The sequence below is a fragment of the Parageobacillus thermantarcticus genome, assembly GCF_900111865.1.
GTDB classification, from domain to species: Bacteria; Bacillota; Bacilli; order Bacillales; family Anoxybacillaceae; genus Parageobacillus; species Parageobacillus thermantarcticus.
Window position 1 is genome coordinate 1 of record NZ_FOJS01000008.1, and the last position, 87,246, is coordinate 87,246.

Here is an 87,246-nt window from a genome sequence, read left to right on the forward strand (position 1 = left end):
TGGGCAGAGAGACCAAATTTTTCCCTGACGTCATAGTAGCAAAGCCGCTGGATTTTCGTTTTGGAAAAGGTTCTGGAGCGAAAAGCAATCTCGCTAATATAGTTGCATGCTTGGTTAAACCGTTTCATTGTTTCCAGCAGCGCATGAAACTGTTCAAGAGTTGGCACTAATTTAATCTTGAGAGTGCAGAGCATTCTTGATTCACCTACCTTTCTAAATCCAGTGTACTTATATTGAACGAAAAATTCAATATATACTGAAAATATAAACCCCGCCTTCCTCCCACAGCTAAAGCAGCGGGCTTCCGGCGGATGTTCTCGTGAACGATAACGGTTCCTACCGCGTCACTGGCGATGTGGAGCTCATTGACGCGGAAGGAAATAAATTTGTGACAAAGCAGACGTTTTCGCTTTGCCGATGCGGCCTGTCCAACAATAAGCCATTTTGCGACGGCACGCATAAAGGAAAATTCCACTCTGTTGTCCGTGCCACTCCGTCTGAATCGCAATGATCGGAAGTGACGCCATGGATGAAAAATGGCTGGCAAAACTTGTTCGCAATTGCTTGCTGCAATACGGATATGACACGGAATCGTTTCCGCTTAACGATTCGGAATGGAGACAGTTGCGCGAAAAAATTTTATCTGCAAAAATAAACGATGAAGAAATGGACATGTACGAAATTGTCAATGACGTCATTTACGAATATATAACGAAATAACACTCCTTGTCTTGGCAAGGAGTGTTATTTTTTGAAAAACGCGCGTTTTCCCACTCTCTCGACAACCGACGGAAACAAGCGGTGAAGTTGACTGCCGATATTCATCCAGCGCGGCATATTTACTTCCCTTGTCGGCGTCATCATAATCGAAACGACCCGTTTTGCCACTTTTTCCGGCGTAAGCATCCATCGCTCGATATTTTTTACGTACTCGCCTGACTGGTCGGCGACATGAAAAAAATTGGTGCGGATCGGCCCCGGGTTCACAGCCGTAACAAAAATTCCGTGTTGTTCCGCTTCCATCCGCAAGCTGTCCGTAAACCCAAGCACCGCATGTTTCGTGGCGGCGTATACGCTCGATTTCGGCGTCGCTAACTTTCCCGCTTGTGAAGCGATGTTAATAATGTGGCCGCTCCGCCTTTTTTTCATATGCAAATACACTGTTTTTGTGCAAGCGATTAAGCCAAACACATTTACAGCAAACATATTCTTCATTTCCTCGAGGTCGATGTCCTCGACATTGCGGAACACGCCAAAGCCGGCGTTGTTCACCAATACGTCAACCGTCTGGACATCGTGGAATAATTGCTGAAACACCGCTTCCACCGCATCCGTATCGCTTACGTCCAGCCGGTAATAACGCGGGGAAATATGATATGTTCGTTCAATCTGTCTTGCCACTTGTTTGAGCCTTTCTTCGTTTCTGGCAAGCAGCACTGGAAGCGCTTTTTGCCGCGCCGCTTCATAAGCGATTTGTTCCCCGATGCCGCTCGACGCTCCGGTAATGACGATATGTTTGCCTTCTATCCGCAAATCGACCCCTCCACCACTTCATATACGTAATGATCATTTACTTTTTTCTTGCAAACCGCACCGTTTTCTTCCAAATAATCAAGCTGACCAATCGTTTCAGACATCGTTAACAACAACTCTTGCTGATATACGGCAGGAAATAGCTTTTGGCAAACTTGAAATGCGGTGTGCGGCTTTTGCTTCAGCATATCGAGCACTTGCTCGGCGCGCTCCCGTTGTTTACGAAGGCGTTTTTCAATCAACGCAGATACGTCCGTCACATCTTCTCCGTGCCCGGTCATCACGAACGAAATATCGTAATTGCGCATTTTCAGCAATGAAGCATTATACTGCACCAACGGTTTCGGGCGCTCTGTCTCTCCTGGAAAAGGCGGCTCCATCATCGGATTTGGAGAAATATGTAAAAGCAAATGATCTCCACCAATCATCGCGCCATCCGTTTCGCGATAAAACACAACATGGCTTTGCGCATGCCCCGGTGTCTCAATCACTTTCCAATGCGGCAAACCCGGCAGCGAATCGCCTTCTTTGATCGTCGCGGTAAGCGGACGGCGGCATGCATAGCGGAGCGAACCGCGCAAATTGGAAAGCTTGGCAAGAAACGAACGATCGATACCGCACTCCAACAAAAACTGTTCAAAAAATTGTTGATGCTGTTGGAAAAATGTTTCGTCTTGGCGAACCCATCGGTCTGCTTTCCAGTGGCCAACGACCGGCAAATCATCCGGCAAATAATCGAGCAAGCCGACGTGATCAGGATGGTGATGGGTGATGACGACTTGATCGATGTCAGAAGGAGCGTATCCAATTTGCCGAAGCTGCTGTCGAAACGAATGCCACGCCTCTTCTGTTTTGATTCCGGCATCGATCAAAGTCAAGCTGTCTCCTTTAATCAAGTACATGTTTACGTTTCCAACGGGAAATGGCGTCGGAACGACGATGCGATAAACATGCTCCTTCATAACCGACAATCCCCTTCTCATCGACATATTTTGATAGTAAAATAAATCGGCAATCATGATATTTTACAGTTTACACTGATTTTATTAGTTTGTCATTTTTTTCGAATAATTCGTAAAAAAATTCTCCTTTTCTATTGACAACATGCCTGTTTTCATTGCATAATTGCAAACAAAATGAACATCGCAAACAGGCGATGAGTGAGGCCAGTAAACCATGAACGGTATCCAGAGAATGAAACCCGCGGGCTGAAAGGTTTCATTACCCTCTTCGTGGTTGAACCTACCTCATGAGCTGTTAGGTAAACCTAAACGTCCAACCGGCGTTATCGGTAAAGAGTTGGGCTCTTGGCGAAAGAGCCAAAAAAGGTGGTACCGCGGAAACAAAGACCTTCCGTCCTTTTTTAGGAGGCAAGGTCTTTTTTATTTGATCTAAAAAGGAGGAATTCACGATGCAACAGGAAACGACCATTACGTTTATCGGCGCCGGCTCGATGGCGGAAGCGCTTATTTCCGGAATGATAAAAACGTTGTACCGGCCTGAACAAATTATTGTGACAAACCGTTGCAATCAAAAACGGCTCGAATATATGAAAAAAACGTACGGAGTCCGAACCGAAACAAATAAAGAAAAAGCGGTAAAAGAAGCGGATATTGTCATTTTAGCAATGAAGCCGAAAGACGCGGCAGAAAGCATCGCTTCCATCGCTTCGGCGATCGGCGAACACCAGCTGATCATTTCCGTGCTCGCCGGCGTGATGACAGAAACGATCGTCTCGCTCATTGGGAAAAACGTCGCGGTCGTTCGCGCCATGCCAAACACGTCGGCGGCGATCGGCCAGTCTGCGACCGCCATCTCCCAAGGCCGTTTTGCGACGGAAGCACATGTCGCCATCGCAAAAACGTTGTTTGAGACGGTCGGCATTGTCGCGGTCGTTCCCGAACATGATTTGCACGCCGTTACCGGTCTTTCCGGAAGCGGGCCGGCATATGTGTACTATTTAGTAGAAGCCATGGAAAAAGCGGCGGAAGAAATCGGGCTTGACCGCATTGTCGCAAAACAATTGATTTTGCAAACGATCATCGGCGCGGCGCAAATGCTGCAAACGACAAACAAACACCCTTCCATTTTACGCAAAGAAGTGACGAGCCCCGGCGGAACGACGGAGGCGGGCATCCAAGTGCTGGAGCGCTACCGCTACCAAGAAGCGGTCGTTGCATGCATCAAACGGGCGACGGAGCGATCGGAAGAGTTGGGAAAAGAACTTATTTCTTCCGCTTTTTCGCACGCTGCCGCTCCATCGCGCTAACCCTTTTCTTACAAACGCGTATCATTTTGTTTTTGCGAATAAACGTGCTATTATCAAATTGAAAACGACATTACTTGGAGGGAAACACAGACAATGGAAACGATGCTTTTTTCACCGTACACGATACGCGGAGTCACTCTCAAAAACCGGATTGTCATGTCTCCGATGTGCATGTATTCTTGCGACACGGAAGATGGGAAAGTGCGAAATTGGCATAAAATTCATTATCCGACGCGCGCTGTCGGTCAAGTCGGTCTTATTATTTTGGAAGCAACCGCCGTTACCGCCCAAGGAAGAATTTCATCGCGCGACTTAGGAATTTGGAGCGATGAACATGTCGGCGGGTTGCGCGAACTAGTCTCGCTCGTCAAAGAGCATGGCGCGAAAATCGGCATCCAGCTCGCCCACGCCGGGCGCAAATCGGAAGTAGACGGAGAAATCATCGCACCTTCATCAATTCCGTTCAGCGAAAAAACACGCACTCCAAAAGAAATGACGAAAGCAGACATTGAAGAAACAATCCAAGCGTTCCAAAATGGTGCCCGTCGCGCCAAAGAAGCCGGCTTCGATATCATCGAGATTCACGCTGCCCACGGCTATTTAATTAATGAGTTTTTGTCGCCGCTATCAAACAAGCGGCAAGACGAGTATGGCGGTTCTCCGGAAAACCGCTACCGCTTTTTGGGAGAAGTGATCGATGCCGTAAAAGAAGTGTGGGACGGACCGCTTTTTGTGCGCATTTCTGCTTCTGATTACCATCCGGAAGGTTTGACCGTCAAAGATTACGTTCCATATGCGAAACGCATGAAAAAACAAGGAGTCGACCTTATCGACGTAAGTTCTGGTGCAGTCGTTCCGGCAAATATTAGCGTATATCCGGGCTACCAAGTTCCGTTTGCGGAAACGATTCGCCGCGAAGCCGAAATCGCGACTGGGGCGGTTGGCTTGATTACTTCCGGATGGCAGGCAGAGGAAATTTTGCGCAACGGGCGCGCCGATTTGGTGTTTCTCGCCCGCGAACTATTGCGCAATCCATATTGGCCGTACGCCGCCGCAAAAGAGTTGGGAACGACGATTCCTGCTCCAGTGCAATATGAGCGGGGATGGCGTTTTTAAAAGCTGCCGGGTTTCCGGCAGCTTTATTTTTTTCTTGGGATGATAAACGAAGAAAAATCAGATGCCAATTCCGTATTCGGAAACAACTCTCTTGCTTCATGCAGCAGTTCTTCGCTTAATTCTCCTTGATATCGGGAACTAATATGAGTTAAAATTAGTTTTTTCGCACCTGCAAGCTTCGCCACTTCCGCCGCTTGAACAGCGGTAGAATGAAAATAATCATACGCTAAAGCGCCATCCTCTGCCGCAAACGTCGCTTCATGAACGAGCACATCCGCCTCTGTCGCCAGCTCGACGCTTGCCTCGCAATAGCGAGTATCGCCGAGAATTGCGACAATTCTCCCTTTTTGTGGCGGGCCGACAAAATCGCGTCCATCAATGACCGTTCCGTCTTCTAGCTCCACCGTTTTCCCTAACTTAATTTGTTGATAAATCGGACCGGGGCGAATCCCAAGCGCCTGCAATTTATCAACTAAAAGCGTGCCTGGCAAATCTTTTTCCACGACGCGAAAGCCGTAGGAAAGAATGCCATGATCGAGCTGCTTCGCAATTACGAAAAAGCGTTCGTCCTCAAAAATAACCCCTTCCTCGATTTCAACGACTTGCAACTCGTATTTCAGCCGCGTGCAACTAACCGAAAGCGATGTTTCAATAAACGTTTGAATTCCTTTCGGCCCATATACGGTTAACGGCGTTTCCCCTCCCTGAAATGAGCGGCTCCCGAGCAGTCCCGGCAATCCAAAAATATGATCGCCGTGAAGATGGGTAATAAAAATTTTTTCGATTCGCCGCGGGCGAATCGATGTATGTAAAATTTGATGCTGTGTCGCCTCTCCGCAATCAAACAGCCACGTTGCTCCGCGTTCCTCTAACAATTGGAGCGCGACAGACGACACGTTTCGCTCTTTTGCTGGCACTCCAGCTCCTGTGCCTAAAAACAATAATTCCAACGCACCCACTCCTTATCAAAAGCGATGACAGTTTGCCTGTTGTTAGCGTATCAATGTTTCGCATCGCATTTCAATACTCTTTTACAATAAAACGTTAAAATGTTTGCGTTCAACGCCATAAATCTCTACAATTAATTATTTGAAGAGACAATTTTGGCTAAAGCGAGGTACATATCGTGAACAACATGAATCCGAAGTCATTAATCGTCATTTTTGGCGCTACAGGAGATTTAGCAAAACGCAAGCTGTTTCCTTCTATTTATCAATTGTATGAAAAAGGAAAGCTGTCCGAAGAATTTGCCGTTGTCGGCGTCGCGCGCCGACCGTTGTCCAATGACGAGTTTCGCAACTATGTCCGGCAATCCGTGGAAAACGCCCTTCGCCAAGAATTAAGCGATTTGTCATTCGTGTCGCATTTTTATTACCATCCATTCGATGTCACGGACATTGCGTCCTACCAGCAATTAAAAACGTTGCTTGCGCAATTGGATGAAACATATCATACCGACGGAAACCGCATTTTTTATTTAGCAATGGCACCGGAATTTTTTGGCACGATTACGTCTCGCTTGAAATCAGAAGGGCTCACCGCGACAAACGGCTGGAAGCGCCTCGTCATTGAAAAACCGTTCGGACATGACTTCCGTAGCGCGCAACAGCTAAATGTGGAAATTCGTCAATCGTTTGCGGAACATGAAATTTACCGGATCGACCATTATCTTGGTAAAGAAATGGTGCAAAACATCGAAGTGATCCGCTTTTCGAACGCGATTTTCGAACCGCTTTGGAACAACCGATTTATTTCTAACATTCAAATTACATCAAGCGAAACGCTCGGTGTCGAAGACCGCGGACGCTACTACGATCATTCCGGAGCGCTTCGCGATATGGTGCAAAACCATATGCTACAGATGGTCGCGCTCTTGGCGATGGAACCGCCGATTAAATTAACGACTGATGACATCCGCAGCGAAAAAGTGAAAGTGCTGCGCGCTCTGCGCCCAATCTCCCACGATGAAGTGGACCAATATTTCGTCCGCGGGCAATATGGCAGAGGAATCGTCAACGGAAAAGAAGTCATTAGCTATCGCGAAGAAAATAACGTCGACCCGAACTCGAATACGGAAACGTTTGTCGCCGGAAAGTTAATGATCGATAATTTCCGCTGGGCCGGCGTTCCGTTTTACATTCGCACAGGCAAACGGATGACGGAAAAATCAACGAAAATCGTCGTCCAATTTAAAGATGTGCCAATGAACTTATATTATCGAACAAACGAAAAAATCCAGCCGAATTTATTGATTATCCACATTCAGCCGGATGAGGGCATCACCCTTCATTTAAACGGCAAAAAAAGCGGCGAAAATATGAAAACAACGCCAATTGAATTAGACTACTGCAACAATTGCATCGACGGCATCAACACGCCGGAAGCGTACGAAAAATTGCTATATGACTGCATGCGCGGCGATGCGACCAACTTTACGCATTGGGACGAAGTGGCCGCTTCATGGCAATTCGTCGATCCTATCTCCGAAGTATGGGAAAGCACAAAAGCGGCCGATTTTCCAAACTATGAGGCTGGATCGATGGGACCGAAAGCTTCTGATGCGCTGCTTGAAAAAGATGGGTTCCGTTGGTGGCCGATTCATTATCATCAATAAAGAAGGGAGATCACTTTATGACGAAATTTTATGACGTTACTGCGCCAATTTTTGAAGGAATGCCCGTATATAAAAATAAACCGGAAAAACAGCCGAAACTAACGAGCGTGACAAACAATTACGTCACAGAATCTCGCATCGACATGGACGTGCATACCGGAACCCATATCGATGCACCGCTTCATATGATCGAAGGTGGCGAAACGTTTGAAACGATTTCTCTCGACCGCCTCGTCGGCCCATGCAAATTGTTTGATTTAACACACGTCAACGACAAAATCACAAAAGACGATATCGCTTCATTAGATATCCGCGAAAATGATTTTGTGTTGTTGAAAACGAAAAACTCGCTGGAAGACGCGTTTAACTTTGAGTTTATTTACGTTGCCGAAGATGCGGCCCGCTATCTTGCCGATAAAAAAGTCCGCGGCGTCGGCATCGACGCCTTGGGCATCGAACGGAGCCAACCGGGACATCCAACGCATAAAACGTTGTTTTCCGCAGGCGTGATCGTCATTGAAGGGCTGCGGTTAAAAGACGTTCCAGAAGGCTCGTACTTTATGGTCGCCGCTCCATTAAAACTTGTCGGCACAGACGCCGCGCCGGCGCGCGTGCTTTTATTCGAAAAGATGCAATAAAAAAATTCCCCTTATTGCATGGCAATAAGGGGAATTTTTTTACTTCTTCAACCATTCCGTATGGAATACCCCTTCTTTATCGACACGTTCATACGTGTGCGCGCCAAAGTAGTCGCGCTGCGCTTGGATTAAATTGGCCGGCAATGTTTCCATCCGGTAGCTGTCATAATACGCTAATGCGCTGGAGAACGCTGGAACTGGAATGCCGCGCATGACGGCGACCGCAATAATTTCGCGCAACGCTTCTTGATAATTTTCGACAATTTCTTTGAAATAAGGGTCTAATAATAAGTTTGGCAGCTGTGGATCGCGATCGTACGCCTCTTTAATTTTTTGCAAAAACTGCGCGCGAATGATGCAGCCGCCGCGGAAAATCATTGCGATATCGCCGTATTGCAAATTCCAGTTATATTCATCAGACGCTGCTTTCATTTGCGCAAAACCTTGTGCATACGAGCAAATTTTACTCATGTAAAGCGCGCGGCGCACCGCTTCGATAAAGTGATCGCGATCACCTTCAAACGGCTTCACCGCAGGGCCGGAAAGAAGCTTGCTTGCTTTGACGCGTTCGTCCTTCATTGCCGAAATAAAGCGGGCAAACACCGATTCCGTAATGATCGGAAGCGGCACTCCTAAGTCAAGCGCATTTTGGCTTGTCCATTTTCCCGTTCCTTTTTGCCCCGCTTTGTCCAAAATAACGTCGACAAGCGGTTTGCCTGTCTCTTCATCGATTTTCGTGAAAATATCTGCGGTAATTTCGATTAAATAGCTGTTTAATTCGCCTTTATTCCATTCGGCAAACACTTCGTGCAATTCTTGAGCGTTTAGGCCGAGCACATGCTTCAATAAGAAATACGCTTCGGCAATAAGCTGCATATCGCCGTATTCAATGCCGTTATGCACCATTTTCACATAATGCCCAGCACCATCTGGACCGATATATGTCGTGCACGGCTCGCCGTTGACTTTCGCGGCAATCGCTTCAAAAATTGGACGAACAAGTTCATGCGCTTCTTTTTGGCCGCCCGGCATGATCGACGGCCCCTTCAGCGCTCCTTCTTCGCCGCCGGAAACACCCGTGCCGATAAAGTGAATGCCAAGTTCGGCCAATTCTTTGTTGCGGCGCTGCGTATCTTTGAAGTACGTATTGCCACCATCGATTAAAATATCACCTTTTTCCAAATGCGGCTTTAATTGTTCGATCGTTGCATCCGTCGGCGCGCCCGCTTTCACCATCAACAAAATTTTTCGCGGTTTTTCGAGCGCATTCACAAACTCTTCGATGCTATATGTACCGACGATATTTTTTCCTTTCGCTTCCTTTAAAAATTCGTCCGTCTTTTCCCGGGAACGGTTATACACGGCAACTGAATAGCCCTTGCTTTCAATGTTTAACGCAAGGTTTTTTCCCATTACTGCTAATCCAATGACGCCAATTTGTTGTTTTGCCATCGCTAAACGTTCCTTTCTATACTTTATATTGTTTGTTCATGAAAGAACATACCATAGTTCATTTTACCATATCAAGTTTTGAATTACATTTAAAGCAAATTAGAAAGGATTTCCTAAGTAAGATAAACGATACTTCGTTACATTCCGTGCTGATTTTTTAGATGCGGAAAATCATAATTTCTTGAATAAGCTGCCTTGCCGCTTCAATGCTGCACCATTTTCCTTTTTATCTGCAAAATCCCAAAAGCTTTTTTGCGACCTTTTGTTATTCATTATCCCGCCAAAATTTCTGCAAAAGTTTCATGAATAAAAAAGAGTCCTGAAACCAGGACTCTTTAAGATCCTTAATATCCGCCATGTCCGCTGTAGTGATGGCCGTATGGATAGTGCGGGAAGTGATGATAGTAATGATGATAATACGGATAGTAATGAGAATAATGTGGATAATGATGATAATACGGATAATGATGATACGGGTAGTATCCGCCAGTCGGATACATTCCAAATTGTCTTTCGTCCATGTCAAATTCCTCCTTTGATATTTCACGTAATAATGGATTAGGAAACGAACGGAGTTGGTTTCCTCAATTTCTAGGGTATGCGCGGAGGGCGAAAGTGTATGGGCGAAAACCTAAATGCAAAAAAACAAAAAAGGCCGCGTACAGCAGCCCCTCATCTTATTCCTTTCCTTCTTGTGACAACACTTGCTTCACATACTCCCGAAAATCATCCAGATGTTTTTCAACAATCATTTGAACGATCTGCAAATTGATCGTCTGATAATCATGAACAGCAATATTGCGAAAACCGACCATTGCTTTCATTTTCCGCATAACCGGTTCTGTAATGATATGATTTTGGCAAAGCAATTCAAACGCGTCACGGCTCGTTTGTGGAATACCTAATTTTTTTTCCGCCACGATATGCATGGCAATATCGATGCTTGCCTCACACGCCCGTTGTATATTCAAAATAATAGAGTCTTGTTTTGTATAGTTCTGCAAATTTCTCGGATTGTTATCGTACTCTTCGTTTATTCTTTTAATGCAGCGTTCGATAACACTAATTTTGTTGAGGATGACATCGTTACTCATACACCGCGCCCCTTTTTTGAATCTGCTCAAGAATCCCTGCCCGCTCTTCGTTTAACTTCGCATATTCTTTGAGCACTTTCATCTCAAATCGCGCTTTTTTATGATCATCGGCACAATACAGCACTTTCCCGTTCCCAACAACTTGTGCTTGAAAAACGGTTGTGGCTTCTTTCAAATCAATTAAATCAACGTCACAATTCAACATTGCCGCAAGCTCCTCAGCGATCATAAACCGTTCGTAATGACTTAATGTTTGTTCGCTTAAAAAAGCAAGATCGATATCGCTATCTTGCCTCGCTTGTTGTTGCGCTTGAGAACCGAAAAGATAGATGACATATGGATTTAGTTTTTTTACGAGAAATTGCACAATCGCTTTAAAATCATGATTCATTAGTCTCTCCCCACACTTTATTGTCAAAGGAAAAAGCCACTATTATTGGTGACTGTAAATATGCTCTTTTATCGTTTTTGCTTCATCTAAATTCTCAAATAATTGATTCGGGTCAATTAATGTAATGAGCCGTTCCGGAAGGCTGGCAATGCCGATAAAATAAGGTGTTTGCCGATATGCAAGCATATTCACTTGCTTGACTGACTCTTCCGGAATATCGAGAATCTCTTTCGCCTCATCGACAATGAACGACACGGAAATATCTTCAGTCGCTGTGACAATAAGCCTCGTCTTATCCGTTTCTTCAAAAGGTCGCCCATACAGCAGCTTTCGCGTATCAAGCACAGGCACTAATTCGCCGCGAATGCGGACGACTCCGACCATATAATCCGGCATTTGCGGAACGATAGTCGGCGCCGCCATTTTTTCAATGGAGATGACATGCGCAACCGGTACTGCGTATTGCTCGCGCTCCAGCTGAAAAACGACAAACTTGTTCATTCCACCGTCCCCTCTCATCGCCTATTTTTATTTATACAAAGGAGCACCCAAACATGGATGCCCCGTTATCATTTTGCCACTTCTTCGACGATCGCCACAACCATTTCCGTCAATTTCACAAGTTCGGCAATCGGCATGCGCTCATTCGTTGTATGAATCTCTTCATAACCGACTGCCAAGTTTACTGTCGGAATGCCGAAGCCGGCAATCACGTTTGCATCGCTGCCGCCGCCGCTGCGAAGCAATTCGCACGGACGCCCGATTTTGGCTGCGGCGCGTTTCGCGATTTCGACAACATGATCGCCGTCGCCGAACTTAAAGCCCGGATACATTACCTCCACATCGACTTCGGCGCGCCCGCCCATTTCTGCCGCAACGGTTTCAAACGCTTCTTTCATTTTCGCGACTTGCGCTTCCATCTTCTCTGGCACCAACGAGCGCGCTTCTGCCAAAATATCGACGCGGTCGCAAACGATGTTTGTTTGCGTTCCGCCTTCAAAGCGGCCGATGTTTGCTGTCGTTTCTTCATCAATGCGGCCGAGCGGCATTTTCGCAATCGCTTTGGCGGCGATCGTAATCGCGGAGACCCCTTTTTCCGGAGCCACGCCGGCATGCGCCGTTTTTCCATGGACGACGACTTTCAACTTCGCCTGCGTCGGCGCGGCGACGACAATGTTGCCAACTTTGCCGTCACTATCCAGCGCGTAGCCGAATTTCGCTTGAATCAGCGACGGATCGAGCGCCTTTGCGCCGACGAGTCCGGATTCTTCCCCGACCGTAATAATAAATTGAATCGTGCCGTGCGGAATGTTTTGCTCTTTTAAGACGCGAATCGCTTCGAACATCGCCGCTAACCCGGCTTTATCGTCCGCTCCTAAAATCGTCGTTCCATCGGTCACGATGTATCCATCTTGAATCGACGGCTTCACTCCTTTTCCCGGAACGACGGTATCCATGTGCGACGTAAAATAAATCGGGTCAACGCCCTCTTTTGTCGCCTCTAACGTGCAAATCAAATTTCCCGCGCCATGTCCGGTTTTCGCCGCAGCATCGTCTTCGATGACACGAAGGCCAAGCGCTTCGAATTTTTGTTTTAACACTTTGGCGATGTCGCCTTCATGTTTTGTCTCCGAATCGATTTGCACAAGTTCTAAAAATTCGTCGACTAATCGTTGCTGATTGATCATTTTCATTCTTCCTCCTGCTTATGTACTCATTTAAAAGTATACCCGATCTCGCCAATGATTGCGAAAAATTGTTTTTGAAGATAAAAAGTGAAACTAAATTATGTTGGGGAGAGGGTTGCCTTATGAACAATACATTTACTGTCACGTCAGCTTTAGGTGATGTGCGAAACGCCAGCCATTCCAACGATGATTCGATTTTCCCCACTAAAATGGTCTCTTCGCAAATGAATCAACCCGCCGCCCACAAATAGGCAGCGGAGGTCACTGCTTTATAGCGGAATATTGCCATGCTTTTTCTTCGGACGCTCTTCGTGTTTATGGCGGAGCATATCGAGCGCCTGAATGATCTTAATTCTCGTATCGCGCGGATCGATGACATCGTCGACCATACCGTATTTTGCCGCGACGTACGGATTCGCAAATTTTTGCCGGTACTCTTCAATTTTTTGCGCCCGCGTTTCTTCTGGATTCGGGCTATTTTCGATTTCACCCGCAAAAATGATGTTCGCTGCCCCTTGCGGCCCCATCACGGCGATTTCCGCGTTCGGCCACGCGTAAACGACGTCGGCGCCAATCGACTTGCTGTTGAGCGCCACATATGCACCTCCGTACGCTTTCCGCAATATAACGGTAATTTTCGGGACGGTCGCCTCGGAATACGCGTACAAAATTTTCGCACCGTGGCGGATGATGCCGCCATGCTCCTGCTTGACGCCTGGGAAAAAGCCGGTGACATCTTCAAACGTAATAAGAGGAATATTAAACGAGTCGCAAAAGCGGATAAACCGGGCCGCTTTATCCGACGAATCGATATCAAGCCCGCCGGCCATAAATTTCGGCTGGTTGCACACAAGCCCGACGACTTCGCCTTTGACGCGGGCAAAACCGATGACAATATTTTTCGCGAAATCTTTTTGCACTTCCATGAACGAGCCTTCGTCGACGACTTGTAAAATGACGTTGCGCACGTCATACGGACGGACTGCGTCAATCGGAACCGCGTCGGCCAAATCCGGCCGGTAATCGTCTTCTTCCGGAATCGGCCCAAACGGCGGTTTTTCTTGATTGTTTTGCGGCAAATAGCTTAATAGCTGCCGCACTTGGTGAAGCACCTCTTCCTCAGTTGCTCCGGAAAAGTGGGCGTTGCCGCTGATCGTATTATGCACGCGCGCCCCGCCCAAATCTTCGGCGCTAATTTTTTCTCCCGTCACCGTTTCAATCACTTTCGGCCCAGTAATAAACATTTGGCTCGTCTTTTCAACCATAAATACAAAATCGGTAATCGCCGGTGAATAAACAGCACCGCCCGCACATGGCCCCATAATGACGGAAATTTGCGGAATGACGCCGGAATAAATGGCATTGCGGTAAAAAATATGCCCATATCCGTCTAACGATAACACTCCTTCTTGAATGCGCGCGCCACCGGAATCATTCAAGCCGATGACCGGCGCTCCTGTTTTTGCGGCTAAATCCATAATATTGGCGATTTTCTTCGCGTGCATTTCTCCAAGCGCGCCGCCGAATACGGTAAAATCTTGGGAAAATACAAATACGGTGCGGCCATTGATTTTCCCGTACCCGGTCACGACGCCGTCTCCCGGTCCTTTTTTTCCGTCAAGGCCAAAATCGGTGCAGCGATGTTCGATAAACGGATTCAGCTCGACAAACGTCCCTTCATCGAGAAGCAAATCGATGCGCTCGCGGGCCGTCAGTTTCCCTTTGGCGTGCTGTTTTTCAATTTTATCATCGCCGCCGCCTAGTTCGATTTCACGGCGCCGGTCATACAGTTCATTAATTTTGTCATACATATCAGCCATCGTCTACACCTCCGCATCCTTTCTCTCGCAAAGTTCATACAGAACGCCTCCCGTTGATTTCGGATGCATGAAGGCGACAAGCGCCCCGCCGGCGCCGCATTTTGGCTCATCTTGAATCATGCGAATTCCTTTTTCTTTTAGCTCGTTGATCCGTTCTTGTATATCGTTCACTCCAAGCGCGATATGATGAATCCCTTCGCCGCGTTTTTCAATGAATTTCGCGATCGCGCTTTCCGGCGATGTCGGTTCAAGCAGTTCAATTTTCGTTTCTCCCGCTTTCAAAAAGGCGACCTTTACTTTTTCCGATTCCACTTCCTCGATGCCAAGCAGCTTTAGCTGCAATATCTCGACGTAAAATGGCAGCGCTTTCTCGATGGACGTAACGGCAATTCCAACATGGTCTACTTTTTTGACATCCATTGCCCGATCCCCTTTGCTGTAAAATGTTGCGAACATTAAGTATGTTTCGCCATTTCGACAAAAAATCCTGCTTTTCTCTTGCAAATGCGGACAAAGTTTTCTCTTGTCTCTCCGTTTCCATCACGATACAATGTTAAACAGGAACTTTGTCCATAAGGGAGGAACGGCAATGTCCCGCAAGAAAACGCAAAAATTCGTCGTTTATTTGATGTTGCTCTCTATGTTAATCACAACAATTTTAACAGGTATTAGCATGTGGTTTTAATAAAAAACGGAAGGCGCCAAAAGGTCTTTTAATGCCATATCGGGGCCAAAAAATGCCAGAAACGCCATACGTCTCTATATGTACAAAAAGAAAAGGACAAGCATCTAGTTGGAGCTTGTCCTTTCAACTATAGCGCGCCATACCGTTTACCAATCGCAAAAAACGGTTCGTTGCTGCGAACGATGACCACTTTCACGCCAATCGGCACTTTTTCATACAACTGCTCGACATCGCGATTGTACATGCGCACACATCCTTGCGACACATATTTTCCAATCGATGATGGGTTATTCGTTCCGTGAATCCCGTATACGCGTCCGTCCGTTCCTTTCGCGTTAAACCCGATCCACCGCGTTCCAAGCGGATTGTTCGGCGCACCACCTGGGATATTTTTTTTGCGGTAATACGGATTTTTCGCCTTTACTGTCACTGTAAATAGCCCCTCAGGCGTTAACAATGTATTAACTCCAGTGGCAACGGGGTAGACGGCTTCGATTTTTCCGCTGCGAATAAACGCAAGTTTATTGACCGCTTTATTGATGATGATAAACGGTTTTGTTTCCGCGTCTGCAGAAGTGGGAATGGATAAAAAAGAAAAAAGCACTAGCATTGCTGCCAATATCCATCGCATCACTCTCACCCTTTGCTTTTTCTTTGTTATAGTGTGAAGCAAAAGGGTGAAGATTATGTGTCATGAGAAAGCCGTTTTTTCTCTTTTGGGTCGCGAAATTGGCTTTTAATGATTAAATATTGTTCAAGTTCCTTTACTAAGTGCAACAAAGCGGCCCGCTCCTCAAATTCTTCGCGCGTTTTTGGCAGAGGCATCGTTTCAAATCGCTTTTTCATATTTTGCAGTTCGCGGAGAAAGCGATACGCCGTATTTCCCGGATGAACGGCATCGCTTAATTTGTCGATAAAATCGGCAACGATGTTGCGTTGTTCTACTGTATACGTAAGCGATGTGACGAGCGGAAGCACTCGTTCGATAATTTCCAGCTGTTTCTCGCGCATTAAAAAATAATGGTAATATCCATCTTCATTTCGCAGCACATGATTTTCGACATTTCGCACCGCAAGCAGCTTTGCCTGTTGTAAAATATCTCCTGCCAGCATCAATTCTTTCCCGTCCCAATCGGTTTCGTTTGTGCGCAAATAACGAACGATTTCCTTAAGAATGATGCGGAATAAATCTTCGACAATGCGCTGATATTCCTTTAGCTGCTTTTCCACGCTTGGCATGTACATATTCATTAAAAGCGCAACGCTAATGCCGATGACAAGCAATAGCAGTTCATTGAAAATAATCGACCATGTAAATTTCCCTGCTGCGTACAAATGGAGAATAATGACCGAGCTTGTCGCGATCCCTTCATTTACTTTTAACCATACTGTCGTCGGAATAAAAAAGAGCAGCATTAACCCGACGGTGAACGGATAATATCCGATTCCTTGGAAAAAAATATACGAAAACAGCATCGCGACAACACATGCGACAAAACGCGCCCACGCGGCTTTTAACGATCTTTTTTTCGTCACTTGAACGCACAAAATCGTAATGATGCCGGCAGAGGCAAAATTATTTAATCCTGCTAACTGAGCGATAAAAATCGAAAGCGCGGTGCCGATCGCCGTTTTTGCTGTGCGGTATCCTATTTTCAACATATCTTCCTTCTCCCGACCAAAATTAAAAAGATGATCCAAAGACCATCTTTTTATTGTACTTCATTATAACATTTTTTCAAGAAATTCTTGAGCCCGCTTGCTTTTTGGGGAGGCAAAAAATTGTTGTGGCGGCGCGTCCTCAATAAGCTGACCGCCGTCTAAAAACAGCACTCGATCGGCGACTTCGCGGGCAAAGCCCATTTCATGCGTAACGATCGCCATCGTCATTCCCGTATGCGCGAGCGACTTCATTACTTCAAGCACTTCTTTGACCATTTCCGGGTCGAGCGCTGACGTCGGTTCATCAAACAGCATCACATCCGGCGACATGGCAAGCGCCCTTGCGATCGCCACGCGCTGCTTTTGCCCGCCCGACAGCCTGCTTGGATATTCGTCCGCCTTTTGTTCCAATCCAACCTTTTTCAGCAGTTCAATGCCTTTCGCCTCCGCTTCGGCTTTTGCCATTCCTTTGACTTTAATCGGCGCATACGTAACATTTTCAAGAACGGTCATATGCGGAAACAAATGGAAATGTTGAAACACCATGCCAACATGCTGGCGCACTTCCATAATGTTCGTTTTTTTGTCGGTAATCTCCTCGTTCCCAATCCAAATTCTTCCTTTTGTTGGCTCTTCCAACAAGTTTAAACAGCGTAAAAACGTCGATTTTCCAGATCCAGACGGACCGATAATCGCTACTACTTCCCCTTGCTTAATCGTTGTCGTAATTCCTTTTAATACTTCTAGTTTGCCAAACGATTTATGCAAATCCTCAACTTTAATCACTTTTTCTCAATCTCCCTTCCAACGCTTTGCCAAGCAGCGTAAGAAGCATGACTAAAACGTAATAAATAAGCCCGGCGATCAACAGCGGCTCAATATATCGATACACTTGTCCGCCGACGATATACGCGCGCCGCATGACATCCATCGCTCCAATGACCGTAACGACGGCAGATTCTTTCGTCAACGTAATAAACTCGTTCATCAGCGCCGGCAAAATATTTTTTAACGCTTGCGGCAAAATAATATCGCGCATCATCAGCTTATACGGAATGCCGAGCGCCAGCGCCGCTTCCCGCTGCCCTTTATCGACGGCCAAAATGCCGGCGCGGATAATTTCCGAAACATAGGCGGCAGAGTTTAACCCAAATGCGATGACCGCTGCGGGAAAAGCGTCAATTTCAAAGCCGGTAAGCTGCGGTATTCCGAAATAAATAAGGACAAGCTGCAACACAAGCGGCGTGCCGCGAAATACGGATGTATACGCATCGGCAAACCACGCCAACACTTTGATTCTGCCAATCTTCATTAACGCCAGCACAACGCCAAGCGCAAATCCAAGCAATACCGCGAAAACAACGATTTTTAACGTGACAATAACTCCTTGTAATATGAATGGTATCGATGGAACGATCTGTGAAAAATCTAAATTCACGCGCGCATTCATCCTTCCTTGCGACATAGTGAAAACGTTCAAAAAGGAAATCTCTCCTTTTTGAACGCGTAGTGATTATTGGTCAAACCATTTTTTAATCAGTTTATCGACTTCGCCGTTTTTCATTTTTTCTTGCAATACTTTGTTAAACTCATCGCGAAGCTTGCTGCCTTTCGGGAAGGCGATGGCAGAGCCTGCTTCTTGTTCATTTGTCGGAATCGTATGCCCTTCTAGTTTGCCGTTGCTCGTTTTCAAATATCCTTTTGCCACCGTATCTTCAATAATTGCCGCATCAAAGCGCCCTGATTGAATCTCTTGAATTAATTCCGGAATGCGGTTGCGGCTTTCCAGTTTCATGTCCACCGTCTTGGCAATTTTTTTCGCTTCTCCTTCCTGAATCGAACCAGTTTGAACCCCGACCGTTTTTCCTTTTAAGTCTTTCACCGTTTTTATGCCGCTTCCTTTTTTGGAAACAATCATGTTCCGCGATACATAATACACGTCCGAGAAATCAACGTTTTTCTTGCGATCTTCCGTCGGCGTCATTCCCGCCAACACAAAATCGACTTTTCCCGACTGCAATGCCGGAATTAACCCGGTAAAGTCCATATCGACAATTTCAAATTCGTATCCTAGTTCTTTCGTGATCATCTTCGCCAAATCGACGTCAAATCCGATAATTTCATTGCCTTTCGCGGTGTCGATATACTCAAATGGCGGGTAATCGGCGGAAGTTCCCATTTTTAGCACTTTCTTTTGCGCTCCGCTCTCGTTCTTTTCTTCGCCCCCTCCACAGGCGGAAAGCAAGCCAATAAGTAGAATGCTAGAAACCAATAACGATAATAGCTTTTTCATCCGATGTCTCTCCCTCTCTATTTTAAAAATTAAATAATTTTTATAATATTAGTTAAAGATTAGCAAGATGCAATTCGTTTTTGAATATATATTCTATGTTTCGTATATTAACACATATCACAATCATCATGCAATCCATTTTATTATAAATAAATCATTTTTATTTTTTGAAAATAACAACAAATAAATAACAGGGTGTCCCGAAAGTGATGGGACACCCTTCTGTGCTACTGTATATGTGTATCGAACAATAAGAGAAAACCTATCGTTTGTGGCCCAACAGCCTTTTGAGCCTTGTTATACTTCATCGCAATATTGATCAAACGCCGCCTGCAGCTTTTGCACGACTTCGATCGGCTCATGCCCTTCAATTTCGTGGCGATGAATCATCATGCAAAGCTTACCGTCTTTTAAAAGCGCGAACGATGGGGAAGAAGGTGGCTGCCCTTCAAAATATTCGCGCGCTCGTGCTGTCGCCTCTTTATCTTGCCCGGCAAATACGGTGACAAGATGGTCCGGACGTTTGTCATAATGAATCGCATGCGCCGCCGCAGGACGGGCGATGCCGCCGGCGCAGCCGCATACCGAATTAATCATCACAAGCGTTGTGCCTGGACGCTTGAATGCGGCGTCGACTTCTTCAGGAGTGCGCAATTCTTCAAAGCCAGCTTCGACGATCTCGCGGCGCGATTGCTCGACAATATCATTGTAAAGTGGAAATTGGAACATCGCATACACCTCCTCTTTTATATCGTATCACATTTCTTTACGATTCCCTACTCTCATACACTTGAATAAGCTCTCGAACTGCGGAAGTGACCGACTGCCTTCCGGAAATGACGTTATTTTCAATGATCGGCAGCTTTTCTTTCACCGCGGGATGGGAAAAGAAGCTCGTTTCTAAATAATCTTTAATCATCGAATAAATCCAATCTTTTTGCTGGTGGCGCCGGCGCATGTCAAACACGCCAGACCGTTTTGTCGTTTCCACAAATTTCTCAATGACACGCCAAATTTCTTCGATTCCTTCTCCCAAAAGCGCCGAGCACGTATACGCCTTTGTCTCCCATCCCGGCGTTGCCGGCCGTAAATAATGGAGAAATTGATTATATTCTTTTTGCGCAGCCAATGCTTTTGGCTTATTGTCCCCATCCGCCTTGTTGATGACGATCGCGTCCGTTAATTCCATAATTCCGCGTTTCATTCCTTGCAGTTCGTCTCCAGCTCCTGTTAAAACAAGCATTAAAAAGAAATCGACCATGCTGCGCACGACAAACTCGCTTTGCCCGACGCCGACCGTTTCCACTAAAATAATGTCATATCCTGCCGCTTCGCAAAGCATCATCGTCTCGCGCGTTTTCCGATGCACGCCGCCGAGCGTTCCTCCCGATGGCGATGGTCGGATAAAGGCGCGCGGATGGCGGGCTAGCGTTTCCATCCGCGTTTTATCCCCGAGAATGCTGCCGCCCGTCAACGAGCTGCTCGGATCGACGGCTAAGACGGCAACGCGATGCCCTCGTTCGCATAAAAACGTGCCGAACGCTTCAATAAACGTGCTCTTTCCTGCTCCCGGCACACCGGTGATGCCGATGCGGACCGACTTTCCGACATGCGGAAGCAGCTCGTTTAATACTTGCTGGGCGATGTCCATATGCTTTGCCGCGTTGCTTTCAACAAGCGTAATTGCCTGCGCCAAAATCGTGCGGTCATTGTTTAACACGCCTTCGACATATTCTTTTACCGACCGCTCTTTCCGCTTCACCCAACGTTTGGGCGAAGCGGAGGCGGCAGCTTTCACATAAGCAGTCGCGAACTCATTTTCTCTCTCTTTTTCCACCCATTCAGGGCGATGCGTTCGTTCGCCGTTCATTGGCTCACTTCCTCGTAACCGAGACGTTTATAAATTTCTTCAAGCACTTTTTCGGCAGCTGCTGGAATCACTGTTCCCGGCCCGAAAATGGCAGATGCGCCGTGTTGGTAAAGAAACTCATAATCTTGCGGCGGAATGACGCCTCCGACGACAACGATGATATCTTCACGGCCAAGCTTGCGCAGTTCTTCCACCAACTGCGGCAACAACGTTTTATGCCCGCCGGCGAGCGAGCTAATGCCAACGACATGGACGTCGTTTTCGACCGCCTGGCGCGCCGTTTCTTCCGGCGTTTGGAACAGCGGGCCGATGTCAACGTCAAAGCCTAAATCGGCAAACGCCGTCGCGATCACTTTCGCCCCGCGGTCATGACCGTCCTGGCCCATTTTTGCGATCATAATCCGCGGGCGGCGTCCCTCCAATTCATAAAATTCATCGGTCATTTTCTTGACGCGCTCAAATTGCTCTTCGTTTTGAAATTCGGAACTGTACACGCCGCTAATCGAGCGGATTACCGCTTTATGGCGCTTCGCTACTTTTTCAATCGCGTACGAAATTTCGCCTAATGTCGCGCGGACGCGCGCTGCCTGCACGGCTAATTCAAGCAAGTTTCCTTCTCCCGTTTCCGTCGCTCTCGTAATCGCGTCAAGCGCTTCTTGCACTTTTTGCTCATCGCGAGAGGCGCGCAGCTGTTTTAATCTTTCAATCTGGCGCATCCGCACCGCCGTATTGTCGACTTCTAAAATTTCGATCGGCTCTTCTTTTTCCGGACGATATTTGTTGACGCCGATGATCGTTTCCGCACCGGAATCGATTCTTGCTTGGCGCCTTGCCGCCGCTTCTTCAATGCGCATTTTCGGGATCCCTGTTTCAATCGCTTTCGCCATGCCGCCAAGGCTTTCGATTTCTTCAATGTGCTTCCACGCGCGGTTCATTAATTCGTTCGTTAACGTCTCGACGTAATAGGAGCCAGCCCACGGGTCAATGACGTTGCAAATCCCTGTTTCATCTTGCAAGTAAAGCTGCGTATTGCGGGCGATGCGCGCCGAAAAATCGGTTGGCAGCGCAATCGCTTCATCAAGCGCGTTCGTGTGGAGCGACTGCGTATGACCAAGCGCAGCGGCATGCGCTTCGATCAACGTGCGCACGACATTGTTAAACGGGTCCTGTTCGGTCAAGCTCCACCCCGATGTTTGCGAATGTGTCCGCAATGCGAGCGATTTCGGGTTTTTCGGGTTGAACGTTTTCATCATTTTCGCCCACATGATGCGCGCTGCGCGCAGCTTCGCGACTTCCATGAAATAGTTCATGCCGATCGCCCAGAAAAACGATAATCTCGGCGCGAACGAGTCAATGTCGATTCCCGCCTTTAATCCTGTGCGAACGTATTCCAATCCGTCAGCGAGCGTATACGCCAATTCGATATCGGCCGGCGCCCCCGCTTCTTGCATATGGTAGCCGGAAATGCTGATGCTGTTGAACTTTGGCATATATTTGGACGTATACTCAAAAATATCCGCAATAATGCGCATCGACGTTTCCGGCGGGTAAATATACGTGTTGCGCACCATATATTCTTTTAAAATATCGTTTTGAATCGTACCGGAAAGTTTGTCTTGCGTGACACCTTGCTCTTCCGCCGTGACGATGTAAAACGCCATAATCGGCAGCACCGCGCCGTTCATCGTCATCGACACCGACATTTGGTCAAGCGGAATGCCATCAAACAAAATTTTCATATCTAACACTGAATCGATTGCCACCCCCGCTTTGCCGACGTCGCCGACGACGCGCGGATGGTCGGAATCATAGCCGCGGTGGGTCGCAAGGTCAAAGGCGACGGACAGTCCCTTTTGCCCCATCGCCAAATTGCGGCGGTAAAATGCATTGCTCTCTTCCGCTGTCGAAAATCCCGCATATTGCCGGATCGTCCACGGCCGATTCACATACATCGACGGATACGGGCCGCGCAAATACGGAGGGATTCCCGGCATATAATCAAGAAAGTCAAAACCTTCGATATCTTTTTTCGTATAAAGCGGTTGAATGGCGATGTGCTCATTTGTTTGAAACAGCAAGTCATCGATCGACGCGCGCACCTTTTCTTCGATCGCCCGCTTCCATTGTTGTTCATCCACCGTTTTTTCCGGCATGCACAACGAAACGTTCGCAAAATCGATTTTTCTACTCATCAAGGGCCACCCCCATCTCTTTCATGAACGAGACAATCGTTTCATAACAATTAGAACCGATATGGATAAATCCATCGACCCCAGCCTCGATGAAAGTCTGTTCGACATCCGCCGGCTGTTTTCCAGCGACATACAGCTTGGCATTCGGCTTTGCCTGTTTGAACGCTTTCGCGATCGCTGGAACCATATTCGTGTAGCTTTCATCCGAGCCGCAAATAATATAATGCGTACCGTTTGCTTCCAGAGCTCCGGACACCGCTTCCTCCGCGGTATGATATCCTTCGCTTTTAGCCACAGCCACGCCGCCGGCTTCAAAAAAGCCGGTGATAAAATCAGCGCGTGTTTTATAGTTTGGAATCGAGCCAATGTTAATCAAATGCACCGTCGGACGCGCTCCATGTTTTTCCAAATGCACTTCCGCAGCTTTGCGCAGCTGTTCAAACGATTCGGCAAGGCGCCATTGTTGAATCGGTTTAACATTTATAGACGCTTCGTCTGCTTTTAATGCCGCTTCGATTTCCTGAGCGGTTGCTCGGCGAACTGCCATAAAAATCGCTGTTTCGATCCAGCGGTTTTCCCGGAATCCCGCTTGCAGCTGGGCGACATTTTCTTCGTCAACCTTTGAAAATGGGAAGGCTTTTTCGCTGCCTTTGTTCGCTTTTTGTATAGGCGCTTCCGCTAAGTTGGCATAAAAATTCGTTCCGACGATTTTTTCTTTTCGCTTTTTTACATTATCCTTCCGCTGCTTGGCAACATTTTCCACTTCCGCTTGCACAAATCCGTCTTGAAGCGCTTTCACAATGCCGCCCTTTCCTTCGATTTGCTGGAACAGCTTCCACGTTTTCTCCGCTACTTGCGCCGTCAACGTTTCCACATAGTACGAACCGCCGGCTGGGTCAATGACATTCGCGATATGCGCTTCTTCCAACAAAATCAACTGTGTGTTGCGGGCGATTCTCCGTGAAAATTCATCAGCTGGTCCGATCGCCTCATCAAATGGAGAAACGTGGAGGCTATCGGCGCCGCCGATCGTCGCGGCAAACGCTTCCGCCGCCGCGCGCAGCATGTTGACATACGGATCATAAATCGTTTTCGTAAAATAAGATGTGCGCGCATGCATCGCGATTTTTTGCGCTGACTCGCTGCCGCCGAACGCCTGCACAATGTTCGCCCACACAAGCCTTGCCGCGCGAAGCTTTGCAATTTCCATAAAAAAGTTCGAACCAACCGCAAACGAAAATTGGATTTGCGACGCGACATCATCGATCGCCAATCCTCTATCTAAACACGCATTGATATATTCGACCGCTGTCGCAAACGCAAACGCTAATTCTTGAACGGCGTTCGCCCCGCCGTTATGATACGGCTCACCGCGGACGATGATCGTTTTGACGTGCGGCATATTATTTTTGGCCCATTTCGCCACATCCGCCATCACGTCATACGATGACGCAAGCGAGAATGAGAGATGCCCTGTTTCTGCCAGCGTACCGATAGGATCCATCCCGATCGTTCCGCGCACCGCTGCAAACGGCATTTGCCGTTTTCGCAAATAAGCGGCAAACAGCGCCAAAAAGGAAAGCGATTGTGCCCCAGCGTCGACGCGAAGCGAATATTTATCTAAAGAAATATCGGAAAACATTGCTTCCATATCATCAAGCGATATCACTGGAAACCCTAACCGTTCCAACACGATATGGATTTCTGTTTGCCCTCTTGCCAAATCATGCTTGACGATCTCGTTCCATTCTTGCGGACTGGTTGCGGAAATTTCTTGGCTTACTTTCCAAGGCTCTTGAATATAGCCGTTTGGCCTAGTGCCGCGGACATAGCCCGGAAACCCCGGATACTGTTCGACATGTGTAAGCGACTCTATGTCACGGCGCGTATAAATGGGTTTAATCGTGATATTTTCATATGTAGTCGAATACAATTTTTCGAACGGTTTTCCTTTTAACGACTTTTCCACTTCCTGTTTCCACTCCGCGAAGCTTGGAATGGGAAACGTCATATTTTTCATCTTCGAAATATCACTCACTATGTTCTCCCCCTTTTCAGCGCTTTCCCCCATCCATAAGAAACCGCTTTCTTTTGTACTTTTAAAAATATTGCGGATATTTTTATTGTAGTATATATTGCATGGTTCTAGCAATGAAGAAAACAGAATCTGTTTCTAATATAAACCACAATGAAAAATTTTATCTGTATGAACGGTTTGGAGTCCAAGAGTATTGGATTGTAGACCTTGCTCATCAAACGATTGAAATATATGGATTAATGGATAGCAAGTTTTCCAAAAGAAATGTATTTGGAAAAAACAGTACGCTTACCTCTTTCGTTTTTCCTGAATTAACGATCGATTTGCGGAATATATTCACATCATAACACCCCCGCCGTATACGAAATAACGGCGGGGGTGCCATTAATAAATCGGCGTATTGTCTTTTGACACGTTTTCCAAAATCTCTTTCACACGCGCGAGGAAGCGGCCGCAAATGAGGCCGTCCAAAACGCGATGGTCAAGCGATAAACATAAGTTGACCATGTCGCGGATGGCGATCATCCCGTCTTTGACAACTGGGCGTTTGACGATCGATTCGACTTGCAAAATCGCCGCTTGCGGATAATTGATGATGCCCATCGATTGCACCGAGCCGAACGTGCCGGTGTTGTTCACCGTAAACGTGCCGCCTTGCATATCTTCCGGACGGAGCCTGCCAGCGCGCGCCTTTGCCGCCAGTTCAGCGATTTCACGAGCGATGCCTTTAATGGATTTTTCGTCGGCATGTTTAATGACAGGCACGAATAGCGCGTCGTCCGCGGCAACCGCGATCGAAATGTTGATGTCTTTTTTTTGCACGATTTTATCGCCCGCCCACATCGAGTTAAGCTGCGGGAATTCTTTCAACGCTTGCGCGACCGCTTTAACAAAGAAAGCGAAATACGTCAAATTGAAGCCTTCGCGTTTTTTAAACTCCTCTTTTATCGCATCGCGGTATGCCACTAAATTCGTCACATCGGCTTCGACCATCATCCAAGCGTGCGGCGCTTCATGCTTGCTGCGGAGCATGTTCGCGGCGATCGCTCTGCGCACCGGTGTGACCGGAATTTCGACATCTCCTGCATGAACAGGAACGCTTGGCGCCATCGGCTGTTGCAAAACAGCCGCTTGTTCCGCTTTTTTCGCTTCTTGCGCTAATGTTGGCTGCTGGGCAATCTGGAACGAAGCCGCTGGCTGCGCACTCGCTTTCGGGATATTTCCGGATTCGATTAGTTTTAACAAATCTTTGCGCGTAATCCGTCCGTCCAATCCCGTCCCTTGGACTTGCGTGAGATCAATACTATATTCTCGGGCCAGGCGCAATACCGCTGGCGAGTAGCGCCCTTTCGCTTTTGCCGGTTTTTTCGGCTCCGGCCCTGCAGCTTGTTCCTCTTTTCGTGCCTCTTCTTGTTTTTCCCCCGTTTGTGCTTCTTGATCCAACGGTTCCACTTCGATTGTGCAAATGACCGCTCCTACTGGCATCGTTTCTCCTTCGCTGGCGACAATTTCTTTGATCACACCTGTAAATGACGAAGGGATTTCCGCGTTCACTTTATCCGTCATCACTTCGGCAATTGGGTCGTATTTGTTTACTTTGTCGCCGGCAGATACAAGCCATTTGCTAATCGTGCCTTCCGTGACGCTTTCACCTAGCTGAGGCATCGTAATTTGTTCGATTGCCACATTATAACCTCCTATTCTCTCGGGTAAAAGCTATGTTTGAAAAATGGCATAGCTGGGCAAAATGAAAATAACCACCTTGATGTTCCTTCCTTAAAATGCCGCTAGATCGCGCATCGCTTTTTCCACTTTATCCGGGTTGACCATAAAAAATTTTTCCATCGTCGGCGCATATGGCATCGCCGGAACATCCGGACCGGCAAGGCGCATAATTGGCGCGTCTAAATCAAACAAGCAATGTTCAGCGATAATCGCCGCCACTTCGCTTATAACGCTTCCTTCTTTGTTATCTTCCGTAATAAGCAGCACTTTGCCCGTTTTGCTTGCCGCTTCGATAATCGCTTCCTTATCTAGCGGATACACGGTGCGCAAATCAAGAATGTGCGCGGAGATGCCGTCTTGCGCGACGCGTTCTGCCGCTTCGAGAGCGAAATGAACGCACAGTCCGTACGTAATCACGGTAATATCATCACCTTCGCGTTTAACGTCCGCTTTGCCGATCGGCAATACGTAATCGTCTTCCGGCACTTCGCCTTTAATTAAGCGATACGCGCGTTTATGCTCAAAGAAAAGAACCGGATCTTCATCGCGAATGGCCGCTTTTAACAATCCTTTGACATCATATGGCGTCGACGGCATGACGATTTTTAACCCTGGCTGGTTCGCAAAAATCGCTTCCACTGATTGCGAATGGTATAATGCGCCATGAACGCCGCCGCCGTAAGGAGCGCGAATGACGATCGGGCAGTTCCAGTCGTTGTTGGATCGGTAGCGAATGCGAGCAGCCTCCGAAATAATTTGGTTGACTGCAGGCATGATGAAATCAGCAAATTGAATTTCGGCAATCGGGCGCAAGCCGTACATCGCCGCGCCAATTCCGACACCAACGATCGCTGATTCCGACAGGGGAGTGTCGATGACGCGCTCTTCGCCGAACTGTTCATACAATCCTTGCGTCGCTTTAAATACCCCACCTTTTTTTCCAACGTCTTCCCCTAATACGAAAACGCGCGGGTCACGTTCCATTTCCTCGCGAATCGCCATCGTCACAGCATCAATATAAGAAATCACTGGCATTGTTTTTCCTCCTTACTTCTCCGCGTATACGTACTTTAAGGCATCCTCCGGTTCCGCGTACGGCGCCCTTTCAGCGTAGTCGGTCGCTTCATCGACCTGTTTCATGACACGATCGTGAATTTCTTTTTCTAGTTCGTCTGTCAACACGCCGACTTCTTTTAAATATTTCGCAAACGAAATAATCGGATCTTTGGCGCGCGCTTCAGCAAGCTCTTCTTCGGAACGGTATGCACGTTGATCGTCGTCGGAAGAATGCGAAGTTAAACGATAGGTAACCGTTTCAATTAATGTCGGTCCTTCGCCGCGACGAGCGCGGTCAGCCGCTTCTTTAACGACTTTGTATACTTCAAGCGGGTCGTTTCCGTCTACCGTATAGCCCGGCATGCCGTAACCGATGGCGCGGTCCGATACTTTTTCGCACGCTAATTGTTTAGAAATTGGCACAGAAATCGCGTATTTGTTATTTTCGCACATAAAAATAACAGGAAGCTTATGGACGCCGGCAAAGTTTGCACCTTCGTGGAAGTCTCCTTGGTTCGATGACCCTTCGCCGAACGTGACAAACGCGATAAAATCTTTCTTTTCCATTTTCGCCGCCAGCGCGATGCCGACCGCATGCGGCACTTGCGTCGTTACTGGAGATGAGCCGGTGACGATGCGGTTTTTCTTTTTCCCGAAGTGACCCGGCATTTGCCGTCCTCCAGAGTTTGGATCTTCCGCTTTCGCAAACGCGGATAGCATTAACTCTTTCGGCGTCATGCCAAATGTTAAAACAACGCCCATATCGCGGTAGTAAGGCAACACATAATCTTTCGTGCGGTCAAGGGCAAACGCCGCGCCGACTTGCGCCGCTTCTTGCCCTTGGCAAGAGATAACGAACGGAATTTTTCCAGCGCGGTTTAATAACCACATGCGCTCATCGATTTTCCGAGCCAACAACATCGTTTCATACATTTGCAATACCGTCTCATCGCTTAAGCCTAGCGCTTTGTGTCGATTTTCCGCCATCGAGACAACCTCCTTTTATTCGCTTAAAAATGAATCGCGTTTCCATCAACGGCAAGCGCCGCTTCCGCCATCGCCTCCGACAACGTCGGATGCGGATGAATCGCATGCGCCACCTCCCACGGCGTCGCATCCAATACGCGCGCGAGCCCCGCCTCGGAAATCATATCGGTGACATGTGGGCCGACCATATGAACGCCAAGCAAGTCGTTCGTTTTTTGATCGGCAACGATTTTTACGAACCCTTCCGCTTCGCCAAACACGAGCGCTTTGCCAATCGCTTTAAACGGAAATTTGCCGACTTTTACTTCATAACCTTTTGCTTTCGCTTCTTCTTCCGTCAAGCCGACGCTGGCGACTTCCGGACGGCTGTAGACGCATTTTGAAACCATTGTATAGTCGATCGGGAATGGATTTTGGCCGACGATATGCTCGACAGCGACGATTCCTTCGTGGGACGCTACGTGTGCCAGTTGCAAGCCGCCGATCACATCGCCAATCGCATAAATATGCGGCTCTTTCGTTTGGTAAAACTCGTTCGTTTGAATAACCCCATTTTCTATGACAATATCTGTATTTTCCAGGCCGATTCCTTCAATGTTTGCTTGACGCCCGATGCAAACAAGCATTTTTTCCGCTGTAAACGTTTTTTGCTCGCCTTGATGTTCTGCTCTAATCGTGACTCCACTTCCTTTTTCCAATGTCTCTGGAAGCACTTTTGCTTCTGTCATAACCGTAATGCCGCGGCGTTTCAGCAGTTTTTCTACTTCCTTTGATACGTCACGGTCTTCGGATGGCAAAATGCGGTCCGCATATTCCAACACCGTCACTTCTACTCCAAAATCATTAAGCATCGATGCCCATTCAATGCCGATGGCACCGCCACCGACGATAATAATAGAAGAAGGAAGTGTTTCCATTTGCAGCGCTTCATCCGAAGTGATGACAAACTCTCCGTCAATTTCCAGCCCTGGCAGCGTCCGCGGGCGCGAACCTGTGGCGATGATGACGTTTTTCGGGACAAGCATTTCATTTTCTGTCCCATCGTTCATTTCCACGGAAATCGTTCCCGGCATCGGCGAAAAAATCGACGGGCCTAAAATGCGGCCGAAGCCTGCGTATACGTCAATCTTTCCTTTTTTCATCAAGTGCCGAACACCTTTATACAGCTGTTCAACAATGGCAGACTTGCGCGCTTGCACCTTCGCAAAATCGAGACGTACATCGCTCGCAATGACACCAAACGCCTCGCTATTTTTCGTTTGTGCGTATACTTCGGCGCTGCGCAGCAACGCCTTGCTTGGGATGCAGCCGGCATGAAGACAAGTTCCGCCTAATTTGCCTTTTTCGACAACCGCCGTTTTCAATCCTAATTGCGAGGCGCGAATCGCAGCAACATAGCCGCCTGTACCGCCGCCCAATATGACGAGGTCATACTCTTTTGCCATAACGTTTCTCCTTTCTATCGCAAAACGGTCGCTGTCGCGAATTTTCCGCTCGGATATACTTTTTCTTTTTCTTCTCCGAGCAAGACACGCAGCGCTCCCTCGGCAAGCGCCTGCAGTTCGTTTTCGCCTGGGTGAACGATGACATCAGCGATCCAGTCCACTCGATCGATAATTTCTTTCACAAATTGCTTTCCGTATGCAAGTCCGCCTGTCAAAATGATCGCATCAACGTTTCCCGCCAACACGGCGCTTGCCGCACCAATTTCTTTTGCTACTTGATATGCCATTGCGCGATAGACAAGCTTTGCCTTTTCATCGCCCGCTTCGATCATTTTTTCGACTTTTACCGCATCGTTCGTGCCAAGATAACTAACGAGTCCGCCTTTTCCGACGAGCATGTTCATTATTTCATCGCGATCATACTCTCCTGAGAAGCATAACGAAACGAGATCTCCCGCGGGCACCGTGCCGGCTCGCTCCGGGCTAAACGGACCTTCCCCGTCCAATCCGTTATTCACATCCACCACTCGCCCTTTTTTATGGACACCGACGGTAATTCCGCCGCCCATATGAGCAACGATCAAATTTAATTCTTCATATCGTTTCCCAAGCTGTTTGGCGACGCGGCGCGCCACCGCCTTTTGGTTTAACGCGTGGAAAATGCTTCTTCGTTCAATGAGCGCAAATCCGGAAATGCGGGCGATTGGTTCGAGTTCATCGACAACGACAGGGTCAACAATAAACGCGGGAATATTTAAAGCAGAAGCAATTTCATAGGCTAAAATTCCGCCGAGATTCGAAGCATGCACGCCGGAATACCCTTTTCGCAAATCCTCAAGCATCTGCTTATTGACGCGGTACGTTCCCCCTTCAATCGGGCGCAACAGGCCGCCGCGGCCGCAGACAGCGCTTAATTTAGAAAGATTGATTCCTTCTTCGTCCAATGCGTCTAAAATCGTCTGTTTGCGAAATGCGTATTGATCGGCAACCGATTGATATTGCTGCAACGTTTCTAAGTCATGGCGGAGCGTTTTTTCCAAAATGGGGCGCTCATTATCAAACACGCCGATTTTTGTCGAGGTCGATCCAGGATTGATGGCTAAAATGCGAAACTTCTGCTCTTGCAACGATGGTTACCTCCATTCTGGCTGCGGAAGCGGAAAGGGATCCGCTTCCAATAGATTTCCATTAACGACCGCGACGGCGGCTTAAAATATGGTGGCCGTTTTGCAAAAATTGGCTGCGAGACTTTCTCATCGTTTCAATTCGCTCTTCTGCGAGTCTGTCCGCCGCTTTGTACGTCGGGATGCCGTCACGTTTAGCAATCGCAAATACTTTCTCAATATTATCATAAATTTGTTCAATTTTTTTCATCGCGCGCTCACGATTGTAACCGTACAATTCATCCGCGACGTTAATGACACCGCCCGCGTTAATCACGTAATCCGGAGCGTAAACGATCCCCATTTCATGAATGATATCGCCATGTCTTGGCTCTTTGAGCTGATTGTTCGCCGAACCAGCAATGACTTTCGCTTTTAATTGCGGAATCGTTTCATCGTTAATGATGCCGCCGAGCGCGCAAGGCGCAAAAATATCGCAATCGACACCGTAAATATCGTTCGGGTCCACCGCTTTTGCGCCAAATTCTTCGACCGCCCGCTGCACCGCGTCTTTGTTGATGTCGGTAACGATCAGTTTTGCCCCTTCTTCATGAAGATGGCGGCATAAGTGGTACGCGACGCTTCCAACACCTTGCACAGCAACGACTTTTCCTTCGAGCGAATCGCTGCCAAACGCTTCTTTCGCTGCCGCTTTCATGCCGCGGTAAACACCATAGGCAGTCGCCGGAGACGGATTTCCGGATGAACCGAATTCAGGGGAAATTCCCGTGACATAGTCGGTTTCTTGATAAATAATATCCATGTCTTCCACCGTCGTGCCGACATCCTCCGCCGTAATATAGCGGCCGTTTAACCCTTGAATAAAGCGGCCAAACGCGCGGAACATCGCTTCATTTTTGTCTTTGCGCGGGTCGCCGATAATAACGGTTTTTCCCCCGCCAAGGTTCAGTCCTGCTGCGGCGTTTTTGTAAGTCATGCCGCGCGCTAAACGAAGCGCGTCTTCAATCGCTGCTTCTTCCGATTCATACATCCACATGCGCGTGCCGCCTAACACCGGTCCGAGCGTCGTATCATGAATCGCGATAATCGCTTTTAGCCCTGACTCTTTATCTTGGCAAAATAGCAATTGTTCATAATCGTATTTTTCCATATATTTAAAAAGTTCCATAGTGATTCCTCCTCAACAATAGTCTTTTATTTCGATGCGGAGCAAACAGCAAGGGCTAATGAGTAAAGCTTGCTCTCTGCGGAATCGGCACGCGACGTAAGGACGATCGGCGCTTTTGCTCCAGCAATGATTGCGCCGACTTTCGCGTTCGCAAAATAAACGAGCGATTTATACAGCATGTTTCCCGCTTCAATGTCCGGAACGAGCAAAATGTCTGCTTTTCCTGCAACTTCGCTATCAATGCGCTTATGCTCGGCAGCCTTAAGCGAAACAGCGTTATCAAGCGCAAGCGGGCCGTCAATAACACAACCCTTTATTTGCCCGCGCTTTTGCATCATCGTCAATGCCGCAGCATCCATTGTTGCCGGCATGGATGGGTTCACTACTTCCACCGCTGCAAGCGCTGCTACTTTTGGCGTTTCAATACCAATCGCGTGGGCTATCGCAACCGCATTCGAAATAATTTGCGCTTTTTGCTCTAAATCAGGTGAAATATTCATCGCGGCATCAGTCACAATGATGAACCGATCGTAACCGGGGACTTCAAATACCGCGACATGGGAAAGCACTTTCCCGATGCGCAAACCATATTCTTTGTTTAACACCGCTTTTAAAAGCGTGGCGGTCGGAACGTTTCCTTTCATAAGCACGTCCGCCTCATTTAAATGAACGGCTCTGACGGCAAGTTCAGCCGCTTGCATGGCAGAATTGACGTGAACGATTTGAATGTTGTCCAAATTGGCATAATTCTTTTGCTTTAACAGCTGCCAAATTTGTTCCCGATCCCCGTACAACACAAACCTTCCGAAATGGTGATCAAGCGCCATCGCCACCGCGTCGATGACTTCTTCGTCCTCCGCTGCCGCGACAGCTACCGTTATATCGATGGATTTCGTAGCACGATCGATCAACGACTGCAGCTTCATCTAATGCACCAACCTCTTTATAAAATTTGTCGAGTCACTTTACTAAAATGCAAAAAACGTGCCAATAACAAACTTATGAAAACGTTTTATTTTCTGTTCTCACCATGCAGTAATTTGCATATCGCGCAAATTATTGCGTGCTTTTTTTTGCAATTCCGTACTTCTCCAGCTTGTAATATAAATTGCGAATCGAAATGCCGAGCGCACGCGCCGCCGCGGTTTTATTGTTGTTATATTTCCGCAACGCTTGTTCGATGATTTTCGCTTCGTATTGCTCGATCATCTCGTGAAGAGGATGGATTTCCATTTCCTTTTCATGTTTATGAAAAGATGGGGATTCCTTCGAAATATCAAGCGGTGGAATATGATGAACATCGATCATCACTTCATTAAATTTCATAAAAATCATCGCTCGCCCTAATACGTTTTCTAATTCGCGAACATTTCCCGGCCAATCGTAAGACAATAAATAATCGAGCGCAGCCGGCGTCACCCCTTCGACATTGCGGCCGTAGTCTTGATTAAGCTTTTGAATTAAATGCCGGCATAGCGCGGGGATATCTTCTTTTCTCGCCCGCAACGGAGGAATATAAATTGGCATACGGTTTAATCGATAGTATAAATCTTCGCGGAACGTTCCTTCCGCAATTGCTTTTTCTAAGTTGACATTTGTTGCCGCAATGACGCGAACGTTAATCGGAATCGGCTTCGTGCCGCCGACGCGAACGATTTCTCCTTCTTGCAGCACACGAAGCAACTTTGCCTGCGTATTGGCAGAAAGTTCGCCAATTTCATCAAGGAAAATACTTCCATTATTCGCCTCTTCAAATAACCCGCGCTTTCCTCCTCTTTTCGCTCCGGAAAACGCTCCTTCTTCGTAGCCAAACAATTCGCTCTCTAATAGTGTTTCAGAAATGGCCGCGCAATTCACGCGAATAAATTTGTTATATTTTCGATCACTCGCGTTATGAATCGCATGGGCGAACAATTCTTTCCCCGTGCCGGATTCGCCGCGAAGCAAAATGGTTGCCGGCGTTTTTGCCGCCAATTTTGCCTGCTCGATCGCTACCGTTATTTCCTCCGACGTCCCAATAATATCGGCAAATGAATATTTCGCTTCTAACGTGCGGATAATTTGCCTTGCTCGATTCAATTCGGCTGTGAGCCGTTGAATTTCCGAAACGTCATGAATCACACCAACGCTTCCTTTTAATACGCCGTCAACGATGATTGGCGCCGCATTCACCACGACATCACGGTTTTTCGGGCCAACTTTCATGCGCACGCCACGAATGGGCCGGCGCGTTTTTAGCACTTGCATATGCACGCTTTCTCCTTCAGCGATGTCAGCAGTTGCTGGTTTGCCGATGACTTCTTCTTCCGATAGGCCGGTAATGCGCGTATAAGCGGGATTGATGAAAATGCCGTTGCCGTGCTCATCGACAACTGAAATCGCTTCTTCCGAGGAATGGATAATCGCCTCAAGCATGATGCGCATTTCTTTTAAATCCGTGATTTCTTCCGCTAGCTTTACTAGTTCTGTAACGTCTTTAAAAACAGCCAGTGCGCCGATCAGTTTTCCCGTTTCATCCATCATCGGAATCCGTGTTGTAATAATTTTTTTGCCATTTTTTAATTTTAATTCTTGATGAAATTCGGTTTGTTTCGTTTTTAACACTCGCGGCAATCCGCTCGCTGGAATAACTTCTAAAATATGTTTTCCAATGACTTCCTCTTTATCTACTTCCATCATTTCCGCAGCGCTATTATTCATATCCGTAATGTACGCAAATTCGTCAACGACAATCATTCCGTCATGCGCAGAATTAAAAATTAAGCCGCGTCGCGTTGTTTCGCTTTTCAGTTTCGCAATCAGCATTTCTTTTTCTTTGACAAGTTCGGCTATCATTGGCGCGACTGTTCCCGGAACAACGATTGTGTTTGGAGCGCATCGTTTGCGAATCTCCTCTAACACTTTCTGTTTTCCCGTCGCTTCAATAATAAGGTCTATTTCTTCGCTTATGAAAGCACGCCAGTCCGTTCCGGTTGGAATGTTTCGTTCTTTCGCCACTTTCATCCCGGGAGATTTTCCATCAATATCCACCACAGCGACAATTTGAAACATAGCCGTTTGATCCAACAGCTTTAATAACGCCGTGCCTCCATTTCCAGCACCAACGATCAATACCTTTTTCACCTTATCACCGCTCTTTTCATTGTGCAAGTTTTTGCAGATATTTTTATCATAATTGTTTTTTCTTTGCTTGACAAATGGTGCCAAACCGTTATGATGGTTCATGAAGCGACTTTTTAAGCGAAAGGAATTCGATCGTGATGCTGCGGATCATCGCTCTTCTCATTTTAGTCATTCCCGGTTTGTTAGCCGCATTAGGCATTAAATGGATGCGTGACACATTATTCGGCATTTTGCATTCCCCATTTCCGTCTCTTTCCCTGCAATTTTTAGGCGGCTTTCTTTTATTTGCGGCCGGCTTGGCATTTATCGGGGGATTTATTTTGCATCGTGACCGGAAACGAAACAAAGTCCAGCCGCGGTTTCAGAAAAAGAAAAAAACGCCCTAATATTGCGTTGAGGGCGTTTTTTTGTTGCGCACTTCTTTCGCCTTAAGCGGATAATCCGTAAAAATCGCATCCACTCCGTATTGGAACATTTTTTGCATCAACGACTCTTTATTAATCGTAAACGGGCGCACGGCAATTCGGTGGCTGCGGGCTTGACGAACAAACGGTGCTGACACAGTCCGATGATAAGGATGGAGCCCGTCTGCTCCGATCGCTCGAACGTATTTCCATGGATCGTATAAAGGCTCCATATATAATATAGCCGTCTCTATATTTGGCGCAAGATGGCGGCAAAACGCCATGCTATTATGGTTAAAAGACGATAAAACGGTGCGTTCCTCCAATTGATAGCGCTTGATCATATCGATGACTTTTTGCTCTAGTGTTTCATATACAACGAAGCTATTTTTTAGTTCAATATTCAACAACAACGATGTCGAGCGAATCCATGCCAGCACTTCCTCAAGCAGAGGGATGCGGCAACCATCATATTGATCAGCAAATTTATACGCGGCGTTAAATTGTTGTAATTCGCGGTACGTAAAATCTTTTACCCAGCCTGTTCCATCTGTCGTTCGGTCGATCGTTTCGTCATGAATCACAACAATTTGCCCGTCTTTAGTCAGCTGCACATCCAATTCAATCCCGTCCGCCCCGACTCGCTCCGCTTCCAAAAAAGCGAACATCGTATTTTCCGGATGTGTGCCGGCAGAACCGCGGTGCGCGAAAATTTTGGTCATGCGTTTTGTTTAACTCCCTTCTGTCAACCTCATGCAAACGTGATCATAAAAATATATGCGGAAAAACAAAAAAATTGCTATACTGTTTTTACTAGCAAGCGAGGTGATAAGAAGATGAGACCGCTGCAAATTTCCTTAGAAACAGCGCAAAAATTAGCGAAAGCGCTAGGAATGCCGATCGAACAAATTATGCATATGCCTCAGCACATTTTAGTGCAAAAACTGCTCGAATTAGAAAAAAAGCAAGGTGAACAACCATGAAAAAAGGTAGTCGCCACAGACTACCTTTTTTATCTTTAAGAAGCTTTATGTTCGAGTCTCAACTTGTCCGCCACCATCGCGATGAATTCCGAGTTCGTCGGTTTGGCTTTGGACATGCTTACGGTGTAGCCGAACAAGGAAGAAATCGATTCGAGATTGCCGCGGCTCCAAGCGACTTCAATCGCATGGCGGATCGCCCGCTCGACACGGCTAGCGGTCGTGTTGTATTTTTTCGCGATGTCTGGGTAAAGCACTTTCGTAATTGCGCCGAGCAATTCAATATCGTTATATACCATCGCGATCGCTTCACGTAAGTATAAATATCCTTTAATATGCGCCGGAACGCCGATTTCGTGAATGATGCTCGTGATGCTTGCATCCAAATTTTTCGGCCTGTTATCCCGCGTTTGGTAAGCAGACGTTGCTTTTTTCACCATTGGCGCTGCTTTTCCATGCACTTGGCGGATATGATACACCAAATTTTCCATGTCAAACGGCTTTAAAATAAAATAAGAGGCGCCAAGTTCAACCGCTTTCTTCGTCACATCTTCTTGGCCAAACGCCGTCAACATGATGACGTTCGGCTGTTTTTCCCGCTTCGCACGAATTTTTTCCAATACGGCCAATCCGTCTAAATGTGGCATAATAATGTCCAACAATAACACGTCCGGCTGTTTTTCCTCAAGCATATATAAGCAATCTTGGCCATTATAAGCAGTCCCGATCACTTCCATATCGTTTTGGCTAGAAATATATTCTTCGAGCAAATTCACTAACTCACGATTATCGTCCGCAATACATACTTTAATTTTCAAGAAAATCTTCCCCCTTACTCCCAAAATTCTATTGTTATGTAGATGAAAACTCCATTATAATAAGTTCGACAATACAATGAAAAATCCTTTCATTTTTTAAAAAATATTAAAAAAAACAAATAATTTTTGGAATTATATCAAAAAACGACTTGATTTGACAATTTTTTATGGAATACGAGCATGATTTTATCGAAAAATCTCTTTACATATCCATTTTATATGATGTTTTATCAAATATCTATGCAAAAAAAGCTGAATTTATGACGTTTTTCACGAAATTTTTTGTAAATAAAATTTCAAAAAGGCGAGCTCGTCAGCTCGCCTTTTTGTTCGATTTCCCGTATATATCAATTCCCGCTTCGTGTAACATCCATTCGATATGAACGCCATAGCCAGATGTCGGATCATTGACAAATACGTGGGTAACCGCGCCGACTAATTTTCCATCTTGAATAATCGGGCTTCCGCTCATCCCCTGAACGATTCCGCCCGTCTTTTTTAATAAACGCGGATCAGTGACACGAATGATAAGACCTTTTGTGGCTGGAAATTTTTGTGGAATGGTACTTACAATTTCAATATCAAATGGCTCGACTTTATCATTTTCCACAACGGTCAACATTTTTGCCGGTCCTTCCTTGACTTGGCTCGATAACGCGATCGGAATCGGCTTCGTAAAAATTCCGTTGTCGATCGGTTTGGACAGCGTGCCAAAAATGCCAAACGGACTGTTATCAGTAATATTTCCGATAACTTCCTTATCGCTTGAAAATCGTGCTAATTTCTCACCAGGATTGCCACTGCTTCCTTTTTCAATGGATGTAACGGTCGATTTCATAATTTGACCGTTTTGCACAACAATCGGTTTTTTCGTATCCATATCGGAAATGACATGACCTAATGCTCCGTATTTTTTGGAAACAGGGTCATAAAACGTCATCGTGCCAATGCCGGCGGCAGAATCACGGATGTACAATCCGATGCGGTAAGCGTGATCGTGTTTATCCTTTAACGGAACTAATTTCGTCGTAAAGGAGTGTTGGTCACGAAGAACTTGAAGATGAAGCGGTTTTCCTATTTTTCCTGCTTCTTCAATAAAAGGAGAAAGATCATCCATGTTTTCGATTTTTTTTCCGTTAATACCGGTAATCATATCTCCCACTTTAATGCCGGCAATTTCGCCCGGCGATTTTTTTCCGTTTTCTGTTTCGATTAGATGGTAACCAACGACAAGAACTCCTACTGTATTTAACTTAACGCCAATCGATTGCCCTCCGGGGACGACCTTTAAACTTGGCAGCACTTTCACATCCACTTGTTTTACCGGCATGCCAGCAACTTCCAATACCATTTTCTTTTCGCCACGTTGTTTTGCTTTTACGGAAAACGAATGAGCATGTTTGTGAACTTCTATCGATTTGGAAGCGTCTTTTACCGTCGTTTGCACTGGGAGCGCTGTAGAAGAAAATCGCATCGTTTCTCCTTCAAACATCACGATTTGTTTTGGAATTTGCAAATACTCTTTAATCGGTTTTGACATACTAATGATCGTCAGCGAAACAAGGAGAAAAACCCCTATTATTTTCCGGATTGCCTCTGCACTCAATCTTTTTCACTCTCCTCGCTCCCACCTACACCCTTCGAAAAAGCGGCTACAGTTTTAATTTTGCCTTAAACCGTGGAAATATAATCGCTTTCCCCATAAAAAAAGCTACCCATAATGGATAGCGTTTCATCCTTTGATTTTCGCTGCTAGTTCAAGCAGCTCTTTTGCATGTTGCTTCGTTAGTTCTGTAATTTCCACCCCGGAAATCATCCGGCCGATTTCTTTTACTTTTTCTTCGTCCGATAATGCTTTTACCGATGTTCTTGTACGATTTCCGTCCGTTTCCTTGGCAATAAACAAATGCGTATCCGCCATCGCCGCTACTTGCGGTAAGTGAGAAATACAAAGCACTTGCGAACCGATCGAGACGCGGTAAATTTTTTCGGCGATCGCCTGCGCAACCCGACCGCTGACACCTGTATCAACTTCATCAAAAATGATGGATGTAACGCCTTGATGTTTGGAAAAGATGCTTTTTAGCGCGAGCATGATGCGTGACAATTCCCCGCCAGAAGCTATTTTCGCCAACGGTTTTAACGGTTCGCCAACGTTTGTGGAAATGTAAAATTCCACATCATCGACGCCATCTTCGTGAAATTTCACTGGTACGCCGTCAAGCAACGGCGCATCGAGCCCTCCTTCTCTTTTCGTAAATACGATATCAAATTGCGTTTTTTCCATGTATAACTCTTTTAATTCTTGATGAATATGGTTAATTAACATTTTCGCATATTTTTGGCGAACGTTCGTCACATTTTTCGCTTCGATTAATAAATCTTCCGTCACCGATTTTAATTCTTTTTGCAGCTCATGGATATGCGTTTCGCGATGTTGAAGTTCATCGATTTCTTCGGCAATTTTTTCGGCATATTGCAAAATATCTTCGATCGTCGCTCCGTATTTCCGCTTTAATTGGTTAATTTCGCTAAGACGGCTTTCAATTAAATCAAGGCGAGCCGGGTCATACTCTAATTGTTCAAGCTCATCGCTCAATTTATACGTAATATCTTCCAATAAATAATAACTATTCGCAATCGTTTCGTACGCTTCTTTCAATGCCGGGTTGATAGAGGCAACATCTTCTAAATGGCTCATTGCCAATCCAATCCAATCAAGGCCGCGCTGTTCGCCGGATAACGCCTCATAACTATGTTTCAGCGCCTCATAAATTTTTTGAAAGTTCACGATTTTTACTTTTTCTTCCATTAATTGCTCATCTTCGTTTACTTGCAAATTTGCTTTTTGAATTTCATCAAGCTGAAATGTTAATAAATCAAGACGGTGCGCCATTTGCTGCTCATTTTCATTTAGCTTTTTTAACTTTTTCCGCAATTGTTCATATTTCTCATAAACGGCGCGGTATTCTTCAAGCGCGGCCGCAATTTCCGCTCCGCCGTATTCATCGAGCAGCGGAAGATGCCGTGACGGATCCATTAATTCTTGATGTTCATGTTGGCCGTGAATATCGACAAGCGTAGAACCGATATCGCGCAATATAGACGTTGTCACTAATTTTCCATTGACGCGGCACACGCTTTTTCCGTTCGCAAAAATTTCACGGCGCAAAACAACCATGCCTTCGCTAATATCGATACCGACTTCCGCACATTTGTCGTAACATGGATGGTTTTCATTATCCAATAAAAAAAGCCCTTCTATTTCCGCCTTCTCTTCCCCGTAGCGGACAAACTCCGCCGAACCGCGCCCTCCAATTAGCAGCTGGATCGCGTCAATAATAATCGACTTCCCCGCTCCCGTTTCCCCGGTTAACACCGTCAGCCCTTTGTCAAACGAAACCGACAATGATTCAATAATCGCAAAATTTTTTATGGATAATTCCGCTAGCAAGTGGAATCACCCCCATGTTTAAAGCATTCCTAACAATTGCTCGGAAACCTTTTCGGCATCTTCGGCTGTGCGGCAAATAATAAGGCAAGTGTCATCTCCGCAAATCGTTCCAACGATTTCGTTCCAGTCTAAATTATCAAGCAAAACGCCAATGGCGTGCGCATTGCCTGGCAACGTTTTTAAAACGAGCAAATTGCCAGTTCCATCAAGCTTGACAAACGCATCCATTAAAGCGCGCTTTAATTTTTGCGTAGGGTTAAAGCGCTGATCGGAAGGAAGGCTATATTTATAGCGGCCATTGGCCATCGGCACTTTGACGAGCTGCAGTTCTTTAATGTCTCTTGAAACGGTCGCTTGCGTTACATTAAATCCTGCTTTTTTCAGCATATCGACAAGCTCGTCTTGCGTCTCAATTTCGTGGTTCATAATAATTTCGCGAATTTTAATATGCCTTTGTCCTTTATTCAAATTCGACACCTCGCACAAATGATTTCACGGGAAAAACGGGAATAACCATCACCGTTATTCCCGGCTTTTCAACTGCAAATGGGCTTCTTTCACTACCTCGCTGACCGATTTCGGCAAGCGGTTTTCCCCTATTTCTTTGCCGCCTTCAAAGCGGAGGTGAAGCAAAAATTCGATATTTCCATCACCGCCGGTAATCGGGGAGTGCGTTAAATTCATTGCATCAAACCCTTCGCTAAGCGCAAAGTCGATGATGGACGTCAACACTTCTTCATGCACGTTCGGGTCGCGAACGATGCCTTTTTTGCCGACTTTTTCTCTGCCTGCTTCGAATTGCGGCTTGACAAGGGCGACCACATCGCTTCCGGGAACAACCACCGTCTTTAATACAGGCAATATCAGCTTTAATGAAATAAATGAAACATCGATCGTTGCAAATTGTGGAAGCCCTTTCGTAAAATAATCGGGCGTGACATAGCGGAAATTCGTCCGTTCCATTACAACGACGCGATCGTCCTGGCGCAGCTTCCACGCTAGCTGATTATAGCCGACGTCAAGCGCGTACGATAGCTTCGCGCCATGCTGCAGCGCACAATCGGTAAACCCTCCCGTAGATGCCCCGATATCCAAAACGATTTTATCTTGGACGCTCACATCAAACGTGCGCAGCGCTTTTTCGAGCTTCAAGCCGCCGCGGCTTACATACGGAAGCGCGTCACCTTTTATCGTTAACGGGATATCTACGGGAACTTTTTCGCCAGGCTTGTCTAGTCGGACTTCGTTTGCGTACACAAGCCCAGCCATAATCGCCCGTTTTGCTTTTTCACGCGTTTCGATTAAACCTCGTTGAACAAGTAATACATCTAGACGTTCTTTTTTCCCTTTCATCTTTCATGCCCTTTTTTGTTTTCTTGGTATCATCGTTTTCACGCGATCGATAATATGCGCTGTCGTTAAGCCGATTTCCTTCAGCAGCTCTTTGACGCTGCCGTGTTCAATGAAACGGTCAGGAATGCCCATTCGGTTAATCACCGTTTGATGATAGCCGTGGTCGTGGGCAAACTCCAAAACGGCGCTGCCGAAGCCGCCTTGCAATACCGCTTCCTCAATCGTTAAAATCGGGATATTGCTTTCTAACAAATCATGCAACATTTCCTCATCCATCGGTTTGATAAAACGCGCGTTTACCACTTTCACGGAAATATTCTCTTTGGCAAGCTTTTCTGCCGCTTCTAGCGCCATGGAAATCATCGTGCCAAACGTCAAAATCGCTAAATCGCGGCCTTCGCGCAACACTTCCCACGTTCCGATCGGAATTTTCTTCAATTCTTCATCGAGCTTTACGCCAAGTCCGTTGCCGCGCGGAAAACGAAGTGCGATCGGCCCGTCATCGTATTGAATCGCCGTATACACCATATGCTGCCCTTCGTTTTCATCCTTTGGCATCATAATGACAAGGTTCGGAATATGGCGTAAAAAGGCGATATCAAACACACCTTGGTGCGTTTCACCGTCCGCACCGACTAACCCGGCTCGGTCAATCGCGAAAAAAACGTTTAAATTTTGTCGGCAAACGTCATGAACAACTTGGTCATACGCCCGCTGCAAAAACGTCGAATAAATCGCCAAAAACGGTTTCATCCCTTGCGCCGCAAGCCCCGCGGCAAGCGTTGTCGCGTGCTGCTCGGCAATTCCGACATCAAACATTCGCTCAGGAAACTCGCTCGCAAATCCTTCCAGTTTCGAGCCGACTGGCATCGCCGGCGTAATCGCGACAATCCGCTTATCCGTGCGCGCCAATTTCCGCACCGTTTCGCTGACAAGTTCGCTCCACGACGGCGCAGCATCCACCGGTTTTAGAAAATCGCCGGTTTCGATTTTATATGGACCGGTGCCATGCCATACTCCGACTTTATCATTTTCCGCCGGACTATAGCCTTTTCCTTTTTTCGTGATAACGTGAAGAAGCACAGGACCTTTTATTTTTTTGGCGTAATGCAAATTCTCAAACAAATCGTCAAAATTGTGACCATCGACAGGTCCGAGATACGTAAATCCTAACTCTTCAAAAAAAACGCCGGAAACAAGCAAATATTTCAAGCTGTCTTTAATGCGCTCTGCCATTGCCGCCAACTTGCCGCCGACAGCGGGAATTCTTTTTAATAAAAGCTCCAGTTCGTCTTTCACCCATTGATATTTGCCGGCTGTCCGCAGCCGTCCCAACACACTATGCAAAGCGCCGACGTTCGGAGCAATCGACATTTCGTTATCGTTTAAAACGACGATAATATCTTTTTTCTCATGGCCGATATGATTTAACGCCTCAAGCGCCATACCGCCTGTCAACGCTCCGTCGCCAATAATCGGAACGATATATTCATCCGTACCCTTTAAGTCGCGGGCGATCGCCATCCCCATCGCCGCAGACAACGACGTCGAACTATGTCCGGTTTCCCACACGTCATGTTCGCTTTCGCTTCGCTTTGGAAACCCCGATAAACCTTTATATTGCCGCAATGTATCAAATTCGGACGCACGCCCCGTCAAAATCTTATGGACGTACGATTGATGGCCGACATCCCAAATCAGCTTATCTTTCGGGCTGTCAAACACTTTATGAAGCGCAATCGTCAGCTCGACAACTCCTAAATTCGGGCCGATATGCCCGCCTGTTTTCGACAGCTTCTCAATTAAAAATTTCCGAATATCAGCACTTAGTTCGATCAGTTGTTTTGTCGACATATTTTTCAAAAAGCGCGGGTTTTTAATTTTGGTAACATCCAAACGAGATCACTCGCTTTCGTTTTGATCGTTCGTTTTTATGCAGTTGATATAATACAGAAGTTAGTTATTATTATACATGATTAAACATAAAAAATCGATTTCCGTCCAAAAAGAGAAAAAAGAGCCGCTAACACTACTGTGATAACGGCATGCATGGAAAACTCTCTATTATTTCAATATAACGTATCGATAAAAAATCAGCAACGGACGATTCCTTAATGATCACGCGTCGCGACTAAATCGCAAATATAACTTAGTACGCTGCCATCTACTTCTGCTTTTTGCAAATAACGTTTTGCTTCTTCGATATGGAAAGATAGCTTTTCTTTCGCCCCGGCAATCGTCAAAAGCGATGGATATGTCACTTTTTTATTTTCAATGTCGCTGCCAACCCGCTTGCCAATTTTTTCTTCCGAACCTTCAATATCGAGAATATCATCGCGAATTTGAAAAGCGAGACCGAGATGGGAGGCAAACGAGTCGAGATGGCGAAGCTGTTTGTCGTTCGCGCCTGCAAGCAGTGCGCCAGCCAATACGCTGTATTGCAACATTTTTCCTGTTTTATGACGATGAATATATTCGAGCTGTTCAAGCGAAAGCTGCTTCCCTTCACCTTCGATATCGGCAACTTGTCCCGCTACCATTCCTTCCGGTCCTGCCGCCTTCGCCAATTCTTCGATTAACCGAATTTTTGTCATTGGAGAAATGCGGGCATCATCGGCTTCAGCGATCACTTGAAACGCGTAAGTGAGCAATCCGTCTCCCGCCAAAATGGCCATCGCTTCCCCAAACACTTTATGATTCGTCGGTTTACCGCGCCGCAAATCATCGTTATCCATGCTCGGCAAATCATCGTGAATCAGCGAATATGTATGAATCATCTCAATGGCGCACGCTACCGGAAGTCCAATATCCGGCTCTTTTCCGAACGAATGCAACGTCGCAAACAACAGAAGCGGACGGATGCGCTTTCCGCCTGCCTCCAGCGAATAAGCCATCGCCCGTTTAATCGTTTCAGGAGCAGCCATTCTTGTAATATAATGGGGCAAAACATTTTCCAAACGCTGCTTGTGCTCTTGTAAAAACTGTTCTACTTCCGCCCGGTTCAAAAGCTATTCCTCCTCCTGAAGCGAGAAAGGAGCGAGTTGCCCGTCCTCTCGTAAAATGTATTCCATCTGTTTTTCGACATGTTGCAATTTATCATGACAAAGCTTGGAAAGCTTCATTCCTTCTTGGAAAAAGGAAATCGCCTGCTCAAGCGGCACATTTCCTTCTTCTAATTTTTCCACAATTTCTTCTAACTTTGCCATCGCTTCTTCAAAGGTAAGTTCTTTTTCCTCACTCATGTAGCTGCTTCTCCTCCATTCCCCATACGTGACAATCAATTTGCCCGTCTTGCAAGCGTACTTGAATCGTGTCTCCTAATTGAAGCTGGCGAACGCTTTTTACCAGTTCTTTTTTTTCATTATAAACTAAGCTATAACCGCGCTCCATAATTTTAAGCGGACTAAGCGCGTGTAAATGTGATACGAGAGATGTAAAGCGAAGCTGTTGATGATGAACAAGTGAACGCATTTCTTTTTCGAGCGATTTGATAAGAGATTCGTGTTTTTCTTTCATTCTTGACAGCTGCTCAGCTGGATGGTGCCGCAGCAACTTCAGGCGTAGCTGTTCGAGCCGTTCGCGTTTTTTATCAAAAAGCCGCTCTGTATGACGTTGCAGCCGTTCTAATAAAGAATCCAACTGCTGTTCTTTTTGCTCGTATAGTTTTTTCGGATAACGAAACGCGTATGATTTTTGCAAACGCAAAAGCCGCTCTGATTCCGCCGCGATTTTTTCTTTCATCGCGCGCATCAGCCGCAATTTCCGTTGTGAAATTCGCTCCATCAACTCCGTCATATGCGGCACTGCCAGTTCCGCAGCACCGGTTGGCGTCGGGGCGCGCAAATCGGCGACAAAATCGGCGATCGTAAAATCCGTCTCGTGTCCAACCGCGGAAATAATCGGCACTTTGGAAGCAAAAATCGCCCGGGCGACCGCTTCTTCATTAAACGCCCACAGCTCTTCGATCGAGCCGCCCCCGCGTCCGACAATCAGCACATCAATATAGCCAAGCTCGTTCGCTTTTTCAATCGAACGAACGATCGATCCGGCAGCTTCCGCCCCTTGAACGAGCGTCGGAAACAAAATCACCGTCGCGATCGGGTAGCGGCGGCGAATTGTCGTCACAATATCGCGAATCGCCGCGCCAGTTGGCGAAGTAACGACGCCAATATAGCGAGGAAACGCAGGAATCGGCTTTTTATGTTCAGGAGAAAACAGCCCTTCCGCCTCGAGCCGCTTTTTTAGTTGCTCATACGCCAAATATAAATTTCCGATTCCTTCCGGCTGCATTTCTTTCACGTAAATTTGATAGTTTCCGCTCGGTTCGTAAACAGAAATTTCGCCGCGAACAAGCACGTTCATGCCATCTTCCGGCCGAAACGACAAATGCTGGTTGTATCCGGCGAACATGACCGCCTGAATGCGGGCTTGCTCATCTTTTAACGTAAAGTACATATGGCCGCGCGAATGATATTTAAAGTTGGAAATTTCTCCCTTGATCCATAAGTCGCGCAAATGCGGGTCCACTTCAAATTTGCGTTTAATATATTTTGTCAGCGCTCCAACAGTCACATATTTTACTTCTGCCACAAGCATAACCCTCGCTTATTTTAGTGAACTTTCCGAACCGCATGCTTTTTCGCCGCTTCGATCGTATTATGAAGCAGCATCGTGATCGTCATCGGTCCGACCCCTTTTGGAACGGGCGTAATGTAGCTTGCCACTTCCTTTACTTCCTCAAAATCGACGTCGCCGCACAGCTTGCCGTTTTCTAGACGGTTGACGCCGACATCAATGACGACGGCCCCTTGTTTCACATGTTTCGCACCAATCAGGCGCGCTTTCCCGACAGCAACGATTAAAATATCGGCTTGGCGCGTAATGGAAGGTAAATCGTTTGTTCGTGAATGGCAGTATGTGACGGTCGCGTGCTCGCGCAAAAATAATTGTCCGACCGGCTTGCCGACGATATTGCTGCGGCCGACGACAACCACATGTTTTCCGGCGATATCTACCCCGATGGACTTTACCATTACTAAAATGCCGTATGGCGTACACGGGAGAAACGCGTCTTGCCCAACCATCATTCTTCCTACGTTAATCGGATGAAACCCGTCGACATCTTTTTCAGGCGAGATCGTTTCAATCACTTTCAATTCGTTAATATGTTTTGGAAGCGGAAGCTGCACTAAAATGCCGTGCACGGACGGATCTTCGTTCAGCTCTTTGATTTTTCCCAATAAAAATTCTTCCGTAATCGTTGCCGGAAATGTCAACAATGTAGAGCGAATCCCAACTTCTGCGCACGCTTTTTGTTTTCCTTTCACATAAGAATGGGAAGCAGGATCATCGCCGACAAGAATGACGGCAAGCCCCGGTTCGATTCCTTCCCGTTTCAACCGTTCCACTTCTTTTGCTAATTGCGCGCGTTTTTCTTTTGCCAATTCTGCACCGCTAATGATTTGTGCTGTCATCGTTCCCATTTCCCCTCTCTATTCTTGAATATGTAACGCATCTTTCACTTTCGAAAGCACGCCGTTGACAAAACGGCCTGATTTCGTATCGCCAAATTTCTTCGCTAATTCGACCGCCTCATCTAAACTCACTTTGACAGGAACATCGTCAAGGTATTTCATTTCATATGTCGCTATTCGCAAAATCGCGCGGTCCACATTGGCGACGCGCTCTAACGTCCATTTTTCCAAGTTGGCGCGCAGCAATTCATCAATCTCTTTTTGATGCTCCGTAACGCCAAAGACGAGCTGCCGCAAAAACGAATCGGCCTCTTCACCGCCCGCTACGTTTTGCAGCGCCTCCTCAGGTGGAATGCGGCCGACATCAATTTGAAATAGCGCCTGCAGCGCCTTTTCCCGCGCTTCATGCCTCTTCATCATTTTCCCTCCTTCCTTAAACACGAACATTTATATGATGATCATACCATATTTTTCGGATAAACGATACTACCGTTGGCACAAATCATTACGGCTTATTCTCCGCCCGCTCCTATGCCAAAACAAAAGCTTTCCTTTGCCCCCTGCACCGCCTTTGCAAATAAAAAAGGCTCGTTCATTACAATAACAAACTTTCCGCAAAAATACAAAGGGGCACTACGCTAAGCGAATGCGCCCCTTCACTTTTATTGTGTTTATTGTTCCACTTCTTGCTCCTGCTTGCCTGCGTCAAATTGAATGCCGACGATATGAACGTTCACTTCGCTCGTCTCTAGCCCCGTCATGTTAAAGAGAGCTTGGCGAACGTTTTCTTGAACTTTTTTCGCTACGTTTGGAATCGAAACGCCGAATTGAACGAGACAATAAATGTCGATCGCAACTCCTTCTTCTCTTAAATCGACTTTTACGCCTTTTCCGTGGTTTTTCTTGCCAAAGCGTTCAACAACACCGGAGGCGAAGTTCCCGCGCATTTGCGCAATTCCTTCCACTTCGCTTGCGGCGATGCCGGCGATGACTTCAATGACTTCTGGCGCGATTTCCACTTTTCCTAATCCGCCTTGTTCTTGTTCCATCTCAAAAATATGTTCTGACATCGTACACACCTCCCGTTATGACTTCATAATATCATATAACTCAAGAAATTTCGTATTAAACTCGCCTTTGATGAATTTTTCGTGCTCAAATAATTTTATGTGGAACGGAATCGTTGTATGAATGCCGTCAATGATAAACTCGCTTAACGCTCGTCTCATGCGGGCAATTGCTTCTTCGCGGGTAGGTGCGTGTACGATCAATTTCGCAATCATCGAATCATAATAAGGCGGAATCGTATACCCCGGATATGCCGCGGAGTCAACCCGTACACCTAAACCACCGGGAGGCAAATACATGTTGATTTTTCCCGGCGATGGCATAAAGTTTTTCTCCGGATTTTCCGCATTGATCCGACATTCAATCGCCCATCCGTTAAACGTTACGTCGTCTTGGGTAAGCGAAAGCTTTTCTCCCGAAGCGATGCGAATTTGTTCTTTAATCAAATCGATCCCTGTAATTAACTCCGTAACAGGATGCTCTACTTGAATGCGCGTGTTCATTTCCATGAAATAAAACTTCTTCGCATGATAGTCAAAAATAAATTCGACCGTGCCAGCGCCGGTATAATTGACGGCACGCGCCGCTTGCACCGCCGCTTGTCCCATTTTTTGGCGCGTTTCCTCATCGAGTGCCGGTGATGGCGCTTCTTCGACAAGCTTTTGCAGGCGACGCTGGATCGAGCAATCGCGTTCGCCGAGGTGAATGACGTTTCCATAGGAATCCGCCAGCACTTGAATTTCCACATGGCGGAAATCTTCAATATATTTTTCAATGTATACCCCTGGGTTGCCAAACGCGGTGGCCGCCTCTTGTTGCGTGATGTTAATTCCTTTCACAAGCTCTTGTTCGTTTCGTGCAACGCGAATCCCTTTTCCGCCTCCGCCCGCCGTCGCTTTAATGATGACTGGATAGCCGATTTCGTTCGCTAGCGCAACCGCTTCGTCCACTCTTTCGATAATTCCGTGCGAACCTGGGACGATTGGCACGCCAGCTTCCCGCATCGTCTCGCGGGCAACATCTTTAATTCCCATCTTCGTAATCGCTTCTGGGCTCGGACCGATAAACGTGATGTTGCATTCGCGGCATAGTTCGGCAAACGCGGCATTTTCCGCTAAAAACCCGTACCCTGGATGGATGGCGTCACACCCCGTCAATGTGGCTACACTCATAATATTGGTAAAGTTTAAATAACTGTCTTTCGACGCTGTCGGTCCAATACAATACGCTTCGTCTGCAAGCTGTACATGGAGCGCGTCGCGATCCGCTTCTGAAAAAACAGCGACCGTTTCGATTCCAAGCTCTTTGCATGCGCGAATAATTCGAACGGCGATTTCCCCGCGGTTGGCAATTAACACTTTTTTAATCATCGCTCGTTCTCTCCCTTATTCCGGTTTCACAAGAAATAGAGGTTGTCCATACTCAACAAGCTGTCCGTTTTCGACAAGCACTTCGACGATTTCTCCGTTCACTTCCGCTTCAATTTCGTTAAATAGCTTCATCGCTTCGATAATGCAAACGACCGTATCTGTTTTCACTTTATCGCCCACTTTAACATACGGAGGCGCGTCCGGCGATGGAGCTGCATAAAATGTACCGACCATCGGCGAAGTAATTTTATGTAAATTTTCTGTATTTTTTGCTTCTTGTTTCGGCAATTCTTGCGGCTTCGCTTCTGTCGGCGGAGCAACCGGCTGTGTTGACGCTTGCGGTTTTACTTCCTCTGTTGCCGGTTTTGCCGCTTGTTCGACCGCAGGCGTAACCGCCGCCTGAACTGGTGCCACAGCCGCCGGTTTTTTCATATGTACTTTTGTGCCATCATGCTCATAAACAAATTCTTCGATGCTTGACTGATCAATTAAACGAATCAATTCGCGAATTTCCTGGATTTTCATATTCCCCACACCTTTCTTTCCAGTTCAGATTGCATGTTATTTATTATTTTAAAAGGTAGTTATAAAATCTGCTCATAACGATTATACACATAATGATTATACAATAAAACGGTTTTTTTATCATAAAAACAAGCTGCCCTTTATCGAGCAGCTATTTTTCATTATCCAGCTGGCTGGAATTCGACGTTCACAACATCGACTTCCGGAATTTCACTTTTTACTATATGAATCACATCATTGGCGGATTTCGCAGAATGATTTTTTGCTTTAATCGTCACGCGCACTTTGTCATCATCAGCGCGGACGAGCACATCATCATAGCCGCCTTTTGATTTGATTAATGTTTCTAACGTCGCTTCTTTTTCCGCCAACGCTTCTAGCTTTTCAATTTTATCAAGCGCGTCGCTTTTTTGCTGCGCGGTGGCGTTTGTGGAAGCGACAATGTCGTTTAATTGGTCGCGCAACCGGCTTCGTTCATCTTCAATTTGCATGCGAAGAGCAGTAAATATGTCATCGCCAGATTCACTGGAAGTGACATCTCCGTCTTCCGTTTCCATTTCCTCCACAGCCACATCCGCTTTTTCTTTATCATCTACTTGTTGTTCCGCAACATTTTCATTATTCGTAAAAGCGATATGGTCATTCGTATCCTTTGGCGCTGTTACATAATAAACGGATAAAACAACGACTAAACTTAGCATCGTTAACAGCCAAACAGTTTGTCTCTTTAACATATAACGATCCTCCCCCACAAACGCGTTATTTTTTCGGCAATACCGCAACACGATAGCTTGGAACATTTAAAACACGCGTAACTGCCTCGACAATCCACTTTTTTATTTGTAAATTATCAGCACCTTTCGCCACTACCAACACTCCGCGAATTTCCGGTTTTTTCGTCGTTAACACAATCGGCGTTTCGCGATCACCATCGCGGATGACAACAACTTCTTCGTTAGTAGACTGGTTTTCAATTTTTCGCTTTCCGCCTTCGCGATCTGTTTCTTCCGTTGCTTGGTGTTGCATGACGCGGTTTTTCTCCAATATTTTCGTTTCCGTTGTATCAATGTTGACAACAACAGTCACATCTTCAACCCCTTTGATTGCCTCAAGCGCGGTTTTCAGCTGTTCTTCGTAACGTTGTTCATAAGCGGCGATGATTTTGGACTTCGCATCTTGTTTTTGCCCAAACACCGGTTCCGCTTGTTGCATATGCTCTGCCACTTTTCCATTATTTGTTGATGTGACTTCCTCATCTTTAGAAAAATGGCTTATTACCATTAACGCTATCCCTGCTAATAATAAAAGAAACACGTACGAAAGCGGCGGCCTTTTTTGTTCCTTCGTTTCTTTTTTCGCAGGCAAAAACAATCGTTTAATGAAGTCGAGCATCCCCCCATTCCCTCCCCTTTATTTGCACAGCGATTTTATTTTCGTTTATTTCCCATTTAGTTGCTAACAATGTGCGTATTTCTTCTTCAAGCTGTTGAACATGGTTTGCTTCATTAATCGGCGTTGATACATCAATCATAACGGGCTGAATCTCTCCAAGCTTCTCTTGTTTTGCTAGCATTACTTCAATCGTTTCAATATCTTCCGGGATTTGCAAATTTTCTTTTTCTTTTGTTTGCAGAGAGACATCCTCCACGCTTAATCCATATTTTTTCATCAACTCCTCATCCACTTCGTTTTTCATCTGGACAGCCATTTGTTCTAAAATATATGCACGTTGTGAGGCTTGTATTTCTTTTTTCTTCATTTCAATTTCATTTTTCATCATCTCTTGTTGATTCCTCCTTTCCGATATGACAGAAGCAATCAGGCGATCCGGATCGATGGAAAATAGCTTTAAAATCGGAGACAACATTAGCAAAAGCAAAATAAGTCCAACAGCCATTTTCACATATTTTTGCATATTGCTAGATGGGAGCAGCAAATCAATCATCATAGCAAATAAAATGAAAATGAGAATATTCGTCACCCATTCGATCACGATCTGCATGATTTTCCCCCTCTAACGAACCATCATCGTGATGTTCCCAGCCGTAATGATAACGGCTAAACTAAGAAAAAACATAAGCGATACGATAGCAAGGGAAGCGAAAACATACGCAATGCTTTTGCTCATGATGCTAAGGCAAGAAATGACCGGCCCCCCTCCCAGCGGCTGCATCACCGCTGCAGAAACCTTGTAAACAAGCGCGATGGCAAAAATCTTAAGCGCCGGAAACGCCGCGATGATCAATAAAATGGCAACACCGACGATGCCGACCGTATTTTTCAATAGCATCGAGGCGGTCACAACGGTATCGGCGGCATCGGTAAACATTTTTCCAACGACCGGGATAAAGTTCCCCGTCACAAATTTTGCCGTCCGCAACGCAATGCCGTCGGCGATCGCTGACGTCGCTCCTTTTACGGACATGACGCCAAGGAAAACCGTCAAAATCACACCAAGGATCCCGACGCTAACTTTTGTGAGCAAGTCGGCAAGCTGTGTTACTTTATAATGATCGGTTAACGTGCTGACAATATTTAAAAGCGCCGCTAAAAACAAGAGAGGCAACGTTACATATTCGACAATCGTTCCGGTCGTATTCATCAGAAAAAGAATGATCGGATGGAAAAACGCCGCGGATATGACTCCCCCTGAAGAAGCTAATAGCGCCAAGAGCAGCGGAATCATCGCGATCATAAAATGACTCATCGTCTGAACAGCGTCCAATGCGTAATCGATCGCGATCCGAAAACTATTTAACGCAATGATCATCAGCACCATGTAAACAACCGCATAGGCAACTTTGCTAACGGCCTGCTGTGCAAACGCATTTTGCAATGATTGTAGCACCATGCTAAACACCGTTAATAAAATTAATGTCCCTAATAGCTTTCCGTTTGCCTGCAATTCATAAAAAAGAAATTTCGCAAACGCAATCAGCCATTCTTTTAGCGATAATTGCTTTTCTCCGCTTAAAAATTCGGCGAGCGATCCTTTTTGGCTTTCCGGCAAAAAGCCTCCGTATTTTGTGGCAATCTCTTCCCAATATTGCCGAATTTCACTCACATCGAGCTGTTCCATTTGCTTTTGTACAAATTGCTCATTCGGCGAAGAAGCTTGTACGATAAATGGAGAAAAAAAGAAGAGAAGTAAGCCGACTACCGCCGCTGCTTTCCCTTTCAATCGATCACCTCCCGTTCTCGTTATGTCGAAGGGATGAACCCAATTACCGTTTCAATAATTGCTGTTAAAATGGGAATCGCCAGCGCCAATATAATAATTTTTCCGCCAAGTTCAATTTTCGAAGCAATGGCTCCTTGACCGGCATCTCGCGAAATTTGCGCGGCAAATTCAGCAATATATGCAATGCCAATAATTTTTAAAATCGTTTCCAAATAAATCATATTGATTTTCGTATCGGTTGCTATTTTTTGTAACATACGCAAAATTTCGCTAATTTTATCGACAAGGAAAAGGAAAATCACACATCCGACAAATACCGTCAGCAAAAACGCCACACCCGATTTTTGTTCTTTTAATAACACCACTAAAAACGTTGCAATTAAGCCAAGACCGACAATTTGCAAAATTTCAATCGCCGCTCCCCCCTAACCTTGAAACAAAAACACATCTTTAATTTTTTGAAACAAATCGCTGACAATCGAGGCGACCATAAACAAAATGTAAATAAAACCAAGAAGCGTCACCCATTGGGCGTATTCCTTTTTTCCCATTTGATCCAACACCGTATGCAAAAAGGCAATGACAATCCCGACGCCAGCGATTTTAAAAATAACGTCCACATCCATGCCCATTCGTTCTGCCTCCTGTCATATAATAGGCGAGAAACCCCTTGTTTCCTTGAAAGAAAAAGCGCGAAGTCGTTTAAATCAATAAAATCACCAGCAACAGTCCTACAAGAACCCCTAAACTTTTCGCCATTTTTTCATAACGCGCTTGCCGTTCGAGCGCATCCGCCTCTTCCCGTTCCAAATGAACGAGCGCCAGCGCAATTTGCTTTTGCTGCGTATGACGGTCGTATTGCCCAAGCGTTTCTCCGAATTGTTTCATAATTTCCAATTCCCCCTGCTTTAGTGCTGTCGTTTCCCATACATCTTGCAAACTTTCTTCCCACGCCTGCTGCACGCTCGCTTCGCCAACTTGCAATTTGGCGGCGAACTGTTCAAACAGCTTAGACAGCGGCAATGATATTTGTCTGCTAATATGCAAGGCCGCCTCCGACAAAGGGGTATGAGCGTACATAATTTCTGCTTCTAGCGCTTGCAAGGCCGCCTTTAACTGGCGCAGCTGCCTTGGCCGTTCGTGCAACATTCGCGCTGCCTCAAATCCGGTCCACGTTGTTGTCAACAAAATAAGAATCGCACCGACAAGCTTCATCCGCTTTTCACCGCCCGTTCATACAGCACCGTGCCGCTCGCATCGATAATGCGCCTTATCGTCCCTGGTCCGCATTCGTTTGTCAATTCCACCAACCTATCAAACACACCTTGCTCCATAATCGGACGCAACGTCGGGCGCTGCAATACATCTTTCCAATTTCGCCCATGAACCGTCGTCCATATGCATACACCAGCGTTCACCGCTTCTAAAATCGCCTCGCCGTCTTCAGAGCGGCCAATTTCATCCACGATCAGCACATCCGGGCTCATCGAGCGGATCATCATCATCATTCCTTCCGCCTTCGGGCACGCATCAAGCACATCAACGCGGTTCCCGAATTGAAATTGTGGAATTCCTTTCACGCATCCGGCAATTTCCGAACGTTCATCGACAATGCCGACTTTTTGCGATGGAATGTGTTTCGCGTGAATCCCTGTGCTGATCATTCGCGCCGCATCGCGCAGCAGCGTCGTTTTTCCCGTCTGCGGCGAACCGATGATCATCGTATTATGCCAGCGTCCGTCATACACATACGGCACGAGCGGTTCGGCGATGCCGATTTTCTGTTTCGCGATGCGGATATTGAAAGAGGTCACATGGCGAATCGCCTTCACGCTTCCGCCCTCAGTTACCACTTTTCCTGCTAGTCCAACACGATGGCCTCCCTGTATGGTAATAAATCCGCGTTTCAATTCCTCTTCTATTGCATAAATCGAATATTGACTCAATTTATTCAGCAAATGCATACCATCTTCACGAGTCACTTCATACGGAAGAAATTGCGCCTTTCCTTTCATGATAATTTCTAACGGCCGAAGCACCCGTATGCGAATTTCTTCTATCTGTTCGCACCATGAAGGAGGCTGTTGCTGCAGTATGGCAGCGATCGTTTTCGGAAGCATATCCCATATCGCTTGCATTTCATTTCCCTCCCTGTTGGACTAGTTCATATGTATGGAAGGAAAAACGAATTTATGACTTAAACGCCGTTGAGAATAAGAATGTGTCCTAAATTGGTCAAGTCCTGATTATTGTGTAAAATTTTGCTCTTGGTCTAGCGAATGTAAGTCTTGGGAAAATCAAACTGCTTTTTGCCGTTTCTTTTTACACAAAATTTCGGACTTAATCCCTAAATTCCCAAACGAAAGCTCGTCCGTTAAAAGCAGGACGATCATCATCGTGGGGATCATCACCGTAAAAAATGAGTTTGATGGCCAAATTGCACAGCTCGCTGCCGGCAATCACCTCATTCTTGCCATCACTAAAACAAATGAAGCGTGTCCAACATGTTGCAAAATAGATGGTTAGTACAAACGTATGCCAGAACAAGAATTTTCAGAAGGGATTTTTTATGTGCGCAATGTGATTAAGAAGTGATAGATGAACTGATTGAGGAAATCGTTTCATAATGGAAATAAAGGCGGAGGATAAAATATAAAAAAATAAAGGGGTAGAAATCATGGGGAAACTTTCTTTATTCGGGAAAATAACATTTTTGCTTGGGGGTGTATTTGCAGTTCTCGGAATTTTTGATCTATTTCACGTTTTTTCGCTGGCGGGAGAGACGTTGACATCGATGAATTACATCTTTATTGGCATCATGCTTATTAGCGCATCGCTTTTATACGAAAAGAAAAAAGTTAAACGGCAAAAAAGCGAATAGTTTGCCGATTGATTCCTCCGCCACCGCCGAAAAGAAAAAAGTCAAAAAAGCCCCCGCGTCAAGCGCAAGGGGCAAACAACGTTAAGCACGGGAAACGTATGTGCCGTCCGCTGTGTTGATAATGAGCGTATCGCCTTCGTTGACAAAGAAAGGAACTTGAACGACAAGGCCGGTTTCCAACTTCGCCGGCTTTGATCCGCCAGAAGCAGTATCGCCTTTAATGCCAGGCTCTGTTTCTACCACTTTTAATTCAACGGTGTTTGGAAGTTCAACGCCAATTGTCTCTCCTTGATACATCATAATATAAACTTCCATGTTTTCCTTCAAAAATTTTAATTCATATTCGATTTGCTGCGAAGAAAGTTCGATTTGCTCGTATGTTTCCATATCCATGAATACGTGTTGATCGCCGTTGGCGTATAAATATTGCATTTTGCGCGTATCGATTTGCGCGCGGTTTACTTTTTCGCCGGCGCGGAACGTTTTTTCTTGAATCGCGCCCGTGCGAAGGTTGCGAAGTTTTGAACGGACAAACGCCGCTCCTTTCCCAGGTTTGACGTGCTGGAATTCGATCACACGCCAAATATCGCCATCTACTTCAATCGTTAATCCTGTACGAAAATCGTTTACTGAAATCATCCGTTAAAATCCTCCCACACATGAGTTTATAAAATGATAAGTTCTTTTGGCGAATGAGTCAGCGCTTCATTACCGTTTTCGGTGACAACCGTATCATCTTCAATGCGCACGCCGCCAAGCCCCGCTATGTAAATGCCCGGCTCCACAGTGACGACCATGCCCGGCTCTAGCACGACATCGGAACGGGCAGATAGCGTCGGTCCTTCGTGAATCTCCAATCCAATTCCATGACCGGTCGAATGCCCAAAATAATCTCCGTAGCCTTTTTCCGCAATGTAATCACGCGTAAGCGCATCCGCTTCCTTTCCAGTCATTCCCGGCTTAATCCCTTCCATGCCGCGCAATTGCGCCTCAAGCACAATGTTATAAATCGTTTTCAACTCATCGCTAATTTCGCCAACCGCGACTGTTCTTGTAATGTCGGAACAATACCCTTTATAATACGCGCCAAAGTCAAGAGTGACGAGTTCCCCTTTTTCGATGACTTTATCGGTTGCCACTCCGTGCGGTAATGCGGAGCGATAACCAGATGCGACAATCGTATCAAACGAAGAAGAAGTCGCACCTTGTTTGCGCATAAAAAATTCTAACTCATTCGCGACTTCAATTTCTTTTACGCCTGGGCGGATAAAAGAAAGAATATGCTCAAACGCCGCATCCGCAATTGCCGCCGCTTCCTTTAATATCTTAATCTCTGATTCCGACTTAATCAAGCGTAACTTTTCAACAACGTGCGAAGTTGGGACGAGTTTAGCGCCAACCGCTTTTTCATATGATTTGAACATCGCGTAAGAAACATGTTCTTGCTCAAAGCCAAGCTTTTGAATGTTGAGGCGGGCAACTTGCTTTGCGACTTCTTCGACGATCGATCCCGTATGTTTAACAATTTCAAAGCCTTGCACTTGTTTGGACGCCTGTTCAACGTATCGGAAATCCGTAATAAATACCGCTTTGTCTTGGCTGATGACAGCAACGCCCGCTGTTCCTGTAAAACCAGTGATGTAGCGGCGGTTATACGGATTTGTTACAAGCATTCCGTCAATGTCATGTTCAGCAAACAACGCACGTAATTTTTCTAATTTTTTCATTATTTATCTCCTCTTCCCTTTATTTCTAGTAACGCTAAAATGGCTAGTCGGTACCCTGCTAGCCCAAATCCAACAATTTGCCCGGCAACAACCGGGGCGAGGACAGACTGATGGCGAAACGGCTCGCGCGCGTGAATATTGGAAATATGTACTTCCACCACTGGGACGCTAACGCTGGCGATCGCGTCGCGAATCGCATAGCTGTAATGGGTAAACGCACCGGCATTTAAAATGATTCCGTCATATTTTCCTTCCGCCTCGTGAATGCGGTCAATAATCGCCCCTTCATGATTGCTTTGAAAGCACGTTAACGCTGCGCCGCGCTCATTGGCAAACGATATTAACTCCTGTTCTAAGTGATGGAGCGTTGTGCTTCCGTAAATGTGCGGTTCCCGCTTGCCAAGAAGGTTCAAGTTCGGACCGTTAATGAGAAGAAGATGCGCCATGTTCATAACCCCTTCAATCAATCGAAAAAATATTTAAACATTCATTATTTTACCATAAAAGCGCACCGCCTCCCACTACTTATTTGCCTCCGGCGATTGCGTTTGCCTGTTCATTTCTTGCGTTTCAAATGAAATCGAATATCCGATGAAAACCCCATATAAAACGTATAAGCAAAGCGTCGTAATAATCGTATTCCGTTCTAACTGCGCAACGGCTTCCAAGTTCGGAAAAAGCGGATTTAACCCATAAAATACAGCAAGCCATAAAACAAAACCGTACAAAACTCCTGCCCACATTCCTTTTATTTGTCTTAATACAACATAATAAATAAGGGCAACTAATATAGATAATAATCCGATGAGAAAAATGGCGATGTAATTTCCAAGCTTTCCGTATTTCCAGTCACCCGCAACCCATGGAAGCAAAATCATATTTGGGCTGATTTCCGTAAAATGAAAAAAGTAGGCTAAATATCCTAATAGACTCCAAAACACTCCGCCGATAAATCCGATAATCATGACTTTCATTAGAAGAGACATCGGACGTTCCCTCTTATTTTGCTCAAATTGCGCCTGATTTTCCGCCATGTTGCTTTGCACCTCCCTGTTAGGTAGTAGTATGACCGATCATAAACTGAATATAACGATAAAAAGCGCAATATTATATGTGTAAACGTTGAAATTTTTGGAAACAATAATTACCGCACCAATCTAGAGGTTTCTAGACGATTCTTGTAGAATAAAATTAGATAAAGAAAAAATAGGTTGGTGTCAACAATGAAAAACGAAACAAAACCAATGTACGGCGGCCAGGCAGTGGTAGAAGGGGTTATGTTTGCCGGAAAAGCGCATTCTGTCACGGCGATTCGCCGCAAAGACCGTTCCATTGAATACTTTCGTTTGCCGCGCCAAACGAATCCGACGCTTGCGTTTCTCAAAAAAATTCCGTTTATTCGCGGAATTGTTGCGATGATCGAAGCGAGCGCAAACGGCGCAAAACATTTGCAGTTTGCCAGCGAGCGTTATGAACTGGATGAAAATGAAGAAGCTCCGCAAGAAACAAAAACGAAGCCGTCAAAACTTTCCCTCGTTCTTGGCGTCGCGGTTGTCGGCGTGCTGTCGTTTTTGTTCGCCAAAACGATTTTTACGCTCGTTCCCGTATTTTTAGCAGCATCTTTAAAACCGCTGTTTCCTACAAAAATGGCGCAAATTTTCGTAGAAGGAATATTTAAGCTCGTTTTGCTTCTAGCTTATATTTACTTTATTTCTTTAACCCCAATCATCAAACGCGTCTTTCAATATCATGGCGCGGAACACAAAGTGATCAACGCGTTTGAAGCGGGACTGCCGCTCACCGTAGAGAACGTCCAGCGCTCATCCCGGCTTCACTACCGCTGCGGCAGCAGCTTTATCTTATTTACTGTCATCGTCGGCGTATTTGTGTATATGTTTGTTCCAACAGATCCTCTTTGGTTAAGAGTAGTCAACCGGCTCGCTCTCATCCCGGTTGTGCTCGGTATTTCGTTTGAGGTGTTGCAGTTTACGAATAAATTGCGTGATATCCCTGTTTTGCGCTGGCTTGGCTACCCTGGTTTATGGTTGCAGCTTCTCACCACAAAAGAGCCGACCGATGACCAAGTCGAAGTGGCAATTGCTTCCTTTCAAGAGCTGCTCCGTTTAGAGGAAAACGTGGAAAGCGAAACAAAAGCAGTTCAGTAACGATATAAGGGGGTGGATTTATTGCGGCGCGGTTCCATTCATCCGCTTGTCGGGATTGCTCTTTTTTTCGGAGCGTTCGGTCTCGTATACACCATTTTTAAACAGCCGATCGTTCTGTTTCGAAACGTGATGTTCATCGTTCTTGTGATCGCGGCGATCTATGTGTTTTACCATTTCATTTACAAACGGCGTATCAATAAAGATCATACCGCTTATTTAAAAGCGGTTCGCCAATCGAAAAAACTCCATCCCCAAGCGGTTCGAAAACAAAAAGCAAAAAGCGCGGCTCCGAAAATGAAACGCCTGCCAAAAAAACGGACGACAACGACTCATTTAACCGTCATCGAAGGAAAAAAAGGCAAAAAAAAGAATCGAGCGTCTTTTTAGCTTGATTCTTTTATTTTTGCTGTGCGATTTCCATCGCATCATAGCAAATTTAAGGTCTAAAAATTGTATAAAAAACGTCAATCATCGAATAGAGAAAAAATTTTTGCACAATAATTAGGTGATGCAAGCGATCCAGCAAGCAATCAAGTTTTCACACTCCGCCTTTTTAATACGTCCATTTTTTTAAAAATTGTTCGGTTTTTTCTCTTCCGTATTGAATCAAGCGGTCTCTAGTTTCTGGAGTGAGGGAAAATTCGGTGAAAAAAACATTTTCGACAGGAAGAAACACAATATCTTTTTCGTGACGCCGGGAAATATAGCGGGCGTCGTGCGCTTCTTTCATAGCGCTAAAAAGCGCTTCAAACAATTGAATGGCATTGTTAATTTTTCGCTTTGGTCTTCCTGCGGGCTTCACACTTAACTGTATGCCAAGCACAGGTCTTTTTTTCACCCGTTTTTCCTCATCAAACAAAAAAAGCGGAAAATTGCTGAGCACGCCGCCATCTACGACGATGCATCCTCCTTCTTTCGTCTGCAATTTTACTGGTTCAAAAAAATACGGGATGCTAATGCTCATTCGCACCGCCTTTGCCACGGAAAACGCCGCCGGATTCATTCCGTATTGCGGCAAATCATCGGGCAAAATAAGCATTCTTCCGTTCGTGACATCTGACGCAACGATAGATAAACTTTCCTTCGGCAAATCGCCAAACGTTTTGACTCCGCGCGCCGCCAACGCCTCCTTTACCCACTGTTCAAACGCATCTCCTTTATAAAGCCCCATCCGCCAATAAATACGCAACCATTTCCATAGCGGAAACGGAAAAAGGCATTTTCGCTCATCAAGAAAATGCTTGAGTTCCAATTCGTCAAGCAAATCGATCATTTCCTTGCTTGTATATCCGGCAGCAATCAACGCGGCAACGAGCGATCCCGCACTCGTCCCGGCAAGCCGCCTCCAGCGGAGCCCTTTTGCTTCAATTGCCGCATATGCGCCAATAAGGGCAAAACCTTTGATCCCACCGCCGGAAAATACGATGTCAATGTCCATACCTCCTCCCCCTTACTTGCCGTTTGTATATATGTAAGAGGGAAAAGCGCGATTTAGTACACCGTTAACAAATTCAGTAAAAAATATGGATGAAGCTTGAAACTTTGTGTAAAAAGGCACAATGTGGATATATTTTTTCAGAAAGCTAAATTGGCTGACTGGAAGTGGATTTTACACAACATTGAAGCTTGAACGATTGGTGAGAGGGTGTCCCTCTTTTCCGTTCGTCACTCGCTCTCATCCCCATAGCGGAAAACTAGGAAGGAGCCCGTTCGCATTTATATAAAAATAAAAAAGAGTAAGACTTGCCTTACTCTTCTGCTTGTTCGTTCCGTTTTTGAATGTTGCGAAGCATCTCAATGCGCTTTGGATCCTCTTGGAAATATTGCACTAAATCGCCGATGCGGTCAATCGCGTTCCAACTTAAATGATGTTCAATTCCTTCGACGTCATGATAAATATTTTCCTCATCGACGCCGATAATGCGCATAAATTGTTCTAGCAATTCATGGCGGTATACAAGCCTTTTGCCGATTTTTTTCCCTTTCGCTGTCAACACTAAACCGCGATATTTTTCGTAGACTAAATATTCGTCCTTGTCCAATTTTTGCACCATTTTCGTCACAGAGGAGGGATGTACGGACAATGCCTCAGCAATATCGGACACTCGGGCATATCCTTTCTCTTCGATTAAAATATAAATTTGTTCGATATAATCTTCCATGCTTGGTGTTGGCAATTTTTGTCCCCCTCCCGTAAAGCCGTTGTAAAGAAAAAAATAACAATCAGTATCATTATATCATGAGAATTTGAAATGGCAAGAATTACGTAAAATATTGCACCACCGCTCCCGGAAAAAATTCGACGATATAGCGGCGCATTGTCATCTCGAGCCGTTTTGCGTCGTCATCCGGATACACGTATTTGCCGATTCCGTATCGTCCCCATTTATACTTGCGTTTGCTTTCGTCAAGATCAAGCTTTGTTTTTGGATAACGTTTTTGTATCACTTTTTTTGCCGGCTTTGTGAATCGGTGTTGAATCAGTTCAAATGTCAAATTCGACAGATCCATTCCTTCTAGCCGCTCGTACAGCTGTTCAAACAGTTCGAAATACCCTTCTTCCCAGCCTTCATGCATATAAATCGGCGCGACAACAAACCCAAGCGGATATCCTGCGTTCGCCACTTTTCTTGCCGCTTCCAATCGCGCATCAAACGAAGATGTTCCCGGTTCAAAATTTTTAATGACATAACGGGAATTGACGCTGAAACGAAAACGCGTTTTTCCGTTATGTTTCGCATCAAGCAAATGATCGACATGCTCATATTTCGTGACAAAACGCAAACGTCCATATTCGGTCGCACCAATAAACTCGATCGCTTTTTTAAGAGAATGGGTCAAATGGTCAATGCCGACAATATCGGACGTACACGCCGCCTCAAAGCGGGTAATTTGCGGCGCACGCTCGTCAATATATTTTTCCGCCTGCGCAAAAATATCGTCCAAATTGACATAGACGCGAATATAAGGCTTGCTTCCTAAAGTTGTTTGCAAATAGCAATAATGGCAATGCCCCATGCAGCCGGTTGCCAGCGGAATCGCATACTCCGCTGATGGCTTCGATGTGTCAAATTTCAAAGTTCTCCTTACCCCGACGACAAGCGTCGATTTCGCGTTGCGGTACCGCTGCAGCTCATTGTCCCCCGGAATGCCGCGCACTTGATTGTGCGACGTCGTTTCACGAATGTCAATGTTCATTTTTTCAAATTTCTCTTTCAATTCTTTTCCTAACGGATATGAAAGCGCCTCTGGCTCAAAATAGACAAGCTGTGGAATAAACGGTTTCACTATCCATCCACCTCATTTCCGTTCATATTTACAGTTAGTATGAACGGAAACGGGAAAAACATTGCTTTCGCTATTATCTCCCTAAAAATTGGAGCGAGCAATTATTTCTCGTTCCCCCGAAAAGTTGATCGATAATGTGCAAAAATTTCACTTGTCTTTCATTTTTACCCAATTAAAGAAGAAATCTTTCACCCGTTGTCGAATAAATGGAACCTAGAAAAGGCTCCCCTCCATAAAGTATCCCTAGATCTTCCATCGGTGGCGATCGGCGCGCAACACCGCCCCACAAATTTGCAAATAGCAGTGAAAGATAAATGAAGGACATTTCGAAAATATATAAATCAACTGTACAGTTGTCGTTTCCGATGAGGGCGTTGACATGCCAGAGACGTTTTGCGCGATTCGGCTTATCCAATCGCGCCAAAATGATCCGGCGCAATCAACCGCTTTGCTGAACCGTTTTTTCCTCGCCTCTTTTTAAAGAAATTCCCCTTTTCCCATTATCCATCATGACATTCCATTCCGGCAATGGTACAATGGAGTCAATAGAAAGGAGGGACACAAAATGGCGCAAGAATTAATCGAATTGTTTCGTTCCGTTTTAAAAGAAGAGCTGCAGCCGGTTCATGAGCAACTCGCTCGTCTCGAAGAGGGACAACAGCGGCTCGAAGAAAATCAACTTCGCTTGGAAGAGCGACAGCAACGATTAGAAGAACGACAGCAACGATTAGAAGAACGGCAACAACGATTGGAAGAGCGACAACAACGATTGGAAGAACGACAACAACGATTAGAAGAGCAACAGCAGCGGTTAGAAGAGCGGCAACAACGCTGGGAAGAAAAACTAGACAATTTCATCATTGAAACAAGAAGCCATTTCAAAAAAATCGAAAAAGAATTGGCCGATCACCGCCGGATGTTTGAACTGCTTTCCAATGACTGGAGAAGCGCAAAAATCGATATTGAGTATTTAAGCGCAAAAACCGGAAAACATGATATGGAAATTCATCAAATAAAGAAGCGGCTCGAATTGCAGCAACTATAAACATATGCCCGCAAGCGAAAAAAGCGCGTGCTGACGGAGCGGACACGATTACACGCACCTTCGTTGGAAAAAACCGCTTATTATCGTTTGCGAATGTGAAAGTTATCCTTTAACAGCGCCCAATTTGCCGGATAAGGATAACCGAGCACCCAATAGCTAATTCCTCTTAATTGATATTCTTTCGCCAATTCAAACTTTGCCTGGGCGCTGCGGGCATCCTCGAACCACATTTCATGCGTCCGCCCTTGGCTGTCGACATAGCGATAAAACGGGGAAGCCGCATTTCGATCGTATTGAATCTCCGCTCCATAGTGGACCGCACGTTCTACTGCTTCCTGCGGGCTGAATGTTTCCGCCTCTTGACCTTGCACATGCGGAAGAACCCAGTCGCGCGCGTAAATTTGAAACCCCATAAAAATTTTGTTTCTTGGTATTGCGTTGACCGCGTAATCGAGCACTTGCCGCTCGGCGATTTGCGCCAGTGTTTCTCCGCGCTGCACCGTGTGTGTCCTTGGCGGAATAAGAAGAACCGTTCCCGGGTAAATGACGGAAGGACTGCTGATTCGGTTGGCCTGAACAATCGCCTCCAACGAAACACCGTATCGCCTAGCGATCGTCCATAATGTTTCTCCCAGACGAACGGTATGATAGCGATACGGAACCGGAATGACGAGCGCCTTCCCGATCGTGAGGCGATTAGCATCTTTCAGCTCATTGGCCGCGATAATCCGCTCAATCGGCACCCTATAGCGCTTGGCAATCTCCCATAGGTTTTCTCCTCCCTGCACAATATGGATCAACATTGTTCTCCACCCCTAAGTTAATAATGGCGCCTCATACTACTATATTTCTGTCACACCGCTTTTATGAATGAAAAAAGCTGGCACAGTCAAAACGACTAAGCCAGCTTTCCGTTTTATCCCTTTCTCCTGCTTACAGTCCGCATTTTAACTGCGCGCCGCAATTTGTGCATGTGTTGCAGCCGCCGATTTCTTCGACCGTGCCTTCGCGACAAATTGGGCAAATATTGCCCACTTCGGAACCGATCGTTACGTCCGTTGCCCGCAAGTCTTGAATCGTGTCGACGAGAACAACGGCGCGTTTCGTTTCTTTATCCTCTTTTTCTTCTGGAAGCAGTTCAAGCTGCTCTTCGAATGTGTTTTCTTCCGCTTTCAGCGTCAATACTTGCGCATCTCGGCTTCCGTCTACATAAACCGTTCCGCCTTTTGCGCCACCTCTCCATAAACGTTCGTACACCTTTTGCACTTGTTCGACCGTATATCCTTTCGGCGCGTTGACCGTTTTTGACAGGCTGGAGTCAACCCAGCGCTGAATGATGCATTGCACATCGGCATGCGCTTCCGGCGATAGGTCCATCGCAGTGACAAACCAGTGCGGCAAGTTGTTCGGGTCCGCTTCCGGATGTTTATCCAAATATTCTTGAACGATATCGGCTTTCACTTCAATAAATTTGCCGAGGCGGCCGCTCCGATAGTATGAGAACGAGAAATACGGCTCAAGGCCAGTCGACACACCGACCATCGTTCCAGTTGATCCCGTCGGTGCAACCGTAAGCAAATGCGAATTGCGAATGCCGTATTTTAAAATATCTTGGCGAATATCTTCCGGCATCCGTTTCATATAGCCGGTGTTAATAAACGCTTCCCGCAGTTTTCGCGTTTCTTCTTCCGTTTTTCCGACAAGGAATGGGAAGCTGCCTTTTTCTTTCGCCAATTCGATGGAAGCGCGGTACGCAGTCGTCGCAATCGTTTTAAACAATTCATCGACAAGTTTGTTTCCTTCTTCGGAACCGTACTCTTTTTCGCAATAAATAAGCAGATCCGCCAACCCCATGACGCCAAGGCCGATGCGTCGCTCCCCGAGCGCTTGTTTTTTGTTTTCTTCCAAGAAATATGGCGTTGCATCAATGACGTTATCTTGCATTCTGACGCCGATTTCAACAGTACGTTTTAATTTTTCATAGTCAACGACTTTCTTTTCTTTATCGACCATATTCGCCAAGTTAATGGCTGCTAGGTTGCAGACGGAATATGGTGCGAGAGGTTGTTCCAGTTATGTTACCCTAGGGGCTTTTTATCCCCTAGTTCTAACGGTTCATTTCCCGTTAGCTCAGCATACATCTTCATTGCACACGCTTTTCATTAAGCGTGTGCAATGCTGCGGCCTCGTGGGTGGATTATATTCTGCTTTCGCAGGTTCACCACCTATGCGTTGCCCCTGACTGAGTTTTTAGGCTCAGCCTTCGGTTCGGGTTAGCATCTCAGCCTCCCCGCTTAATTCCGCAGTTTTTTACGTGAGGCGATTATTCACCACACGGGTTGGTTGCAACCACTTTTTGGCCGTACGCTCGGGCGTTCGTCATTTCGTTGGCGTTGTCGATGAAGAAAATGCCTGGTTCCGCGGAGTACGTCGCGCAAATGTTAATCAGCTTCCAAAGCTCGCGGGCACGAATTTTGCGGTATACACGCACGCGGTATCCCATTTTCTCCCATTCACGCACATCGCCGACTTCGTGCCATTTTTCATTGTAAATCCGCATTTCTTCTTCGGAATACGTTTCGACATCCGGGAAGCGCAGTTCGTACTCTTCATCTTTTTCGACTGCTTCCATAAATTCTTTTGTCAGGCAGACGGAAATGTTCGCACCCGTCAAAAAGTCCGGGTTATGTACCGTGTATGTGCCGCCTGTCCGCAATTTTTCTTCGGCTTCTTTAATAATTTCTTCGCTGAAGCCGCCGTGACCCGGAACGTTTTTGAAGTTGACAATGGCTTGGTACATTGCGCGCTCCCGTTCGGTAAGCGGCGTGAATTTCAACTTATCTTGCGCCGCTTTTTTAATTCCTTCGTCTTCCATGTTTTCGATTAAGTAGCGTAAAATGCGCGGGTTTTGCATTTTTGAGACGATGAACTCGATAATGTCCGGATGCCAGTCTGCCAGCATGATCATTTGCGCGCCCCTCCGCGAACCCCCTTGTTCCACTAGATGTGTGAGCTTCGCAATGTCATCAAGCCAGGAGACCGATCCGGACGATTTTCCGTTCACCCCGCGCGCTAACGTATTGCGCGGACGCAATGTCGAACCGTTCGTGCCGACGCCGCCGCCGCGGCTCATAATTTCCATCACTTGTTTGCGATGCTCGGAAATGCCTTCGCGTGAATCTTTTATATATGGCATGACATAGCAGTTAAAATACGTCACATCTTTTCCGGATCCCGCTCCATACAATACGCGTCCTGCCGGAACGAAGTTCAAGCTAACAAGCTCTTGATAAAACTTTTCAAACCATTCTTTTCGTTTTTCTTCTGTTTTTTCGACAGCTGCCAAGCCTGTCGCATTTCGTTTCGCGATTTGCTCGTAAAAAATTTCGAGCGGTTTGTCGATAATATCAAGAGAACGGACGACAATTCCCGTCTCTGCTTCCTCGCCTTCAAGCACGTGCCGATATTCTTCCTCAACGAGCACTTTCGCTTTTTTCGTTTCCCAATCGATATCGACGATAAAGCCAAGCCCGCGCGCTGGAAACTTCGGATCTTCTTTAATCGTCAATACGACAAAATCACCGACTCCCAGCGTCAATTTTTCCGTATCTTTAAATGAGTAGCGATCTAACATCACTAAACGAGAAACGCCTTTATGCGTAATTTTCATGTCCGCCGTAATCGGATGCACTTGCGGAAAAAGGCGGATATCCTCGTTCAGTTTTTCGATATTAATTTTCATTTTTTCCGAAGACGCGACCGTCATTCTCTAATCTCTCCTCTTAATATTTTTGTATTCATCATTTTTCTGTCTGCATGTCCTGTCTTTTTTACCTTACCATATCAGCCACAAAAAAACAATATATAGTATGATTTTTATTACGATCATACTATATATTGTGTTTAGATCAAAATATTTTATTTTGTCAAATAAAAAACGGCAAAAAAAGAGAAAAATGCAAAAATCCCATCTTTTTTACTAGGGCGCCAATCCCATCAACGCCGGAAATTCCACTCATCGCTTTCATATTTCGTCCGCGCCAATTCGTTGACATACTCGATTTCTTCTTGCGATAACGTATACGGTTCTAAAACGATGCCAAGTCCTTTTTCAAATCCTTTATAAAACGCCTCTTTCGCTTCTTCGATCGTAATCTTGCGGTCGGTCAATTCGTTAATCGCGACCGCCTTGTTTTTAAAATTGCGCTGCAGGCGCTCTTTCACCCGTTCGTTTGGATATTTGAACAGACTGAAAAGCAACTCTTCATCTAAGTCAAGCAAAATCGAGCCGTGCTGCAAAATCACTCCTTTTTGCCGCGTTTGCGCGCTCCCCGCGATTTTGCGGCCTTCGACGACGAGCTCATACCATGACGGCGCATCAAAACAGACGGCAGATCTCGGGCTTCTTAAATCCGCTTTTTCCTCTTCTGTTCTTGGCACGGCAAAATAAGCGTTTAGTCCAAGAAAACGAAATCCTTCTAAAATTCCTTGCGAAATCACTCGGTACGCTTCCGTCACCGTTTTCGGCATGTTGGGATGCTCTTCGGAAACGATGACACTATACGTCAGCTCTTTATCATGAAGAACACCGCGCCCTCCTGTCGGTCGTCTCACAAATCCAAGGCCGTGCCGTTTTACCGCTTCTAAATCAACTTCTTTTTCCACTTTTTGAAAATATCCGATTGATAGTGTCGGCGGATTCCAGCCATAAAAGCGAATCGTTGGCGGAATTTTTCCTTCGCTATGCCAGTCTAAAAGCGCCTCATCCATCGCCATATTAAACGAAGGAGAACAGTATCCAGAGTCGATAAAACGCCAAACTTCTTTCGCCATCTTTCAACCCTTCTTTGTTTAAAGTTTGCGTCTACTAGTTTAACAAACAATCCGAATCATGGAAAGAAAAACGCTATAAAAACAACGAGTTGGCCTTGTACTCTGGAAAATATTTTGCTTATCAAAAGCAACGCTTATATAATAGAAGTTGGCGAATGAACGGAAAGGGGGCATCATTTGTGAAAATATTGCTTATTATTCTCGGCGCGATCATCATCTATTCCGTCGTCACCTATCTCATGCAGCGGAAAATCGTAAAAGCATTAACGGAAGAAGAATTCCGTGCCGGTTACCGAAAAGCGCAATTAATCGATGTTCGCGAGCCCGATGAATTTGCGGCTGGACACATTTTAGGAGCGCGCAATATTCCGTTAACTCAATTGCGAATGCGCATGAAAGAAATACGAAATGACCAGCCGATTTATTTATATTGCCAAAATGGACTGCGTAGCGGGCGCGCTGCGCAAATGTTATATCGAAAAGGCTATCGCAATTTGTATCATTTAAAAGGCGGCTTTAAAAAGTGGACGGGGAAAGTGAAGAAAAAAGCTTAATGATGACAGTTAGAAAGGATAGATGAGAGCTTGTGGACTGCTTTCATCTATCTTTTTTCTCGTTGCCATAAAAGAAAACAGTAGGTACCGCTTTACTTTCTACCAAAGTGAAGAACTTATTATGCAAAATAATAAGGTGCCCTAAAAAACTTTTAGGACACCCGATTAAACTGCTACGAAATGACTTCTAACTCCGAAGGCATCACTACTTTTTCTAATACGGAAGCCACGGCACCAATTGCACAACTTTTTTCCAATAACTGCGATGGAATAATGAACGGACCGTTCCCATTTTTCACTAAAATTCTTTTTTCGACTTCGTCCCGTGCCGGCTCCAGCACCCATTTACCCGCCTTGCCAATCGTACTGCCGACAATAACGGCTTCCGGGTTATACGAATAAATGATATGTAAAATGCCAATCCCCAGGTAGCGGCCGACCTCCGCCAATATTTGCGCCATTTGCTTGTCACCACGTTCGGCCAATGTACGCACTTTTTCCACAGAAAATTCTTCTAGCATGGAATGATAATTTTCTTGTTCGAGCCGGCGTTGGATATACTTTTCTGATGCGTACATCTCCCAACATCCGTTATTGCCGCAGCTGCAGCGAACGCCGTGAATGTCAATGACATGATGACCGATTTCGCCGGCAATGCCATCGACCCCACGGTATAACTGGTTGTGAATGATGATCCCGGCGCCGATCCCGATTCCCGCGCTGATATACACAAAATTCGCAAACTCTTTGCCGGCGCCAAACCATTTCTCGCCAAGCGCCGCCAGTTTGGCTTCATTTTCAATAATAATCGGATAACTTGGCCATTGTTTTTGAAGAATGGAAGCAAGAGCAACATGATCCCAATGAAGGTTTGGTGCAAATACGACAATTCCTTCCTCTGTATTCACAATTCCCGGAACGCCAATACCGATGCCCATTATTCCATACGGAGTAGTCGGCGCCTGATGAATGGCTTCGTGAATCATCGCAATCATTTTTTCAATGATTGTTTCCTGCTTTTCATCAGTGCGGAAATGGCACATCCTTTCCCAAATGATCTCGGCGTTTAAGTCAGTTAACACAGCATAAATGTAGTTGACCCCTAACTCTATGCCGATTAATGAGCCAGCCGCTTCGTTAAAGCGGAGCATGAGCGGCCGGCGTCCGCCAGTGGAAACACCAACTCCGCTTTCGCTGACAAAATGTTCGGAAATTAATTCATCGACTAACGCTGATACCGTCGCCTTGTTTAAACCAGTGATTTTGGCGATCTCCGCCCGCGAAATATTATTTTTTTCGCGAATCAGCTTTAATACGATCTGTTTATTGATTTTTTTGACAAGCCCTATATTTCCTGTTCGCACCATATACGCTCATTCCTTTTCTGCAACATTTTTTCGTATGCCGCGCGAATAGGCGGATGAACCTCTGACCGATATCCATCGACAGCGACTATATGAAAACAGTTTATTTCGTGAGCCATGACATATGCAAACGCACGAAGCAACTCTTCGGCGTTTACTTTTTCCTATGATCCGCCGATCGCCTACGGCCAAAACGAATTCCACTCCCTATTCAATCGGTGCTACCCAGTCTTTTATTCCTCTATGATGCGCAAAAATAAAAACGAATCACTGTTTCTATTTTAATCACATTAGTTTATATACTAAACTAACATAATTTTTATGTCAATAAAAAGAAGACATCTCTTTTGCATTTTTGCAGAGAAAGGAACTTGTCCATTCAGATATGAACATTGCTTCTCGAAACAAGTCCGTATTATCCTGTAGTCATTAGTCTAAAAGATATACTTCATCGCCAACATGAATCTCTCCCGTCTGGATAACAGAAGCATAAACGCCAAAATAGTTATTTCGATGTTGAACAACCGTTTTTAATAGTGAAGGATCCTTTTCTCCTGTTTCCGGTTCAACGGTAATAATCATGCATCTCTCGCAATGTCTTCTTAGCAGAATTTCTACCTCTTGACCAATCTTCAGCCGGCGGCCAAACCATGTTTCCTCAATAAAAGGAATTTTATGAATTAATGACAGCAATAAGTTTGGGCGAAACCGCCGATAATCCACCTGTTTTTCCCATATTTCTGCCAACTTTTGCACAGAAGCATCCGTTACGAGTTGAATATGTTCTTCTTCAATTGCACCAAGAGGAACGTAATCAGGAGTATAGCGAATGAGGGAAACTTTCCGATTTGCTTTTGTTTCGACTTCTTCTGTCAGTTCTTTATCACCCCATTGATAGTATGTTCCGTCTGGAGCAATGATTTCTACAGATGGATATTCCTCTAAACTTTCTTCACCGATAAATTTCGCGCGATACTGGGTCATTTCCGGAAATTGCGTAATCGTTAAAAACTTTCCTGGCCTTGTTTCGTCCAAAAATGCGTGGCTTCGATCGCCGTACAGCCCGTAATTCATCACTCTCGTTTTTTGCACACTTTCTCCTTGAAATGATTTTACAGGATAACGCATGATTTCCTGTATGTAGCCGATAAGCATCTTTTCACTTCCTTTACGATTTTTTTGTCTATCCAAAACAAGCGATCCACTCCGAGCGGAATGAATCGCCTGTGGCGTTCGTTTTATTGCTTTTGGTAGCGCAAAATCGGTTTGCGCGCCGCTTTTGTTTCATCGAGGCGTTTGACAACGGTGGTATGCGGCGCTTCTTGGACGATTTCCGGGTTTTCCTCCGCTTCTTTCGCAATTTGAATCATCGCATCGATAAACGCGTCTAGCGTTTCTTTCGATTCCGTTTCCGTCGGCTCGATCATCATGCATTCATCGACAATGAGCGGGAAATATACCGTCGGCGGATGGAAGCCAAAATCTAGCAAACGTTTGGCGATATCGAGCGTGCGGACACCGAGTTTCTTTTGCCGTTTGCCTGACAAGACAAATTCGTGTTTGCAATGGCGGTCATACGGCAAATCGTAATACTCGGCGAGGCGGCGCATCATGTAATTGGCGTTTAACACGGCATATTCCGCCACCGCTTTTAAACCGTCCGGACCCATGGAACGAATATACGTGTAAGCGCGGACGTTAATGCCGAAGTTGCCGTAGAAAGGTTTCACTCGCCCAATCGCATGCGGACGGTCATAGTCCAAATAATACCCGTTTTCTCCTTTAGAAACGACCGGCTTCGGCAAAAACGGGATAAGATCTGCTTTCACACCGACGGGACCAGAACCGGGGCCGCCGCCGCCGTGCGGGCCGGTAAACGTTTTATGCAAATTGAGATGCACGACATCAAAGCCCATGTCCCCCGGTCTCGCTTTGCTTAACACCGCGTTTAAATTGGCTCCGTCATAGTACAGCTTTCCGCCAGCATCATGCACGATTTTTGCCATTTCTAAAATATTTTCCTCAAACAAGCCGAGCGTATTTGGGTTTGTCAGCATGAGCGCCGCTGTATCCGGGCCAACGACGCGTTTTAAATCTTCTAAGTCAACTAGACCGTCTTCCGTCGATTTGACCGTGATGGTTTCAAAGCCGGCGACCGTGGCAGAAGCCGGATTCGTTCCGTGAGCCGAATCAGGAACAATCACTTTCGTCCGCTGAAAATCGCCGTTTGCCTCGTGGTACGCGCGAATCATCATCAGCCCCGTCCATTCGCCGTGCGCTCCTGCCGCCGGCTGCAACGTAACCGCGTCCATTCCGGTGATTTCTTTTAAATGCTCCTGCAAATCGTACATTAACTCGAGCGCGCCTTGCACCGTTTCCTCTGGCTGAAGCGGATGGATATGGGCAAATCCCGCAAGGCGGGCGACATCCTCATTGATTTTCGGATTGTATTTCATCGTGCAAGAGCCGAGCGGATAAAAGCCGGAATCAACGCCGTGATTCCGTTTCGATAGCGCGGTGTAATGGCGCATAATATCAAGCTCGGACACTTCTGGAAGTTCCGGTTCCTCTGTGCGAATATAATCGGCCGGCACGACATCTTCGACACGGACAGCTGGAACGTCTAATTCCGGCAAGCTGTAGCCAATGCGGCCCGGTTTGCTTAATTCAAAAATAAGCGGCTGATCTTTATGCATGGCAATCCCCCAATTCTTTCACGAACGTGTCGATTTCTTCTTTTGTCCGCAATTCCGTTACCGCAATTAACATATGGTTTTGCAATTCTGGATAATCGCGGCCGACATCGTAGCCGCCGATGATTCCTTTTTGCAGAAGCTGCTTATTGACTTCCGCTACCGGCTTATGAAGCCGGACAACGAATTCGTTGAAAAACGGGCCGGCAAACGGCACGTCAAATCCGTGTTTGATCAATTCATTTTTTGCGTACTGCGCTTTTTGTATATTCATCGTCGCCATTTCTTTGATGCCTTTTTTGCCGAGCGCCGTCATCGCCACAGATGCGGCGAGCGCGTTCAGCGCTTGGTTCGAGCAAATATTGGATGTCGCTTTATCGCGGCGAATATGTTGCTCGCGCGCTTGCAATGTCAGCACAAACCCCCGGCGCCCTTCTTCGTCTGTCGTCTGTCCGACAAGGCGGCCCGGGATTTTCCGCATTAACTCGGCTTTAACGGCAAAATAGCCGCAATGCGGTCCGCCAAATTGCATCGGAACGCCAAGCGGCTGGACATCGCCGACGACGATATCTGCGGCAAATTTTCCGGGCGGTGCAAGGATGCCGAGCGCAAGCGGGTTGCTCGCGACAACAAACATGCTTTTGCCGCGATGAGCGACTGGCTCGATGTCTTTTAGCGGTTCGATTTGTCCGAAAAAGTTTGGATATTGGACGATGACGCAAGCGACCTCATCATCCATTTCTGCCTTTAACGCTTCTAAATCTGTTACGCCATGTTGAAACGGAATCTCCACCACATGAAGCTGCTGCCCTTTTGCGTATGTTTTCACGACATCGCGATATTCCGGATGGACGGTTTTCGCTAGCAGCACTTTTTTCTTTTTCGTATGCGCCGCGCTTAATAACATCGCTTCCGCCAGCGCCGTACCGCCATCGTACATGGAAGAATTGGCCACATCCATCCCCGTCAGTTCGCAAATCATCGTTTGAAACTCGAAAATCGCTTGCAATTCGCCTTGCGAGATTTCCGGCTGATACGGGGTATACGCCGTGTAAAATTCCGAACGAGAAATCACATGATCGACAATTGCCGGAATATAATGATCGTACACTCCCGCTCCTAAAAAAGACGTATATTTTTTCGCATCCGCGTTTTTCTCGGCAAGCGCGGACAGTTCTTTGAACAGTTCTGGCTCGGATTTCGCCTTTTTTATGTTATACTCCCCGCGAAACCGTACGCTTTCTGGAATATCGGCAAACAAATCATCAATCGAATCAACGCCAATTACTTTCAACATTTCCCGCTTATCTTCTTCTGTCATCGGCAAATAACGATGAGGCATGTTCATTCTCCCCTTTCCCCTTTTACTTCGCCCGCTTGTAAAACGGCGTCGTGACTACTTTTGCTTTTAGCCGTTTGCCGCGGATCTCGATCTCGACTTCCGTATTGACCTCAGTAAATTCCGATTTTATAAGCGCTAAACCGATATTTTTCTTTAACGTCGGCGATTGCGTTCCTGTCGTAATAAAGCCAATTTCTTCCCCATTGGCAAATACTTTATAACCGTGGCGCGGAATTCCTTTGTCCATCATTTCGATGCCGGCCAGTTTTCGCGCTGTTCCCTCTTCTTTTTGTTTTTTCAATACATCTTTTCCGATGAAATCGGCATCTTTGTTCGTTTTCACGGCAAATCCAAGCCCTGCCTCAATTGGCGTAATATCTTTTGACAACTCTTGGCCGTAAAGCGGCAAGGCCGCTTCAAAACGGAGGGTATCGCGCGCACCGAGCCCGCATGGAAGCACGCCTTCTTCTTTTCCCGCTTCCAAAATCGCTTCCCAAAGGGCGATCGCATCTTCTGCGCGGCAATAAATTTCAAATCCGTCTTCCCCGGTATAACCCGTGCGGGAAACAAGCGTTTTGATTCCGTTCATGCTTACCTCATCTTGAAACGAGAAAAATCGGATTGCCGATAACTCCGTATTCGTTAATTTTTGCAACACTTGTTCTGCAAGCGGCCCTTGCAAAGCAAGTTGGGCAATTTCCTGGGAGATGTTGGCTAGCTCCACATCGCCAACCAAATGTTCATTCAGCCATGCAAAATCTTTCTCGATATTGGCGGCGTTGACAACGAGAAGATAATGGCCTTCCGCTTTTTTATAAATTAACAAGTCGTCCACCGTTCCGCCATCTTCATAACACATTAGCGTATATTGCGCACGGCCATCTTTTAATTTCGCTACATCGTTCGTCATCATTTTTTGCAGAAACGAAAGGCTGTCGTTTCCTTTGACGACAAACTCCCCCATATGGGATACGTCAAATAAGCCGGCGCGCGTGCGTACCGCTTCATGTTCTTCTTTAATGCTGGAAAATTGCACAGGGAGCTCCCAGCCGCCAAAATCGATCGTTTTCGCACCATAACGCTCGTAAACAGCGAATAACGGCGTGCGTTTTAGCATTGCGTTCCCTCCTAAATTTTTACATAAACGCAAAAAGGACAGACTCCCCCCTCTCATGATGAGTGAAGGCTCTGTCCTGGCACCTGAAAGTTTCCCTATTTGACAATAGGTTTCCTCTTTGGTGGTTCACGGATCGTGAACACTCTCCAGAGCTGCGTCAAACAAGAGTCTTTTTGCCTGAGAGATTCGCGTTTCCGCTTGCTCCTTCGGCGCTACGTGACGTAGTCTCTCCCCTTGTTCTCATCCGCCACGATATATAATTTTCAAGAAAATGGGCACACTATTAAAAAATCGCAAAATAAATTTTAACTTTCTAACTTTATTAATATACTACCATCAAAAAATCGATCACGGCAATAAAAAATAACCGAACTTTTCATCATTATAAAACAATAAATAACGATTATAATACGTATATTTAAAAAATATGTAAATATAATTATTCGTGAAAATGAAAGGGAGGGTATGGAGGCAATGGTCGACATCGAAATGGACGAAACGTGGAAGAAGGAATTTATTGAACGAGTCGAAAAAGACGGCCCTTGGTCAAGCTGGGAAATGTACGAGTTAGCGCTGGAATCCGCCATGCATTTGAGCATTCCCGAGTTTGACGGTCTGCAGGCGCCAAAACATTTGCCGCATTTGACCCCGCTTCCGCACCAGCTGGAAGTCGCAAAGCAAGTCATCGAGAACATGAACGGAAAAGCGATTCTCGCTGATGAAGTCGGGCTTGGCAAAACGATTGAAGCAGGGCTTATTTTAAAAGAATATATGATCCGCGGATTAGTCAAAAAAGCGTTGATTCTCGTCCCTGCCTCACTTGTATCACAATGGGTAACGGAGCTAAACGAAAAGTTTTTTATTCCTGCGGTGCAACAGAGAAAAAGCTACGTCTGGGAACAATGCGATGTCGTCGTCTCCTCGATCGACACGGCCAAAAAAAGCCCGCACCGGGAAATCATTTACAAGCAACAATACGACATGGTCATTATTGATGAAGCGCATAAGCTGAAAAACAATAAAACAAAAAACTATGAGTTCGTCCAAAATTTAAAAAAGAAATTTTGCTTGCTCTTAACGGCGACACCGATTCAAAACCGGATTGAAGAAATTTTTAACCTTGTTTCCTTGCTGAAGCCCGGGCATTTAGGAAACGCCGAATATTTTGCAAAAACGTACGGAAAAACGCGCGCGCTCCAAACAAATGAACATTTAAAAGCACTTGTGAATAAAGTGATGATTCGCAACCGCCGCGTTGATACCGGCATCGAATGGTCGAAGCGCCACGTAAAAACCGTGCTCATCGAATTTACGAAAGAGGAACGGGAATTGTATGAGGCGGTACAAGCGTTAAAATACGACGGAGCGCTTCTATTTGACAAACCATTTTCGCTTATTACGATGTTGCGGGAAGCATGCAGCAGTCGTGAAGCGTTATTTGTAACCGTAAAAAATATGCTGGACAAGCACGAAGGAGAAATTCCAGATTCTTTTAGCAAGCTAATGGAAAAAATCAACACTGTTTCTACCAATTCAAAGGCGGAAAAAGCGCTGCAGCTCATTCAATCGATTCAGGAAAAAGTGATTATTTTTACTGAATATCGGGCGACCCAGCTGTATTTACAATGGTTTTTAAAACAGCACGGCATCACTTCCGTCCCGTTCCGCGGCGGATTTAAACGCGGAAAAAAAGACTGGATGAAAGAGTTGTTTAAAAATCACGCGCAAGTTTTTATCGCAACAGAAGCGGGAGGAGAAGGAATTAATTTGCAATTTTGCCGCCATGTCATCAACTATGACTTGCCTTGGAACCCGATGCGACTCGAACAGCGAATCGGCCGCGTTCATCGTCTCGGGCAGACAAGCGATGTGTACATTTACAATTTCGCTGTAAAAAATACCGTGGAAGAACATATTTTGACGCTGTTATATGAAAAAATCCGCCTATTTGAACGAGTGATCGGCCAGTTGGACGACATTTTAGCAAAAATGAATTTCGCCAATTTGGAACATTATTTACAAGACGCGTTTTTGCACTCTCAAAGCGAAGGAGAAATGAAAATTAAAATGGAAAATATTGCCGCGATGATTGAGTTCGCAGACAAGCTTGCCAACGGAGGGGAAACATATGCAGCAACATGAGATTCAGCGATTTTTAGAACGATATTTCCGCGCCAATGAATGCGACATTCTCGAAACGGATGACGGATATATGAAAGTGCAATTGTCGGTAGAAATGGATAAAGAATTAATGAACCGCCCATTTTATTGGCATTATATCGAACGGACCGGAGGGGTTCCTGCTCCGATGCAGCTAACGCTTATTACAAAGCAAACGGAGAAAACAAACTCTCTAGAAGGGGAACGGTTGCATTTTGGTTCACCGCGATTGCATCAAATTTTCCGTTCTGCGCAAAAACGCGGCAGCTTCATCCGCTTATATGAAGAATCGTCTTCTTGCGAACAAACGCACATTCCGCTTCATCCTTGGCTCGGATTAAACGTGAAAATCGCCTACCAGTGTGACAGAAAGAAAGACCATATATTATCACTCGGCTTGCACCTAATTAGCGGAACGATCATCGAACAATTTCATGACCGATTACAAAAGTTGAAGCTTGTCCCGAAAATACCTGATTATTGTTTTACGATTTCCCCGCTCATTAAACCGACAAGCGGTATCGGCCGCTTAGAGCGATACATTCAAAGACGCATCTCTCAAGACGATCATACATGGGCGGAACAAGCAAAAAAAAGATGGGCGGAAGATTTGGCGCTTCTCGATCATTTTTACGAAGGAATGGAAGAAAAGCCGGAATGTTATTATATTGAAAAAGAAGCGCTCAAAGAGCAATATAAACCGCGAATTATCGTTTCCGTCATTAACGGCGGGCTGTTTTACTTGCATCCCCGTACCTAATCTTTTATTCCATCTTTTTTGCTAGTTCCGCCATTCTAAAAAGTGAGGACGTCCCAAAAGTAATGGGACATCCTTCTGTTCTACCATATATACGCATCAAGCAATGAAAGGAAACATACATTGTGGTTAAGACAACCTTTTGAGTCATCCTCTTTACGAATGCCGCCGAAACAAGAGGCGAACGGAGATAGGAATCAGCCCAAACCATCGGTACGCCAGCGGCGGCTTCTCTCGCTTGCGCTGCATCCGTTTTTTAATGCGCTCTTCTTTCGGCATATCCATATAAGTTACGAACTGTTGCGTGAAAAACTTTACGTAATCGTTTGTCGACATATATGCCGCCTCCCTTTTCGTTGATCAAGTCCTGATATTGTGTAAATTTTCATTTCTTGGTCCAGCGAATTGACGTTTTGGAAAAATCAAACTGCTTTTTGTCGCTTCGTTTTACACAAATTCCGGGACTTGATCTTTTCGTTTAGCTTTTCCATTCTTTTTTTGTTTTAAACGTTGTTGCGATTTCTTTTGCTATTTTCTCCGCTGTTTGATTTGTGGATTATATATCCCCCTCTCTATAAGGGAGCCATTTTTCTGAAAATCATTTTCATCCATCATCTGTCACTTATTGCAACTGCTTTGTTTTCCACCTAATCCAGTTGAATCAATGCGCCGCCCTATCGCTTTTTTAAAGCATAAGATATGTTTCGCAATCGCTAGCCGTTTACGGCGAATGATTTTCCGTCCACTCGATAATATCAAGTGATGGGAATAAAACGACAAACGTGGCGCTATAGCGGATCCCTTCATCAGAATGAGCAGTGATCAACGCTTTTATTTTCATTTCATCAATTTTTTCCCATGTATAATTTGCCTTTCCGACCGGATAAACGAAAACACCCTCATCCCTTTGCAAATCAGGAAAAGCGGCAATCTGATTTTTGACGTCGAAAACGGCCATTTGCATCACCGCATCGACTTCACGAGATTGTTGTTCGTATGCCATTGCTTCCATTTCCACCTGATACAATGCGAGCACATGGGATAGCGCCAACAGAAAGAAAAATGACATCATGACTGTGATTGGAAAAATCACGCCGCTTTGATTTCGCATCACCACCGCCACCTTGCGAAAAAAGTCGTGAAATAAACGCTTCATATGTTTTTCCTTCTGATGACGTTACACGAAGGAAAATTCCACGATTTGTCAATATATATGTGACATTTTCGACAAATTGTAGCGCCGTTTCATTGCCTGTGCCGTTTACTTGTCTGCGAATTGATGATTGATACAGTTCAAAGCTGACTTTCTCCCCTGTAAATTTTTCTAAATATAATGTTGTGCCACTCGTTTTCCACTGTTTCGATTCGTTTAACTCTTTTTTGAGCTGTTGTACGAAAATTTCCCATTCGATGTGATGAAAACCATTAACGTTTTCATACTTAAACAAACGAACATTCAAAAGAAGCGGCAACAAGGATGTCATAAGCAAAACGATCGCCATAACCAACAGCATTTCCAAAAAAGTAAACCCTTTTTCTTGTGAATTGATCATCGTTTGACATACCCACACCTTTCTGCACGACGGCCTGTGTAGTCGTTCCAGCGCACGCATACTTTCCATATATTGTCTTTTTCATAATCAGAACGAATCATAAACGTTGTTCGGCCCTCCACGATCGTTGTTTCTTTTTGTATATTCTCTTCGTATAACGCCGCGTCCAATATTTGTTGCGCTTTTGCTTTTAACGCAATATTTTCGCGTTCTAACATAATTTGTGTAAACAAAGGCAACAATACCGATGCCACGACGAGCAACAGCGCCAAGGCAAAAACAGCTTCTACGAAGGTAAAGCCATTACGCTTTTTGCACATAAAACCTCCCTTTTCCTAATAAAAATACGATTTTATATGTCTTGCCTCTCCCCTTTAACAATAGCGATCCTGCCTTATTGACATTTCCGTTTTCTAAAAAAATGAGCGGCATTGTCAATGTGGTGAGCTGAAATTTCCATTTTCCGGAGATCGATCGTTTTAAAATCGTTTTCCCTTCTTTCATTTCGACAATCCGATACTCCGGATGGTTTTCCGCAAACGTCACCGCTACCGGCGTTTGCTGTGTCATCGCATATTGTTGTGCATACAACAAGTCATCGCGAAGCTGCGTGATGATATACCATTCTGTTTTTTGTTCCGCAGCGCTGTTTAAAAAAGGGAGAGATACCGCCATCAATACGGTGATGGCGGCCAGAACAAGAAGCATTTCGATGAGAGTAAAGCCGTGATTACGCACCGCTTTCACTTACTTCCCCGTCACTGCTGATTTGAATTTTACGGCCGTTTGGGCACTTATCTGACTTAATATACTTTTCGTCGATGAGCTGCTGTATCGTCGGAATTTCGTTATGTTCCATTTCATACGCCTTTACCTGAGCTTGGACGGTGTTTACGAACGCTTCACATCCTTTGTTGTTAATCATTCCATTATGTTTCGTGATATTCGGGATAACGATGAGCAACAAAACAGAAATAACCATTAACACGATTAACATTTCAATCAACGTGAACGCTTTTTCATTCATGGAAATTCCCTCCTACAAATGACTCATCATTGAAAACATCGGAAGCAAAATCGCTAAATACATGCAAATAACAAGAACGCCCACGAACGAAAGCAATATCGGTTGAATGAATTTCATTGACCTTTCTATCCGTTCTTCCATTGTTTGAAAGATAAATTCGCCGTAGTGGCTTAATTCCTTTGCCAATTCCCCGTTTGACTGCCCATGGCGAACAACAAGCGCCAGTTCTTGTTCATAGTACATGCGCGAGGCGATAATTGCATCTAATGTGATTCCTTTTACAAGCTGTTCCTTCATCCCTTTTCCTTCCTCTTGCAAAAACGGCAGCTTTTCTTGGCGCGCAAATACTTGCAACGCTTCGTAAATCGATAAACCGCCTTGCAATAAATGTCGTAATTGCATCGCGAACATATGCGTAAAATACAGCCTCGCAAAAGAACGAATCAGCGGAATTTTCATTACGATATGGATTTGTGCAGTGACCGTGAGCTTTTGAAACCAGCTGACGTATAAAAGAAGGCAGACGATGAGCAAAATGCAGAAAACAATAAACATGTCGGGAATGGTAGAAACAATTTGAAGGAAAAAAGAAGTAAAAGAGGAGCGAGAAGAAGTTAGAAATGTAGAAAACTTAAAAAATTGAGGAAGCAGCATATGTTGCACGACCGCTAGCATCATTACCATAAAGAGAAGCAAAAGAAGCGGATAGCTGCTAGTTTTCCGAAGCCTTTGCAAATAATCAGCCTTGTGTAACAGCATTTTCCCTGCTTCCGCGATTCCGTGCGGCAAATCCCCGTGCTGTTCCGCGAAAAACAAGTAGCCGATTGCTTCGCGATGAAAATGAAGCGGATCAAGCGATCGATAAAACGGCAGCCCAGAGCGAAGATGCTCCAAACAGCGCTGTAAATCCCGACGATGGGAAAGCGGTTGCTGCATTTCTAAAAATTCGAGCGCCTGCGACAATGAATACCCTTTTTCAAGCAAGTCCCCAAGCCGGACTAAAAACGTCCCTTGCTGGCGCAGTGACCATTTTCGTTTATTCATTTTCTCCCCCCTTGTCGCCAAGAAGGCGCGGCGGCAAAAATCCGAGGGCAACGCCTTTTCGAATAGCGTGTTGCAACGTATAGTAATGATGCGTTTTTCTCCCGCTTTGTACGGATTGAATTGCGTCAGACAGCTCGTCCCCATACAGCAGTTCGTGAACGGCAGCGCGGCGAATTTTGCGATGTTTGCGGCAAAATAGCGAGCAATGTTCGCCGCAAAACGGGCATACTAAGTCGACAAGCCGCTGCGCCGTCACGGCAAGCAGCGTTTGCTCAATATCATGAAGCGGAATCCCAAATTCACGCAAACGGTAAATCGCCCCAACCGCGTTTTTCGTATGCATGGTTGACGCAATCAAATGTCCTGTAATTATAATAGAACAATACAGAAGGCCGGAGTCTTACTCCGCCTTCTTTTTTATGATGGACAAAAAAGGCCTACTCAAAGCGAGTAGGCTTATTTGTTCAATGCTGGATGAATAAAATATTGTTGAGCGACAGTTTCAAAATTGTTGTAGTCGAAGTTTTCCCAGTTGATTTTATCTGCTGTCTGACGGTCAATCCCAACCCTTAAAATCGTTCCATCTGATTCGTTTCCGTATTTATCAACTAGCGTAAATTCCCATATTAAGAGCGCTTTACTAACTTCATTGTTTTGAAATAATTTCTCGAATACTTTTTTGGAATCCGAAAGAGCTCTACTTTTCAACATCTTCGCCGTTAAATTATCGTCAGCATATAGCTTCACTGTCACGATTTTGTCATTTTTGTCCGTCGTTCCAGCATCATTATTAATTTTAATATCGATGATTCGTTTCTTATCTGTATTTGTTTTCTCTCCTAATTCTTCAATAACGATGTTTTTCACTGCTTCATCCAGTGTTTTTGGTTTGCTTGACGCTTGCTTTGGTGTGTCCGCCGTTGCATCGAACGCGATAATGCAAGCCAATGAAGCAAATAACGGAATCAATGAACGTTGAAATAACTTTTTAGCTCCCTCTTTTTTCTTTACGGCATAGATTGCCCCTCGAATCACATACACAACAAAAACGATGAGTCCTAAAAATCCGATGGTCAAAAAAATACCGCTCATACCGTTCCCCTCTTTTCTTTACTTTTTATACGTTTACACCATATCACAACCAACACAAAAATATTGTCGAATTATGTAGAAAAACAAAAAAATCCCTGCCTTTTGGCAGGGATTCATTACTTCAACAACCCTAAACGATCAAGAATTACTGCTAATTGTGCGCGTGTGACAGGTTCATCTGGTTTGAATTGACCATTACCGTATCCTTTAATAATTCCTTTTTCCATTGCTTTTTTAATACTTGTCTCTGCCCAATGACCTTTAATGTCGTCTTTTTTTGTCACTGCTTGTACCTCCTTTACTTGCGGTGGTTTCTTCCCTGCTCGTAAATCAGCAAGCGACAATCCGAATGTGTATTGGAAATGCGGATAATCTTTAAATGATCTCCAATCCCCTCCCCATTCTAAGCCAAGTGACTTTCCAAGCTGACCGACACGTTTCCATTTCTCGTCTACATTCCAGTTCACGCTACCGTCGGGATTCAATACCGCAAAATCAAAGGCAAGTCCGAAATTGTGATACGAATAGCCGCCTTTGGCGTTGGTCACAATTTTGCCAGGCTTCGTGCGACCTTGTGCGTATAGTTCGTTTTGTTCTTCGATCGAGCGAAAGCCTTGAGTGATGATAATATTAATTCCTTCTTTATACGCTAAAGAAATGAGCTGACGTGCTTTAGCTGCAACGGTAGGATGAACGCCTTTTAATTTCTTATCCGCCTTTTCTAAGAGTTCTTTAAGACCGATGGTCATTATCTATCCCCTTTCTTTTCAAGCGCATATTTGATTGCCGCCACTGAACCAATGCCATATAACGCATATTGAAGTCCTTTAACTAATACTTCAAAAGAAAAAGCGTTGCTTTCAAAGGCTGCAAAAGCAACGCCTAGCACAACTGCAATAATTGGAATAAAACGATTAGGAATGTTTGCCGCTTCACGAATGGCATAAAGTAAAACGGCTAGTGCTACGTACGCCGTAAATTCAATAGATAAGATTGCTTCCATCATTTTAACCCTCCTTGAATAATAAACGACAGCACCGCTCCAACGATGCCGCCAATAATAAGTCGTAAAATCCACGTTGTGTTACTTTTGATCGTTGAAATGTCCTCCTTCATGTCGCGGATGTTACTCTCCGCAACGGCTAAACGAGTCTTAATATCGACAACATCATTGCGGAGCATGTCCACATCTGTTTCCAGTTTAGCGACACGTTGTTCCATGAGATCACACCTTTCTAAACTATTGCTGTTGTACCGGAGCGATCAATTTGATCGCTTGTTTGTTCACAATGACATTCCCAACCGCAATCATCATGATTTTCGGGTCGTTCATTTTTTGGGCTAGATCAGCCGCATTATAATCTGCAATATCCGCCGTAAACGACATACCGTCATGCAAAAAGATTTGAACTGTCATTATTTCATCCTCCCTTTAAGCTGGTGTGTATGGGATATATCCGATAAGTGAGCCGCCCAAGTACAGGTTTAAACGCTGTCCGGTCGTATAGATACCGAGACGAATCGCCTGCCCAGAACTCGGTTTAACATATTCATAGTCCGAATGAACATGTCCGGAGAAAGAGAACGCGCTGGCGTGATAGCCGTCTAGCATATCGGCGTTTTGACAGTACGTTGGAGCGTTATCGCCCCAAATAATTCGATATGCTGTAGAAAAGTCTATTGTTGTCGTTCTTCCGCCTCCAGGCAAATCAAATCGAATCCCTAAACCGGAGCGTAGAAAAATTTCGCCCATGCAGTCGATAATTAAAGAATCACTGCCAGCAGGTGAATTTATGGATGCGGCTGATCGAAAGTTGATCGCCTTATCACCGGAATAATCGAATGGTTCGCCAACCCATAGGGCGCTGTTTACTCTCGTGATTCCATCCAAGTTAATCTTCTCCGCCTCAATCGTCACGGTCGTTGGCGTCTGATTAATCCGCGAGACAATCTCGGCTCCGTTATAGTCAGAGTAGGATACTTTTTGTTCAATT

96 protein-coding genes, 3 pseudogenes, 1 riboswitch and 1 other annotated feature are annotated in these 87,246 nt (G+C 45.6%); of the genes and pseudogenes, 17 read left to right on the forward strand and 82 right to left on the reverse strand.

The features are described from left to right. Positions 1 to 194, reverse strand: a pseudogene (locus tag BM278_RS06350) (RNA-guided endonuclease TnpB family protein); the annotation flags it as partial. Between the two features lie 125 nt (positions 195 to 319). On the opposite strand from BM278_RS06350, the gene BM278_RS06355 reads away from it, so the two are divergent. Then, the gene (locus tag BM278_RS06355) at positions 320 to 511 is read left to right on the forward strand and encodes a CDGSH iron-sulfur domain-containing protein (RefSeq protein ID WP_090948524.1); all 192 of its coding nucleotides are present in this window, start codon (positions 320 to 322) and stop codon (positions 509 to 511) included. A 14-nt stretch (positions 512 to 525) separates the two neighbouring features. Next, the gene (locus tag BM278_RS06360; RefSeq protein ID WP_090948525.1) at positions 526 to 720 is read left to right on the forward strand and encodes a YqzH family protein; all 195 of its coding nucleotides are present in this window, start codon (positions 526 to 528) and stop codon (positions 718 to 720) included. Positions 721 to 744: 24 nt separating this feature from the next. Here BM278_RS06360 and BM278_RS06365 read toward each other — a convergent pair whose 3' ends face one another. Continuing rightward, the gene (locus BM278_RS06365) at positions 745 to 1,533 is read right to left on the reverse strand and encodes an SDR family NAD(P)-dependent oxidoreductase (protein ID WP_090948526.1); all 789 of its coding nucleotides are present in this window, start codon (positions 1,531 to 1,533) and stop codon (positions 745 to 747) included. Then, the gene (locus tag BM278_RS06370; protein WP_090948527.1) at positions 1,524 to 2,495 is read right to left on the reverse strand and encodes an MBL fold metallo-hydrolase; all 972 of its coding nucleotides are present in this window, start codon (positions 2,493 to 2,495) and stop codon (positions 1,524 to 1,526) included. Before BM278_RS06370 ends, BM278_RS06365 begins: the two co-directional genes overlap by 10 nt. Before the next feature lie 185 nt (positions 2,496 to 2,680). After that, positions 2,681 to 2,897, forward strand: a binding site (T-box leader). A 47-nt stretch (positions 2,898 to 2,944) separates the two neighbouring features. Here BM278_RS06370 and proI point away from each other — a divergent pair. Together proI and namA are read left to right on the forward strand one after the other, a co-directional pair. After that, entirely contained in the window at positions 2,945 to 3,802 is an 858-nt protein-coding gene (gene proI, locus BM278_RS06375; protein ID WP_090948528.1) for a pyrroline-5-carboxylate reductase ProI, read from the forward strand. Between the two features lie 93 nt (positions 3,803 to 3,895). Next, entirely contained in the window at positions 3,896 to 4,918 is a 1,023-nt protein-coding gene (namA, locus tag BM278_RS06380) for an NADPH dehydrogenase NamA (RefSeq protein WP_090948529.1), read from the forward strand. A 23-nt stretch (positions 4,919 to 4,941) separates the two neighbouring features. Here namA and rnz read toward each other — a convergent pair whose 3' ends face one another. Continuing rightward, positions 4,942 to 5,868, reverse strand: coding sequence for a ribonuclease Z (rnz, locus tag BM278_RS06385; RefSeq protein ID WP_090948530.1), 927 nt, complete (start codon positions 5,866 to 5,868; stop codon positions 4,942 to 4,944). Positions 5,869 to 6,053: 185 nt separating this feature from the next. Between rnz and zwf the strand changes: the two genes are divergently transcribed. Both zwf and BM278_RS06395 read left to right on the forward strand, forming a co-directional pair. Next, complete coding sequence (zwf, locus tag BM278_RS06390; protein ID WP_425272967.1) at positions 6,054 to 7,532, forward strand: glucose-6-phosphate dehydrogenase; 1,479 nt, start codon at positions 6,054 to 6,056, stop codon at positions 7,530 to 7,532. Between the two features lie 17 nt (positions 7,533 to 7,549). Beyond that, positions 7,550 to 8,170 (forward strand): cyclase family protein, encoded by a 621-nt coding sequence (locus BM278_RS06395; protein ID WP_090948532.1) that lies wholly within the window; start codon positions 7,550 to 7,552, stop codon positions 8,168 to 8,170. A 39-nt stretch (positions 8,171 to 8,209) separates the two neighbouring features. Here BM278_RS06395 and gndA read toward each other — a convergent pair whose 3' ends face one another. The 8 genes from gndA to mce form a co-directional block, all read right to left on the reverse strand. Further along, the gene (gndA, locus tag BM278_RS06400; protein WP_090948533.1) at positions 8,210 to 9,622 is read right to left on the reverse strand and encodes an NADP-dependent phosphogluconate dehydrogenase; all 1,413 of its coding nucleotides are present in this window, start codon (positions 9,620 to 9,622) and stop codon (positions 8,210 to 8,212) included. A gap of 344 nt (positions 9,623 to 9,966) precedes the next feature. After that, positions 9,967 to 10,143 carry a hypothetical protein gene (locus BM278_RS18690; RefSeq protein ID WP_167359588.1) on the reverse strand — a complete coding sequence of 59 codons (177 nt, stop codon included), beginning with the start codon at positions 10,141 to 10,143 and terminating at the stop codon, positions 9,967 to 9,969. A gap of 156 nt (positions 10,144 to 10,299) precedes the next feature. Next, positions 10,300 to 10,716, reverse strand: a complete 417-nt coding sequence (hepT, locus tag BM278_RS06405; RefSeq protein WP_090948534.1) for a type VII toxin-antitoxin system HepT family RNase toxin — start codon at positions 10,714 to 10,716, stop codon at positions 10,300 to 10,302. Further along, positions 10,709 to 11,107: a type VII toxin-antitoxin system MntA family adenylyltransferase antitoxin gene (mntA, locus tag BM278_RS06410; protein WP_090948535.1), complete on the reverse strand. Its 399-nt coding sequence runs from the start codon at positions 11,105 to 11,107 to the stop codon at positions 10,709 to 10,711. Before mntA ends, hepT begins: the two co-directional genes overlap by 8 nt. Positions 11,108 to 11,149: 42 nt before the next feature. Beyond that, on the reverse strand, positions 11,150 to 11,608 hold the full coding sequence (locus BM278_RS06415; RefSeq protein WP_090948536.1) for a chemotaxis protein CheW: 459 nt from the start codon (positions 11,606 to 11,608) through the stop codon (positions 11,150 to 11,152). A 68-nt stretch (positions 11,609 to 11,676) separates the two neighbouring features. Further along, positions 11,677 to 12,795 (reverse strand): tripeptidase T, encoded by a 1,119-nt coding sequence (locus BM278_RS06420; protein WP_090948608.1) that lies wholly within the window; start codon positions 12,793 to 12,795, stop codon positions 11,677 to 11,679. 269 nt (positions 12,796 to 13,064) lie between these two features. Beyond that, positions 13,065 to 14,615, reverse strand: coding sequence for an acyl-CoA carboxylase subunit beta (locus BM278_RS06425; protein ID WP_090948537.1), 1,551 nt, complete (start codon positions 14,613 to 14,615; stop codon positions 13,065 to 13,067). A gap of 3 nt (positions 14,616 to 14,618) precedes the next feature. Next, the gene (mce, locus tag BM278_RS06430) at positions 14,619 to 15,035 is read right to left on the reverse strand and encodes a methylmalonyl-CoA epimerase (RefSeq protein ID WP_090948538.1); all 417 of its coding nucleotides are present in this window, start codon (positions 15,033 to 15,035) and stop codon (positions 14,619 to 14,621) included. Positions 15,036 to 15,204: 169 nt separating this feature from the next. Between mce and prli42 the strand changes: the two genes are divergently transcribed. Next, positions 15,205 to 15,300 carry a stressosome-associated protein Prli42 gene (gene prli42 / locus BM278_RS19455; protein ID WP_157778133.1) on the forward strand — a complete coding sequence of 32 codons (96 nt, stop codon included), beginning with the start codon at positions 15,205 to 15,207 and terminating at the stop codon, positions 15,298 to 15,300. Between the two features lie 127 nt (positions 15,301 to 15,427). Here prli42 and BM278_RS06435 read toward each other — a convergent pair whose 3' ends face one another. The 9 genes from BM278_RS06435 to BM278_RS06475 all read right to left on the reverse strand — a co-directional run bounded on the left by BM278_RS06435 (position 15,428) and on the right by BM278_RS06475 (position 25,355). Beyond that, on the reverse strand, positions 15,428 to 15,931 hold the full coding sequence (locus BM278_RS06435; RefSeq protein ID WP_090948539.1) for a L,D-transpeptidase: 504 nt from the start codon (positions 15,929 to 15,931) through the stop codon (positions 15,428 to 15,430). 53 nt (positions 15,932 to 15,984) lie between these two features. Beyond that, positions 15,985 to 16,962, reverse strand: a complete 978-nt coding sequence (locus BM278_RS06440; protein ID WP_090948540.1) for an aromatic acid exporter family protein — start codon at positions 16,960 to 16,962, stop codon at positions 15,985 to 15,987. Between the two features lie 63 nt (positions 16,963 to 17,025). Further along, entirely contained in the window at positions 17,026 to 17,748 is a 723-nt protein-coding gene (locus BM278_RS06445; protein ID WP_090948541.1) for an amino acid ABC transporter ATP-binding protein, read from the reverse strand. Further along, positions 17,741 to 18,400, reverse strand: a complete 660-nt coding sequence (locus BM278_RS06450) for an amino acid ABC transporter permease (RefSeq protein WP_090948609.1) — start codon at positions 18,398 to 18,400, stop codon at positions 17,741 to 17,743. The genes BM278_RS06445 and BM278_RS06450 overlap by 8 nt, the downstream gene beginning before the upstream one ends. 75 nt (positions 18,401 to 18,475) lie before the next feature. After that, entirely contained in the window at positions 18,476 to 19,255 is a 780-nt protein-coding gene (locus BM278_RS06455; RefSeq protein ID WP_090948542.1) for a transporter substrate-binding domain-containing protein, read from the reverse strand. A 297-nt stretch (positions 19,256 to 19,552) separates the two neighbouring features. Next, positions 19,553 to 19,984, reverse strand: coding sequence for a BrxA/BrxB family bacilliredoxin (locus BM278_RS06460; RefSeq protein WP_003249325.1), 432 nt, complete (start codon positions 19,982 to 19,984; stop codon positions 19,553 to 19,555). A 37-nt stretch (positions 19,985 to 20,021) separates the two neighbouring features. After that, positions 20,022 to 21,125 (reverse strand): methylmalonyl Co-A mutase-associated GTPase MeaB, encoded by a 1,104-nt coding sequence (gene meaB / locus BM278_RS06465; RefSeq protein ID WP_090948543.1) that lies wholly within the window; start codon positions 21,123 to 21,125, stop codon positions 20,022 to 20,024. Then, positions 21,122 to 23,317 (reverse strand): methylmalonyl-CoA mutase, encoded by a 2,196-nt coding sequence (gene scpA, locus BM278_RS06470; RefSeq protein ID WP_090948544.1) that lies wholly within the window; start codon positions 23,315 to 23,317, stop codon positions 21,122 to 21,124. Before scpA ends, meaB begins: the two co-directional genes overlap by 4 nt. After that, positions 23,310 to 25,355, reverse strand: a complete 2,046-nt coding sequence (locus BM278_RS06475) for a methylmalonyl-CoA mutase family protein (RefSeq protein ID WP_090948545.1) — start codon at positions 25,353 to 25,355, stop codon at positions 23,310 to 23,312. Before BM278_RS06475 ends, scpA begins: the two co-directional genes overlap by 8 nt. A 113-nt stretch (positions 25,356 to 25,468) precedes the next feature. Here BM278_RS06475 and BM278_RS06480 point away from each other — a divergent pair, with 113 nt between their 5' ends. Further along, positions 25,469 to 25,702: a Uma2 family endonuclease gene (locus BM278_RS06480; protein WP_244151105.1), complete on the forward strand. Its 234-nt coding sequence runs from the start codon at positions 25,469 to 25,471 to the stop codon at positions 25,700 to 25,702. A 37-nt stretch (positions 25,703 to 25,739) separates the two neighbouring features. On the opposite strand, the gene BM278_RS06485 is transcribed toward BM278_RS06480, so the two are convergent. The 8 genes from BM278_RS06485 to BM278_RS06520 all read right to left on the reverse strand — a co-directional run bounded on the left by BM278_RS06485 (position 25,740) and on the right by BM278_RS06520 (position 35,983). Next, positions 25,740 to 27,041, reverse strand: a complete 1,302-nt coding sequence (locus BM278_RS06485; protein ID WP_090948546.1) for a dihydrolipoamide acetyltransferase family protein — start codon at positions 27,039 to 27,041, stop codon at positions 25,740 to 25,742. Positions 27,042 to 27,131: 90 nt separating this feature from the next. Further along, entirely contained in the window at positions 27,132 to 28,115 is a 984-nt protein-coding gene (locus tag BM278_RS06490) for an alpha-ketoacid dehydrogenase subunit beta (protein ID WP_090948547.1), read from the reverse strand. Between the two features lie 12 nt (positions 28,116 to 28,127). Beyond that, positions 28,128 to 29,123: a thiamine pyrophosphate-dependent dehydrogenase E1 component subunit alpha gene (locus BM278_RS06495; protein ID WP_090948548.1), complete on the reverse strand. Its 996-nt coding sequence runs from the start codon at positions 29,121 to 29,123 to the stop codon at positions 28,128 to 28,130. Positions 29,124 to 29,146: 23 nt separating this feature from the next. Further along, entirely contained in the window at positions 29,147 to 30,568 is a 1,422-nt protein-coding gene (gene lpdA, locus BM278_RS06500; RefSeq protein ID WP_090948549.1) for a dihydrolipoyl dehydrogenase, read from the reverse strand. 14 nt (positions 30,569 to 30,582) lie between these two features. Next, entirely contained in the window at positions 30,583 to 31,695 is a 1,113-nt protein-coding gene (gene buk / locus BM278_RS06505; RefSeq protein ID WP_090948550.1) for a butyrate kinase, read from the reverse strand. Between the two features lie 61 nt (positions 31,696 to 31,756). After that, the gene (locus BM278_RS06510; protein ID WP_090948551.1) at positions 31,757 to 32,860 is read right to left on the reverse strand and encodes a leucine dehydrogenase; all 1,104 of its coding nucleotides are present in this window, start codon (positions 32,858 to 32,860) and stop codon (positions 31,757 to 31,759) included. 26 nt (positions 32,861 to 32,886) lie between these two features. Then, positions 32,887 to 33,786, reverse strand: coding sequence for a phosphate butyryltransferase (yqiS, locus tag BM278_RS06515; protein ID WP_090948552.1), 900 nt, complete (start codon positions 33,784 to 33,786; stop codon positions 32,887 to 32,889). Between the two features lie 130 nt (positions 33,787 to 33,916). Then, a complete protein-coding gene (locus BM278_RS06520) occupies positions 33,917 to 35,983 on the reverse strand; it encodes a sigma-54 interaction domain-containing protein (protein WP_090948610.1) in 2,067 nt (688 codons plus the stop codon). A 137-nt stretch (positions 35,984 to 36,120) separates the two neighbouring features. Between BM278_RS06520 and BM278_RS06525 the strand changes: the two genes are divergently transcribed. Further along, entirely contained in the window at positions 36,121 to 36,369 is a 249-nt protein-coding gene (locus BM278_RS06525; protein ID WP_090948553.1) for a DUF2627 domain-containing protein, read from the forward strand. On the opposite strand, the gene BM278_RS06530 is transcribed toward BM278_RS06525, so the two are convergent. Continuing rightward, on the reverse strand, positions 36,366 to 37,109 hold the full coding sequence (locus BM278_RS06530) for a glycerophosphodiester phosphodiesterase (RefSeq protein WP_090948554.1): 744 nt from the start codon (positions 37,107 to 37,109) through the stop codon (positions 36,366 to 36,368). The two genes, BM278_RS06525 and BM278_RS06530, sit on opposite strands and share 4 nt — an antisense overlap. A gap of 114 nt (positions 37,110 to 37,223) precedes the next feature. Between BM278_RS06530 and BM278_RS06535 the strand changes: the two genes are divergently transcribed. After that, positions 37,224 to 37,370 (forward strand): YycC family protein, encoded by a 147-nt coding sequence (locus BM278_RS06535; RefSeq protein ID WP_090948555.1) that lies wholly within the window; start codon positions 37,224 to 37,226, stop codon positions 37,368 to 37,370. A 35-nt stretch (positions 37,371 to 37,405) separates the two neighbouring features. Here the strand turns inward: BM278_RS06535 and spo0A are convergent, their stop codons facing one another. The 22 genes from spo0A to spoIIIAA all read right to left on the reverse strand — a co-directional run bounded on the left by spo0A (position 37,406) and on the right by spoIIIAA (position 56,748). Continuing rightward, positions 37,406 to 38,185 carry a sporulation transcription factor Spo0A gene (spo0A, locus tag BM278_RS06540; RefSeq protein ID WP_090948556.1) on the reverse strand — a complete coding sequence of 260 codons (780 nt, stop codon included), beginning with the start codon at positions 38,183 to 38,185 and terminating at the stop codon, positions 37,406 to 37,408. Between the two features lie 313 nt (positions 38,186 to 38,498). Further along, positions 38,499 to 39,791, reverse strand: a complete 1,293-nt coding sequence (spoIVB, locus tag BM278_RS06545; RefSeq protein ID WP_090948557.1) for a SpoIVB peptidase — start codon at positions 39,789 to 39,791, stop codon at positions 38,499 to 38,501. A gap of 126 nt (positions 39,792 to 39,917) precedes the next feature. After that, entirely contained in the window at positions 39,918 to 41,639 is a 1,722-nt protein-coding gene (gene recN / locus BM278_RS06550) for a DNA repair protein RecN (protein WP_090948558.1), read from the reverse strand. 18 nt (positions 41,640 to 41,657) lie between these two features. Continuing rightward, complete coding sequence (gene ahrC / locus BM278_RS06555; RefSeq protein ID WP_090948559.1) at positions 41,658 to 42,107, reverse strand: transcriptional regulator AhrC/ArgR; 450 nt, start codon at positions 42,105 to 42,107, stop codon at positions 41,658 to 41,660. 54 nt (positions 42,108 to 42,161) lie between these two features. Then, positions 42,162 to 42,992: a TlyA family RNA methyltransferase gene (locus BM278_RS06560; RefSeq protein ID WP_090948560.1), complete on the reverse strand. Its 831-nt coding sequence runs from the start codon at positions 42,990 to 42,992 to the stop codon at positions 42,162 to 42,164. A 3-nt stretch (positions 42,993 to 42,995) separates the two neighbouring features. After that, entirely contained in the window at positions 42,996 to 44,888 is a 1,893-nt protein-coding gene (gene dxs, locus BM278_RS06565) for a 1-deoxy-D-xylulose-5-phosphate synthase (protein ID WP_090948561.1), read from the reverse strand. A gap of 215 nt (positions 44,889 to 45,103) precedes the next feature. Next, positions 45,104 to 45,997: a polyprenyl synthetase family protein gene (locus BM278_RS06570; protein ID WP_090948562.1), complete on the reverse strand. Its 894-nt coding sequence runs from the start codon at positions 45,995 to 45,997 to the stop codon at positions 45,104 to 45,106. Between the two features lie 3 nt (positions 45,998 to 46,000). Continuing rightward, positions 46,001 to 46,234 carry an exodeoxyribonuclease VII small subunit gene (locus BM278_RS06575; protein WP_090948563.1) on the reverse strand — a complete coding sequence of 78 codons (234 nt, stop codon included), beginning with the start codon at positions 46,232 to 46,234 and terminating at the stop codon, positions 46,001 to 46,003. Further along, a complete protein-coding gene (xseA, locus tag BM278_RS06580; RefSeq protein WP_208601760.1) occupies positions 46,227 to 47,588 on the reverse strand; it encodes an exodeoxyribonuclease VII large subunit in 1,362 nt (453 codons plus the stop codon). Before xseA ends, BM278_RS06575 begins: the two co-directional genes overlap by 8 nt. A gap of 14 nt (positions 47,589 to 47,602) precedes the next feature. Continuing rightward, a complete protein-coding gene (gene folD / locus BM278_RS06585) occupies positions 47,603 to 48,466 on the reverse strand; it encodes a bifunctional methylenetetrahydrofolate dehydrogenase/methenyltetrahydrofolate cyclohydrolase FolD (protein ID WP_090948564.1) in 864 nt (287 codons plus the stop codon). 18 nt (positions 48,467 to 48,484) lie between these two features. Then, positions 48,485 to 48,883, reverse strand: coding sequence for a transcription antitermination factor NusB (gene nusB, locus BM278_RS06590; protein ID WP_090948565.1), 399 nt, complete (start codon positions 48,881 to 48,883; stop codon positions 48,485 to 48,487). 254 nt (positions 48,884 to 49,137) lie between these two features. Then, entirely contained in the window at positions 49,138 to 49,536 is a 399-nt protein-coding gene (locus tag BM278_RS06595) for an Asp23/Gls24 family envelope stress response protein (RefSeq protein ID WP_090948566.1), read from the reverse strand. A 15-nt stretch (positions 49,537 to 49,551) separates the two neighbouring features. Then, positions 49,552 to 50,904 (reverse strand): acetyl-CoA carboxylase biotin carboxylase subunit, encoded by a 1,353-nt coding sequence (gene accC, locus BM278_RS06600; protein ID WP_090948567.1) that lies wholly within the window; start codon positions 50,902 to 50,904, stop codon positions 49,552 to 49,554. A gap of 15 nt (positions 50,905 to 50,919) precedes the next feature. Then, a complete protein-coding gene (accB, locus tag BM278_RS06605; RefSeq protein ID WP_090948568.1) occupies positions 50,920 to 51,429 on the reverse strand; it encodes an acetyl-CoA carboxylase biotin carboxyl carrier protein in 510 nt (169 codons plus the stop codon). A 161-nt stretch (positions 51,430 to 51,590) separates the two neighbouring features. Beyond that, positions 51,591 to 52,163, reverse strand: a complete 573-nt coding sequence (locus tag BM278_RS06610) for a SpoIIIAH-like family protein (protein ID WP_090948569.1) — start codon at positions 52,161 to 52,163, stop codon at positions 51,591 to 51,593. Between the two features lie 25 nt (positions 52,164 to 52,188). After that, positions 52,189 to 52,821, reverse strand: coding sequence for a stage III sporulation protein AG (gene spoIIIAG / locus BM278_RS06615; protein ID WP_090948570.1), 633 nt, complete (start codon positions 52,819 to 52,821; stop codon positions 52,189 to 52,191). Continuing rightward, on the reverse strand, positions 52,805 to 53,431 hold the full coding sequence (spoIIIAF, locus tag BM278_RS06620; RefSeq protein ID WP_090948571.1) for a stage III sporulation protein AF: 627 nt from the start codon (positions 53,429 to 53,431) through the stop codon (positions 52,805 to 52,807). The genes spoIIIAG and spoIIIAF overlap by 17 nt, the downstream gene beginning before the upstream one ends. Before the next feature lie 12 nt (positions 53,432 to 53,443). Continuing rightward, complete coding sequence (gene spoIIIAE / locus BM278_RS06625) at positions 53,444 to 54,610, reverse strand: stage III sporulation protein AE (RefSeq protein ID WP_090948572.1); 1,167 nt, start codon at positions 54,608 to 54,610, stop codon at positions 53,444 to 53,446. Between the two features lie 20 nt (positions 54,611 to 54,630). Then, positions 54,631 to 55,014 carry a stage III sporulation protein AD gene (spoIIIAD, locus tag BM278_RS06630; RefSeq protein WP_090948573.1) on the reverse strand — a complete coding sequence of 128 codons (384 nt, stop codon included), beginning with the start codon at positions 55,012 to 55,014 and terminating at the stop codon, positions 54,631 to 54,633. A 21-nt stretch (positions 55,015 to 55,035) separates the two neighbouring features. Then, positions 55,036 to 55,242 carry a stage III sporulation protein AC gene (gene spoIIIAC / locus BM278_RS06635; protein WP_090948574.1) on the reverse strand — a complete coding sequence of 69 codons (207 nt, stop codon included), beginning with the start codon at positions 55,240 to 55,242 and terminating at the stop codon, positions 55,036 to 55,038. Between the two features lie 70 nt (positions 55,243 to 55,312). Further along, positions 55,313 to 55,825: a stage III sporulation protein SpoIIIAB gene (gene spoIIIAB, locus BM278_RS06640; protein ID WP_090948575.1), complete on the reverse strand. Its 513-nt coding sequence runs from the start codon at positions 55,823 to 55,825 to the stop codon at positions 55,313 to 55,315. Beyond that, on the reverse strand, positions 55,822 to 56,748 hold the full coding sequence (spoIIIAA, locus tag BM278_RS06645) for a stage III sporulation protein AA (protein ID WP_090948576.1): 927 nt from the start codon (positions 56,746 to 56,748) through the stop codon (positions 55,822 to 55,824). Before spoIIIAA ends, spoIIIAB begins: the two co-directional genes overlap by 4 nt. A 539-nt stretch (positions 56,749 to 57,287) precedes the next feature. Between spoIIIAA and BM278_RS06650 the strand changes: the two genes are divergently transcribed. Beyond that, positions 57,288 to 57,491, forward strand: coding sequence for a hypothetical protein (locus BM278_RS06650; protein ID WP_090948577.1), 204 nt, complete (start codon positions 57,288 to 57,290; stop codon positions 57,489 to 57,491). An 81-nt stretch (positions 57,492 to 57,572) separates the two neighbouring features. Here the strand turns inward: BM278_RS06650 and efp are convergent, their stop codons facing one another. From efp to BM278_RS06670, 4 genes are all read right to left on the reverse strand, one after another. Next, positions 57,573 to 58,130, reverse strand: coding sequence for an elongation factor P (gene efp / locus BM278_RS06655; RefSeq protein WP_003249231.1), 558 nt, complete (start codon positions 58,128 to 58,130; stop codon positions 57,573 to 57,575). Between the two features lie 26 nt (positions 58,131 to 58,156). Continuing rightward, positions 58,157 to 59,218, reverse strand: coding sequence for a M24 family metallopeptidase (locus BM278_RS06660; protein ID WP_090948578.1), 1,062 nt, complete (start codon positions 59,216 to 59,218; stop codon positions 58,157 to 58,159). Beyond that, on the reverse strand, positions 59,218 to 59,664 hold the full coding sequence (gene aroQ / locus BM278_RS06665) for a type II 3-dehydroquinate dehydratase (RefSeq protein ID WP_090948579.1): 447 nt from the start codon (positions 59,662 to 59,664) through the stop codon (positions 59,218 to 59,220). The genes BM278_RS06660 and aroQ overlap by 1 nt, the downstream gene beginning before the upstream one ends. Before the next feature lie 75 nt (positions 59,665 to 59,739). Then, a complete protein-coding gene (locus BM278_RS06670; RefSeq protein ID WP_090948580.1) occupies positions 59,740 to 60,252 on the reverse strand; it encodes a YqhR family membrane protein in 513 nt (170 codons plus the stop codon). A gap of 189 nt (positions 60,253 to 60,441) precedes the next feature. Between BM278_RS06670 and BM278_RS06675 the strand changes: the two genes are divergently transcribed. Then, positions 60,442 to 61,383, forward strand: a complete 942-nt coding sequence (locus BM278_RS06675) for a DUF1385 domain-containing protein (RefSeq protein WP_090948581.1) — start codon at positions 60,442 to 60,444, stop codon at positions 61,381 to 61,383. 21 nt (positions 61,384 to 61,404) lie between these two features. Next, entirely contained in the window at positions 61,405 to 61,770 is a 366-nt protein-coding gene (locus BM278_RS06680) for an SA1362 family protein (protein WP_090948582.1), read from the forward strand. Positions 61,771 to 61,936: 166 nt separating this feature from the next. Here the strand turns inward: BM278_RS06680 and BM278_RS06685 are convergent, their stop codons facing one another. The 3 genes from BM278_RS06685 to splB all read right to left on the reverse strand — a co-directional run bounded on the left by BM278_RS06685 (position 61,937) and on the right by splB (position 64,671). Beyond that, positions 61,937 to 62,821 carry a patatin-like phospholipase family protein gene (locus BM278_RS06685; RefSeq protein WP_090948583.1) on the reverse strand — a complete coding sequence of 295 codons (885 nt, stop codon included), beginning with the start codon at positions 62,819 to 62,821 and terminating at the stop codon, positions 61,937 to 61,939. Positions 62,822 to 63,131: 310 nt separating this feature from the next. Then, on the reverse strand, positions 63,132 to 63,560 hold the full coding sequence (gene mntR, locus BM278_RS06690; RefSeq protein ID WP_064549916.1) for a transcriptional regulator MntR: 429 nt from the start codon (positions 63,558 to 63,560) through the stop codon (positions 63,132 to 63,134). Between the two features lie 85 nt (positions 63,561 to 63,645). Beyond that, positions 63,646 to 64,671, reverse strand: coding sequence for a spore photoproduct lyase (gene splB / locus BM278_RS06695; protein ID WP_090948584.1), 1,026 nt, complete (start codon positions 64,669 to 64,671; stop codon positions 63,646 to 63,648). A 565-nt stretch (positions 64,672 to 65,236) separates the two neighbouring features. Here splB and BM278_RS06705 point away from each other — a divergent pair. Then, on the forward strand, positions 65,237 to 65,716 hold the full coding sequence (locus tag BM278_RS06705) for a hypothetical protein (RefSeq protein WP_090948586.1): 480 nt from the start codon (positions 65,237 to 65,239) through the stop codon (positions 65,714 to 65,716). Between the two features lie 80 nt (positions 65,717 to 65,796). On the opposite strand, the gene BM278_RS06710 is transcribed toward BM278_RS06705, so the two are convergent. From BM278_RS06710 to BM278_RS06725, 4 genes and pseudogenes are all read right to left on the reverse strand, one after another. After that, positions 65,797 to 66,519, reverse strand: a complete 723-nt coding sequence (locus tag BM278_RS06710) for a LysM peptidoglycan-binding domain-containing protein (RefSeq protein WP_090948587.1) — start codon at positions 66,517 to 66,519, stop codon at positions 65,797 to 65,799. Positions 66,520 to 66,649: 130 nt separating this feature from the next. After that, positions 66,650 to 67,786, reverse strand: a pseudogene (locus BM278_RS06715) (vitamin B12-dependent ribonucleotide reductase); the annotation flags it as partial. Positions 67,787 to 68,048: 262 nt separating this feature from the next. Beyond that, positions 68,049 to 69,482: pseudogene (locus BM278_RS06720) on the reverse strand (vitamin B12-dependent ribonucleotide reductase); the annotation flags it as partial. A 230-nt stretch (positions 69,483 to 69,712) separates the two neighbouring features. Further along, positions 69,713 to 70,549, reverse strand: a complete 837-nt coding sequence (locus BM278_RS06725; RefSeq protein WP_090948590.1) for a lipoate--protein ligase family protein — start codon at positions 70,547 to 70,549, stop codon at positions 69,713 to 69,715. Between the two features lie 179 nt (positions 70,550 to 70,728). Here BM278_RS06725 and BM278_RS06730 point away from each other — a divergent pair, with 179 nt between their 5' ends. Then, positions 70,729 to 71,103, forward strand: a complete 375-nt coding sequence (locus BM278_RS06730) for a rhodanese-like domain-containing protein (protein WP_090948591.1) — start codon at positions 70,729 to 70,731, stop codon at positions 71,101 to 71,103. 173 nt (positions 71,104 to 71,276) lie between these two features. On the opposite strand, the gene BM278_RS06735 is transcribed toward BM278_RS06730, so the two are convergent. The 5 genes from BM278_RS06735 to gcvT all read right to left on the reverse strand — a co-directional run bounded on the left by BM278_RS06735 (position 71,277) and on the right by gcvT (position 77,619). Further along, the gene (locus BM278_RS06735) at positions 71,277 to 72,470 is read right to left on the reverse strand and encodes an ROK family transcriptional regulator (RefSeq protein WP_090948592.1); all 1,194 of its coding nucleotides are present in this window, start codon (positions 72,468 to 72,470) and stop codon (positions 71,277 to 71,279) included. A gap of 426 nt (positions 72,471 to 72,896) precedes the next feature. Further along, a complete protein-coding gene (locus tag BM278_RS06740; protein WP_090948593.1) occupies positions 72,897 to 73,622 on the reverse strand; it encodes an MOSC domain-containing protein in 726 nt (241 codons plus the stop codon). Between the two features lie 83 nt (positions 73,623 to 73,705). Further along, positions 73,706 to 75,163 carry an aminomethyl-transferring glycine dehydrogenase subunit GcvPB gene (gene gcvPB / locus BM278_RS06745; RefSeq protein WP_090948594.1) on the reverse strand — a complete coding sequence of 486 codons (1,458 nt, stop codon included), beginning with the start codon at positions 75,161 to 75,163 and terminating at the stop codon, positions 73,706 to 73,708. Next, positions 75,156 to 76,502 (reverse strand): aminomethyl-transferring glycine dehydrogenase subunit GcvPA, encoded by a 1,347-nt coding sequence (gene gcvPA, locus BM278_RS06750; protein ID WP_090948612.1) that lies wholly within the window; start codon positions 76,500 to 76,502, stop codon positions 75,156 to 75,158. Before gcvPA ends, gcvPB begins: the two co-directional genes overlap by 8 nt. A 22-nt stretch (positions 76,503 to 76,524) precedes the next feature. Next, entirely contained in the window at positions 76,525 to 77,619 is a 1,095-nt protein-coding gene (gcvT, locus tag BM278_RS06755) for a glycine cleavage system aminomethyltransferase GcvT (protein ID WP_090948595.1), read from the reverse strand. A gap of 155 nt (positions 77,620 to 77,774) precedes the next feature. Continuing rightward, positions 77,775 to 77,863: riboswitch (glycine riboswitch) on the reverse strand. Between the two features lie 230 nt (positions 77,864 to 78,093). On the opposite strand from gcvT, the gene BM278_RS06760 reads away from it, so the two are divergent. Both BM278_RS06760 and BM278_RS06765 read left to right on the forward strand, forming a co-directional pair. Continuing rightward, complete coding sequence (locus BM278_RS06760; protein WP_090948596.1) at positions 78,094 to 79,761, forward strand: DEAD/DEAH box helicase; 1,668 nt, start codon at positions 78,094 to 78,096, stop codon at positions 79,759 to 79,761. Then, positions 79,748 to 80,539: a YqhG family protein gene (locus BM278_RS06765; RefSeq protein WP_090948597.1), complete on the forward strand. Its 792-nt coding sequence runs from the start codon at positions 79,748 to 79,750 to the stop codon at positions 80,537 to 80,539. Before BM278_RS06760 ends, BM278_RS06765 begins: the two co-directional genes overlap by 14 nt. A gap of 153 nt (positions 80,540 to 80,692) precedes the next feature. Here BM278_RS06765 and BM278_RS06770 read toward each other — a convergent pair whose 3' ends face one another. From BM278_RS06770 to BM278_RS06830, 14 genes are all read right to left on the reverse strand, one after another. Next, positions 80,693 to 80,872 carry a YqzE family protein gene (locus BM278_RS06770; RefSeq protein ID WP_090948598.1) on the reverse strand — a complete coding sequence of 60 codons (180 nt, stop codon included), beginning with the start codon at positions 80,870 to 80,872 and terminating at the stop codon, positions 80,693 to 80,695. A 385-nt stretch (positions 80,873 to 81,257) separates the two neighbouring features. After that, the gene (comGG, locus tag BM278_RS06775) at positions 81,258 to 81,539 is read right to left on the reverse strand and encodes a competence type IV pilus minor pilin ComGG (protein ID WP_244151106.1); all 282 of its coding nucleotides are present in this window, start codon (positions 81,537 to 81,539) and stop codon (positions 81,258 to 81,260) included. Next, positions 81,514 to 82,089 carry a competence type IV pilus minor pilin ComGF gene (comGF, locus tag BM278_RS06780; protein WP_244151107.1) on the reverse strand — a complete coding sequence of 192 codons (576 nt, stop codon included), beginning with the start codon at positions 82,087 to 82,089 and terminating at the stop codon, positions 81,514 to 81,516. The genes comGG and comGF overlap by 26 nt, the downstream gene beginning before the upstream one ends. Next, complete coding sequence (gene comGE / locus BM278_RS06785; RefSeq protein WP_090948600.1) at positions 82,086 to 82,409, reverse strand: competence type IV pilus minor pilin ComGE; 324 nt, start codon at positions 82,407 to 82,409, stop codon at positions 82,086 to 82,088. The genes comGF and comGE overlap by 4 nt, the downstream gene beginning before the upstream one ends. Further along, positions 82,393 to 82,836: a competence type IV pilus minor pilin ComGD gene (gene comGD, locus BM278_RS06790; protein ID WP_090948601.1), complete on the reverse strand. Its 444-nt coding sequence runs from the start codon at positions 82,834 to 82,836 to the stop codon at positions 82,393 to 82,395. Before comGD ends, comGE begins: the two co-directional genes overlap by 17 nt. Beyond that, positions 82,820 to 83,116: a competence type IV pilus major pilin ComGC gene (gene comGC, locus BM278_RS06795; RefSeq protein WP_090948602.1), complete on the reverse strand. Its 297-nt coding sequence runs from the start codon at positions 83,114 to 83,116 to the stop codon at positions 82,820 to 82,822. Before comGC ends, comGD begins: the two co-directional genes overlap by 17 nt. A gap of 12 nt (positions 83,117 to 83,128) precedes the next feature. Beyond that, positions 83,129 to 84,160 (reverse strand): competence type IV pilus assembly protein ComGB, encoded by a 1,032-nt coding sequence (gene comGB / locus BM278_RS06800; RefSeq protein WP_090948603.1) that lies wholly within the window; start codon positions 84,158 to 84,160, stop codon positions 83,129 to 83,131. Further along, positions 84,153 to 84,518, reverse strand: coding sequence for an ATPase, T2SS/T4P/T4SS family (locus tag BM278_RS06805; RefSeq protein WP_482809930.1), 366 nt, complete (start codon positions 84,516 to 84,518; stop codon positions 84,153 to 84,155). The genes comGB and BM278_RS06805 overlap by 8 nt, the downstream gene beginning before the upstream one ends. A gap of 98 nt (positions 84,519 to 84,616) precedes the next feature. Next, a complete protein-coding gene (locus tag BM278_RS06810) occupies positions 84,617 to 85,252 on the reverse strand; it encodes a hypothetical protein (protein WP_090948604.1) in 636 nt (211 codons plus the stop codon). A 116-nt stretch (positions 85,253 to 85,368) separates the two neighbouring features. After that, on the reverse strand, positions 85,369 to 86,001 hold the full coding sequence (locus BM278_RS06815; RefSeq protein WP_090948605.1) for a M15 family metallopeptidase: 633 nt from the start codon (positions 85,999 to 86,001) through the stop codon (positions 85,369 to 85,371). Further along, complete coding sequence (locus tag BM278_RS06820) at positions 86,001 to 86,258, reverse strand: hypothetical protein (protein WP_090948606.1); 258 nt, start codon at positions 86,256 to 86,258, stop codon at positions 86,001 to 86,003. Before BM278_RS06820 ends, BM278_RS06815 begins: the two co-directional genes overlap by 1 nt. Next, positions 86,255 to 86,473: a hemolysin XhlA family protein gene (locus tag BM278_RS06825; RefSeq protein WP_090948607.1), complete on the reverse strand. Its 219-nt coding sequence runs from the start codon at positions 86,471 to 86,473 to the stop codon at positions 86,255 to 86,257. The genes BM278_RS06820 and BM278_RS06825 overlap by 4 nt, the downstream gene beginning before the upstream one ends. Before the next feature lie 19 nt (positions 86,474 to 86,492). Then, positions 86,493 to 86,669 carry a hypothetical protein gene (locus BM278_RS18705; RefSeq protein WP_167359589.1) on the reverse strand — a complete coding sequence of 59 codons (177 nt, stop codon included), beginning with the start codon at positions 86,667 to 86,669 and terminating at the stop codon, positions 86,493 to 86,495. A gap of 15 nt (positions 86,670 to 86,684) precedes the next feature. Next, the coding region (locus tag BM278_RS06830) for a hypothetical protein (protein WP_167359590.1) at positions 86,685 to 87,246 on the reverse strand (562 nt) is incomplete at its 5' end.

Bases quoted from the DNA above. Each gene is read 5' to 3' on its own strand.
- BM278_RS06360 (WP_090948525.1), top strand. From the start codon at position 526: ATGGATGAAAAATGGCTGGCAAAACTTGTTCGCAATTGCTTGCTGCAA.
- BM278_RS06370 (WP_090948527.1), bottom strand. From the start codon at position 2,495: ATGAAGGAGCATGTTTATCGCATCGTCGTTCCGACGCCATTTCCCGTT.
- proI (WP_090948528.1), top strand. From the start codon at position 2,945: ATGCAACAGGAAACGACCATTACGTTTATCGGCGCCGGCTCGATGGCG.
- namA (WP_090948529.1), top strand. From the start codon at position 3,896: ATGGAAACGATGCTTTTTTCACCGTACACGATACGCGGAGTCACTCTC.
- zwf (WP_425272967.1), top strand. From the start codon at position 6,054: ATGAATCCGAAGTCATTAATCGTCATTTTTGGCGCTACAGGAGATTTA.
- BM278_RS06395 (WP_090948532.1), top strand. From the start codon at position 7,550: ATGACGAAATTTTATGACGTTACTGCGCCAATTTTTGAAGGAATGCCC.
- gndA (WP_090948533.1), bottom strand. From the start codon at position 9,622: ATGGCAAAACAACAAATTGGCGTCATTGGATTAGCAGTAATGGGAAAA.
- BM278_RS18690 (WP_167359588.1), bottom strand. From the start codon at position 10,143: ATGGACGAAAGACAATTTGGAATGTATCCGACTGGCGGATACTACCCG.
- hepT (WP_090948534.1), bottom strand. From the start codon at position 10,716: ATGAGTAACGATGTCATCCTCAACAAAATTAGTGTTATCGAACGCTGC.
- mntA (WP_090948535.1), bottom strand. From the start codon at position 11,107: ATGAATCATGATTTTAAAGCGATTGTGCAATTTCTCGTAAAAAAACTA.
- BM278_RS06415 (WP_090948536.1), bottom strand. From the start codon at position 11,608: ATGAACAAGTTTGTCGTTTTTCAGCTGGAGCGCGAGCAATACGCAGTA.
- BM278_RS06420 (WP_090948608.1), bottom strand. From the start codon at position 12,795: ATGATCAATCAGCAACGATTAGTCGACGAATTTTTAGAACTTGTGCAA.
- BM278_RS06425 (WP_090948537.1), bottom strand. From the start codon at position 14,615: ATGGCTGATATGTATGACAAAATTAATGAACTGTATGACCGGCGCCGT.
- mce (WP_090948538.1), bottom strand. From the start codon at position 15,035: ATGGATGTCAAAAAAGTAGACCATGTTGGAATTGCCGTTACGTCCATC.
- prli42 (WP_157778133.1), top strand. From the start codon at position 15,205: ATGTCCCGCAAGAAAACGCAAAAATTCGTCGTTTATTTGATGTTGCTC.
- BM278_RS06435 (WP_090948539.1), bottom strand. From the start codon at position 15,931: ATGCGATGGATATTGGCAGCAATGCTAGTGCTTTTTTCTTTTTTATCC.
- BM278_RS06440 (WP_090948540.1), bottom strand. From the start codon at position 16,962: ATGTTGAAAATAGGATACCGCACAGCAAAAACGGCGATCGGCACCGCG.
- BM278_RS06455 (WP_090948542.1), bottom strand. From the start codon at position 19,255: ATGAAAAAGCTATTATCGTTATTGGTTTCTAGCATTCTACTTATTGGC.
- BM278_RS06460 (WP_003249325.1), bottom strand. From the start codon at position 19,984: ATGTTCCAATTTCCACTTTACAATGATATTGTCGAGCAATCGCGCCGC.
- meaB (WP_090948543.1), bottom strand. From the start codon at position 21,125: ATGAACGGCGAACGAACGCATCGCCCTGAATGGGTGGAAAAAGAGAGA.
- scpA (WP_090948544.1), bottom strand. From the start codon at position 23,317: ATGAGTAGAAAAATCGATTTTGCGAACGTTTCGTTGTGCATGCCGGAA.
- BM278_RS06480 (WP_244151105.1), top strand. From the start codon at position 25,469: ATGAAGAAAACAGAATCTGTTTCTAATATAAACCACAATGAAAAATTT.
- BM278_RS06490 (WP_090948547.1), bottom strand. From the start codon at position 28,115: ATGCCAGTGATTTCTTATATTGATGCTGTGACGATGGCGATTCGCGAG.
- BM278_RS06495 (WP_090948548.1), bottom strand. From the start codon at position 29,123: ATGGCGGAAAATCGACACAAAGCGCTAGGCTTAAGCGATGAGACGGTA.
- lpdA (WP_090948549.1), bottom strand. From the start codon at position 30,568: ATGGCAAAAGAGTATGACCTCGTCATATTGGGCGGCGGTACAGGCGGC.
- BM278_RS06510 (WP_090948551.1), bottom strand. From the start codon at position 32,860: ATGGAACTTTTTAAATATATGGAAAAATACGATTATGAACAATTGCTA.
- yqiS (WP_090948552.1), bottom strand. From the start codon at position 33,786: ATGAAGCTGCAGTCGTTGATCGATCGTGCTACGAAATCCATCGATATA.
- BM278_RS06525 (WP_090948553.1), top strand. From the start codon at position 36,121: ATGCTGCGGATCATCGCTCTTCTCATTTTAGTCATTCCCGGTTTGTTA.
- BM278_RS06530 (WP_090948554.1), bottom strand. From the start codon at position 37,109: ATGACCAAAATTTTCGCGCACCGCGGTTCTGCCGGCACACATCCGGAA.
- BM278_RS06535 (WP_090948555.1), top strand. From the start codon at position 37,224: ATGAGACCGCTGCAAATTTCCTTAGAAACAGCGCAAAAATTAGCGAAA.
- BM278_RS06560 (WP_090948560.1), bottom strand. From the start codon at position 42,992: ATGAAAGGGAAAAAAGAACGTCTAGATGTATTACTTGTTCAACGAGGT.
- BM278_RS06575 (WP_090948563.1), bottom strand. From the start codon at position 46,234: ATGAGTGAGGAAAAAGAACTTACCTTTGAAGAAGCGATGGCAAAGTTA.
- xseA (WP_208601760.1), bottom strand. From the start codon at position 47,588: ATGCTTGTGGCAGAAGTAAAATATGTGACTGTTGGAGCGCTGACAAAA.
- folD (WP_090948564.1), bottom strand. From the start codon at position 48,466: ATGACAGCACAAATCATTAGCGGTGCAGAATTGGCAAAAGAAAAACGC.
- nusB (WP_090948565.1), bottom strand. From the start codon at position 48,883: ATGAAGAGGCATGAAGCGCGGGAAAAGGCGCTGCAGGCGCTATTTCAA.
- BM278_RS06595 (WP_090948566.1), bottom strand. From the start codon at position 49,536: ATGTCAGAACATATTTTTGAGATGGAACAAGAACAAGGCGGATTAGGA.
- accC (WP_090948567.1), bottom strand. From the start codon at position 50,904: ATGATTAAAAAAGTGTTAATTGCCAACCGCGGGGAAATCGCCGTTCGA.
- accB (WP_090948568.1), bottom strand. From the start codon at position 51,429: ATGAAAATCCAGGAAATTCGCGAATTGATTCGTTTAATTGATCAGTCA.
- BM278_RS06610 (WP_090948569.1), bottom strand. From the start codon at position 52,163: ATGTTAAAGAGACAAACTGTTTGGCTGTTAACGATGCTAAGTTTAGTC.
- spoIIIAG (WP_090948570.1), bottom strand. From the start codon at position 52,821: ATGCTCGACTTCATTAAACGATTGTTTTTGCCTGCGAAAAAAGAAACG.
- spoIIIAF (WP_090948571.1), bottom strand. From the start codon at position 53,431: ATGCAGATCGTGATCGAATGGGTGACGAATATTCTCATTTTCATTTTA.
- spoIIIAC (WP_090948574.1), bottom strand. From the start codon at position 55,242: ATGGGCATGGATGTGGACGTTATTTTTAAAATCGCTGGCGTCGGGATT.
- spoIIIAB (WP_090948575.1), bottom strand. From the start codon at position 55,825: ATGAAGCTTGTCGGTGCGATTCTTATTTTGTTGACAACAACGTGGACC.
- spoIIIAA (WP_090948576.1), bottom strand. From the start codon at position 56,748: ATGCAAGCGATATGGGATATGCTTCCGAAAACGATCGCTGCCATACTG.
- BM278_RS06650 (WP_090948577.1), top strand. From the start codon at position 57,288: ATGGGGAAACTTTCTTTATTCGGGAAAATAACATTTTTGCTTGGGGGT.
- efp (WP_003249231.1), bottom strand. From the start codon at position 58,130: ATGATTTCAGTAAACGATTTTCGTACAGGATTAACGATTGAAGTAGAT.
- BM278_RS06660 (WP_090948578.1), bottom strand. From the start codon at position 59,218: ATGAAAAAATTAGAAAAATTACGTGCGTTGTTTGCTGAACATGACATT.
- aroQ (WP_090948579.1), bottom strand. From the start codon at position 59,664: ATGGCGCATCTTCTTCTCATTAACGGTCCGAACTTGAACCTTCTTGGC.
- BM278_RS06670 (WP_090948580.1), bottom strand. From the start codon at position 60,252: ATGGCGGAAAATCAGGCGCAATTTGAGCAAAATAAGAGGGAACGTCCG.
- BM278_RS06675 (WP_090948581.1), top strand. From the start codon at position 60,442: ATGAAAAACGAAACAAAACCAATGTACGGCGGCCAGGCAGTGGTAGAA.
- BM278_RS06685 (WP_090948583.1), bottom strand. From the start codon at position 62,821: ATGGACATTGACATCGTATTTTCCGGCGGTGGGATCAAAGGTTTTGCC.
- BM278_RS06705 (WP_090948586.1), top strand. From the start codon at position 65,237: ATGGCGCAAGAATTAATCGAATTGTTTCGTTCCGTTTTAAAAGAAGAG.
- BM278_RS06710 (WP_090948587.1), bottom strand. From the start codon at position 66,519: ATGTTGATCCATATTGTGCAGGGAGGAGAAAACCTATGGGAGATTGCC.
- BM278_RS06725 (WP_090948590.1), bottom strand. From the start codon at position 70,549: ATGGCGAAAGAAGTTTGGCGTTTTATCGACTCTGGATACTGTTCTCCT.
- BM278_RS06735 (WP_090948592.1), bottom strand. From the start codon at position 72,470: ATGGTGCGAACAGGAAATATAGGGCTTGTCAAAAAAATCAATAAACAG.
- BM278_RS06740 (WP_090948593.1), bottom strand. From the start codon at position 73,622: ATGCTTATCGGCTACATACAGGAAATCATGCGTTATCCTGTAAAATCA.
- gcvPB (WP_090948594.1), bottom strand. From the start codon at position 75,163: ATGCATAAAGATCAGCCGCTTATTTTTGAATTAAGCAAACCGGGCCGC.
- gcvPA (WP_090948612.1), bottom strand. From the start codon at position 76,502: ATGCCTCATCGTTATTTGCCGATGACAGAAGAAGATAAGCGGGAAATG.
- gcvT (WP_090948595.1), bottom strand. From the start codon at position 77,619: ATGCTAAAACGCACGCCGTTATTCGCTGTTTACGAGCGTTATGGTGCG.
- BM278_RS06760 (WP_090948596.1), top strand. From the start codon at position 78,094: ATGGTCGACATCGAAATGGACGAAACGTGGAAGAAGGAATTTATTGAA.
- BM278_RS06765 (WP_090948597.1), top strand. From the start codon at position 79,748: ATGCAGCAACATGAGATTCAGCGATTTTTAGAACGATATTTCCGCGCC.
- BM278_RS06770 (WP_090948598.1), bottom strand. From the start codon at position 80,872: ATGTCGACAAACGATTACGTAAAGTTTTTCACGCAACAGTTCGTAACT.
- comGG (WP_244151106.1), bottom strand. From the start codon at position 81,539: ATGGCATACGAACAACAATCTCGTGAAGTCGATGCGGTGATGCAAATG.
- comGF (WP_244151107.1), bottom strand. From the start codon at position 82,089: ATGATCAATTCACAAGAAAAAGGGTTTACTTTTTTGGAAATGCTGTTG.
- comGE (WP_090948600.1), bottom strand. From the start codon at position 82,409: ATGTGCAAAAAGCGTAATGGCTTTACCTTCGTAGAAGCTGTTTTTGCC.
- comGC (WP_090948602.1), bottom strand. From the start codon at position 83,116: ATGAATGAAAAAGCGTTCACGTTGATTGAAATGTTAATCGTGTTAATG.
- comGB (WP_090948603.1), bottom strand. From the start codon at position 84,160: ATGAATAAACGAAAATGGTCACTGCGCCAGCAAGGGACGTTTTTAGTC.
- BM278_RS06810 (WP_090948604.1), bottom strand. From the start codon at position 85,252: ATGAGCGGTATTTTTTTGACCATCGGATTTTTAGGACTCATCGTTTTT.
- BM278_RS06815 (WP_090948605.1), bottom strand. From the start codon at position 86,001: ATGACCATCGGTCTTAAAGAACTCTTAGAAAAGGCGGATAAGAAATTA.
- BM278_RS06820 (WP_090948606.1), bottom strand. From the start codon at position 86,258: ATGATGGAAGCAATCTTATCTATTGAATTTACGGCGTACGTAGCACTA.
- BM278_RS06825 (WP_090948607.1), bottom strand. From the start codon at position 86,473: ATGGAACAACGTGTCGCTAAACTGGAAACAGATGTGGACATGCTCCGC.
- BM278_RS18705 (WP_167359589.1), bottom strand. From the start codon at position 86,669: ATGACAGTTCAAATCTTTTTGCATGACGGTATGTCGTTTACGGCGGAT.